Origin of the sequence: Microbacterium sp. BR1 (genome assembly GCF_002812725.1) — a bacterium.
Classification (GTDB): domain Bacteria; phylum Actinomycetota; class Actinomycetes; order Actinomycetales; family Microbacteriaceae; genus Microbacterium.
On the sequence record NZ_NMUN01000002.1, the window covers coordinates 56168 to 171510 of the forward strand.

Consider the following 115343-nt stretch of genomic DNA (forward strand, 5'->3'; position numbering starts at 1 on the left):
CGCGCCCGGCGCAGTCGCTATCGGGAGGCGAGACCTTCCTGGCCTCCCTCGCGCTCGCGCTGGGCCTGGCCGAGGTCGTCACCGGCCGCGCCGGAGGCATCGCGCTCGACACGCTGTTCATCGACGAGGGCTTCGGCTCACTCGACGCCGAGACCCTCGACACGGCCATGCGCACGCTCGACGAGCTGCGCCAGGGTGGGCGAACGGTCGGGGTCATCAGCCACGTCGAGGCGATGAAGGATCAGATCCCCGCGCAGTTGCTCGTCGCGGTGGCGGAGGACGGATCGAGCGAGGTCGCCGCGCACGCCCTCCTGCCGGTCTCGCTGACCGGCCGCGGGCGCTGAGCTCAGGTCGCGGGCGTCCAGGTCGAGACCCGGTCGAGCTCCGCGATCTCGGCGGCGGTCAGGTCCAGCGTGCCCGCCGCGAGCAGGTCCGCGACCTGGTCGACGCGCGAAGCGCTCGCGATCGGTGCGGCGACGGTCGGCTGGACGCGCAGCCAGGCCAGCGCGGTCGCGGCGATCGAGGCGCCGTGCGCCCGGCCGATGGACTCGAGCGTGTCGATGATCGCGAGTCCCTGGGGTGTGGCGTACTTCACGGCGCCCTTCGCGCGCGGTGAGGTGTCCGCGGCATCGGGGACGTCTGCCGAACGGTACTTGCCGGTCAGGAATCCGCTCGCGAGGGAGTAGTAGGGCACGAGGCCCAGACCGAACTCTTCGGCGACGGGGACGATGGTCTCTTCGACCGCGTTGCGGTGCACGAGGTTGTAGTGCGGCTGCACCGCGACCGGCTGAGCGCTACCCGCGGCGGTCGCGTAGCCGATCCACTCGCGGATCCGCTCGGCGCTGTAGTTCGACACGGCGGTGTAGCGCACGAGGCCGTCCGTGACCAGGTCGCCGAACGCCGCGACGGTCTCTTCGAGCGGCACCGTCTCGTCGTCGTAGTGGGCGTAGTACAGGTCGATGGTGTCGACGCCGAGTCGCTTGAGCGAGGCCTCGGCGGCGGCGCGGATGTTCTGCGCGGACAGGCCGCGGAAGTCGGGGTGCTGGCTGACCTTCGTCGCGACGACGACGTTCTTCGGCTGCCGAGCCGCGAGCCATTCGCCGATGATCCGCTCGCTGTCGCCACCCGTATTGCCCGGAACCCAGGCGCTGTAGGAATCAGCGGTGTCGATGAAGTCGCCGCCGCCGGCGTGGAAAGCGTCGAGGATTCGGAACGACTCGTCGCGATTCGCGGTCCACCCGAACACGTTGGCACCCAGGCAGAGGGGGAAGATATCGAGGTCGCTGGGGCCGATGCGGGTCAATGCTGCTCCTTGTTCCGAGATCTGGGTGCGACGAGGGCACCGTGGATCAGCCTAGGCTTGAACCATGAAGAGCGGCACCCTGTGGACAGTCATCGGCGTCATCGTCGCCATCATCATCGCGTGGGTGCTCGTGAACGTCCTGTTCTCGGTGCTCGCCTTCGTCTTCAAACTCTTGGCGGTCGCGGTCGTCGCGCTGATCGTGTTCGTGATCCTGCGGATGCTGTTCGCCCGGTCCTCGGACGACTGAACCGCTGGCTCTAGGCATCCCGCCGCTCGCCTATGTAAACTGGCCGCGTGCTGTCCTGTCTTTGTTGCCGCTGAGTGCCTCGCACTCCCCTCAACGACCCCTGACATCACCCGCGACAGCGTCGCGGCCCGCAGCTTGGACACATCCCGTGCGATACGCGCAGAGCGTCACAGATCTGATCGGCAACACCCCCCTCGTCCGCCTGAACAACGTCACCGATGGCATCGCCGCGACGGTGCTCGCGAAGGTCGAATACTTCAACCCCGGCGGGTCATCCAAAGACCGCATCGCGGCGAACATCCTCGACGCCGCCGAGCGTGACGGCCTGATCGGCCCGGGCGGCACCATCGTCGAACCGACGAGCGGCAATACGGGCGTCGGCCTCGCGCTCGTCGCCCAGCAACGCGGCTACCGCATGATCTTCGTCGTACCCGACAAGTTCGCGGGCCCCAAGGTCGCCGTCCTCGAGGCCTACGGTGCCGAGGTCGTCGTAACCGACACCAGCGTGCCTCCCGATGACCCCCGCTCGTACTACAGCGTCTCCGACCGCCTCGCTCGCGAGATCCCGGGCGCGTTCAAGCCCAACCAGTTCGCGAACCAGAACGGCCCGCGCGCGCACTACGAGACGACGGGTCCCGAGATCTGGAGCGCGACCGAAGGACGCGTCACGCACTTCGTCGCGGGGGTCGGCACGGGAGGCACGATCACCGGAACCGGTCGCTACCTGCGCGAGGTCTCGGGCGGCCGAACCCGGATCGTCGGCGTCGATCCGGTCGGCTCGATCTACTCCAGCTCGGACGTCCACGGTTACAAGGTCGAGGGCGTGGGCGAGGACTTCTGGCCCGAAACCTTCGACCCGTCCGTCGTGCACGAATGGCAGCGCGTGACGGATGCAGAGTCGTTCGGCATGACACGTCGTCTGGCCCGCGAAGAGGGCCTGCTCGTCGGCGGATCGAGCGGGATGGCGGTCGTCGGCGCACTCCGTGCCGCTCGAGAGCTCGGTGCCGAGGACGTCGTCGTCGTGCTGCTCCCCGACCATGGGCGGGGCTACCTCGGCAAGATCTTCGACGACGACTGGATGACCGACAACGGGTTCTCGGTCGATCACGCTGTCGAGCGGCCCGCAACATCCGCACCGAACGCCGATGGAGGCATCCGATGAACGAATCCGAGTTCGGGGGCTTCGAGAGCCTCGCCATCCACGCCGGTCAGGCGTTCGACCCGACGACGGGCGCGGTCATCCCGCCGGTGCACTTCTCGACCACCTATGCGCAGGACGGCATCGGCGGCCTCCGTGGAGGCTACGAGTACGGCCGCAGCGGCAACCCGACCCGCACGGCTCTCGAGACCCAGCTCGCGGCGATCGAGGGTGGTCGCCACGGTCTGTCGTTCGCTTCGGGGCTCGCCGCCGAGGACGCCCTGCTGCGGTCGGTTCTCAAGCCCGGCGACGAGGTGCTGCTCGGCAACGACGTCTACGGCGGCACCTACCGCCTGATCTCGCGGGTCCTCGGGCCGTGGGGAGTCGGCGTGAGGGTCGTCGACATGAGCGACCTCGACCAGGTCGCCGCCGCCCTCGAGGAGCGCCCCGCCCAGATGGTGTGGGTCGAGACTCCGAGCAACCCGCTGCTGCGCATCACCGATATCGCGGGACTCGCCCGCCTCGGGCACGCGGCCGGCGCCGTCGTCGTGGTCGACAACACGTTCGCCTCGCCCGCCCTGCAGCGCCCGCTGTCCCTCGGCGCGGACGTCGTCGTGCACTCGACGACCAAGTACCTCGGCGGGCACTCCGATGTGGTCGGTGGCGCTCTCGTCATGAACGACGACGCCCTCGCCGAGCAGGCCCGCTTCCTGCAGTTCGCGGCGGGCGCGGTGTCCGGTCCGCTCGACGCGTGGCTCACGACCCGCGGCATCAAGACACTCGGCGTGCGGATGCAGCGGCACAGCGAGAACGGTGACGCCGTCGCCCGGTTCCTCGACGCCCACCACGGCGTTGCTCATGTCTACTATCCGGGGCTCGAATCCCACCCCGGTCACGAGCTCGCCGCGCGCCAGATGTCGGCGTTCGGCGGCATCGTCTCGCTCGCCCTGCCGGATGCTGCCAGCGCCCGCCGCTTCGCCGAATCCACGCACCTGTTCCAACTCGCCGAGTCGCTCGGCGGGGTCGAGTCGCTGCTCAACTATCCCGATGCGATGACCCACGCATCCGTCCGCGGAACCGAACTCGCGGTTCCCGAGGAGGTGGTGCGCCTCTCGGTCGGCATCGAGAGCCGCGACGACCTGCTGGCGGACCTCGAGCAGGCCCTCGCCGCGGTATAGACACGGCGGGCGCGAGGCCGCGAAGGCGCGGAATTGAGAATTGCCAGGCAATGAGGATAGGTTGTCTATCAATCTAGCGTCGAGGTGGGTCTCGTGAGGTCGTCCGATGGTTGTTGCTGAAGCTCGCGTGGCGCCTGCTGCGATCGCCGACCAGCTACGAAGACGAATCGTGGCGCAGGTGCTGCCGCCCGGATCGACCGTGACCGAGGCGTACGTCGCTGCTGACTTCGGTGTCGCGCGCCCCACCGCTCGCTCGGCGATCGATCGTCTGGTGGCCGACGGGTTGCTTCGGCGCGAAGCTCATCACGCAGCCCGCGTGCCGGACTTGGGTCGGGATGAGGTGATCGACCTGTACGACGCGCGGGGAGTGATCGAGAGCGCGGCCGTGAGTCGGTTGGCGGCCGTCGGGAGCGTTCCGGAATCGGCGCTGGCGGCGCACCGCGAGTTCGCACGAGAGCCAGACTTCGCCCGCGCCGACATCGCCTTCCATCGCGCGCTGGTCACCGGCGCGCCCGGTGTTCGCCTCGCCCGCATGCATGGGGTCCTCATGGGCGAGGTGGAGTTGTGCATCGGTCGCGTGCAAGCAGCAGAGCTGATGTCGGCAGCGCACGTGGCCGCACAGCATCAAGCCATCATCGACGCTGTTCTCGCGGGCGACAGTGCTGGTGCGGCGCGCGAGATGCGGCAGCACATCACCACTTCGCGCGACGTCCTTCTCGCCCATCTCTCAGCCGAATAGGGGACTTCATGCCCAAGCGCCAACTGCCGGACGTGCGAGCGCTCAGCCAACTGATGCGGTTCGAGCGACCGGATCTCAACGGTCGGCGTCGACGTCTCGCCGCGGCTCTGACGATCGGTGATCTTCGATCGATCGCGCAGCGACGCACGCCGAAAGCGGCGTTCGACTACACCGACGGATCGGCCGAAGACGAGCTCTCGCTGGCTCGTGCAAGGCAGGCGTTCTCGGATGTCGAGTTCCACCCGTCGATCCTTCGTGATGTCTCGACGGTCGACACCCGGACGCAGATCCTGGGCGGGACATCGAGCTTGCCCTTCGGGATCGCTCCGACCGGCTTCACCCGCCTGATGCAGACCGAGGGAGAGATTGCCGGAGCGGCGGCGGCGGGCGCAGCGGGGATCCCGTTCACATTGTCGACGCTGGGGACGTCGACGATCGAGGACGTCAGGGCGGCAAACCCGTCCGGGCGCAACTGGTTCCAGCTCTACGTGATGCGCCAGCGTGAGATTTCGTTCGGTCTCGTCGAGCGCGCCGCGGAAGCCGGTTTCGACACCCTGATGTTCACGGTGGACACGCCCATAGCCGGTGCGCGTTTGCGCGATAAGCGCAACGGATTCTCCATTCCACCGCGGTTGACCCTCGGCACGATCGTGAACGCCCTTCCACGACCGTGGTGGTGGTTCGACTTCTTGACGACTCCGCCGCTGGAGTTTGCCTCTCTTTCCTCGACCGGCGGCACCGTGGGGGACCTGCTGGATGCGGCGATGGACCCTTCGGTCGTCTTCGACGATCTGGCGACGATCCGGAAGCTGTGGCGCGGAAGACTGGTCGTCAAGGGAGTGCAGAACGTCGAAGACGCCAAACGCCTCGCAGACCTGGGCGTGGACGGGATACTGCTCTCCAACCACGGTGGCCGCCAACTGGATCGGGCGCCCGTGCCGTTCCACCTGCTACCGAAAGTGGTTCGCGAGGTGGGGCGAGACACCGAGGTCATGGTCGACACGGGCATCATGAGCGGTGCGGACATCGTCGCATGTCTCGCCCTGGGCGCGAAGTTCACCCTGGTGGGTCGTGCCTACCTCTACGGGTTGATGGCGGGAGGGCGACAGGGTGTCGATCGGGCCATCGAGATTCTGTCTTCCCAGATCGTCAGGACGATGAAGCTGCTCGAGGTCACATCCATCGCGGAACTGGGTCCGAACCACGTCACACAGCTGCAGCGGTTGACGCCGATCGTCCCCTGATGCTCGCCCGCGCACGCGGCCTCCTGCCGAGCTCAGTCGGCGGTGCTCGCGAAGCCCGTAGATTCGCGCTCGATGATGCGGAAGCGGGGCATGAGGGTGCGCGGCGGCACCCGCTGGCCCTTCTCCGCGATGCGCTCGATCAACAGGTCGACGGCGAGCATCGCGATCGTGTCTCGCCCCGAATCGACGCTCGAGAGTGACGGCACGGAAAATCGCGTCTCGTCGATGTTGTCGAAGCCGATGACGGCGACATCTGCCGGAACGTCGACTCCGGCCTCGCCGAGGGCGCGCAGTGCGCCGAGGCCCAGCGTGTCGTTCAGCGCGAACAGGGCATCGAAGGGGATTCCCTCATCGAGCAGTCGCCTCGTCGCTTCCGCGCCGGCCGCGCGATTCCAAGAGGGGGTCGTCCGGATGAGCTCCGGGACGACCTCAAGGCCGGCCGCGGTCAGCGCCTGCCGGTAGCCCGTGACACGCAGACTCGCGGAACTCGTGCTGTCCCGCGTGTCCTCGAATGTCGCCTCTTCCGCGCCGATCACCGCGATGCGGCGCCGACCGGCATGCAGCAAGTGCTCGACGGCGGCTCGAGCTGATGCCGTGTTGTGCATCGTGACGTGGTCGGTCGGGCCGCCGAAGATGCGCTCGCCGAGGAGAACCAGCGGGAAGTCGACATCGAGCGCTGTCGCGTCGTCCTGTCCGAGTCCGACAGGGCTGAGCAGGAGTCCGTCCATGAACTTGCGGCGCCCGCCGGACACCGCGAGCAGCTCGGCATCGCGATCGCCGTTCGTCTGTTCGACCATGACACCGAGGCCGTGTTCCTCGGCGGCGCGGATGATCGAGTCCGCGAGCTCGGCGAAGTAGTTCTCACGCAGGGCGGGCACCGCGAGCCCGATGACGCCGGTTCGGCCCGAACGCAACCCGCGGGCGGAGAGATTGGGACGATAGCCGAGCAGGGCGATCGCCTCGAGAACCCGTTGCTTCGTCGCCGCGCGGACGTGCGGGTAGTCGTTGACCACGTTCGACACCGTCTTGATCGAGACCTGAGCGACCTCGGCCACATCGCGCAACGTGGGGCCCATCGCTGCTCCTGTCGCCGAATCGATCTCCGAAACTCTATCCACCCGCCTGTTGACAGGGGCATTCGGCCTCGCGGTATTCTCTCCACCACGGATATACAACGTTGTAAATAGGAAGAGGACCATGATCCGCGCACGCGTCACGATCGATCCCCACTTCATCGTCGGACCGGTGAACCGCCGTCTGTTCGGTTCGTTCGTCGAGCACCTGGGTCGCTGCGTCTATGACGGGATCTACGAACCCGGTCACGAGACGGCGGACGAGAACGGATTCCGGGGCGACGTCGTGGAGCTCGTGCGTGAGCTGGGAGTTTCGGCGATCCGCTACCCGGGCGGCAACTTCGTCTCGGGCTACCGGTGGGAAGACGGGGTCGGGCCGCGCGATGAACGGCCGCGACGTCTCGAACTGGCGTGGCACTCGACCGAGACGAACCAGATCGGCCTGGACGAGTTCGCGACCTGGCTCGAGCTCGTGGACGCCGAGCTGATGTACGCCGTGAACCTCGGCACCCGCGGTGTGCTCGAGGCGCTCGACGTGCTCGAGTACGCCAACATCCCGGCCGGTACGGCGCTGTCCGACATGCGCGTCGCGAATGGACACGCAGAACCCCACGACGTGCGGATGTGGTGCCTCGGCAACGAGATGGACGGCCCGTGGCAGCTCGGCCACAGCACGGCGTACGAGTACGGTCAGCTCGCGGCGCAGACCGCGAGCGCCATGCGTCAGATCGACCCCGACCTCGAACTGGTCGTGTGCGGCAGTTCGGGTGCTCAGATGCCGACGTTCGGCGAGTGGGAACGGGTCGTGCTCGAGGCGACGTACGACAACGTCGACTACATCTCGTGCCACGCGTACTACGAGCCCCAGGGCGACGATTACGGTAGCTTCCTCGCCTCCGCGGTCAATATGGATCGCTTCATCGAAGAGGTCGCGGCGACGGCCGACCACGTCAAGGCGCTCAAGCGCAGCGACAAGACGATGTACATCTCGTTCGACGAGTGGAACGTCTGGTACATGACCCGCTACAACGAGGTCGACAAGATCACGGACATCGCCGACTGGCCTGTCGCGCCGCGACTGCTCGAGGACTCGTACTCGGTGATGGATGCGGTGGTCTTCGGCAGCCTGCTGATCTCGCTCATCCGCCACGCCGACCGGGTGACGGCCGCGAGCCTCGCGCAGCTCGTGAACGTCATCGCCCCGATCATGACCGAGCCGGGCGGTCCCTCCTGGCGGCAGACGACGTTCTTCCCCTTCTCGATCACGTCGCGCCTGGCACGCGGGGTCGCGCTCGAGTTGACGCTCGAATCACCGACCTACGACACCAAGCAGTACGGTGCCGCGCCGCTCGTCGATGCCGTGGCCACGCACGATCCCGAAACGGGTGACATCGCCGTGTTCGTCGTGAACCGCAGCATGACGGAGGAGGCCGCGTTCGACATCGACACCCGCGTGCTGGGCGATGTCGAGATCGTCTCGGCGATCTCGGTGCACGACGACGACATCCATGCCGCGAACACGCTCGCGGACAGGGAGCGGGTCGCACCGCGCGAGAACACCTCGGTCCGGCTCGGTGACGCGAGCGTCGACATCACCCTGCCGCCGGTTTCGTGGACGGCCATCTCGCTCCGGGCGCGGGTCTGATCGGGCCACGTCCTGATCAGCTGTCGTCCGGATCAGACCACGTACTGATCGGAGACGTCGAGCGCGTCGTCGATGATGTCGAGGCCACGCATGAGATCGGCCTCCGAGATCACCAGCGGCGGCGCGACGTGCATGCGGTTGACGTGCGTGAACGGCCAGAGCCCCGCGCTCTTGCACGCGGCCGCGAGGGCACCCATGGGTGCCGCATCCGTCCCGCCGGCGTCGTACGGAACGAGCGGTTCGCGGGTGTGCGGATTCTTGACGAGCTCGATGGCCCAGAACAGTCCGAGACCCCGGACCTCGCCCACGGATGCGTGCCGCTCGGCCATCGCGCGCAGCCGGGGCTCGACGACGCGTTCGCCGAGGTCGCGCACGCGCTCGAGGATGCCGTCCCGCTCGAAGACCTCGAACGTCGCCACCCCCGCGGCGCAGGCCAGCGGATGCCCCGAATACGTCAGCCCGCCGGGGAACGCGACGGTGTCGAAGTGCTTCGCGATCCGGTCCGAGATCACGACACCGCCGAGCGGGACGTAGCCCGAATTGATCCCCTTGGCGAAGGTGATCAGGTCGGGCACGACATCGAAGGCCTGGAACGCGAACCATTCCCCGACGCGGCCGAAGCCGACCATGACCTCGTCGGCGATCAGCACGATGCCGTACCTGTCGCACAGGGCGCGCACCCCGGGCAGGTAGCCCGGGGGAGGCACGAGCACCCCGTTGGTGCCGACGATCGTCTCGAGGATGATCGCGCCGATCGTCGAGGCCCCCTCGAGCACGATGACCTGCTCGAGGTGCTCGAGCGCGCGCTGCGATTCCTCCTCGGTAGACGTGGCGTGGAAGGCCGACCGGTAGGCGTAGGGGCCGAAGAAGTGCGCCACCGACCCGTCGGCGGGTTCGTTCGCCCAGCGGCGCGGGTCGCCCGTCAGCGTGATCGCGGTCGAGGTGTTGCCGTGGTAGCTGCGGTACATCGACAGCACCTTGCGTTTGCCGGTGACGAGGCGCGCCATCCGCACGGCGTTCTCGTTCGCGTCGGCGCCGCCGTTGGTGAAGAACACCTTGTTCATGCCGTCGGGCGCGACCTCGGCGATCCGTCGCGCGAGCTCACCGCGCACGTCGTTCGACATGGACGGCTGGATGGTCGCCAGGCGCCCCGCCTGCCGCTGGATCGCCGCGACGAGATCGGGATGCTGGTGCCCGAGGTTCAGGTTGACGAGCTGCGAGGAGAAGTCGAGGTAGCTGTTGCCCGCATAGTCCCAGAAGGTCGCCCCGGAACCGCCCGCGACGGGGACCGGATCGATGAGGGCCTGGGCGCTCCACGAGTGGAAGACGTGGGCGCGGTCGTCGCCGCGGACGCGCGCGTCGGCGTCGGGGTCGGGGGTCGGGTAGGGGTCGGGGGTCGGGTCGGGATCGGGGGCGAAAGCGGTGGTGCTCGTGTCGGTCATGGTGATCCGTTCGGTGGGGTTCAGGGTGCGACGAGCACCTTGCGGAGGGTTGCTCGCACGGTCCAGACGGTGCTCATGCCGTCTTCGAGGCGGACGAGCACGCCGGGGCGCAACTCGATCGCGGGCAGCGCGGGCTCGACGAACTCCAGCGTCGCGTCGCCCGCCAGGACGACGAAGACCTCGTCGGTCTCGATATCGCGCGAAATGCCGACGGTGTGTTCCCACACCCCGACCTCACGTTCGGCGGTCGTGTCCAGGGCGACGTAGCGCGTCGACGGTTCTCCCTCGATGACCTTCGCCGCTTCGAGGGGTTCGAGCGCGGAGCTCAGGGCGGAAGCATCCGTCGCCGTTCCCGCGGGGATCCGGGTTTCGGGCGCGTGCGTCACGAGTCGAATCCGAGGCCGAGCGCGTCGAGGGTCTTCAGCAGCAGGTTGCGGCGGCCGCCGTTGTGGTCGGCGCGGTCGAGCGCCCAGCGCGTCATGTTGATGCCGATCGCCGCCGCGGGCTCGGGCGGGAACGGCAGCGGGCGCTTCCGCACCATGTCGAGGCGTGTGCGCTCGGTGTCGGCGCCCTCGAGCAGGTCGAGCATGACCTCTGCGGCGAACCGGGATGCGCCGACCCCGAGCCCCGTGAAGCCGGCCGCGTAAGCGATCCGTCCCGCTCGGGCCGTGCCGTAGAAGGCGCAGAACTGCGTCGACGTGTCGATCGCGCCCGCCCACTTGTGGCTGAATCGGAGGCCGTTCAGTTGCGGGAACGTCGTGAAGAAGTGGCTCGCGAGGGTCTCGTAGCTCGTGGGCCGGTTCTCGTAGGCGGGGCGGACAGCGCGACCGTAGTGGTAGACGGCGTCGTAGCCGCCGAACAGGATGCGGTTGTCGGCGCTCAAGCGGTAGTAGTGGAACTGGTTGGCCAGGTCGCTCAGGCCCTGCCGGTCCTGCCACCCGATGGAGGCCAACTGCTCGGTGCTCAGCGGCTCGGTCATGAGCACGTAGTCGTAGACGGGGACCGTCATCAGGCGGTTGCGCTTGAGGAGCGCGGGGAAGACGTTCGTCGCGAGCACGACCTGAGCCGCGCGAATCGTCCCGGTCGTGGTGATCAGGCGGATCCGCCCGTCGGCGTCGACCGGGTCGATGCGCTTGACGAGCGAGTGCTCGAAGATCTCGATGCCCCTTTCGCTCGCGACGCGGGCCAGCTCGGATGCGAGCTTTCCGGGGTGGACGAGCGCGGTGGACCGCTTCTCCCACACGCCGCCGAGGTATGTGGGGGAGCGCACCGCATCGCGGACCTGGGTCTCGTTCAATCGCGCGACGGTGCCGCCCTCGCCACGCGCCGCGGCGTCCACGACCCAGTCGTCGAGCCAATCGAGCTGGTGCTCTTCGACCGCGACGCTCATCGCGCCCACGCGTTCGAAGTCCGCGTCGGCTCCCCACACCTCCAGATCTCTCTGGACAGCGTCGAGATTGGCCAGGCCCATCCGCTCGAGGTCGTCGAGTTGGTCGGGCCACCGCGCGAGCCCGTTCTCGCGTCCGTGCGTGAGGCTCGCCTCGCAGAACCCGCCGTTGCGACCCGAAGCGGCCCATCCGATCTCCCTCGCCTCGACGAGCGCGATGCGCGCACCGGGATCGCGGCGCTGGGCGAGCAGGGCCGTCCAGAGGCCCGTGTAGCCACCGCCCACGATGACGAGGTCGGCACTGAACTCGCCCGTCAGCGCGGGGTGCGCCACTCGCGGGGGCAGATCGTCGAGCCAGAATGCGCTCTGCCGGGTGCCCGTGAGGGCGTGGCGGATGACGGATGCGGGGGGCTTCTGGCGTTCGAAGACGGTCGATCCCACGGGAATCACCCTTTCCGGAGTGGCTATCGCCCCATCCTGGCGGGTCCGCGGTGCCGCGTCGACCCGCGCTTCTGCCCGGATCCCGCCGGCTACGAAGCGGGCGAGGGGCCCGGGTGGGCAGCCGGGGTGCCGCGCACCCCGGTGATGGCCGCCTCGACGACGGCGGACGCCAGAGCGTCGATCACCGGCTCCGGCTGCCACTGCAGCGGCCCATGGACCGCGATCTCGGCGAAGCCGTGCACGGTCGCCCAGCACGCCCACTCGGCGTGGGGGCGTCGTGCCGGATCGAGGGCGCCCGCGTCACGCATCGCATCCAGTGCGTCGAGGAGCAGCTGAAACGGGGCCACGACCTCATCGTCGAGGGTGACGATCCCGGCGCTCGGCTGCTCGTCCTGCACGGCGAAGGCGAGGCTGAACAATCCGCGCTCGTCACGTGCGAAGTCGATGTATGCCAGCCCGATGCGGCGGAGTCGTTCGATCGCGGCTTCGGCGGGGGAGAGGTCTGCGGGTGCGGCGTCGATGCGGGCACGGATGGCCCGGGCCAGGGCGAGTTGGGCCTCGGCCGCCACCGCGCGCAGGAGATCGCGGCGATCCGCGAAGTGCCGATAGGCGGCATTGGGGGACACCCCGACCGCGCGGGTCACCTCGCGCATCGTGATGGCATCGGGGCCGCCCGCCCGCGCGCGCCGCAGGCCCTCCTCGACGAGTGCGTGTCGGAGGTCACCGTGATGATAGGTGCGCGCTGCGGAAGGCCGTGCTCTTGCCATTGCGTCCGAAATGTCGGGTGTGTACCGTGTGATCACGGGATGTGAACGGTGTACACATCCACGATAGTCCTCCTCGGCGGATCCGCCGAAATCTGACGAAGGAAACCGCATGACCGTGCCCGTCGCCCCTCCGAGCCAGCGCACCGTGCCGAGTCAGCGGACCGTGCGGGCGTTCTATCAGGTGCTCGCGAACACCGCGATCGCGAACGTCACCTCGAGCTACCTGTGGTGGGCGCTGACCTTCTGGGCCTACCTCGAGACGCGGTCGGTGCTCGCGACCGCGATCATCGGCGGGTCGTACATGCTGTTGGTCGCCGTGTTCGGCGTCGTGTTCGGGGTCATCGTCGACCGCACCAAGAAGAAGGCCGTGATGGTGCTGTCGAGCACGATCACGCTCGTCACGTACCTGCTCGCCGGTGCCCTCTACCTGTCGTTCCCCGAGAGTGTGCTGGTCAACTGGGGCGGACCCTGGTTCTGGGTCTTCGCGGGCGTGATCCTCGTCGGCGGAGTGGTCGAGAACCTGCGCAACATCGCCCTCTCGACCACCGTGACCTTGCTCGTTCCCGCCGATCGCCGGGACCGGGCGAACGGGCTCGTCGGTGCCGTGCAGGGCATCGCCTTCATGGTCACGAGCGTGTTCTCGGGCCTGTCCGTCGGGCTGCTCGGCATGGGCTGGACCGTCGTGATCGCGATCGTCGCAACGGCGATCGCGCTCTGCCACCTCTTCTTCGTGCCGATCCCCGAGCGCGGCATCGCCCACGTCGAGGGGGCGCCGAAGGGCTTCGGCTTCCGCGGGGTCATCCCGGCGATCGTGGTCGTGCCGGGCCTGCTCGCTTTGATCCTCTTCTCGACGTTCAACAATCTCGTCGGCGGAGTGTTCATGGCCCTGATGGACCCCTACGGCCTGACGCTGTTCTCGGTCGAGGTGTGGGGCGTCGTCCTCGGGATCACGAGCATCGGCTTCATCCTGGGTGGCGCGCTCGTCGCGAAGTTCGGCCTCGGCAAGAACCCCGTGCGCACGATGTTGCTCGTGAACGTCGGTATCGCCCTGCTCGGCATGACCTTCGCCATCCGCGAGTGGTGGTGGCTGTATGCCATCGGAATCCTCGTCTTCATGTGCCTGATGCCCATCGCCGAGGCCGCCGAGCAGACGATCATCCAGCGGGTCGTGCCCTTCGAAAAGCAGGGGAGGGTGTTCGGCTTCGCCGCGAGCCTCGAGTCCGCCGCGGCGCCGCTGTCATCGTTCCTGATCGGGCCGCTCGCGCAGTTCTGGCTCATCCCGTTCATGAACACTCAAGCCGGGCAGGACTCCCTCGGCTGGCTGCTGGGCCCGGGTCAAGCTCGCGGCATCGCGCTGGCGTTCGTCGCCGCGAGCGCGGTACTGCTGGTCGTCGTGCTGCTCGCATTCGTCTCGAAGCCCTACCGTCGCCTGACGGCGGCATACGCGGATGCGCCGCCCTCGATCACGACACAGGATGACGCTGCACCGGGCACCATGCCCGATATGCACGTCACGCACCTGCCCGCGCCGTAGACTCGGGCCCTATGGCCGCGGGCGCAGTAATCCACACCTTCGCGGTGCAACTGGCCGATGTCGACCGCGGTGTCTACGACGAGGTGACGCTGCGCGTGGCGAGGCATCCGTCCGAAACCGACGCGTACATGATGACGCGCGTGCTGGCGTACCTCCTCGAGTTCGAAGAGGGTATCGCCTTCAGCGAGGGGATCTCGTCGACGGACGAGCCCGCCGTGTTGGTCCGAGACATGACCGGTCGCATCACGGCGTGGATCGAGATCGGTGCGCCGGACGCAGCGCGCCTGCACTACGGCAGCAAGCTCGCGGAACGCACGACCGTGTACACGCACCGCGATCCCGCGAAGGTGCTCTCCGCACTGTCGGGGAAGCCGATTCACCGCGCAGACACGATCGCGCTGCACAGCTTCGACCCCGGCTTCATCGACGCAGCAGTGGCCGTGGTCGCGCGCCGGAACGCGATGACGCTGTCGGTCACCGAGCGCCAGCTCTACCTCGAACTCAACGGCGCCACCATGACGTCGGCGGTCCACGACCACCCGCTGGTGTGAGGGCGCTAGCGGTTCTTCACCCGCGTCACCGCGTCGGTGTTCTCGACGCGTGAGCTCGCCGCCCTCTTGTCGGCCTTGGCGGTGCGCTTCTCCTTGAGGGTCTTGGAGGCTGCGGTCTTGCCACTTTCCTTGCGCGCGGACTTGTCACCCATGGACGTGCTCCTTCGAGAGCCGCGGTGACCCTGTGGGGCTGACGTTACACGTCGGGGGTGTGAATCGAGCCGGGACGGAATCAGGCGGGCAGAAAATACTCGCGGGCGAGTGGCGCGACCTCGAGCCCGTCCGCGTCCGCGCGGGTTATCCAGCGCAGCTCGGCGATCTCGGCCGCGACGACGGGGTTCTGGGCACCGATGTCGGCGGAGAACACATCCGCCACCACCTCGAACCCCGGCTCGTTCGCGGCGGCGGCGGTGAACTCGCCGAGCGGACGCAGGCGATCGGGCTCGATGTTGATCCCGACTTCCTCTGCGAGCTCTCGGCTGAGCGTCTCGGCCGCTGTCTCTCCCGGCTCGGGCTTGCCGCCGGGCTGCATGAACGCGGTCGTGCCCGCTTTGCGAACCACGAGCAAGCGGCCCTCGTCGTCGATGATGACGGCGGCCGAGACGCGGATGCTGCGGTTCGTGGAGTCGGCGTGCACGTTCGCACGCTAACAGGTCGCGACCGGTCGCGACTCGCCGCGATGTCGTGTGCGGGAACGGCGAGTCGCGACCGTTCGCCGTCGAGGTGCGGCACGTACCGCCCGCGCAGACCGACGTAGAATCGCGTGTGCCCGACGAGACCTCCGCCCTGCCCGATCTGCCTCCGAGCGGCATCGACCCCGCGGAGCTGGCCATCGCGCTCAAGGTCCTCGCCGGCATGTCGGACGTCGATCAGACACATCCCGACTACGTGGCTGTTCGCCAGGCGACGGCCGCGATGTTCAAGGCCGTGAAGAAGGTCCGTCGCCGCCAGATCCGCGATGCCATCGCGCAGGCCGACCGGGAAGTCGTCGCCGCGACCGCGACGGGTGCGCCCGATCGGATCGACGACGAGACCCGTGGCATCCCGATCAGCACCGCCACGACCGCGCCGACCGCGGGCACCCTGATCAAGGCGCGCGGCTGCTACATCTGCAAGAAGCCGTACACGCTCGTGGACGCCTTCTACCACCAGCTGTGCCCGGAGTGCGCCGCCATGAGCCACGAGAAGCGCACCGCCCGCACCGACCTGACCGGTCGGCGCGCGCTGCTGACCGGCGGGCGGGCGAAGATCGGCATGTACATCGCGCTGCGGCTCCTCCGCGACGGCGCACACACGACCATCACCACGCGCTTCCCGCGCGACGCCGTGCGGCGCTTCAGCAGCCTGCCCGACTCGGCCGACTGGATCCACCGGCTCAAGATCGTCGGCATCGACCTGCGCGACCCCGCCCAGGTGATCGGCCTCGCCGACGACGTCGCCGCCACCGGGACCCTCGACATCCTGATCAACAACGCCACCCAGACGGTGCGCCGATCGCCGGGTGCATACCAACCGCTGGTCGATGCCGAACTCGCCCCGCTCCCGGATGGTCCGCTGCCCGAGCTGATCACCTTCGGGCACACGAACGACCCGCATCCGCAGGCGCTCGAGCGTTCGGTGACCGCGCATCCGATCCTCGCCGCGGCGGCCTCGCGGGCGGAGGAACTCACCGAACAGGCGATGGCGGCGGGATCGAGTTCGCTCGAACGTCTCGCCGCAGGTACGGCGATCGACGCGGGCGGGCTCCTTCCCGACCTCGATCACATCAATTCGTGGACGCAGCGCGTCGACCAGGTCGATCCGCTCGAGATGCTCGAGGTTCAGCTGGCGAACACCACCGCACCGTTCCTGCTCGTCTCGAGGCTGCGTCCCGCGCTCGCCGCCAGCCCGGCGCCGCGGACGTACATCGTGAACGTCAGCGCGATGGAAGGAGTCTTCGGTCGCGGGTACAAGGGCCCGGGGCACCCGCACACCAACATGGCCAAGGCCGCCGTGAACATGCTGACACGAACGAGTGCGCGCGAGATGTTCGAGACCGACGGCATCCTGATGACGAGCGTCGACACCGGGTGGATCACCGACGAGCGCCCGCACCCCACCAAGGTGCGTCTCGCCGAGGAGGGGTTCCATGCGCCGCTCGATCTGGTCGACGGCGCCGCCCGCGTGTACGACCCGATCGTGCGCGGCGAAGCGGGCGAGGAGTTGTTCGGCGTCTTCCTGAAGGACTACGCGCCCGGCGCCTGGTAGTCCGGGCCCTCCGCGGCGTCGAACGCGGCCTTTAGCGTCGGTCCCACCGAGCTCGCCTTCGATCCCGAGAGTTCACGCTTTCCGCTCCGATCGTTCACGCTTTCGATCCGGCCGCTTCACGCGTCTGGTCACAAGCGTTCACGCTGGTCGTGCAACGTGGAATCTCCGTCCGAACGCGCAACGGAGTGGAGGCGGGAATGAGTCCGGAACCGATGCCGGTCGTGGCCTGGGTCGAATCACCGCTGCAACTCGTGGGCGCCGCGGAGTGGGCGGCGGCGCATCGCCGTCGCGTGCCGATCGCGGGACGCCTCACGGCGCAGATGCCGGAGACGGCCGATGAACTCATCGCGCGTGGCGCACCTTTCGGTCGGTGCGAGCCGTATCTCGGCATTCCCTGGAAGTTGCTTTCGCGCCACAAGCACTGGCTCGTCGGAGACGGCTTCTCCGGACAGTTCCGCCTCGCGGCGAGCATCCTGCGGCCCCAGCGCATCACGTTCCTCGACGACGGGGCCAATGCGCTCGCCTTCGCCGACACTCTGATCGGCCGTCGACCCTTCACCCGCCCCGGGATCACCGAGCGCGGCCTGACCACCCACATCGCCCCTTTCGCGCTCGACCAGATCGCGGGCCGCGGTCGGGTGGGTCACGTCGACTTCTTCACCGCCTTCGAGTTCGGCGAATCCCGGTTGTGCGAGCTCGACGATCGCGGTTACGCCGTTTCTCGCCACGCCTTCGAGTGGACTCGCCGGACCGCTCGGGCGTATGTGACCACCTCCGCGGGGCGCATCCTTCTCGGAAGCGCTCGTCCCGTGGACGGGAGAATGCCGCTCGCGGAATATCTCGACTGGATCCGGCTCGAAGCATCCCGAGCATCCGTCACGTACCTGCCCCACCGGCGCGAGCCGGAGAGCCAGCTCGCCGCCGTCGCCGCCATCCCGGGCGTCTGCGTGGATCGGCAATCGTTGCCCGTCGAGATGGTGCTCGCGGGGGCGATCGAGCGACTCGAGATCGTGACGCTGCCATCCTCGACGACCACGACTCTGCCCCTCGTCCTGCGCCCTGACTCTGCCCTTCGAAGCGTGGCCCCGCGCAGCGTGGACGCATGAGCGGCGGCAGAAGCGAGGTCGTCGCCGTCATCCCCGCACGCGGCGGTTCGAAGGGCGTTCCGCGCAAGAACGTCCGTCGCGTCGGGGGAGTGCCGCTCGTCGCCCGAGCGATCGCCGCGGCGCGAGCGACGGCATCGATCGACCGCGTGATCGTCTCCACCGATGATGCCGAGATCGCCGCGGTAGCCGAGGAGTGGGGCGCACAGGTGATCGCGCGCCCGGCCGACATCGCCGGCGATACGGCATCCAGCGAGAGCGCCCTGCTGCACGTGCTGGACATGCTGGCGGCGGACCGGGTCGACGTCGATGTTCTCGTCTTCCTGCAAGCGACATCGCCGTTCATCGATCCCCGCGACCTCGAGAGCGCAATCGGGCTCGTGCGTGGGGATTCCTTCGATTCCGTGTTCTCGGCGATCGAGACCTACGGATTCCTGTGGTCGGCGGATGCGTCGGGCACGGCGCGAGGAATCAACCACGACCCGGGCATGCGACCCAGGCGCCAGGACCGCGAGGCGCACTACCTCGAAACGGGCGCGTTCTACGTCATGCGTTCGCTCGGCTTCCGCGGAGCTCGTCACCGGTTCTTCGGGCGGGTCGGTGTCGTCGAGGTCGCCGAACGCTCGTCGATCGAGATCGACACGGAAGAGCAGCTGGCGCTCGCGAGCGCGATCGCTCCCCTCATCGAGCAGCGCGGCGGCCGCGGCGGGTTCACGAATATCGAGGCCGTCGTCACGGATTTCGACGGCGTGCACACCGACGACACCGCCACGGTCCACGCCGACGGAGGCGAAACCGTACGTGTGAGCCGCTCGGACGGGATGGGCGTCGCCGAGTTGCGGCGCGCCGGCATCCCGGTGCTGATCCTGTCGACCGAGACGAACCCGGTCGTTTCGGCGCGAGCCCGCAAGCTGCGGGTGGAGGTGCGCCAGGGCGTCGACGACAAGGCCGCGGCGCTGACCGAATGGGCGACGCAGAACGGTCTGCCGCTCGCCAACATCGTGTATGTCGGGAACGACATCAACGACCTCGCCTGCCTGAACCTGGTCGGCTGGCCCGTCGCCGTGCCCGACGCGCACCCCCTCGTACTCGCTGCCGCACGTGTCGTGCTCTCGCGGACGGGCGGCCGCGGCGCCGTCCGCGAAGTCGCCGACGGCGTGCTTCGCTCACTCACCCCCATCGAAAGGCCCATCCCATGACGGTAAGCATCGGATCTCGTGTGATCGGTGGGGGACGACCCGCCTATGTCATCGCCGAGATCGGCCTGAATCACAACGGTGACGTCGACATCGCCAAGCAGCTGATCGACGTGGCGGCCGATGCCGGCGCGGACGCCGTGAAGTTCCAGAAGCGCACACCCGAGATCTCGACCCCCGTGCACATGCGCGACACGCTGCGCGAGACGCCGTGGGGCACGATGACGTACCTCGACTACCGCTATCGCGTGGAGTTCACGCGCGAGCAGTACGTCGAGGTGTCGGATCACGCGTTGCTGCGGGGTCTCGACTGGTTCGCCTCGCCGTGGGACGTCCCGAGCGTCGGCTTTCTCGAGGACCTGAACGTCGTGGCGCACAAGGTCGCCTCTGCGTGCCTCACGGACATCCCGCTCCTGCAGGCTCTCCGCGACACCGGCAAGCCGATCATCCTCTCCACCGGGATGTCGACGATCGCCCAGATCGACGCGGCGCTCGAGGTGCTCGGCACCGACCGGCTCCTCCTGATGCACGCCACGTCGACCTACCCGATGGAGCCCGAAGAGGCCAACCTGCGCGTCATCCCGACGCTCCGTGACCGGTACCCCGGGGTCCCGGTCGGCTACTCGGGTCACGAGCGGGGCCTGCAGATCTCGGTCGCGGCCGTCGCGCTCGGCGCGGTCGCGGTCGAACGCCACATCACCCTCGACCGCACCATGTGGGGATCCGACCATGCGGCGTCGCTCGAGCCCGCGGGGTTGCAGCACCTCATTCGCGACATCCGGATCATCGAGCAGGCGCTCGGCGACGGAGTGAAGCGTGTGTTCCCGGGCGAGCAGGCGCCGATGGCGAAGCTGCGACGTGTCCTGACATGACGGACGCCCTATGACGGGCGCCGCACTGCGCGTCGTCGCGCTGGCCGACACCGACTCGTATGTGAAATGGGCCGCGGCGATGCTCGGATCACTGCCCGCGGGCACGGATGCCGAACTGCTGATCGTCGAGACCGCCCTGGTCGTCAGCCCCGCGCAGCAGACGACCGCGCTGGCTCGGAGCGGACTGGACCCGTCGCGGGTCCGTCGCATCGGTTACGAGGACCTCGCGCGCGTCCTGGGTGACCTCGCGCCGGACGCGGTGCTGGTCGCGGCGCGGGGGCCCGTCGTCCGTGTCCTGACGGCGCTCGTCGCCACGATCGATCCACGCCCCGTCATCGTGTCGGGCCTGCCCGGGATCTCGATTCCCGCCACGACGGCGGCGATGGTGCACCGCACGCAGTGCGACCTTTTCGTGTTGCACTCCACGCGCGAGATCGCCGCGTTCGCGGCGCTCGCGCGTCAGCGGGGTCTCACGCAGAGATTCGCGCTCGCGGGGCTGCCGTTCGCGCGCGCCGCCGCCGACGAACGACCGAGCGCCGAGCGCACGGACCTGGTGTTCGCGTCGCAAGCGATCGTTCCTCGCGAGCGCGTCGACCGGCTGCGCGTTGCGCGACTGCTGATCGAGACGGCACGCGAGAACCCCGACAAGCGCGTAGTCGTGAAGGAGCGGGCCACGGCCGGTGAGCATCAGACGCACGCGCAGCAGCACGGCTACCCCGATCTGCTCCGGCGGATGGGGCCGTTGCCCGCGAACCTCGTCGTCTCGACGGATTCGATGGCGCACGCCCTCGACACGGCCGAGGGGCTCGTGACGATCAGTTCCACGGCTGCTGTCGAGGCCATCGCCCGCGGCATCCCGGTGATCGCGCTCGACACGTTCGGCGTCGAAGACGGTCTGATCAACACCGTCTTCGTCGGGAGTGGTCTGCTCGGGTCCGAGGGTGATGTCGTCCAGAGGGACTTCCGTCTGCCCCCGACCGCGTGGCTCGCGCGCAACTACTTCCACGATCCGGCGGAAGAGGACTGGATAGCCGAGATGGCTCAGCTGGTCGAGCTGCGCCGCGCGGGCGAGCTGCCCCCGAAGCCCGGTCGGACGCGTCGCGGTGGGCGGGTGCGCGACGTGTGGGAGCGGCGGCTGGCACTGGGGCGGAGGGATCGGTCGGTCGCGGGCGCGATCGTCTGGGCCGTCGGCGTACCGGCGCGGATGATCCTGCGACCCGTTCTGCGTCCGTACTACCGGCGTCGCCTCGAGTCCGTCTGAATCACGCCCTGCGCGGCGGCGCCGTCGTGGCGCGCGGCACCAGTCGGGTCGGCAGCACGAGATGCGTGGCGGGTAACGGGTCGCCGTTCAGCAGCAGCACGAGCATATTGGCGGCCTCGGCACCGAGCCGCCGCATCGGCTGGCGCACGGTGCTCAGCGGTGTCGAGAATTGGGATGCCTCGGGAATGTCGTCGAAGCCGACCACCGACAGGTCGCGCGGCACCTCCATCCCGATCCGGCGTGCCACCTCGAGGATCGCGATGGCGGAGAGGTCGTTGGCGGCGAAGATCGCGGTCGGCGGGCGGGGGACCTTCAGCAGCGACATGGCCGCGTCTCGCGCGGTGCGCGGGTGGTACATTCCGACACGGGTCAGATCGGGGTCATGGGCGATACCCGCCTCGTTCAGCGCGAGACGGTAGCCCGACTCGCGCAGGACGGCGGAGCGCAGGTCGGGACGCCCGGCGAGGAAGCCGATACGGGTGTGCCCGAGTTCGATGAGATAGCGCGTCGCCATCCGCGCACCCTCCAGACTGTCTGATTCGACGGTAGGCAGGTCGGCGCGCCCGGTGTGCGGGTCGATCGCCACGATCGGGATCTCGGAGGACGCCCCGACGACGGTCGGCGTGACGATGATCGCGGCGTCGATGAGGGTGCCGCTCAGTCGCGAGAGCGAGCGACGTTCCCAGCCTTCGCTTTTCCCATGCTTGGAGCCGCTGTACGCGAGCAGGTCGAACCGGGAGTCGCGGAGCGCGAGCCCCACACCCTTCAGGATCTCGGCGCTGAAGGGCTCGAAGTCGGCAACGAGCACGCCCACGACACCGGTCGCGCGAGCCCGCATGCTGCTCGCGACGAGGCTCGATTCGTAGCCGAGGTCGCGCACGACCTCGTTGACGCGCTCGACCGTGGCGCTCGCGACGCCGTATCGGCCGTTTACCGCCTTCGACACGGTCGCGACCGAGACACCCGCCGCCTTCGCGACGTCGTGGATCGTCGTTCGCTTGCTCACCGGGCCACCGTAGCGCACCTGGAAACTGTTTTCGAAAACGTTTGACGACGACATTTCGCCTTGCGACACTGAGGCACCGTACTCCAGGCATCGCGCAGCGTGGTCGATGCCTCTCAACGAAGAGAAACAGGTGAATCACATGAAGCGTTCCAAGATCCTCGTGGGATCGGCAGCACTCGCGATCGGTGCCCTCGCACTCAGCGGCTGTAGCGGCGGCGGTTCCGGAGGCGACGACGGCGACGTCACCATGACGCTGTGGCACAACAGCACGACCGGCCCCGGATCGGAATTCTGGGACACGACGGCCGCGGCCTTCGAGGCGGACAATCCGGGTGTCACGATCGAGGTTCAGACCGTTCAGAACGAAGACCTCGACGGCAAGCTCCAGACGGCGCTCAACTCCGGCGACGCCCCCGACATCTTCCTGCAGCGTGGCGGCGGCAAGATGGCGGAGATGGTGAAGGCCGGCCAGCTGAAGGACCTGACGGGAAGCCTCTCGGGCGCCGCGACGGACGAGATCCCCGAGACCGCCTACGACGCCAGCACCATCGACGGCAAGATCTACGCCCTCCCCGTGGCGGTTCTGCCCGGTGGCCTGTTCTACAGCCAGGACCTCTTCGACGAGGCCGGCATCACCGAGAACCCCACGACGATCGAGGAGTTCGACGGCACGATCGAGCAGCTCAAGGCCGCGGGCATCGCGCCCATCGCCCTCGGTGCGAAGGATGCCTGGCCCGCCGCGCACTGGTACTACTGGTTCGCGCTGCGCGAGTGCAGCACCGAAACGCTCGAGACGGCAGCCGCAGACCTCGACTTCACCGACGACTGCTGGATCAAGGCGGGCGAGGACCTGCAGGAACTCGCCGCGCTCGAACCGTTCAACGACGGCTTCCTGACCACCTCCGCCCAGCAGGGCGCTGGTAGCTCGGCCGGTCTGATCGCCAACCACCAGGCGGGCATGGAGCTCATGGGCGCCTGGAACCCCGGCGTGATCGCGGGCCTGACGCCCGACGAGATGCCGCTTCCCGACCTCGCCTGGTTCCCGTTCCCCGAGGTTCCCGGTGGTGCCGGTGAGCCCGCCGCCATCATGGGTGGCGTCGACGGATACTCCTGCTCGGTCGATGCACCGGACGCGTGCGTCGACTTCATGAACTACCTCGCCACGGCGGAGGTGCAGACGAACTACTACAAGGCGTTCAACGCGCCGCCGGTCAACACCGTCGCCCAGGAGGCCGTGACCGAACCGTACCTGCAGCAGATCATCGAGGCGTACAACGCAGCTCCCTTCGCACCGCAGTGGCTCGACACGAGCTACGGCCAGAACGTGGGTAACGCGCTGAACGTCGCCGTGGTCGACATGCTCGCGGGCAACGGTTCGCCCGAGGACATCGTCAAGGCCGTCAACGACGCCGCTGCGCGGGCGTAAGGCTCAGACCATGCCGCATCGCGAGAACATCCTCGAGGTGGAGACCACGACGGCGGATCTCGCGAACGGGGATGGGGGCGGCAACACACCGTCCTCATCCCCGGCGCGCCGGCTCCGCTCACGCGGACTCGGCTGGGCGGGCCGACTCGAGGTCCTGATCCTCGTCGGCCCGGCCATGATCGTGTTCCTGGCCTTCGTCATCTTCCCCGTCCTGATGGCCGCCTACTACGGCTTCTTCAGCTGGGGAGGTTACGGACCGGCGACGGACTTCATCGGGCTTCGCAACTACGTCAACATCCTGACCGACCCCGCCTTCATCGAGGCGCTCGGCCACAACGGCTTCATCGTCATCTTCTCCCTGATCCTTCAGGGACCGGTGGCCATCCTCCTGGCGCTCCTGCTGAACCGGCGGATGCGTGGACAGTCGCTCATCCGGGTGCTGATCTTCGTCCCCTACGTCATCGCCGAGGTCGTCGTCGGCACGGGCTGGAGCCTCATGCTCCAGACCAATGGTGCGGTCAACGGCATGCTGGAGAAGCTCGGGCTCGGCGCGCTCCAGCAGGACTGGCTGTCGAACCCGGACATCGCGATCTGGACGCTGATGGTGATCATCACCTGGAAGTACATCGGGTTCGCGGTCATCCTGTTCCTCGCGGGCCTGCAGGGCATCCCCGAGGAGCTCTACGAGGCTGCCGCGCTCGATGGCGCATCCTTCTGGCAGATGCAGCGCTCCATCACGCTGCCCCTGCTGGCTCCGACCATTCGGATCTGGGCGTTCCTGTCGATCATCGGCGCTCTGCAGCTGTTCGACCTCGTCTACATCATCTGGGGGCAGTACGTGGCCGCCACCGCGGGCACCTCGACGATGGCGACCTACATGGTGGCCACGGGCCGCAACGCCGGCAACTTCGGCTACGGAAACGCCGTGGCGGTCGTGCTGTTCGTGATCTCGCTCATCGTCGCCCTCATCTATCAGCGATTCGTGCTGCGCCGTGACACGGCGGGCGCTCTCACCGAGGGGAAGCGATGATGGCCACGCTTGCACCGACCGTCCGCCGAGCCGACCGGAGCCGCGGAGCGGCCAACCGCGCACGGGGCAACCCGGGCGTGTGGTTCGTCGCGCTCGTCGTGATCGCGCTCATGCTCGGGCCGGTCATCTACATCATCATCGGCGGCTTCCGCACGAACTCCGAGATCACGACGGACCCGGCCGGGTTCCCCTCCGTGTGGAACGTCAACAACTACCTCGACGTCCTCACGGGCGGGGTGTTCTGGCAGCAGGTGCTCAACTCCACGATCGTCGCGGTCGCGACGAGTGTCGGCGCCGTGACGCTGGGCCTGATGGCGAGCTACGTGCTGGCCCGGTACTCGTTCCGGGGCCGCGGGGTGCTGTACGCGCTCTTCGCCGCGGGGCTGATGTTCCCCCTCACGGTGGCCATCACGCCGCTCTACATCATGGTCAGGAGCCTCGGCCTGATGAACTCGCTCGGCGGCATCATCCTGCCGCAGATCGCCTTCGCGCTGCCGGTGACGATCATCATCCTGGTGCCTTTCCTGCGGGCGATCCCCGACGAGATCCAGGAGGCCGCGTTCATCGACGGATGCAGCCGACTCGGCTTCTTCTGGCGCATGGTCGTGCGGCTGTCGATGCCGGGTGTCATCACCACCGGCATCCTGGCCTTCATCGGATCCTGGAACGCCTATCTGCTGCCCCTGTTCATCCTGAACAACGATGCGATGTTCACGCTCCCGCTCGGGGTGCAGAGCTTCTCGTCGCAGTACTCGGTCGACACGGCGAAGGTCATGGCGTTCACGGCGCTGTCGATGCTGCCGGCCCTGCTGTTCTTCAGTATCTTCGAGCGCCGGATCGTCGGCGGCCTGACAGGAGCGGTCAAGGGATGAGCACGATTGATGTGCCCGCGGCATCGACCCGGGTACGGGAGCTTCTCGCGCGCATGACGCTCGAGGAGAAGCTGGCGCAGCTGGTCGGATTCTGGGTCGACAAGGGCGACGAGGCGGTCGCGCCGATGGCCGGCGAGATGTCGGTCGCGGCGCAGTACGAGCAGGCGATCGGGGACGGCATCGGGCATCTCACCCGCGTCTACGGCACCCGCCCGGTCGACCCCGTGGAGCGTGCCGGATGGCTGTGGGAGCAGCAGCGGCGTCTGCGCGAGCAGACGCGGCTCGGTATTCCGGCGATCGTGCACGAGGAGTGCCTGACGGGGCTCGCAGCGTGGAAGGCCGCGACGTACCCGACCCCGCTGGCGTGGGGGGCCTCGTTCGACACCGAGCTCGTGGAGGAGGTCGGTCAGGCGATCGGGGCCTCGATGCGCGAGCTCGGCATCCACCAGGGGCTGGCGCCCGTGCTCGACGTGATCCGCGACGCCCGCTGGGGTCGCACCGACGAGTGCATCGCCGAGGACCCCTACGTCGTGGGCATGCTCGGCACGGCATATGTGCGCGGACTCCAGGCCGCCGGGGTGCACGCGACGCTGAAGCACTTCGTGGGATACTCGGCCTCGCGTTCGGGTCGTAACCACGCACCCGTGCACGCCGGAGCCCGCGAGGTGCGCGATGTGCTCCTGCCGCCCTTCGAGATGGCGGTTCGCGAGGGCGGCGTGCGCTCGGTGATGAACTCCTATGCCGAGATCGACGGCCTTCCCGTCGGCGGGGTCCCCGACTACCTGACCGGCATCCTCCGCGACGAGTGGGGTTTCGACGGCGTCGTGGTGTCGGACTACTTCTCGGTGGCGTTCCTGCACACGATGCACGCGGTCGCCGCGGACCTCGGTGAGGCGGCGGAGAAGGCCCTCGCCGCCGGCATCGACGTCGAACTGCCCACCGGGCACGCATTCCTCGGGCCGCTCGCCGAACGCATCCGGGCCGGACTCACGGACGAGGCACTCGTCGATCGAGCGGTGCTGCGCGTGCTGGCGCAGAAGGAGGAGCTGGGACTGTTCGACGAGACGTTCGACGAACCCCCCACGAGCGTCGACCTCGATTCGCCGCGTCACCGGGCCCTGGCTCGGCGGTTGGCCGAGGAATCCGTCGTGCTTCTCACGAACGACGGCACGCTGCCTCTGAGCTCGGCGGACGGCACGGCGGCGTCGCGCGTGGCGGTCATCGGCCCGAACGCGGACTCGCCGGAAGCCCTCATGGGGTGCTATTCGTTCGCGAACCACGTGCTCGCGCACCACCCCGGAGTCGCGCTCGGCTTCGAGATCCCCAGCGTGCTCGATCGCATCCGGGCCGAGTTCCCGGATGTCTCGATCACCCACAGCCGCGGTTGCGACGTCGAGGGCGACGACCGCTCGGGATTCGCCGCTGCGGTCGAGGCCGCATCGGGCGCGGACGTCGCGATCGTCGTCGTCGGCGACCGTGCGGGCCTGTTCGGGCGCGGCACGGTCGGCGAGGGCAACGACGTCGAGTCCCTCGACCTTCCGGGCGTCCAGCGGGAGCTGGTCGAGGCGATCGTCGCGACGGGCACCCCGGTCGTGTTGACGCTCCTCACGGGTCGTCCCTACGCGCTGGCATGGGCGGTCGAGGGCGCGAACGCGCCCGCCGCTGTCCTCCAGGCCTTCTTCCCGGGCGAAGAAGGCGGGTCCGCCCTCGCCGGCGTGATCTCGGGGAGGGTCTCGCCCTCCGGCCGCCTGCCCGTTTCGCTGCCGCGTTCCGCGGGGGCGCAGCCGTACTCCTACCTGCATCCGCTGCTCGGCGGACCCAACCCCGTCACGAGTGCAGACAACACCCCCGTCCTGCCGTTCGGGCATGGACTGACGTACACGCGGTTCGAGCGTTCGGCGCTGACCGCCCCCGCCGAGGTTCCCGCGGGCGGGGAGTTCTCGACGAGCGTACGGGTCACGAACGTGGGCTCTCGAGCGGGGACGGATGTCGTGCAGCTGTACGCACGCGATCTATACGCGAGCGTCACCCGACCCGTGGCTCAGCTGCTCGCGTTCCAGCGCGTCGAGCTCGAGCCGGGCGAGTCCGCGATCGTCACCTTCACGGTGCCGACCTCGCGCCTGGCGTTCACGGGCCGTGACGGACACCGGATCGTCGAGGCCGGTCGGGTCGAGATCTGGGTAGGGCCCTCGTGCGCGGAGCGGGACACCGAGACGTCCATGGAGGTTTCCGGCCCTGACCATCGTGTGGTCAAAGAGGATCGGCTGATCGCCCGTGTCGATACGGTTTCGGCCGGCGACGCCACGCGCGTCTGAGCATGGACAAGCCCGTGCGAGTCGCCGTCATCGGTACCGGATTCATGGGGCGGATGCACGCCCAGGCGTGGCGTACCGCGCACCGCTTCTTCGACCTGCCGGGCACGCCCGTGCTGTCGGTCCTGGTGGGCACGAACGCCGAGCGAACCGCGGCCGCCGCGGGTCGGTGGGGGTTCGACGAGACCGCGACGGACTGGCGGAGCGTCGTCGGGCGCCCCGACATCGACGTCGTCGACATCTGCACGCCGGGTGACACGCACGCCGAGATCGCCCTGGCCGCTCTGGCGGCGGGCAAGCACGTGATGTGCGAGAAGCCGCTCGCGAACGACGTCGCCGACGCCGACCGAATGGTGGCCGCCGCCGGCCGGGCGGCGACGCAGGGCGTCGTGAGCATGTGCGGCTTCAGCTACCGCCGGACGCCCGCCCTGTCGCTCGCTCGGCGACTGATCGAAGACGGCCGACTCGGAGAGATCCGTCACGTCCGTGCCCAGTACCTGCAGGACTGGCTGAGCGACGCCGAAGCGCCCTTCACCTGGCGCCTCGACAAGGAGCGGGCAGGTTCGGGAACCCTCGGCGACATCGGCGCGCACAGCATCGATACCGCGCAGTGGCTGACGGGCGATCGGATCGACGGCGTTTCCGCGACGCTCCGCACGTTCGCCCTGACCCGACCCGTGCTCGGTGAGCAGGTGGGACTCGGGGGTCGCGCGCACGAGGGCGCCGAGCGCCGGCACGTGAGCGTCGACGATGCCGTGGCCTTCACGGCGGCCTTCTCGGGCGGGGCGCTCGGGGTCTTCGAGGCGACACGCATGGCCACGGGGCACCGCAACTCGAACCGGATCGAGATCAACGGCGACCGCGGCTCGGTGGCCTTCGACTTCCGGTCGATGAACGAGCTCGACTTCTACGACGCGGCCGACCCGGCGGGTGAGCAGGGCTTCCGACGCATCCAGGCGAACGAGGCCGAGCACCCGTATGCCGGCGCGTGGTGGCCGCCCGGACACGGGCTCGGTTACGAGCACCTGTTCACACACCAGGTCGTCGACTTCGTCCGAGCCGTGGCGGGTGACGGCGTCGCCCATCGAGAGCTGGCGAGCCCGACGTTCGCCGACGCGGCCCGTGTGCAGAGGGTGCTCGCGGCGGTCGAGAGCAGCGCGGCGCGCCAGAGCGTCTACACCCCGATAGAAGGAGTCTCCCGATGACCGCACGCAAAGCCCTCGTGGTCCGCGGCGGGTGGGAGGGGCACAGTCCCGTCGAAGCGACGGAGCTGTTCCTGCCGTTCCTCGAGGCGAGCGGGTTCGACGTGCGCGTCGAGGAGTCGAACGAGGTGTACGCCGACGAGGAGGAGATGGCCGCGACCGACCTCGTCGTGCAGTCGGTCACGATGTCCGAGATCTCGCGCGAGGCGTCCCGGGGGCTTCGGGCGGCGGTCGAGCGCGGCACGGGACTGGCGGGCTGGCACGGCGGTATCGCCGACTCGTACCGCAACGACGCCGACTACCTGCAGCTGATCGGGGGGCAGTTCGCGACGCACCCGTCGAAGCACCCCGACCAGTGCGCCGGGGATGAGACCGACAACTTCCTGCCCTACACGGTGGACCTCACCGGCCTCGGCCGATCGCACGCGATCATGGCGGGCCTCGACGACTTCGAACTGCGCACCGAGCAGTACTGGGTGCTGCACGACGACCTGAACGACGTGCTGGCCACGACGACCCATCCCGTGCAGCCCTACCACCCGTGGCACCGACCGATCACCTCGCCCGCCGTGTGGACGCGGCTGTGGGGAGCGGGTCGCGTGTTCGTGGCCACGCCGGGTCACAGCCCGGACGTGCTGCGGGATCCGAACGTCCGAACCATCGTCGAGAGGGGCATGCTGTGGGCCAGCCGCACGGAATCGGCATAATCGGCCTCGGTGTCATCTCGCGGCAGTACCTCGCGACACTCCAGGGTCTCCCCGGCATCCGCATCGTCGCCACGGCGGACCTGGACGCGGAACGCGCCGCCGCCGTCGCCGCCGACATCCCCGGGTGCCGTGCGCTGAGCGTGGACGAGCTCGTCGCCGATCCCGCGGTGCAGACGGTCATCAACCTGACGATCCCCGCGGCGCACGCCGAGGTCGCGCTCGCCGCGCTCGCCCACGGCAAGAACGTGTACGGAGAGAAGCCGCTCGCCGCGACGCTCGCCGAGGCGGGCGGGATGATGGATGCCGCGGGGTCGGCGTGGGTCGGCTCGGCTCCCGACACGGTGCTCGGCACCGGGATCCAAACGGCGCGTGCCGCGATCGATGCGGGCCGCATCGGCCGCCCCACAGCGGCCACGGCGACCTGGGTCTCTGCGGGACACGAGGCGTGGCATCCGCACCCCGACTTCTACTACCGCGAGGGAGGGGGCCCGCTGCTGGACATGGGCCCCTACTACCTGACCTCTCTCGTCCACCTGCTCGGCCCCGTCGCCCGCGTGAGCGGAGCGTCCTCGCGGACGCGCGACACCCGCCGCATCGGATCGGGCCCGCGCGAGGGCGAGATCATCCCCGTCGAGGTCGACACCCACGTGACGGGCGTGCTCGAGCACGTCGGTGGCGCGGTGTCCACGGTCGCCTTCAGCTTCGACGCGGTGGCCACGACCGCCGCCCCGCTCGAGATCCACGGTGAGACCGGCAGCCTCACGGCTCCCGACCCGAACACGTTCGACGGCGAGGTGCGCGTGCGCGGCGCGGGTGAGGAATCGTGGCAACTCCTCGAACCGAGCGCGGGGTACGAGGGCGCCGGGCGGGGGATCGGGGTCATCGACTTCCTCCGCGACGGTGAGCGCGGCGGCCGCGCGAGCGGCGCGATGGCCCTGCACGTGCTCGAGATCATGACCGCGCTGCTGGATTCCGCGCGCACGGGGGCCCGCGTGACACTGCAGACGGTCGTCGAGCGCCCCTCGGTCGTGCCGCTGACCTCGTACGACGAATGGAGCCGGTCGGCCTGAGGCCGCGGGTCAGCCCGCGAGCGCCCGGTGGACGGATGCGACGGCGCTCGAACCTTCGCCGACCGCCGCCGCGACCCGCTTCATCGAACCGCGCCGCACATCACCCGCGGCGAAGACCCGGGGGAGGGACGTCTCGAACGGGAGCGGCTCGCGACCGAGCTGCCGCCACTGCAGTCCGAGCGCCGAGATGTCGACGCCCGTCCGCAGAAAGCCGTCGTCGTCCCGGTCCAGCGACGAGAGCCACGACGTCGCGGGATCCGCGCCGATGAAGCAGAAGAGCCCGCGCGCGCTGACGTCGCCCACGCTGTCGATGCGCACGCCCTCGAGCGCCTCCCCGCCCGCGAGGGCGACGACGTGCGAGCCCGTGTGGACCTCGACCCGCGGGTCCTCGACCAGACGATCGACGAGATAGGACGACATCCGCTTCCCCAGATCGTCGCCACGGACGACCAGGCGCACGGGGCATCCGTTCGCCGCGAGATACAACGATGCCTGCCCGGCCGAGTTCGCACCGCCCACCACGACGACGGGGGATTCGAGCACCTGCCGCAGCTCGAGCTGGGTCGCCGCGTAATAGATGCCCGCGCCCTCGAAGTCCGACCACCGGTCGAGCGGGAGCGTGCGGTAGGCGGCTCCCGAGGTCACGATCGCGCTGCGGGTGCGGATGATCCGGCCATCCGTCAGCGTGACGTCGAGCAGGTCGCCCACGGGTGTCAGGGCGACGGCCTCGCACGGGGCATACACGCGCACCCCGAACTTCAGGGCCTGCAGGGACGCTTGACCGATCAGGTCCTCGCCGCTCACGCCGAACGGAAAGCCGAGGAAGTTCTCGATGCGCGACGTCGTGGCGGCCTGTCCTCCCGGTGCGACCGCATCGAGCAGCACCGTCGACAACCCCTCCGACGCGCCGTAGATGGCGGCGGCGAGCCCCGCCGGTCCGGCACCCACCACGACCAGGTCGACGACCGTGTCGGCCACGGCCTGATAACTCAGCCCGAGGCGGTCCGCGACGAGACCGGGTGTGGCGCGCACGAGTGGCTCGCCCTGGATGAAGGCGACCGGAAGATCCTCCGCGGCGAATTCGTGGGGGGCGAAGTGCTCGCGGTCTTCGGGGGTGAGCTCATACGCCGAATAGACCAGGTCGAGGCGCTCCGCGAAACGGCGGAGCGCCATGAGCTCGGGGGACGACCCCGCGCCGACGAGCTTGAGGGTGAGCGCAGCGGGCCCCCGTCGCAGGTGCTCGCGTCGGGCCCAGAGCGCGTGCAGAACGATGTCGCACAGTTCATCGTCCTCCGCCATCAAGCGCCGCAGCGCTGACCGTGGCACGCGATACACCGTGCCCCCGCGTGTGACGCGTGCGGAGAGGAACGCCCCCTGTCCATTGAGCAGTCCCAGCTCGCCGACGAAGCTGTGCGGCCCCATCGGTGCGATGACCACCTCTTCCATCCAGCCGAGTGCGTCGCGCACCACCTCGACCTCGCCGGTGTCCACCAGGATCAGGTCGTACTCCGCGTCGCCCGAACGGAAGACGTAGTCGCCGACCTCGGTCTTCTGCGGCGTACCGTAGGTGAGCATCCGCTTCCACTGCGCGGTCGTGAGGGTCGGCATCTCGAGTTCGGTACCCATGCCCACAGGCTAATCACGGAACTCACGGCTCGCTCCCAGCTTGGCGGGACCAAAACAGAGGACTCATCCGTTCTCTTACATGACGCGACAGCCAGCCGCGTCTGACCGAGGAGGAACCGTGGCGAACGACTATCGCAAGACTCCCGAGGCGCTTTCGCGTCTCACCCCCGAGCAGTACCGCGTGACGCAGGAGGACGGCACCGAGCCGGCCTTCCGCAACCGCTACTGGAACAACCACGATCAGGGCATCTACGTCGACGTCGTGTCGGGGCAGCCGCTCTTCTCGTCGACCGACAAGTACGACAGCCGCAGCGGCTGGCCGAGCTTCACCCGGCCGATAGATCCCGCGGCCGTGACCGAGAAGGTCGATCGGACGCTGTGGATGAAGCGCACCGAGGTGCGTTCCACCGGAGCCGACAGCCACCTCGGGCACGTCTTCGACGACGGGCCCCGCGAGGCGGGCGGCCTGCGCTATTGCATGAACTCCGCAGCCCTGCGCTTCATCCCCGTCGCGCAGCTCGAGACCGAGGGCTACGGTGAGTTCCGCGCCCTCTTCGACAACGCTGTCGCCGAAAACACAGACACCGCCAACTCAGACACCACGACCACCCAGGAGCAGACATCATGACCGACGACGGAAGCATCACCCGCACTCCCGGAACCGAGACCGCGGTCCTCGCCGGCGGTTGCTTCTGGGGCATGGAGGACCTGATTCGTCGCCAGCCCGGTGTGCTCGACACCCGGGTCGGCTACACGGGCGGTCAGAACGATCACGCGACGTATCGCAACCACCCCGGTCACGCCGAGGCGGTCGAGATCGTCTTCGACCCCGCGAAGACGACGTATCGCGACATCCTCGCGTTCTTCTTCCAGATCCACGACCCGTCGACCCTGAACCGCCAGGGCAACGACATCGGATCGAGCTATCGCTCGGCGATCTTCCCGCTCGGCCCCGAGCAGGAGAAGGTCGCACGTGACACGATCGCCGACGTGGATGCCTCGGGTCTCTGGCCGGGCAAGGCCGTCACCACGATCGAGCCCGCGGGCCCCTTCTGGGAGGCCGAGCCCGAGCACCAGGACTACCTGCTGCGGATTCCGAACGGCTATACGTGCCACTTCCCCCGGCGGGGATGGGTGCTGCCCGAGCGCGAGGCGTCCGCCTCCGTCTGAACGGACTCGTCACCCGGCGTCAGCGGCGTCGAGTTGTTCGTGCGCGCTGCGCGAGAACCAAAGCCATCCCGGCCGCCAGCAGCGCCCCTCCGGCGAGAAGGGGAATGGTCGGGTCTGAGCCCGACTCGGCGAGTCGCGGGGTGAGATCGGCCGCGATCACGAGGGTGTAGGTCGCGACAGCATCCGGCGCGGTGCCGTTCGCCGCGGTGACGGTGAAGGTATACGTTCCGGGTGCTGTCGGACGGCCCGAGATGGTGCCGGTCGTCGCATCCAGGGTGAGCCCCATCGGCAGAGCGCCGCTCGTGACCGTGTAGGTCGCCGTCGGGGTTCCCGAGGTCGTGAGCGTGTACGAGTAGTCGCTGCCCTCGACACCGGCGAGCGGTCCCGCGGAGGTGAAGGTCGGGCTGGTTCGGACGGTTCCGCCGGCCGCGGAGCAGCCGGACGGGCGCGTGATCGTGTTCTGGTCCAGGTTCACCGCGCCGATTCGTGCAAGCAGGCGGCCCGATACCGTCGCGCCGGTCACCAGGGTTATCGACTGGTCGGCCATGACCGTGCCGACGAAGGCCGCGCCCCCGCCGATCGTCGCGGATGTGCCGACCTGCCAGAACACGTTGCACGCGCTTGCGCCGCCGGTCACGGAAATGACTGCACCTGTCGCAACGGTCAAAGTGGAAGCCGCCTGGAACACCCAGACGGACTCCGCCCCTCCATCGAGCGTGAGCACGCCGGACACGGAAAGCGCGTCACCCGAGTAGACGCCGGGGCCGTATGACGGCCCCGTCAGGTCGGCGAGTGCTGAGAGGTTGGGGCTCAGGCTCGCAGCGGTGTTGAATGCGGTAGTCAGGTCTACCTTTGCCTGATCGGCGACACCGGTGGCAATCTCGTAAGCGCCCGAATGCGTCAGTGCGTTATAGCCAGTCACGGCCGTGCCCGGGCTGAGCCCGATGTCGCCGATTATCGGGTTGGCCGGCACCATGGTGACCGTCGAACCGGCGAGCACGGCGAACGTTTCGGCGGTGCCGAGGCCGATGGGGCCATCGATCGTGGTGTCGGCATGCGCGGCGCTCGGGATGATCGCGACGCCGATCACGGCGACGGATGCGAGGAGGACGGCGCCTCTGTGAATGAACGTGTGGACCATGGTCGAGGTCCCTTCCTGATCAGGAGGGAAACGTCGAGGACCCCGGTCAAACACGCCTACCTGTGCCCAGCGTCACACGCTTTCGGGTGCAACGGGGGAATCGGGCACAACCGATGCGCGATCGACACCTGCCGGACATCCGCCGGACGCCAGAACCGCGGGGCGGGAGCTCTCCGCTCCCGCCCCGCGGTTGTGTTCGGTGCGTGCGTCAGGCGTTCGCGTTCGCGCGATACGTCGTGCGCGCCTGCTCCGTCAGTGGCGCAGGCTGAACCGTCGCGCGGATCTTCACCTGCACGTGGTCCTCGACCTGCAGCTTCGTGGACGGAGTGTCTTCGCCCCAGACGACGGTGACCTCGGTGCCGGGCTCGGCGTAAGCCGGGTCGATGACCGCGAGCGAGAGGATCGCGCGCTCGTTGGCCGAATAGCCCGTCCAGGTCGAAACGCCGACCGTCTTGCCGTCCGCCTCGACCCGGTCGAAGTGGAAGGTGTCGTACAGCGACATCGGCAGGTTGAAGTACTTCGCCCCCGGACCCTCGTGGAACATCGATCCGACGGCCTCAGCCACGTCGTCGCCGTTCCAGACGAGCGTCACCTTGCGGCGCGTGTCCGTCTTGCCCTCGGCGACCATGCGCTCCAGTGCCTCGCGGCCGATGAAGTCGTGGTCGAACCCGATGATCCGGCCGTAGTCGAGCTCGAACGGCGTGACGTAGTAGTCCTCGATGTTGTCCGTGTGGTAGCTGCCACCGAGGGGCGACACCGTCTCGTAGGCGTTGGCCGTGAGCCAGCGGCGGTAGTCGGCGAGGCGCTCGTCGGTGTAGATCGCGGGCAGGGGACGGGGGAGCCATCCGGACTCGAGCGCGTTGGTGTGGTACGCCCGGCCGCCGACCTGAACGAGGTCGAACTCCTTGCCGGCCTCGAGAAGCGCGGCGTGCACGATCTCGTTGTCCTCCCACGGACCCCACATCTCGTAGCCGGGCTCACCGGCCATGCCGTGACGAAGGGCGCGGACTTCCTTGCCGCCGATCGTGAAGCGCGTCATGCCGAAGAACTTCAGCTTCGGCGGCTCGGCGCCGGTCGCCTTGCGGATGACCTCGAGAGCGCCGGGACCCTGCACCTGGTAGCGGTAGACGACGGGGTCGCCCTTGCGCACGAGCGAGTTGTCGTCGCGCCAGACCTCGACGTCGTACCCGCCGGTGACGGCGTGGTAGTGCATCCAGTTGATCGACGGCGGGATGCCGACGGCCTGGTACTCGTCCTCTTCGAGGTGGAAGAGGATGTTGTCGCCGATGACGTAGCCGTCGTGGTTGACCGCGACGAACTGCTTGGCCATGTCGACCGGGAAGTTCGCGACGCTGTTGATCGCGAGGTCGCTGATCAGCTTGAGGGCGTCGGGACCCTTGATGTTGAGGTCGGCCATGTGGTGCGACTGATCGAACAGAACGGCCGTGCGACGCCAGGCGAGCTGCTCGTCGCGCCAGTTGCTGAACTCCTGGACGACGCGCGGCACGACGGCCGGCGGGGACTGCGACTCCCACAGCAGCTCGACCGGATTTCCGGCAGCGGCGATGGCTTCCTCGAGATTGTTCGGCACGGGTGATTCCTCCTTGAATGACAGCCGGCTTTCGACCTCCCCAGTGTTGTCACGTGCTTGAACCCGTGTAAAACATATTTATCCAACGTTTCACCACAGGAGATCTTTCATGTCCGCGATCCCCTTCACCCTGCGCCAGCTCGAGTACTTCGAAGCGATAGCCAGCGAGGGCTCGCTCGCCGCCGCCGCCGAGCGGTGCCGCGTCAGCCCACCGGGCCTCGCGCTCGCCCTCGACGAACTCGAACGGCACCTGGGGGTGCAGCTGTTCGTCCGTCGCAAGGGCAAGGGCATGACGCTGACGGCCGTCGGGTCCCGGATGCTCTCGCACGCCCGGCGACTCCTCGCGGGGGCCGAGTCGCTCGCGGGCGAGGCGGGTCAGTCGATCGGCGCTCTGACGGGCCGTTTCGCGATCGGATGCTTCGCCACGTTGACGCCGTTCTTCCTCCCGGGCATCCTCGAGCACTTCCGCGAGGCGCACCCCGGACTCCAGCTCGACATCGTGGAGGCGGATGCCGCGCACCTGGACGAGATGCTCCTGCGGGGACGGATCGATGTCGCGCTGCTCTACAGCGTCGACGTGTCGGGCCACCTCTCGTTCGATCCCGTCCAGAACTTCCGCCCGCACGTGCTCGTGGGCGGTCGTCATCCCCTCGCGGAGCGTCGCAAGGTGCACCTCGCCGAACTCGCGAAGGAGCCGCTCATCGCGCTGGATGTCCATCCCGCTCGCAAGAACACCGAGCACATCTTCGAGACGCTCGGCCTCGAGCCCTCGATCGGTTACGTCACGGGCAACTACGAACTGGTGCGGTGCCTCGTCGGGCGCGGCCTCGGCTACGCCGTCATGTTCCAGCGCGCCGCGACATCGCGCACCTACGACGGGCACGTCGTCCGGCGCCTCGACATCGCGGATCGCGTGCCGCCCACCATCGTCGGGCTCGCCCGGCCGGCGGGCGCGCCCCGCACCGCTCGCTACGGCGCGCTCCTGGACATGCTGATCTCGACCGCCGGCCGAGCGGGCCTGCACGATGCCGCACCCTCGGGCGATCAGGGAACGGCTTCGACCTCGAAGTCGAGCACGATCGCGCCGCCCGTGGCGTAGTTGGGGACATCGCCCTGGACAGCCTGGCCCTCGGGCGAGGTGATCGCCGCGATCATGGCGGCCTTGTCGACGAAGTCGGCCTCGAAGATCGCGAAGTACGGGCTCTCTCCCTCGGCGGCGTCGACCGACAGCGTGAAGCGCTGCGCAAGCGTTCCGGGCAGCTTCTTCGCGAGCGGGAGGTGCGTATTGCGGTAGTACTCCTCGAACGCAGCGGGGTCCTCGGGTGCCGGGTACAGGACGATGAGCTTGTGCACGGATGCCTCCTCGCATGGGTGGGACCTCAGTCTGGCGATCAGGTTCAGTCTGGCGATCAGGGTGCCATCCGCCGGCCGCGCCGTCGCGATCCGCCTACGACTGTGCGCGTGTGGACAAGCCGCGCCGGAATCCATGCGTCTGCACCCTCCCCGAAGAGCGGGCGCCCGGGCTACCCTGGCAACGATCGGAAGGTCCGGAGAGGCGTCGTCATGGTCGACGATGCCTCGTGACATGGGCGATGGCGTCCATGCGCGGGCCGAGTCTTCGAGGGAGCGCACGTGGCCCATATCATCGAGCATCACTCATCCGACCTGGGCGTCGAGTCCGCGACCGCGTCGTCGCTCGGCGAGTGGCGCCTCGTCGCCGGCAACCGCTTCGTGCCGCTGCAGATCGCCGCGGAAGGCCGCTTCGAGGGGTCGATCCGCTGGCGGTACATCGATGAGACGTGCATCACCCAGATCGTGGCGAGCCCCCATCGCGTGCTCCGGACCGACTCGCTCATCTCGCCGAGCGATCCCAAGCACTACAAGCTGAGCCTGCAGTTGGACGGTTCGGGCATCGTCGCGCAGGACGGTCGTGAGACGGTGCTGCGCCCGGGGGACATCGCGCTGTACGACACGAGTCGCCCGTACACGCTCGAGTTCACCAGCGACGTGCGATGCCTCGTGATGGCATTCCCCCAGAGCGTCTTCGACGTGCCCTCGAGCCTGATCCGACGCATCACCGCGATCCGGCTGCCGGGCGACGAGGGGATCGGCGCGCTCATCTCGCCGTTCATGCGGCACCTGGGCGAGAACCTCGACAGCCTTTCGGGGATCGCGGGCGTCCGGATCCTGCGGAGCGTCCTCGATCTGCTGACGGCTCTGGTCTACGCCCAGTTGTCGGAGGAGGAGGACCACTGGGGCGAGTCACGGCGTGCCGAGATGCGCGTCTTCAAGCTCTACATCGATGCCCACCTGAACGACCCCGACCTCAGCGCCGGGACGATCGCGCGCACGCACTTCATCTCGGTCCGCTACCTCCAGTACCTGTTCCGGGAGGAGGGCTTGACGGTCTCGAGCTACATCCGCTCGCGTCGGCTGCAGCACTGCGAGATCGATCTGAGCGATCCGGCCCAGACGTCGCTGTCGGTGTCGGAGATCGCGCAGCGCTGGGGATTCCCGGACGCGAGCCACTTCAGCAAGATCTTCAAGGCGCATTTCGGCCAGGCACCCCGCGAGTTCCGCAGCGCCCGGCTGAGCGCCTGAATCGCCCTCTTCCGTGCGTGCGCCGTTGACGCACTGTGGTGCGCCATCCGACAAGACGGCCGCCGCGGGCGTCGCGCAGACTGAGCGGAGTCCACGGCGAGGAAGCCGGACACGGAGGGATCCACAGTGGTAGTGCGAGACGAACTGTACGAGATCGGCATTGTGCAGCGGAGGAAGATGTTCGGCTCCGCGGGCGCCGAGGACCAGGTGGATCACACCACCGATCTGAACGACAAGCTCCAGGACTTCGTGACCAGGTACTGCTTCGGCGACATCTGGCAGCGCCCCGGCCTGTCGATTCCCGACCGCAGCAAGGTGACGTTCGCCATGCTGGTCGCGACCGGCAAGCCGCACGAGATGAAGGTGCACGCGCGCGGCGCGATCGAGAACGGGGTGACGCCGCTCGAACTGCGCGAGATCGTGGTGCAGGCGGTGTTGTACTGCGGCATTCCGGCGGCGGTGGAGGGGCTGCGCGCGCTCGACGCCGTTTTCGCCGAGATGGGCGTCGAATCGAACCTCGACGGGGAAGCGGCCGCCACCGTGGCGACGGGAAAGACATCCGCGCCCTCTTCGCGCGCGGGATCAGGAAAGAAGGCGAGTCGATGACGGGTAACCAGAAAGAGATCGTCGGGTTCATCGGGCTCGGCACGATGGGGGCGCCGATGGCGGCCAACATCGCGGCGGGCGGCTACGACCTGCGCGTCTACGACGTCGATCCGGATGCCGCGCGAGCGGTCGCCGAGCGCATCGGCGCGACGGCGGTGCAGGATGTGACCGCACTCTCGGAGTGCGCCGTCGTCGTGCTCATGCTCCCCACCAGCGCGATCGTGCGGTCGGTGCTGCTCACTCCCGAGGGTGGCTCGCGCATCCCCTTCCGACCCGGCGCCGTGGTCGTCGACATGAGCTCCTCGGATCCGACCGAGACCGTCGAGACGGGCCGGGCGCTCGCCGCGGCCGGCGTCGCCATGGTCGACGCGCCGGTCTCGGGTGCGCGCGAGCGCGCCGTCGCGGGAACGCTCGCGATCATGCTGGGCGCGGACGACGACGCTGCGGCCGAGCGCGCCGTTCCGGTGATCGAGACCATGAGCCGGGCGATCTACCGTACCGGCAAGCTCGGAACGGGCCACGCCATGAAGGCGCTGAACAACTTCGTCGCGGGTGCGGCGTTCGTCGCGACCTCCGAGGCCCTCGTGGCCGGCGAGCGATTCGGTCTCGACCCGCAGCTGATGGTCGATGTCTTCAACGACTCGACCGGACAGAGCTTCTCGACGACCCACGTGTTCGGTCCGCATGTCGTCGAGCGCCAGTTCGCGAGCGGTTTCGCCCTTCCTCTGATCACGAAGGACGTGCGCATAGCCCGGGAGCTGCAGCACGCGGTCGATCACGATGCCCCCGTCTGCGAGGCGGTGACACGTGCTCTCGAGGATGCGCTCGAGGCGCTCGGTCCCGTCGATCACACGCGGGCGTACACCCACTGGCAAAGCCGATAGGTCGACCCCCGCCGTACCGCGCCCGAGAGGGGGAGCAATGGAACGATTCGTCATCGCGCTCAGCCGGGTGATGGCCGTGATAGCCGCCGCGGCGATCGTCGTGCTCATGACGGCGATCGTCGTCGACGTCACGGGGCGGTTCGTCACCAACAGCAGTGTCCCGGCGATGCTCGAGATCTCGGAAGGGGCGCTCGTCGTCGCCATCTTCTTCGCACTCGCGTGGGCCGGCGTCACGGGCGCCCACGTCTCGGTCACCCTGCTCGCCGATCGGCTCGGGGAGGGGTGGAATCGTGTGTTCGACATCTCCACCTGGGTGTTCTGCTCCCTCGTCGTCGCCTGGCTCACCTTCGCCTCGGCGACACGGGCGGCGAGCGCGACTCGGCTGAACGAAACGCGCATGGGCCTCGTCCAGTGGCCGACGTGGCCGCTGCGGTGGATCATCGTCGTCGGCTTCGCGGCGCTGCTGCTCGTCTGCCTGGTGAACGTCGTCCGCTCCCTCCGCCATCGCGCGGTGCTGGGTCGGCGCAACACGGAAGAGCTGATCATCACCGAGACCGCATCCGAGTCCGCCCCGACCGAGCGAGCCTGAGGAACGTCATGCAGATCTACCAGATCGTCATCCTGACGTTGCTCGTGATGTTCGCGCTGCTCGCGATCAAGGTGCCCGTCGCCGTCAGCCTCGCCGGCGCGGGCGGCCTCGGCCTGATCCTCTTGCAGGGCTTCGGCTACGCGAGCAACACTCTGGGCGCCGCACCGTTCACGACGTCGGCGAGCTTCACCCTCACGATCATCCCCATGTTCATCCTGATGGGGATGCTCGCGGTCCGTGCGAACATCGCCGAGAACGTCTTCGCCGTGGCCAATCACTTCGTTCGGCGTGCACCCGGGGGGCTCGGCGTCGCGACGGTCATGGCCTGCGCCGGATTCGCCGCCGTCTCCGGCTCGAGCATCGGCACCGCCGCAACCATGGCGAAGCTCTCGGTGGATCAGATGCGTGCCAAGGGGTACCCCGCGAGCCTCGCTACCGGGATCGTCGCGATCGCCGGAACGCTCGGTGTGATGATCCCCCCGAGCACGTTCCTGGTGCTCTACGCGGTCCTCGCGGGCGAGTCCGTCTCACAGATGCTCGCCGCGGGCATCATCCCGGGCCTGCTCTCGGCCCTGGGCTACATCACGTACATCATGGTCGTCGGGCAGCGGACGATCCGTCGGGACGCCGGTGGCGACCTCTCCGAGGCGGTCGACGATGCCCGTGCCGAGTTGCGGGAAAAGCGGAAGTCGGCGGGCGCGGGCCGCGCGGCGCGTGCGATGTCGACCGACACGACCGTCCGGACGGCGGAGCCCCGCACCGCCGCTGTGAAGGCGGCCATCGCTCCGCGCCCGTCGCTGCGGGCGCTGCCCTGGCGCGGAGTGGTCTACATCGCCATCCTGTTCACCGTCGTCCTCGGGGGGATGTACTCGGGCATCTTCACCGCGACCGAGTCCGCCGCGATGGGCGCCCTGGCAGCGCTCATCATCCTCGTCGTCGAGAATCGTCGGCAGGGCGTCCGACGCATCCTCCGAGCGTTCCGGATCTCCCTGCTCGACACGGCCGAGACGACCGCCATGGTCTTCTTCATCGTCATCGGATCGGCGATCCTGTCGACCTTCTTCGTGGCCGCCGGGGTCACCCGCGCCATCTCGGACTGGGTCGGCGCGCTGCCCTTCCCCCCGATGCTGGTGATGGCGCTGCTGCTGCTCTGCCTCGTGCCGATGGGAATGTTCCTGGAGTCGATGTCGATCCTCGTCATCACGGTGCCGATCCTGTACCCCGTGGCCATGGAGTTCGGCTTCGACGGGATCTGGCTCGGCATCCTGATCGTCAAGCTCATCGAGATCGGAATGGTGACCCCGCCCGTGGGGATCCTCACCTTCGTGGTCGCGGGGACCACCGGTGTCAAGCCCGAGACCGTCTTCCGCGGGGTTCTTCCGCTCGTGGGGATCGACTTCGTCACCACGACGATCCTCTTCCTCTTCCCCGCGATAACGCTCTTCCTTCCTTCTCTCGTCGCGCGTTGACCGGAGGACGGAGGACCGCGCGGGGATCTGCGCGCGCGGACCATACTCCGTTCGCCGGTGGACAACCGCACGGACCGCGGGCGGGCGAAGGTGGAGGAACACGATCGGCGACGGGGATGTCGCCGGTTCGCCATCACTCTGATGCACGGAGAGGACGAACAACGATGTTCACACAGCGATCCACACGCGGCCGGAGGGTGTTCGCTCTCACCGCCCTCGTCAGCGCCGGGCTCCTCGTCAGCGCCTGTTCCGGCGTCGTCGCCGAGCCCGACGGCGACGCGTCGGGCGACGGCGGTGGTGAGCCGGAGGTCACGCTCACGCTGGTGACCGCGGCCATCGACGGCACTCCCAACGCCGCCGTCCAGGACTGGTTCCTCGACGAGATCGAGGAACGCAGCGACGGCAAGGTCGCCTTCGAGCGGACCGAGGCCTACTCCCTCTGCGCCGCCCCCGAGATCGTCGAGTGCGTGCGCGACGGACGTGCCGACATCGGTGTGACCATCCCCGATTACACGCCTCAATATTTCCCGTCGACGAGCGTCGTCAGCATCCCGTTCATCGGCCAGAATTGGCAGGCCATCATGCAGTCGCTGTACGACCTGCACCAGGAAAACCCCGACGCACAGGCCGTGATGGAGGGCAACGAGCTGCACTACCTGGCGACCTGGCCGGTCGGTCGGCTGCTGCTCGGCACGAAGGAGCCCGTCACCGACACCGCCGGCCTGTCCGGACTCGCGGTGCGCGTATCGGGTCCGCTGGCGCAGCAGCTGTTCCAGGGCGCGGGCGCGAACATCGTCGCCCTCCCCGCCAACGAGACCTACGAGGGTGTCGAGCGCGGGCTCGCCGACGCGGTCGGTGCGGGCATGGACTTCCCCGTGAACTACCGGCTCAACGAGTTGCTGCCCTACTGGACGGACCCCGGCTTCGGGCAGTATTCCGCCTTCGGCATGTGGCTCTCGGCCACCGCGTACGAGGGTCTGTCGGATGAACTCAAGGCGGTCTTCGACGAGGTGGCCGAAGAGCTCAACTCCGGCGCCGGTGCCGAGGCGTACAACGTCAAGGCCGCCGAGCAGTGCCCCGCGATGCTCGACGCACCGACCGTCCAAGACCTCAACGCCTGGGGCGAGGCCGAGACGGAAGCCTGGGAGTCGGCAACGGGCGACTCGATGCTCGACGCATGGGTCGAACTCGCGACGGGCCAGGGTCTCGAGAACGCCCAGGGCGTGCTCGACGACTATCTCGCGGGCCTCGAGACCTACGCCGATGTCGAGGTGGGCGACGCCACGCTCGAGTGCATCGCGGAGTTCGCCGACCGCTGACATCGCATCCGACATCCATCTACCAGAAGGGCATCTCATGACAAACGACACCTCGACACTCCTCGATGCGATATCCGTCGCAGCCGAGGAGGGCCGGGCGGTACCGGACGCCGCGTCGGGCGAGACGATCGGTCACGTCCGCGAGCAGACGGTCGCCGACCTCGACGCTGCCATCGGTCGTGCCACAGCGGCGCAGCCCGAGTGGGCGGCTCTGGGGCACGCCGAGCGTGCGCGACTGCTGCACCTGGCGGCGGACGAGATCGACGCGCACGCCGAAGAACTCGCGCAGATCATCGCGCGCGAGCAGGGCAAGCCGCTGAACGGTCCGGGCGCGCGCTTCGAAGCCGCGGGATGCGCGGTCTGGATCCGCAGCGCCGCCGACACCGTCCTCGAGACCGAGGTCCTCTTCGAGGTCGAGGGGACCAGATCCGAGCTGCACTACGTCCCGCTGGGGGTCGTCGGTGCGATCGGACCGTGGAACTGGCCCGCGCTCATCGCCATCTGGCAGATCGCACCCGCCCTGCGAATGGGCAACACGGTCGTGACCAAGCCGAGCGAGTACACGCCGCTCAGCGTGCTCGCCGTGGTCGAGTTGATGAACCGTCATCTGCCGCGGGACGTGCTGCAGGTGATCACGGGCGGACGTGAGGTCGGGGCGGCGATCGCCTCGCACCCCGGGATCGACAAGGTCATGTTCACCGGCTCCACCAAGACCGGGCGGGAGATCGTCAAGGGGTCGGCGAGCAACCTCGCCCGGCTGACCCTTGAGCTGGGCGGCAACGATCCCGGCATCGTGCTGCCGGGCAGCGACGCGAAGGCGATCGCCGAGGGTCTGTTCTGGGGGGCGTTCATCAACACCGGTCAGACCTGTGCCGCCCTCAAGCGGCTGTACGTTCACGACTCGGTCTATGACGACGTGGTCGACGAGCTGGTCCGGGTCGCGGAATCGATGCAACTCGGTCCCGGCACGAGCGAGGACAGCCAGCTCGGCCCCCTCTCGACGGCCCAGCAGTTCGACATCGTGACGCGTCTGGTCGACGATGCGCGTTCGCGCGGTGCGCGCATCGCCACGGGAGGAGAGGCGGCGCCCGAACTCGGACCGCACTTCTACCGGGCGACCGTCGTGGCCGACATCGAGGACGGCGCACCGCTGGTCGACGAGGAGCAGTTCGGCCCCGTCATCCCGGTGCTCCGCTACACCGACATCGACGATGCGGTAGCCCGGGCCAACTCGTCGGAACAGGGCCTCGGGGCATCCGTCTGGGGCGATCCCGTCGAGGCGCGTCGTGTCGCGGACCTGATCGAGAGCGGGACGGTCTGGATCAACCAGCACGGCACGTTGAACCCGATGGTCGCGTTCGGCGGCGTCAAGGGCTCGGGATACGGACTGGAGTTCGGCGTGAACGGGCTCAAGGCCGTCGCCGCCCCGAAGGTCATCACGATCTGATCGGCATACGGAGGCGGGGAGTGGGGCGTCGCGTGGCGGCGTCCCGCTCCTTCGCGTCCGTGGTAGACGAGCTCGGGGATCGGAGGAGCCCGGCGGCGGTCAGTCTCGCGCGGGAACGTGCAGCATGTCCGCCGCGATGTCGCCGATCGTCGCGGCGCCGAGCAGGGCCATCGTGCGCGCGAGACCGGACTGCAGCATCCGGCCCGCCCGGAGGGCCCCCGCCTCGCCTCCCGCCATCAGCCCGTAGACGTACGCGCGGCCCATGAACACGGCGTCCGCGCCGGCCGCCAGCGCCGCGGCGATGTGCGTTCCCGAGCGCACGCCCCCGTCGAGATAGACGGCCGCGCGATCACCGACGGCTGCGCGCACGCTGCCGAGCGCGTCCCAGGTCGAGATGACGTTCTCGAGCTGACGGCCGCCGTGGTTCGAGACGACCACGGCGTCCGCGCCGAGCCGCACGGCCTCCGCGGCGTCGGCGGCGGAGAGTATCCCCTTCACGACGAGCGGACCCGTCCACATGCCGCGCATCCAGGCGAGGTCGGCGAAGGTCGTCGACGCATCCAAGATCGCGTTCGACTGTTCCGCGAATCCTCCCGGCTTCAGATCCAGCGCCGCGAACCCGAGCGGTTCGCTCCGGAGGGTCCGTGCCAGCCAGCGCGGATGGCGGGCGAGCCCGGCGACGGAGCGGAGCGGGAAGCTCGGCGGAAGAGTCATGCCGTTGCGTGCGTCGCGGAGCCGCTGGCCCGCGACCGGCACGTCGACCGTGAGGACGAGGGCGCGGTACCCCAGTGCGCTGGCGCGGCGGATGAGCGCCTCGGACGCGGCGCGGTCCTTCCAGAGGTAGAGCTGAAACCACCGGTCGGCCTCGGGCGCCGCAGCCGCGACGGCCTCGAGGGATGACGACGCCATGGTCGACAGGACGTAGGGCACGCCCAGGCGCGCGGCTGCCCGCACGGCCGCGAGCTCGCCGTCGGGGTGGGCGAGGCGCGTCATGCCGACCGGGGCGAACCCGAAGGGCGCGCGGGCGGCGGACCCCAGGAAGTGCGTCGAGGTATCGATCCGCGAGACATCCCGCAGAACGCGTGGGACGAGCGAGGCCGTTTCGAACCGCTCGACGTTCCGGCGGACGGCCACCTCGTCCCCCGCCCCGCCGTCGATGAAGTCGAAGATCGGCTTCGGCACGGTGCGCCGCGCCATCGCGCGGAGATCGGCGATGGAGTACGCCGAGGCGAGGGCGCCCGGTGCGTCGGATCGTGCACCGCGCCACTGGATCATCGCCGCGATGTCGCGGACCCCGAGCCTCGAGCGCCTCCCGCCTCGTGTGGAACGGGTCATGCGCCGAACACCTTTCCGGGATTGAGGATGCCGAGCGGATCGAAGACCTGCTTGATCTGCCGCTGCAGCTCCCACTGGTCCTCTCCCAGCTCGTCCGCGAGCCATCGGCGCTTCAGCAGTCCGACGCCGTGCTCGCCCGTGAGGGTTCCGCCGAGCCGGAGTGCCGAGGTGAACAGATCACCGGCGGCCGCCCAGACTTCGTCGGGGACCTCGGGACCGGTGAACACGAAGCTCGGGTGCAGGTTGCCATCTCCCGCGTGGGCGATGGTGGGAATCGTCAGGCCGTATTCGCGCTCGATGCGCCCGATCTCGTCGAACATCGCCGGCAGGGAACTGCGCGGCACGGCGACATCCTCGAGCAGGGTGTCGCCGAGCGCCGTCATCGCCGCGTGCGCGGAACGGCGGATGGTGAGAAGACGCTCTCCCTCAGCCGCGTCGTCCGAGAGCGTCGTCTCGGCGCCGAGCGCACGCAGAATCGAGTCGATCGCCGCGGCCTCGGCGCCGGCCGCCGCGCCATCCGTCTGGATCGTCAGCTGGGCCGCCCCCGCCGTCGGGGCCGGAAGTCCCAGGAGTGCGTGCACGGCACCGAGCGACGCGGCGTCCATGAGTTCCATGATCGCCGGCTGGACGCCCGAGACGACGACGGCGGCGGCGCCCGCGGCGGCCTCGCGGACGGTCGCGAAGGTCGCCAGCACGGTGTGCGGCGAGCCCGGGGGACGACGGCGCAGTTTGAGGGTGGCCGACACGATGACCGCGAGGGCCCCCTCCGATCCGATCAGGAGGGAGGTCAGATCCAGCCCCGTGACGCCCTTCACGCTCCGGCGCCCAAGGCGCATCATCCGTCCGTCCGCGAGCACGACATCCATCCCCAGCACTGCGTCCCGCACGGTGCCGTACTTCGCGCAGAGCAGACCGCCCGCGCCCGTCGCGATGTTGCCGCCCACCGTCGAGATGTCGCGACTGGCCGGGTCAGGCGCCCACCAGAGGTCCTGCTCGGCGAGCACCGCATTCAGGTCCCCGTTGAGGATCCCCGGTTCGACGACCGCCAGCAGATCGTCCGGTCGGACGTCGAGGATGCGGTCCATCCGCGTCGTCGACAGCACGATCTCGCCCGGGCCGGCGATCGCGGCGCCGGCGGCGCCGGTACCGGCGCCGCGCGTGACGACCGGCGTGCGCGTCGCCGTGGCGACCCGGAGCGCCGCCTGGACGTCCGCGACGCTCTCGGCCGCGACGATCGCCACGGGAGGGCCGGGGGAGAGATGGCCCGAGGCATCCGCCCGGGTTTCTTCGAGCGCCCGGACGTCGGAGGTCACACGGGGACCCAATTCGCGGGTGAGGCGCGTGACGACCTCAGGGTCGATCGTGTCGCGACCCGCGTCGCTCGCTGACATGGCGTCAGCCTAGGCGGCCGGTCCGAGGCGCCGCGGCGTCGTGCGCGCCTCGACAACTATCGGGCGGGACTGTCATGTCGGGGGCCTCGTCGGCCCTTCTAGAGTCGACCGCGTCGCGTGATGTTCCTGCGCGCGGACGAGAGGCGGAACATGCACATCGGATCCATCGAGATCGACGGCTCTCCGGCCGTCGTGGTGCGGGCCGACGAGGAAAGCGCGGTCGTCCTGCCGGAGCGCTACACCGACGTCGAGAGTCTTCTGCGCGAGCCCGTCGACCGCCGGCGCGCAGCGGTCGACGAGGCCCTGCGAGGCGGCGAGCGTCTCCCGATCGCGGGGATGACGTGGCTTCCGCCCGTCGGCCGGCCCGGGAAGGTCCTCTGCGTCGCGCTCAACAACAGCGCCAATCCCGACCGCATCCTCTCGGGGCCCGACACGCCCGCGATGTTCGTCAAGCCGTCCTCGTCCCTGATCGGTCACGGCCGTGCGATCCGGTTGCGCCCCGAGTTCGGGCGCGTCCACCCCGAGCCCGAACTCGCCGTGGTGATCGGCCAGGGCGGATCCGACATCCCCGTCGACGCAGCGCTGGATCACGTCTTCGGCTACACGATCATCAACGACCTGACGTCGCCCACGATGCGGGACGCCGACACGTTCCACTACCGGGCCATCCATCCCGATCCCGCGGCCCCGGACGGCATCCGCTACGTCGAGAGCTGGGTCAGCTATCCCGCGCGCTACAAGGGCACCGACACCTTCGGCCCGATCGGGCCGTGGGTGGTGACCTCGGACGCGATCCCCGACCCCCACACCCTGCGCATCACGTGCTCGCACGACGGGCGGCTCGTCACCGACGACAACACCGCCAATCTGCGCTTCAGCGTCGCGGAGGTCGTCTCCTTCGCCTCGAGCTACCTGACCCTCGAGCCCGGAGACATCATCGCGATGGGCACGGCGCTCAAGCGTTCGTCCGCCGGGGGCGCCGTGCAGAACGTCGACCTGACGACGCTCGGCGGCGTCATCGAGGTCGCGATCGAGGGGATCGGGACGCTTTCGAACCCCGTGGAGCGACGGTGAGCGTCCTCGACCTCGAGACCCGCGCCGCGATCGCCGACCTCAACGCGCGCTTCGCCTGGGCGCTGGACTCGGGCGATCCCGACGCGCTTCGCGCGGTGCTCGCGCCCGACGTGCACTACGTCAGCGTCGGACGCGAATTCCACGATGTGGAGCGGGTCGTCGCGTCGTTCCTCGCGCGCGAAGGCACGCGCACGACACGTCACGGCCTCGGGAACCTCCTCCTCGAGGACGGCCCCGACGGCACGGTCCTCGGGCGGAGCAGCTGGCACACGTTCGCCAGCAACGCGGATCCCCCGGTCGGCGTCGAGATCTACATGGTCGCCGACTTCCAGGACACCTATCGGCGGGTGGACGGTGCGGGCTGGCGGATCGCGGAGCGCATCATCCGTCCCGTGTTCCGTCAGCCGGGCCTCGCACCGGGTGCCGCCCCGAACCCCACGTGAAAGCAGGAGAGATGACCACGCACCCCGCAGAACCCGTCCACGACCTCGCCCACCTCGGCCACCACGCGATCCTGACGCCGACGATCGAAGAGACGCTCGCCTACTTCGTCGACCTCCTCGGCATGCAGGTCGTCGCGGTGGAGGGCGACGCGCACTACCTCCGCGCCTTCGGCGACTACGAGGCCTGGTCGCTGAAGATCATCGCGTCCGACCGTGCGGGCCTGGGCTTCGTCTCGTGGCGGATGACCAGCCCGCAGGCCCTCGAGCGGCGCGTCGCCTGGCTCGAGCAGAACGGGCACGGGGGGAGCTGGGTCGAGCCCGATCACGGCATCGGCCCGGCGTACGAGTTCGCCGACCCCGACGGTCACCTCTTCCGCCTCTACTACGACACGACGCGGTACGAGGCGCCCGACGGCGAGCGTCCCGTGATCCCCACGAACTTCCAGAAGTACGCGAGCCGCGGCGCGAACGTGCGCCACGTCGACCACGTCAACCTGCTCGCGCGCGACGTGCGCGCTTGCCGCGAATTCTGGGAGCAGGGCTTCGGACTGCGCACCTACGAGATCATCCGCCTTCCCGACGACACCGAAGCCGGGGCGTGGATGAGCAGCTCCATCCAGGGTCACGAGCTGATCTACACGCAGGAGAAGACGAGCGGGAGCGGACGCCTGCACCACTTCGCCTACCTCGTCGACACGCGCGAAGAGGTGCTGCGCGCCGCCGAGATCTTCGCCGACGCACGGATCTACATCGAGGCGGGTCCCTCGCGCCACACCGCGATCCAGGGCTTCTACCTCTACACCCGCGAACCCGGCGGTAACCGGATCGAGGTCGCCAACGGCGGGTACCTGGTCTTCGCGCCCGATGCCGAGCCGTACGTCTGGTCGGCCGAGGAGTGGGCGAAGAAGCCCGGCTGGGGTGCACCCATCCCTCCCGAGTTCCACGTCTACGGGACGCCCGTCGTCGTCGACTGACCGCCATGGCATCGGATCGCCCCCGCTATCCCCTGCGTCCACCGGGGGAGTTGGCGCCCGACCAGCGTGCGCTTCACGACCGCATCACCACGGGTCCGCGGGCGTCGACGCCCGCGGTGCCTCTCGTCGACGCGTCCGGCGCCCTGCTCGGCCCCTTCGCCGTCATGACGATCGCTCCGGCCGTCGGCGACGCCGTGCAGGCGCTCGGGGCGGCGCTGCGCTACGCGGGGACCCTGACACCCCTCGTCCGGGAAGGGGCGATCCTGCAGGTCGCCGCGCATCACCGCTGCGAATTCGAGTGGATCGCCCACGAGGGAGCGGCGCGAGCCGCAGGTCTCGGAGACGAAGCCCTCGGCGTGATCCGGCGCGGCGGCGCTCCGACGGGATGGTCGCCCGATGTGGACGGCGCGTTCGCAGCCGTTGCGGCCATGCTCGCCACGGGCCGCCTCGACGACGACCAGTACGACCGCGCGATGACACAGCTCGGCGAACGGGCCCTCGCCGAACTCGTCTGGTTGTGCGGGTACTACTCGATGCTGGCGCTGTCGCTCGCGACCTTCGAGCCGCCGCACCCCGTGCCCGACCGCGTATTCGGCGACACGGGTCGCTGACCGAAGGGAAGGGCGGCGTCGGGTGCTAGGCGCGCCTCACCGGGCGCGCCGCGCGAGGATCCTCTGCCAGTCGCCCGGCACGCGTGCCGTCGGTCCGGGGACGCCCTGGCCCCCGGGGCGCGCCTGCGGGGGAGCGAGCGGCGGTCCGTCGACCTCGCTCTCGGTCTCGAAGTCCCAGAACCAGTCCTCGCCCGGCTCGAACGAGCGCATGACGCGGTGTCCGGTCTGCCGCCAGTGCGAAGTCGCATGGCGTCCGAGCGAGTCGTCGCAGCAGCCGATGTGCCCGCACGCCGCGCATCGACGCAGGTGCACCCACCAACTGCCGGACTCGTCGCACTCGACGCAGCCGTCACCGCTCGGCGGAACCTCCGGGTGGATGAAGCTCGACAGATCGCTCATGATCGTCTCCCGTTCTCGCACGAGTCCCGCTGGAGACTACGAATCTAGGCCGTTCGCGCGCTGCGCGCTCGGTCGGGCGTCGACGCGGTCCCCGCGGCCCGGGTCGGATCAGCTGGCGGGGTACGGGCGCTCGCGCAACACGGTCGCCAGATGCACGGCATTGCGGGCGAGCGTCGCCGTCGCGCTCGCCACGGCTTCCGGGGTCTCGTCGAGCTCGCGGTAGTCGACGGCCTGCATCGCCTCGCCGACCCAATAGGTTCCGCCCTGCGCGGGCAGGGTGAATCCGACGTCGGACAGGCCCTGGTAGAGGTCCGCGGTCGCCTTGTGCGCGCCGTCTTCGTTGCCGACGATCCCGGTGACGGCGACCTTGCCGAAGAGGATCGGCCGTCCCGCGTCATCCGTCTCCGAAAGCTCGGCGTCGAGCCGCTCGAGCACGCCCTGCGCCACGCTCGACATGTGGCCCAGCCAGATGGGCGTGCACAGCACGACGATGTCCGAGGCGAGGATGAGCTCGCGGATGCGTGGCCAGCCGTCGCCGTCGCCCATGTCCTTCTCGACGCCCGGCGACACGTTCTCGTCGATGATGCGCACGTGAGAAGTGTGGGCTCCGAGGTCCGCGAGGGCCGTCAGGATCTGATTCGTGAGCAGCTCGGTGCTCGAGGGAGCGGGGGACCTCGTCAACGTGCAGTTGAGCGCGATCGCGCGAATGTCGGCCATGAGCCCACCTTCCGTCAGGGTGTGGTCCGAGGCTACGAGCGTGCGTCGCGGCGGTCACCGGGGTTGACACGGGGCGGCTGCCCTGACAGCGCCGTTGTGGTGCGAAGCGGTCAGTCGATGCGCGAGTGGTCGCCGAGACGGTGCCAGGTCCGGTTGTGGTAGACGAGCGCGTTGCCCGCCTCGCCCGGTGCGGGGTCCCGCGACAGGCTGGACTGCAGCGCGTGCACAGCGAAGATCGTGGAGCCCCCGGCATCCATCCGGTTGACGACGGCGCCCCGGATCCAGGCCCGGACGCCGTGATAGACGGGTTCGCCGGTGACGAGGCGCGACCAGGATCCGGAGTCGGCGAAGCGATCGACTCCGCTCGTGGATCCGAGGCGCGCGAGGGGTAGATCGTCGGCATCGAGCAGATGGACGACGACGGTCTTCGCCGCGGCGAGCGCGCGTGCGCTCGACGACTGCGCCGAGACCGAGAACACGAGCAGCGGCGGATCGGCGCTCACGGACGACACCGAGGTCGCTGTCAGCGCGACGGGCCCTGTGCCGTCATCGGCGGTGATCACGGCGACGCCACCCGGGTGCCCGCGGAACACCGCCTTGAAGTCGTCGGCCGAGAGCGAGGGGAAAGCGGGGACACCATCGGCCGGCGTGATCCGGTCAGCGGTCGGCTCGGATTCGGTCGTCATGCTCACACGCTATCCCCCGAATCGGGCGGTGGCTCCGATGGGCGACCCGCGACGTCATGTCGGTTCGCATTCGGGAATTCGTGACACGAGCGAAACAAAGAGGGTGCATACTGATTTCGCAGCGTAAGCCGTTGCGGGCCCCCCGGGCCAAAAAACCCCGGTGGTGTGAAGGTGTCGTCAGCCCTCGTCCCGGCTCGGTATGCGCGCTCAGGGCGACACGACTCCTTCGATTTCCTGTCAATCGGTACAGATGTGAGAAGTGAAATGTCGCTCAAAGTCACGATCGTCGTCGGCAATCCCAAGCCGGCATCCCGCACGCGCAAGGTCGCGGAGCTCCTCGTCGAGAAGCTCCTCGCCCCCGGCACGTATTCGCTCGAGGTGATCGACCTCGCCGATCACACGGCCGAGATCTTCGCCTGGCCCTCGGAGGAGATGGCGGGACTCAATGCCTCCGTCGCCGAGAGCGACCTGGTGGTCTTCGCATCCCCGACGTACAAGGCCACCTACACAGGTCTGCTCAAGGCGTTCCTCGACCGCTACCCGGCGAACGGCCTCGCGGGCGTCACGGCGATCCCGGTGCACACCGGTGCGGACTTCAGCCACGCCATGGGGCCGACCTACAACCTCGCGCCCCTGCTCGTCGAGTTGGGCGCGATGGTCCCGGGCCGCGGCTTCTACCTCTCGTTGACCCAGATGGATCAACTCGAGGATGTCGTGGGCGCGGCGGCGGCAGAGTACGCGGCGAACCTCGCGCGCCTGGCGCACGTGGCCGGCGCGACGGCGACACCTCTCCCCTGAACCCGGTTGTGTCATCTCGATAGGAGGAACACCATGCACGAGTCAGCATTCGCCCCGGCGCCCATCTCGGCGCCGACGGGCATCGACGCGCGCCTGTTCCGTGACACGCTCGGGCACTACGCATCGGGCATCAAAGTCATCAGCGGGCTGGAGGCGGACGAACCCGTCGGTTTCACCTGCCAGTCGTTCTACAGCGTCTCGATCGACCCGCCCCTCGTCTCGTTCAGCGTCATGCTGACCTCGACGACCTACCCGCGCATCAAGGAGAGTGGACGCTTCGCGGTCAACGTGCTGGCGCACGACCAACACCACGTCTCGAATCAGTTCGCGCGCAAGGGGACGGACAAATGGGCGGGAATCGAATGGACGCCCGCCGCATCCGGCAATCCCGTCATCCACGACACCCTGATGTGGGTGGACTGCGAGCTCTGGGACGAATACGTCGCGGGCGATCACCTGATCGTGATCGGCAAGGTCGTCGAGATGAGCGCCCCCGAGTGGCACACGCGTGAGCCGTTGCTGTATTTCAAGGGGTCGTACCGTCACCTGCGCGAACCGGATCAGATCGCGAGTTGAGCGGGTCGTCCGTCGGGACGGCGTCGCGCTTTCGGGTCGCCGTTCCGACAGACTGAGCGCATGACCACGCCCGCGAAGACCCGGGCACCCTTCGAGCACCGCTGGCCGGCGATCGCGGGCGTGCTCGCCGTTCTGGTGCTGTGGCTGCTCCTGCCGAACTTCTTCCTCGAACCGTTGCGGTGGATCGCCGTCGGAGTCTGCGCCCTCCTGGTCATCCCGCTGATCGTGCTGAATCCTCATCACCTCGTGCGGCAGACGACCTGGTCCCGCTGGTTCTCGGTGATTCTCGGCGTCATCCTGCTGCTCGTGACGCAGGCGCTGCTCGTGCAGCTGGTCTATGAACTGCTGACGGCCCCGGATGCCGAAGGCATCAGCATCCTGCTCGCCGCGTTGCAGCTCTGGGTGACCAACGCGATCGCGTTCGGGCTGCTGTATTGGGAGCTCGATCTCGGCGGCCCGGTCGCGCGCGCACGCGGGACTCGCGATGTCGCGGAAGCAGACTTCATCTTTCCGCAGGACTCGACCCCCGGATTCGGCGCGTGGCAGCCCCGCTACTTCGACTATCTGTACATCTCGCTGACGGCCGGCATGGCGTTCTCTCCGGCGGATGCGCTCCCGATTACGCGGCGCGCGAAGGCGTTCATGGCGATCGAGGCTCTCGCGGGATTCATCATGTCGGTGCTCGTGATCGCCCGCGCCGTCTCTGCGATCACCTGACGCATCGTCGGGGGGCCACCCGGGGCGGATGGCGGCTCACACGAACCTGCCAGGAAGCGGCGCCGAGCCGCGACTTCGCGGGCCAGCCGCGGTGTTCGACACGTCGGACGCGGCTCTCCTGCGCCGGTGCGACCCATCCGATTCTCGAGGGGCATCGGATGACCCCTCGTGCGGCGGAAGTCGCACGTCACGAAAGCGATGTGAAGGAGAAACCATGCGCAAGAACACGACTCGAATCGGAATGATGAGTGCTGCGGGACTGGGAGCTGCGGCGCTGGCTGTCGCCGGCTTCGCGATTCCCGCGAACGCGGCGGAATCCACCACCGAAGACACGTCGACGCAGACGAGCGTCGCGGGAATGTTCGACATCGTCGACGACCTCCTCGCCGGTGTCTCGGCTGGTGACCTGCTGGTTTCGCCCGACACGAATGCGGGCAATGTCGGCGTCGACGGCGGCATCATCGACGCACCCGTGATCGAGGGCCCCGTGGTGAGCGACTCTCTGAACGGCGATGTGCTGTCGGGCAATGACACCCCGATCGGATCCGGCAACGAGGTTCAGGCTCCCGTCGGATCCGGCAACGACATCCAGGCGCCGATCGACGCGCCGATCGGGTCCGGCAATGACACCGACACGGACACCAGCGTGGGTGACGTCGGCGGCATCGATGACATCGACGCGGGCGTGGACGACCTCGTCGACGGCGTCACCGGAGACATCGGAGCCGATGTCGACGGCATGCTCGGCGACATCCTCGGCTGATCCGTCGACACCCGGACGGACCCGCATCGCGTACCGCGGTGCGGGTCTTTCCGCGTCCGGGGGTGGCCCGTGTGACGAGCACGTGGTTCGCAGTTCAGCCTCGGGGGAGCGCCCCCGCGCGTCGACATGCGCGGGATGCGCTCATGTCGTGCCCGGGGAAATCGGATGCGTGAGCGTCCGGCCCAGCCGAGCCAGATCCCGTTCGGCGTGATGCTGGCGCAGGTAGGTCCGGAGGTCGCCGACACGGCGTGCGTGCGCTTCGTCGGAGGCCAACGGACCCGGGCCCAGGGCGCGATCGGCGACCGACAGCACCGACTCCACGGCATCCGCGACGATCGCGCGCACGCGCTCGCTGATCAACCGCACCGGCCCGGGGTCCATCCGGTCCGCCCGACTCGCGGCGTCCGCGAGGGCCAGTCGCGCGGCCCACATCCGCGCATCCGCGGTGCCGTAGTACGTGTCGGCGAGTTGGTCCGCGTCGGGCCGGGCAGCCGCGCGCGCGAGGGCGTCGAGAAGGGGAAGGGCACCGCCCCACCAGCATGCCGCGACGCCGACGCCACCCCACCAGAAGCCCTCCCGGCGCAGGTACCAGCCATCATCGCCGAGCGGCAGGGCGGGTGCGTCGACGAACTCGACCGGGCTACTGCGGATCTGCGCGAGACCGCGTGAGACCCAGGTGTCGCGCTGCGGGTGCACGTGGGGTTCTTGCATCGCGACGCCGAAGAGGCGCCGTTCGGTCGGTCCCGTCCACGCCGTGACGAGGGCGTGCGACACGCAGTCGGCGAGCGAGCACCAGGGCTTGACGCCGTTCAGGAGCCACGAGCCATCCTCGCGCCGACGCGCCTCGAGACGGACGCCCTCGCCCTCCGCGGCGAACACACCCCACGACGAATACGCATCGGCGCCCAACCGGGCGAGATCCGCGGTCGTCACGTGACCCTCGGCCGAGGCATCCGCCAGGATCGCGAGCGCGTCCAGGTGCGGTTCGAGCACGCGTGCCCCGGCGACGTCCGCACGCGCCGCCGTGGCGAGGGTCTCCCAACGCTCGAGCGTGCTCCCTCGACCGGGCGTCGGCACCGAGCCGCCGAGTTCGACCGCCCAGTCGATCGTTGCATCGACGTGGGTGCCGAACGCGACGACCGACCGCAGGCTGGTCTCGGCGCGCGCAGCAGCCCGGCCGGGCTCGTCACCCGCGAGAGAGACCGCGATCGAGGGCTCCGCAGAGACGAGCGATGTCGTCACTTCGCGGGTGTGCGGTTCTCGGCGCTGACCATCCAGGCGAACTGCTCGAGGCTTTCGAGCACGGCATGCAGGATGTCGGCGCTCGTCGGGTCTTCGTCATCCACCGGATCATGCACCTCGCGGACGGTCGAGATCGTCGCCTCGAGGCGCTCCGTGATCAGGTCGATCGTCTCGGTCGTGTCGACCTCACCGTGAGGGAACTCGGGCAGCGTCGTCGTCTCGGCGACCGTGTCGGACCGACCGTCCGGCACGGCATGGAGCGCACGCATCCGCTCGGCGACCGTGTCGCTGAAGCCGCGTGCGGCCTCGATGATGTCGTCGAGCTGGCGGTGGGTGTCGCGGAAGTTCGTGCCCACGACGTTCCAGTGGGCCTGCTTGCCCTGAAGCTGCAGCTCGAGCAGGTCGACGAGCACCTTCTGCAGGTTGTCGCCGAGCTCCTTCGACGCCTGAAAACCGCTCTCGGCGTTCTGCTCGCTCGTCAGGGCGGCGCCGGCGCCGCCCTTCGCGGGTCGGCGGCGTCCTCGCGTGCCGGTCTGCGTGGTCTTCGTGGATGCGTTAGCCATCGGATTTCTCCTCTCGAGCGGCGGAGGCCGCTGCTTCGTGCGCGCGGCCGCGCGCCGCCGCGGCTCCACGGTAGGGCTGCGGTGCTCGGGATCGGCGGGGGTTGCCGGGGCGGCCCGGGGGTGCTACCGGCGGTGATCGGAGAGAATGGTCCGATGGTGGAGACGACGTTCGAGGGCGCTGCCGAGGAGCTGTACGGGCTCGTTCCGAGCGCTTTCGTCGCGGCTCGCACGGCGCTCGCCGCGTCCGCGACCGACCGCGAAACGGCCGCCCAGATCCGGGCTCTCCGCAAACCCCCGGCCGCGGCGTGGATCGTCAACCTGCTCGCGCGCGGGGCTGCGGCGGACGTCGCCCGGCTCGCCACGCTCGCGGCCGAACTGCGCGAGGCGCAGGACGACCGAGATGCCACGCGCCTGACAGCACTCAACAAGGACAGGCGGATGCTCGTGGCCGAGCTCGTCCGCTCGGCGACGGCTCTCGCCGAGCGCGAGGGGGTGACGGTCGGCGCCGGCATCCTCGCCGAGGTCGAACGGACCCTGGGGGCCGCAGCGCGGGACGAGGCGGCCGCTGCGGCGGTTCGCACCGGACGCCTGCTGCGTGCGCTCGAGGCCTCTGGTGTGGATCCGGTCGACCTGACGGACGCGGTCGCGGGGGAGGCGCCCCTCGCACCGGGACCCGCTGCCGCTCCGGCCGGCGAGTCCGGTCGCGACGATCTCGCCGAGCGTCGTGCTCGTCGCGATGCCGAGCGCGCCGCGGCCGCCGCGCGGCGAGAGGTCGCCGAAGCCGAGCGGGAGGCGGCTCGAGCCGAGGCCCGCGTCGCCGCCGCGCGGGAGAGCGACGCGCGCCAGCGGGAACGCGTGGAGGCGCTGGAGCGCGAGCTCGGCCGCGTTCGCGCCGACGCCGACGCCGCCGCGGTCGAACTGCGCGAAGCCGAGCTGGCGCTCCGCGAGAGCGCCGAGCGTCAGCGGACGGCTCACGGTGCCCTCATAGAACCGAGTCCTACCGTGGAGGCATGAGTATGCCCACCGGTGAGCTGCCCTTCACCGCGACCCTCGCCGAGATGCGGGCGATGCGCGACGAGTTCCAGCGCTTCCTGCTCGAGTACCGCTTCGGCTTGCAAGAGGTCGAGACGAAGATCACGATCCTGCGCGACGAGTTCCAGCTGATGCACGACTACAACCCGATCGAGCATGTCTCGAGCCGGGTCAAGACGCCCGACAGCCTCGCCGAGAAGGTCGCACGCCGCGGAATCGACCCCGACTTCCCGACGATTCGGCAGCACATCACCGACATCGCCGGCATCCGCGTCACGTGCAGTTTCGTCGCCGACGCATACCGGCTCTTCGACCTGCTGACCGCCCAGGACGACATCACCGTGCGAGCAGTCAAGGACTACATCGCGGTGCCCAAAGACAACGGCTACAAGAGCCTGCACGTCATCGTCGATGTGCCCGTGTTCCTCTCGAGCGGCCGCGTGGACGTGCCGGTCGAGGTGCAGTTCCGGACGATCGCGATGGATTTCTGGGCGAGTCTCGAGCACAAGATCTACTACAAGTACGACAAGCAGGTGCCCTCGCGGCTGCTCGACTCGTTGCGCGATGCGGCCGAGACGGCGGCCGAGCTCGACGAACGCATGGAACGCCTGCACCGCGAGGTCCACGGCGGCGAGGTCCACGGCGGCGAGGTCCACGGCCCGGCGCGCCCGGGCGCGAGGCCGGTCGAGGTCTAGCGGCCGCCCGCCCCACGACGGCTGCAGTTCGCGCCATCCGCGCCACCGATGAACGCAACGGATGTCCCGAACAGGCGCCATCCGGTGGCCAGACGTGCGCTCGGGCCCACCGCCATGAGACCGTAGCCGTGTGACAGCAGAGAGCCCGGTTCGCGGGAGAGCGGGCGCGCACCGGCACTCGATATCGCACCGCTGGCTGGTCCCGTTCTTCGCCGCCGTGCTGACGCTCGTGGGCGGCGGTGTCGCCGTGTTCGAGGCCCGTATCGTCGGTGACCTGATCGAGCGTCCGGGACTGGAGGAGTTCTACCTGGATCCCGTGCCCGAGGGCTCGGGCGAACCCGGCGAGATCGTTCGGCAGGAAGAGCTTGTCGGCCTGCCGTTCGACACGCGCGCATGGCGGATCCTCTACCGCTCGACGGACCTCAACGGCGAACCGCTGATCGTCTCGGGCATCGTCGTTGCACCGCTCGGTCCAGCACCCGCTGGGGGGCGGACCGTGCTGTCGTGGGGGCACCCGACGACAGGCTCCGCGCGCGACTGCGCCCCGTCGCTCGCGGCCGATCCCTTCCTCGATATCGAAGGGCTCCGGCTGATGCTCGACCGCGGGTACGTCGTCGTCGCGACGGACTACGCGGGCATGGGCTATCCCGGACCGGATTCGTACCTGGTGGGCGAGACCGAGGGCAACAACGTCCTCGATGCCGTGCGGGCCGCACGGTCGATCCCGTCCGCGGGTGCCGGCGATTCGGTCATCCTGTGGGGTCATTCGCAGGGTGGTCAGGCGGTGCTCTTCGCCGCCGAACGGGCCGCCGAGTACGCGCCCGAACTGGACGTGCGGGCGGTGGCCGTCGCGGCACCCGCGGCGGATCTGACGGCTCTGCTCGACGCCGACATCGACGACATCTCGGGCGTCACGATCGGCTCGTACGCCTTCACGGCGTACGCGGGCGTCTACGGCGACAGCGTGCCCGGCGCGAAGCTCGAGAACATCCTGACCTCCGCGGCCGTCGAGGCCGCACCCGCGATGAACGAGCTGTGCCTGCTGACCCACACCCGGGAATTGCACGCGATCGGCCAGCCGCTCGTGGGTGACTTCGTGCTGAGCGACCCGACCACGACCCCGCCCTGGGACGATCTGCTCGTTCAGAACTCCGCGGGCAGCACCGTGTTCGACGCGCCGCTGTACATCGCGCAGGGGCTCGAAGACACTCTGATCCACCCCGAAGACACCCGCGAGTTCGCGAAGCACGAGGCATCCCTCGGCATCGATGTCACGCTCGCGGAGGTTCCCAACGCGACGCACGCCACGATCGCCTACTTCACGCTCCCAGGACTGATGGCATGGCTCGACGGCCACGTGGGTCTGTGAGGATGGACCCATGGCCGCCACACCCCCGAAGAACCAGACGTACCGCCCCGCGTTCATCCCGAGCCTGATCGCGGCTGCGGCTCTGCTCTCGGGGATTCCCCTTCTGCAGGCGGACTGGTATCTGCTGATCCGCTTCATCGTGGCGATCATGGCGCTGATCGTCGCCTGGTACGCGCTCCAGGGTGCGCAGTGGTGGTGGACGATCGTGTTCTTCGCCGTCGCGATCGTCTGGAACCCGGTCTTCCCCGTGCCGACTGACGGTCCATGGTGGATCGTCGCGCACCTGGTGGTCGCGGCGCTGTTCGCCGTGGCCGGTGCGGCGGTGCGCGTGCGGCGCGAGACGCCGCCCACGCGGCGCCGCTGACGGACGGATGACGCGGCACCGACTGCTTCGCCGTGTGACGCATCGACTGGTTCGCCGTGTGACGGGCGGGGCGCGGCGCCGGGATCGCGCCGATAAAGTGGCGGGGTGAGCATCAACCCGCCCTATCGCGCCGACATCGTCGGCTCCTTCCTGCGTCCCGAAGCGCTCAAGCGCGCGCGTGCTGCCCACGCCGCAGGCGAGATCGACGCCGATGCGCTGCGTGCGGTCGAGGACAGCGAGATCGCCGATCTCGTGCGCAAAGAGGCTGACAACGGCCTGCGCGTCGCGACCGACGGCGAGTTCCGCCGCTCGTGGTGGCACTTCGACTTCTTCGGCATGCTCGACGGCGTCGAGGTGGTCGAGCTCGACCACGGCATCCAGTTCCAGGGTGTGCAGACTCGCCCGCGCGGCCTGCACCTGGGCGCCCCGATCGGCTTCTCCGACACGCATCCGTTCCTCGAGCACTACCGGTCGCTCCAGGAGATGACGGCCGGCACCGGACTTCTCCCGAAGGCGACGATCCCGGCGCCCACCGTGCTGGACTTCCGACTCGAGCCCGACCACATCGACCCGCGCGCATACGCGGGCCGCGACGACATCGTCGACGACCTGGTGCAGGCATACCGCGACGCGGTGACAGCGTTCTATGACGCCGGATGCCGCTACCTGCAGTTCGACGACACGGCCTGGGCGTATCTGTGTTCCGAGGAAGAACTCGCCAAGGCGCGAGACCGCGGCATCCGGACCGACGGTCTCGCCGACCGCTACGCCGACCTGCTGAATCGTGTTCTCGAGGCCAAGCCCGACGACATGGTCATCACGACGCACGTCTGTCGCGGGAACTTCCGCTCCACCTGGATCTCGTCGGGCGGCTACGAGCCCGTCGCCGAGCAACTCCTCGGCCGGGTCGCGTACGACGGGTTCTTCCTGGAGTACGACAGTGAGCGCGCCGGAGGGTTCGAGCCTTTGCGATTCCTGCCCGAGGGCGACCAGACGGTCGTTCTCGGCCTGATCACGTCGAAGTCGGGTGAGCTCGAGGATGTCGACGCGATCAAGAAACGGATCGACGAGGCATCCGTCTTCGCGCCGCTCGGGCAGCTGGCGCTGAGCCCGCAGTGCGGCTTCGCCTCGACAGAAGAGGGCAACGTGCTCACCGAGGACGAGCAGTGGGCGAAGATCCGCGAGGTCGTGGCCATCGCGGACGACGTCTGGCGCTGAGCCGGGGGGCGCCGCCGACGCGCTGGAGCGCGCAGACGATAGCGTGAGCGCGTGCAACTCAGAGATCTCGACTTCGTCGTCATCGCGGCGATCGCCGTGATCGCGCCGTTGCTCGTCCGCGGGCTCTCGAGTCGCCTGCGCATCCCCATCGTCGTCTTCGAGCTCGTGCTCGGCATCATCGCGGGGCCGAGCGTGCTCGGATGGATCCAAGAAGGACCCATCTCCGAACGCCTCGCGGATTTCGGTCTGGCGCTGCTGTTCTTCATGGCCGGGAACGAGATCGATTTTCGCGTTCTGCGCGGCCGTGACGGCATGCGCGCCGCCGGTGGCTGGCTCATCGGGCTGATCGCGGGGATCGCGGTGGGTCTGCTGATCGCACCCGGCGAGGCCGCGGTCGTGATCGGTATCGCGTTGTGTTCGACGGCGCTCGGCATGCTCCTGCCGATCCTGCGCGACGCCGGGATGCTGCCGACGCCGTTCGGGCGTGCGGTCATGGGCATCGGTGCGGTGGGCGAGTTCGGGCCTCTCGTCGCGATCTCTCTGTTCCTCGGCGGCCGCAATCTCGGCACGGCCTCGATCGTGCTGTTCTTCTTCGTCGTGGTGGCGGCCACCACCGTGTTCTTCGCGTCGCGGATGCCGCACGGACGTCTGCACCGCATCGTGACGGCGACGCTGCACACCTCGGGTCAGTTCGCGGTGCGGATGATCGTGCTGATCCTCGCGCTGCTCGTGGCGCTCAGCCTGTTGCTCGACCTCGACATGCTCCTCGGCGCTTTCGTCGCCGGGGTGATCTGGCAGCTGATCATGCGCAACGCCCCCGAGGGGGATCGCGCGCAGGTCGAATCGAAGGTCGAAGCGGTGGCGTTCGGTTTGCTCGTGCCGATCTTCTTCATCTACACCGGGGTCACGTTCGACCTCGATGCGCTGCTCGCGAGCGGCTCCACCATCGTTCTCGTGCCCGTCTTCCTGCTGCTGCTGCTGGTCATCCGCGGTCTGCCGTCGATGCTGTCGGCGCCCGCCGGGTCGACGCCACGGGACAGGCTCGCCCTGGCCTTCCTCGGCGCGACGGGCCTGCCCGTCATCGTCGCCGTCACGAGCATCGGCACGGCGGAGGAACTGCTTTCGCCCGGGCTCGCCGCCGCGCTCGTCGGGGCGGGGATGCTCTCGGTCCTGCTGTATCCGGTGATCGGGACGACCCTACGCGGTGCGTCCGCCGTGGATCGCGACGTGGTCGACGAGGATGTGGGCTGAGTCCGAGCGCTGAGTCATCCGCCTAACATGGGCGAGTGGACTTCTCCCTGGACCTGTCGCCCGACCTGATCGCCGTCTTCCTGACCCTGTTCGTCCTCGAGATCGTGCTCGGCGTCGACAACGTCATCTTCATCTCGATCCTCGCGAGCAAGCTCCCCGTCGAGCAGCAGGCCAAGGCCCGCAACCTCGGCCTGACGCTCGCGATGCTCATCCGTGTGATCCTGGTGTTCTTCGCCGGCTGGATCATCACGCTCAAGGACGACATCGTCGTGCTGTTCGGGATGGGCTTCTCGGTGAAGGACTTCATCCTGATCGCGGGAGGGCTGTTCCTGGTCTACAAGGCCGTGACCGAGATCCACCACAAGCTCGAGGGTGCCGAAGAAGAGCACGGCGGTGTGGGTCCGAAGACGATCACGTTCGCCTCGGTGCTGACGCAGATCCTGCTGCTCGACATCGTGTTCTCGCTCGACTCGGTCATCACCGCGGTCGGCATGACCGAGAACCTGCTGGTCATCATCACGGTCGTCGTGCTGTCGTTCGGCATCATGCTGTTCGCCGCGCGATTCATCTTCACGTTCGTGAACAAGCACCCGACGGTGAAGATGCTGGCGCTGTCGTTCCTGTTGTTGATCGGTGTGTTCCTGATCGCCGAGGGCTTCGGCATCAAGATCGACAAGGCGCTGATCTACGCCCCGATGGCGTTCGCGATCCTGGTGGAGGCTCTCAACCTCACGTACTCGTCGCGCAAGGCCAAGCGCGAACGGAAGCGTCTGCAGGCCGTGCAGTTGCGCCCGCGCTACACCGACGTCGACGAGTCCGTCGCGGTCGCCGCCGCCACGGCGAAGGGCACGGAGGCGGGTGCCGTGGGGCTCTCGCGCAAGCCGGTCGCGGGTCATGTGACCCCCGACGACGGTCACGAGGACCGCGCGGGCCTCGGCTGACTCTCGGGCCCGGGCGCCTCAGCCCGGGTCGAGAACGAGACGGTAGCCCATGCCGGACTCGGTGAGCAGGTGCACCGGATGCGCGGGGTCGTCCTCGAGCTTCTTACGCAGCTGTGCGATGTACAGGCGCAGGTATCCGGTGTCGGCGACGTGCTCGCTGCCCCAGATCTCGGTGAGCAGTGTCTGACGCGTGACGAGGCGGCCGGGATTTCGTACGAGGAACTCCAGCACCCGCCACTCGGTGGGGGTGAGTCGCACCGAGTGGCTGTCGGCACCCCGCGTCACGGTGTGGGCGACCAGGTCGACGGTCGCGTCGCCGAACCGCACGATCGGTGAGCCCTCTGGCGCCGCCGTGGCCGTACGGCGCGTGAGGGCGCGGATGCGGGCGAGCAACTCGTCGATCTGGAACGGCTTGGTCACGTAGTCATCGGCCCCCGCATCGAGCGCGTCGACCTTGTCGCCCGAGCCCGTGCGGCCCGACACGACGACGATCGGTGCGGCCGTCCAGCCGCGCAGCGCCTCGATGACGCGGACGCCGTCGAGCCTCGGCATCCCGAGGTCGAGCAGGACGAGATCCGGATGCTCCCGACCGGCGAGGGCGATTGCCGCTGCACCATCGGCCGCGGCGATGACCTCGTACCCGTGGGCCGACAGCGTTATCCGCAGGGCGCGGACGATCTGCGGGTCGTCGTCGGCGATCAGGATCTTCATGCGTCCGGCGCCTCTGAAGCGGCGGGGAGGACCGCGGTATCGGGGAGGGCTGAAGCGGCGGGGAGGACCGCACCGTCGGGGAGGGCTGCGGCGACGGGGACGACGGGGAGCGCCACGACCATCGTGAGTCCGCCGCCCGGTGTGTCCTCGGTTGAGAGGGTGCCGCCCATGCCCTCCGTGAAGCCCTTCGACAGTGCCAGGCCGAGCCCCAGCCCGGTGGTGTTGTCGGTGTCACCGAGCCGCTGGAACGGTGCGAACACGTCGTCCCGGCGTTCGGCCGGAATGCCCGGCCCGTGGTCGATGATGCGCAGTTCCGCGGTCTCGCCCAGGCGGCTCGTGGTGATGCGCACCCGTTCGCCCGCGGGCGAGTGCCGTCGGGCGTTCGCCAGGACGTTCACGAGCACCCGCTGCAGCAGCACCCCGTCCGCGATGAGGGGCGGCAGCTCGGGATCGAGCGCGAGGTCCACCTCGCCCGGCCCGATGCCGAGCTCGTCGAGCGCGGTCAGCACGATGTCGGCGGCGTCGACGGGGCCGAGCGAGACCGCCAGCACGCCTGCCTGCACCCGGCTGACATCGAGCAGATCGGTCACGAGGGTCGTCAGCGTGGTCAGGCTTTCGTCGGCCGTCGCGAGCAGCTCATCTCGGTCCGCTGCCGAGAGCGAGGGGCCCTCGGTCCGCAGCCCGCCGACCGCGGCGACCGCCGATGCGAGGGGACGTCGCAGGTCATGGCTGAGGGCCGACAGCAGGGCGCTGCGCACCTGGTCGGTCTCGGCGAGCGTGTCCGCGGTCCGCGCCGTCTCGGTCAGAGCCGTGCGTTCGAGGGCCGCGCCGAGTTGGGCGGTGATCACGTCGAGCAGGCGTCGTTCCGAGGCATCCAGATCCGGACCGTGCAGTTCGAGCACCGCGTCCGCGTCGGTCGAGCCGGCGAGCGGCACCGGCACGCGCGTGTGGCGACCGTCGCGCAACGGTTCGCCGTCGGTCGCCAGCACCGTGCCATCCGCGGCGATGAGACGGATGCCCGCCAGCCCGAACGCCTCGCGGGTGCGCGACACGAGGGCGGGCACGGCGCTGTCCCCGCGCAGAACGCTCCCCGCGACCGTCGCGAGCATCTCGGATTCGGCGGCCGAGCGCGCGGCCGAGCGGGCACGCCGCGCGGCCTGGTCGACGATCGAACTGACGAGGATCGCGTTCAGCACGTACAGGACGAGCGCCCACAGGTGCAGCGGATCGGCGATCCGCACCGTGTAGAACGGCTCGACGAACAGGAAGTCGAGGGTCAGGCCCGAGAGCACCGCCGCGAAGAGCGCGGGCCAGATGCCTCCGACGAGCGCGACGATGACGACGAGCAACTGGAAGGCCAGCACGTCCGAGGTGATCGATTCGGGACTGCGGAACACCACGAGCAACCAGGTCAGCAGGGGCCCGCACGCGAGCGCGACGACGAAGCCCAGGACGCGCCGCCGCACGCTCAGGGCGCCGCCCGTCAGGCTCGGCAGGGCCAACCGCCCGCCCGCCGCGGCGTGTGTGACGATGTGCACGTCGATATCGCCGGACTCGCGGATGACGGTGGCGCCGATTCCCGGACCCGTCACCGCGGCGGCCAGACGTCCGCGGCGGCTCACGCCGATCACCAGCTGCGTGGCATTGACCGATCGTGCGAATTCCACCAGGGCGTGCGGCACGTCGTCGCCGACGACCTGGTGGTAGCTGCCGCCGAGCGATTCGACGAGCGCGCGCTGCTGTGCGAGGGCGGCGGCGCTGCCCTGTCGGAGCCCGTCCTGGGTCGAGACGTGCACGGCGAGCAGTTCGCCGCCCGCGGTTCGCGCCGCGATCCGGGCCCCGCGGCGCAACAGCGTCTCCCCCTCGGGCCCGCCGGTCAGAGCCACGACGACGCGCTCGCGCGCCTGCCACGTGCCCTCGATGCCGTGTTCGGCGCGGTAGTCCTTCAGCGCCGAGTCGACCTCGTCGGCGAGCCAGAGCAGCGCGAGTTCCCGCAGAGCGGTGAGGTTCCCCAGACGGAAGTAGTTCGAGAGGGCGGCGTCGATCCGTTCCGCCGGGTAGACGTTGCCCGCCGATAGGCGGTCGCGCAACGACTGCGGTGCGAGGTCGACGACCTCGATCTGGTCCGCGCTGCGCACGACCGCGTCCGGGACGGTCTCGCGCTGGGCGATACCCGTGATCTGCTCGACGACGGCGCCGAGGGATTCGATGTGCTGCACGTTCACCGTCGTGATGATGTCGATTCCCGCATCGCGGAGCAGCTCCACGTCTTGCCAGCGCTTCGCCGTACGCGACCCGGGCGCGTTCGTGTGCGCGAGTTCGTCGACGAGCGCGACATCCGGGTGCCGCGCCAGAACCGCGTCGACATCCAGATCGGACAGCTCGACCCCGCGGTGCGAGACCATGCGGCGGGGAACGACGGGCAGGCCCTCGGCCTGCGCGGCGGTCGCGGCGCGACCGTGGGTCTCGACGATGGCAACCACGACGTCGCGGCCCTCGGCGAGCAGGCGCCGCCCCTCTTCGAGCATCTCGTACGTCTTACCCACGCCGGGCGCCGCCCCGAGCAGAACCCGCAGCGACCCGCGCTTCATCGTTCTACCTCTCCGCCGTGACCCCCGTCGCGCTCAGCGCCCGAGGGCATCGAGCGCGAGGTTGAGTTCCAGCACACTCACGCGGGGCTCGCCCAGAAAGCCGAGGTCCCGTGCCTGAATCTTAGACTCCACGAGCGCGCGCACTTCCGCCTCGTCGAGGTCGCGTGCCGCGGCGACGCGATCGACCTGCAGCAGCGCGTAGGCCGGACTGATGTGCGGGTCGAGACCGGACGCGGACGCGGTCAATGCGTCGGCCGGGACATCCGCCGGATCGACGTTCTCGAACGCGGCGACCGCAGCGCGGCGCTCGGCGATCGCCGAGACCAGGTCGACGTTCTCGGGGCCGTAGTTCGATCCGCTCGATGCCCCGCCGTCGTATCCGTCGCCCGCCGCGGATGGCCGCGACTGGAAGTACTCGGGCAGCGGCGCCCCATCCGCATCGAGGAACGACTGACCAATGAGCATCGATCCCGTCGTGGATCCGTCGGCGGCCGCGACCGGCGAGCCGTTCGCCTGCCACGGCAGGGCGACCTGCCCGACGGCGGTGATCAGCGCGGTGTAGCCGATGCCGAGGACGAGGGTGAAGACGAGCATCGCGCGAAGGGCGGCTCCGGCGGTGCGAAAGGTGGTGCGTGCGGTGGACATGGTGTGTCTCCAGGGGACGGGTCAGAAGCCCGGGATGAGGCTCACGACGAGGTCGATGAGCTTGATGCCGATGAAGGGGACGAGCACGCCCCCGAGGCCGTACACCAGCAGGTTGCGGCTCAGGATGGTCGACGCACTCGCCGGCCGATAGCGCACGCCGCGCAGCGCCAGCGGAATGAGGAAGACGATGACGATCGCGTTGAAGACGATCGCGCTCGTGACGGCGGATGCGGGGGAGTGCAGCTGCATGATGTTCAGCGCCGCGAGCCCGGGAAAGACGCCCATGAACATCGCCGGGATGATCGCGAAGTACTTGGCGACGTCGTTCGCCAGCGAGAACGTCGTCAGTGCGCCGCGCGTGATGAGCAGCTGCTTGCCGATCCGGACGATGTCGATGAGCTTGGTCGGGTCGGAGTCCAGGTCGACCATGTTGCCGGCCTCTTTCGCCGCCGAGGTACCCGTGTTCATCGCGACCCCGACATCAGCCTGAGCGAGAGCCGGGGCATCGTTCGTGCCGTCGCCGGTCATCGCGACGAGGTTGCCGCCCTGCTGTTCGCGGCGGATGAGGGCGAGCTTGTCCTCGGGCGTCGCCTCGGCCAGGTAGTCGTCGACCCCGGCCTCGGCCGCGATCGCCTTCGCCGTGAGCGGGTTGTCGCCCGTGATCATGACGGTCCGGATGCCCATGGCCCGGAGCTCGCCGAAGCGCTCGCGCAGCCCCTCCTTGACGATGTCCTTGAGGTGCACGACGCCCAGCACACGGCCCCTCCCCGCCGGGTCGAGGGTCGCGACGACCAGGGGTGTGCCGCCGCCCTGCGCGATCGCATCCGTCTCGGCCGTCAGCTGGGCGCGCAGATCGGCCGCAAGTTCGACGCCGGATGCCTCGAGCCATGCCGTGACCGCCGACCCCGCACCCTTCCGCACCTGCGTGCCGTCGCCCAGGTCGAGCCCGCTCATGCGGGTCTGCGCGGTGAACGGCACGAACACCGCGCCAGCCGGTTGCGTCGCGGTGAACCCCCGCGCGGTTGCGAGTTCGACGATCGAGGTACCCTCGGGCGTCGGATCCGCGAGCGACGAGAGCGCAGCCGCACGGGCCAGTTCGTCATCGCCGACCCCGGACATCCGCACGAAGTCGCTCGCGCGACGGTTGCCGTAGGTGATCGTTCCGGTCTTGTCGAGCAGCAGGGTGGTGACGTCGCCCGCCGCCTCGACGGCGCGGCCCGAGAGGGCCAACACGTTCCGCTGCACCAGCCGGTCCATGCCGGCGATGCCGATGGCCGACAGCAGCGCTCCGATCGTCGTCGGGATGAGGCAGACGAGCAGTGCCACGAGCACCGGAATGCTCACCGGCGAAGCGGCGTAGGACGCGATCGGGTTGAGCGTCAGCACGACGATCAGGAACACGATCGACAGGCTCGCCAGCAGGATCCCGAGGGCGATCTCGTTGGGGGTCTTCTGGCGGCTCGCCCCCTCGACCAGGGCGATCATCCGGTCGACGAACGTCTCGCCGGGCTTGGACGTGATGCGCACGACGATGCGGTCCGAGAGCACACGGGTGCCGCCCGTGACGGCGCTCCGGTCGCCGCCCGATTCGCGCACGACGGGGGCCGACTCGCCCGTGATGGCCGACTCGTCCACGGTCGCGATGCCCCACACGATGTCCCCGTCGCCGGGGATGAGCTCGCCCGCCGTGACGACGACGTGGTCGCCCGGGCGCAGATCCCCGGAAGGCACGGTGGCGAACTCGGCGCGTTCGGCCGAGGCATCCGCTCCCGCGTCGTATCGCGTGATGACGGACGCCATCGTGCTGGTGCGCGTCTTGCGCAGGCTCGCCGCCTGCGCCTTGCCGCGCCCCTCCGCCACCGACTCGGCCACGTTCGCGAACAGGACCGTGATCCAGAGCCAGATCGCGATGCCCCAGGTGAAGCCCGCGGGAACGGGCGCGCCGCCCGAGGACTCGGCCCCGCCCACGAAGGACTCGGCGACGGCGATCAGCGTGGTCAACGCCGCGCCGACCCACACGAGGAACATCACCGGGTTTCGCACGAGGGCGCCCGGGTTGAGCTTGCGGAATGCCCCGGGCAGGGCTGCCAGGAGGGTTCCCCACCCGAACGCGCGGGCGGGTGCGGCCTGGGTGTGAGTGTGGGCGGGGGCGTGGGCTGCGGTGGACATGATCAGACAAGCCCTTCGGCGAGAGGCCCGAGCGCGAGCACGGGGAAGTAGGTGAGTGCGGTGACGATGACCGTGACTCCGACGAGCAGCCCGACGAACTGGGGCCGGTGCGTCGGGAGGGTGCCGGATGTCGCGGGCACCGAGTCCTGAGCGGCGATCGACCCGGCAAGCGCGAGCACCAGCACCATCGGTACGAAGCGTCCGAGCAGCATCGCGACGGCGAGTGCCGTGTTGAGCCACGGGGTGTTGGCGGTGAGCCCCGCGAAGGCCGAGCCGTTGTTGTTCGCGGCCGAGGTGAACGCGTAGAGCACCTCGCTCAGCCCGTGGATGCCGGGGTTCCAGATCGACACCGATTCGACGTCCTGCCGCACCCCCGGGACCGCGAAGCTCGCGGCCGTGCCGAGCAGCACGAGCGACGGTGTGACGAGGATGTACAGGCTCGCGAGCTTGATCTCGCGCGGTCCGATCCGCTTGCCGAGGTATTCGGGCCCGCGGCCGACCAAGAGCCCGCCGATGAACACCGCGAGGACGGCGAGGATGAGCATGCCGTAGAGCCCGGACCCGACTCCGCCGGGCGCGACCTCGCCGAGCATCATGTTGAGCATCGGCATCATGCCGCCGAGCGCGGTGTAGCTGTCGTGCATCGAGTTGACGGCGCCCGTCGATGTCAGGGTCGTGGCCCCGGCGAACAGCGTGGAGCCGAGGATGCCGAAACGGGTCTCTTTGCCCTCCATCGGGGCACCGGCGAGCTGCGGCGCCGTGCCGTGCCCCATGGCTTCGAGCCACGACCCGATCGTGATCGACGCGATCGCGATGGTCGCCATGGCTGCGAGGATCGCGTAGCCCTGGCGGTTGTCGCCGATGATCCGCCCGAACGCGCGCGGCAGACTGACGGGGATCGCGAGCAGCAGCAACAGCTCGACGAGGTTGGTCCACGGAGCGGGGTTCTCGAACGGGTGCGCGGAGTTGGCGTTGAAGAAACCGCCGCCGTTGGTACCGAGGATCTTGATGGCCTCTTGTGACGCGACAGGGCCCCCCGGGAGGCTCTGCGCGGAGCCCGAGAGGGTCGTGACGTCGGTGAAGCCCGAGAAGTTCTGGACGACGCCGCCGGCGATCAGGACGATCGCCGCGACGATCGAGACGGGCAGCAGGATGCGCGTGACGCCGCGGACGAGGTCGACCCAGAAGTTGCCGATCGTGCCCGAACGGCGAGCCGCGAAGGCCCGCACGAGCGCGATCGCCACGGCGATGCCGACGGCCGACGAGACGAAGTTCTGCACCGCGAGCCCCGCGAGCTGGACGGTATACCCCAGCGTCAGCTCGGGCGAGTACGACTGCCAGTTGGTGTTGGTCACGAACGAGATCGCCGTGTTGAACGCGAGCCCCTCGCCGACGGCGGGCAGGCCGAGCGAGCCGGGCAGGATCGCCTGCGTGCGCTGCAGCGCGTACACGAACAGGACGCCGACGAGCGAGAACAGCAGCACGCTGCGCAGGTATGCCTGCCAGGTCTGGGTGGCCCGTGGGTCCACGCCGATCGCGCGGTAGGTCACGCGTTCGACGCGCAGGTCGCGCGGACTCGTATAGACGTGCGCGATGTAGTCGCCGAGGGGACGGTAGAGCAGGGCGAGCAGGATCAGGAGCGCACCGCCCTGCAGCACGCCGAACAGGACCGTCTCGGCGTTCATGAACGGGTTCATCAGAAGCGCTCCGGATCGACGAGGGCGACCACGAGGTACACGAGGGCGGCCACCGCGAGGATCGCCGCGAGGACGGAGAAGAACGTCATCCCCGGTCCCCTCCATCGATCGCTTCGCGCTGGACGGAGCCTCCGGATCGTGGGCCCAGTCGCTCGACTCCCCGGGCGACCAGGGCGACGAGCGCGAACAGCGCGGCGGTCGCGAGGACATAGATCAGATCGAGCACGGGAACTCCTGGTGAGGTTCTGGATGACGGGGCGTGCGGCGCCCGCGACCTCGATCTCACTCCTCGGGGCGTGCGTTGCGCGTGATCCTCACGATTTCCATACGGCCGTGGGCAGAATCCTCACGCGGCCCTCATGGATTGCCCGAACACCGGAAAGGAACCGTGGTGCTCCTGACGCCCTGTGAGGCCGGCCTCGGGGCCATCGGGCCGCATCGTTCCTTCCGGATGTACGCCGCGGTGTCGATGAGCCGAGCACAATAGCGATGTGGTGGATGACGCGGAGACTCTCCTGGATGCCGCGCGTGCTCGTCTTCGGGCCGCAGGCGCACCGCGCGAGCGGCTCGGCGAGGTCGTGCGTCCTCGGGTCCTGGCGGGGCTGCGCTCGCCGAAGATCGTGCCCCGCGGCGACGCGTGGCGCCTGGGTGTGCTCTTGATCGGCGAGCGGGACGTCTACGCGGCCGGGAACGTGGTGCGAGCGGGTGACCCCGGTCGCCGCGGGTTCGCCTCGGATGCCGCGCGCGCTCGGGCAGAGGTCGCCGCGGCAGCGACGCGCGGTGGCTTCGCGGACGGCGAGACGGTCCACCTGGACTGGAGAGTCCTCGACCTGTCGGCGCTCGGACGAGGGGAGCCGACGGGGCCGCTGGCCCTCGTGGCAAGCGCACCCAGCATCCGTTGGAGTCCCGCTGCCGGACTCGTCCCGCTCGCGGGCTACCTCGATGAGCGTCTCGCGCTTCTGCTGGACCCGCCGCCGGGGGCATGACGGCGGTGTCGCGCGGCGGTCCACGCCGTTAGGCTCGCCCTATGGGCCGCTTCATCTACGACACACTCAACAACTCGATCGACATCGAAGACCGGACGCTTGCCCACCTGCGGATCGTGATCATGAACAAGCTCCGCCGTTCGGAGTCGTTCATGTTCACGGTCGATCTCGACAGCGAGGGCATTTCGCGGCGGAGCTTCTGGATGCACCCGTCCGTGCCGATGCAGTTCGCATTCCACGGGAGCCGCGAACCGCGTCTCAACCGCCTCTGGATCGAGTCACTCATGGTTTCTGCGAGCAGCCCGAACGGCCTGTTCGTCGTCCCGGAACCGCAGGAAGAGATGCCGTTCGACTCCTGACGAGCGCCCGCGTGACGCCGGTGGCTCAGTCGCCGACGTCGACCTTGGACTTCGGCCGCGACTTCGGCGCGGCCTTCCGCCGGACCGATCCCACCGTGGCGTTCTCGACGTCGACGTCCTTCGCGACGATGGCGCCGACCTCGATCGTCGTCTCGTTCTCCGACGCGTCGACGTCGAAATGCTCGGCGACGAGCATGATCCCGCCGGACGAGTTGGCGGACTGAGCGAGTTCTTCCATCCATTCGCGGCTCAGCACGGCGGGTTCTGGGTCGTCGAAGACGAAACGCAACGGGATCGACGGGCTCAGCCACACCGTGCTGCGCCCCCGCGGCTGACCTTCCGGGTGTCGCCAGGTGAGCGTGAAGCTCTCACCGCGGCGGAGCTTTGTTGCGATGACGACCTTCAGGTGCGCCAGCGCGCGGTCCTCGATGTCGATGGCAGATGCGTCGCCGCCGTAGTAGATAGTGCCCACACGTTCAGACTAATCGCAGACTGCGGGTGCGCCGACGGGTTTCGTCCCGTACGCGTGTCTCGTCGCTAAGTCAATCGGGTTACGCGGACGCGTGGACTGCCGCACAGTGGGTATCGATGCAGAACAGCGGGTGTCGATGCAGAGCGGTGCGAGCGAAGCCAGGGGCGCGGAGAATCAGGGGTGCGGCATGACCGGCGAGAATCCGACGGGTGCGAATCGATCTCCGACGAGCCTGCCGCGCGAGTTCTTCGACGGGGGCGTCGAGTACGAGATCGTCGAGGGCGAGCTCCTGCCGCGCGGGCCTCACGCTCGTGCGTGGGATCCGGCCATCGACCTTCGCTTCTAGCTCATAGGGCACCCGTTCCCGAAGCGCAAGCCACCACGGGCTGACAGCCGCGGTCGGTAGTCTGTGCCGGTGCAGACTTGGCCTGGCTCGACATATCCACTCGGTGCGACATACGACGGGAACGGCACCAACTTCGCGCTGTTCAGTGAGGCGGCCGAACGCGTTCAACTCTGTCTCTTCGAGGAAGACGGGACCGAGACACAAGTCGACCTGATCGATGTCGACGCCTTCGTCTGGCACGCGTACCTGCCGCAGGTGGGGCCGGGGCAGCGCTACGGATATCGGGTCCACGGGCCCGATGATGTCGCCGAGGGGCACCGCTTCAACCCCAACAAGCTGCTCCTGGACCCCTACGCCAAGGCCGTCGCCGGCCAGGTGAACTGGGGGCAGGCCGTCTTCGGCTACAACTTCGGCGATCCCGATTCGCGCAATGACGAGGATTCGGCGGCCGACATGATGATGGGCGTCGTCATCAACCCCTTCTTCGACTGGGCGGGCGACCGACAGCCCCGGACCCCGTACGCGTCGTCGTTCATCTACGAGGGCCACGTCAAGGGCCTGACGATGCTGCACCCCGGCATCCCCGACGAGATCCGCGGCACCTACAGTGCCATCGGCCACCCGGCCATGATCGATCACCTCGTCAAGCTCGGCGTCACGGCGATCGAGCTCATGCCGGTGCATCAATTCGTCAACGACAGCACGCTCGAAGAGAAGGGCCTGTCGAACTATTGGGGATACAACACCATCGCCTTCCTCGCCCCGCAGAACACGTATGCATCCCAGGGCGATCTGGGACAGCAGGTGCAGGAGTTCAAGGGCATGGTGCGCTCGCTCCACGCCGCGGGCATCGAGGTCATCCTCGACGTCGTCTACAACCACACCGCCGAGGGCAACCACCTGGGTCCGACGCTGTCGATGCGTGGCATCGACAATGCCGCGTACTACCGGCTCGAAGACGACGACAAGCGGTACTACACCGACTACACGGGCACCGGCAACAGCATGAACGTCGGCAATCCGCACACCCTGCAGCTCATCATGGACTCGCTGCGGTACTGGGTGCTCGAGATGCACGTCGACGGCTTCCGGTTCGATCTCGCCTCGACGCTCGCTCGTGAGTTCTACGAGGTGGATCGCCTGTCGACCTTCTTCGAGCTCGTTCAGCAGGACCCCGTGGTCTCGCAGGTCAAGCTCATCGCCGAGCCGTGGGACATCGGACCGGGCGGGTACCAGGTGGGCAACTTCCCGCCCCAGTGGACCGAGTGGAACGGCAAGTACCGCGACACGGTGCGCGACTTCTGGCGGGGCGAGCCGCAGGCGCTCGGCGAGTTCGCCTCGCGTCTCACGGGGTCGGCCGACCTGTACGAGCACTCGGGGCGCCGACCCGTCGCATCCATCAACTTCGTCACGGCGCACGACGGATTCACCCTGCGCGACCTCGTGAGTTACAACGACAAGCACAACGAGGCCAACGGCGAAGACAACAACGACGGGGAGTCGCACAACCGATCGTTCAACTTCGGTATCGAGGGGCCGACGGATGACCCCGAGGTCCTCACCCTGCGTGCTCGCCAGCAGCGCAACTTCATCGCGACCCTGCTGCTCTCGCAGGGCGTACCGATGCTCCTGCACGGCGACGAACTGGGCCGGACGCAACAGGGCAACAACAACGGGTACGCGCAGGACAACGAACTGACGTGGGTCGACTGGAGCGCCGTCGATCACCCGCTGCTCGAATTCACGGCCGCGGTCGCGCGGCTGCGGAAAGACCACCCGACGTTCCGCCGGTCACGCTTCTTCGACGGTCGCCCGGTGAAGATGCACGAGGGCGCGCCGATTCCGGACATCGTGTGGCTGCGTCCCGACGGATCCGCCATGCAGCCCGAGGACTGGGACTCGGGCTTCGGGCGCGCGATCGGGGTGTTCCTCAACGGTGGCGGTATCCGCGAGCGGGACCGGCGGGGCGAGCCCATCGTCGACAAGCACTTCCTGATTCTGTTCAGCGCGGGCGACGAGATCATCGACTTCCACCTGCCGGACACGAAGTACTCGCCGAAGTGGGACATCCTCATCGACACTGCGGGCGAGCTCGCCGACAGCGCACCCGTGGAACCCGGTGGAATCCTGCGTCTCGCGGCGACGTCGCTCGTCGTCTTGCGCGCCCACACTGTTCCCGAACCGGACGTCGACCACTCGGTTGCCGCGTCGCTGGCCGTGCTGGCGCAGAGCCAGGTCGATGAGATGTCGGGTGACCCGATCCGCTCGGAGATGCAGTGACGAGACGACCGCTTTCGACCTATCGGTTGCAGATCCGCCCCTCTTTCGACCTGCATGCGGCGGCATCCATCACGCGATATCTCCGTGATCTCGGTGCGGACTGGGCGTACCTGTCGCCGCTGCTGAAGGCGACCGAGGGCTCCGACCACGGTTACGACGTCGTCGACCCGAGCCTCGTCGACCCCGCACGGGGTGGGGCGGAGGGACTCGACCGGTTCGTCGCATCCGCTCGTGATGCGGGCCTCGGGATCCTCGTCGACACGGTGCCGAACCACATGGGCGTCTCGGTTCCGGCGCAGAACCCGTGGTGGTGGGACCTGCTCACCCACGGGCGCGGCTCCCGGTACGCCGAGGCGTTCGATGTGGACTGGGAATTCGGCGGGGGGCGCGTGCGTGTCCCGGTGCTCGGCGGAGAGCTGGGCGACATCATCGACGCGGGCGAGATCCGCATCGCGCTCGCACAGACGCAGGAGGCTCCGCACGGCACCCTGCAGTACTTCGACAACGTCTTCCCCCTCGCGCCGGACACGGTCGAGGGGAACGAACGCGACGACCTCGAGAACCCCGAGGTCGTGCGGGCGATCGTCGACCGCCAGCACTACGAGTTGATGTTCTGGCGACGCGAGGCCGCCGAGCTGAACTACCGGCGCTTCTTCGCCGTGACGACCCTGGCGGGCGTCCGGGTCGAGATCCCGTGGGTGTTCGACGAGGCACACGCCGAGATCCTGCGCTGGGTCGGCGATGGCCTGGTCGACGGCATCCGGGTCGACCACCCCGATGGCCTGCTCGATCCGGGCGCGTACCTCGACCGTCTCGCCGAGGCGACCGGCGGCGCATACGTTCTGGTGGAGAAGATCCTCGAGCACGGCGAGACGCTGCCCAGCTGGTGGCGGACGGATGGCACGACCGGTTACGACGCGCTCGCCGTGATCGATCGTGTGCTGATCGACCCGGCCGGCGAGGACGCGCTCGACGCGATCGACGCCGCCGTGCGTGCCGACGACGGGCTCGCGCCGCAGGCATCGTGGGACGACCTCATCCACGACACCAAGCGCACCATCGCCGACACGATCCAGGGCGCCGAGGTCGCGCGCCTCGTGCGGCTGCTCGACGAGCCCGTCTCGGGTGCCGCGGACGCGATCGCGGAGTTGCTCGCCTGCTTCCCCGTGTATCGCTCGTACCTTCCCGCCGGACGTGAGGCGCTCGACGCCGCGGCGGGGCTCGCCATGAGTCGCCGCCCTGACCTGGCGGGAGCCTTCGACAGCATCGTGCCGCAGCTGGCGGATGCGTCGCTCGAGGTGGCGCGTCGGTTCCAGCAGACGACCGGGCCCGTCATGGCCAAGGGCGTCGAGGACACCGCGTTCTATCGCGCCTCGCGCCTCGGATCCCTGACCGAGGTCGGTGCCGACCCGTCCGAGTTCGCGCTCGACGTGCCCGGCTTCCACGCCGCACAGGCAACGCGCCAGGCATCCTGGCCCCACGCGATGACGACCCTCTCGACCCATGACACGAAGCGCGGCGAGGACGTGCGCGCACGCCTGTCGGTGCTGAGCGAGCTTCCCGCGCGCTGGCTCGAGTCCCTGTCGGCACTGCGGGCCATCGCCTCGACCGGACACGGCGGGTTCGACAACCTCCTCTGGCAGGCGATCGTCGGAGCGTGGCCCGCATCGCGCGAACGCCTGCACGCCTATGCGGAGAAGGCGGCTCGTGAGGCCGCCGAATCGACCGGGTGGTGGGATCAGGACGAGGCCTTCGAAGCCCGGATGCACGAGCTGGTGGACGCCGCGTTCGACAACGGCGAGGCATCCGCGATCCTGGAATCGCTCGTCGCCGAGGTCGCGCCCTACGGGTGGTCGAACTCGCTCTCGGCGAAGCTGCTGCAGCTGACCGCGCCGGGTGTTCCCGATGTCTACCAGGGGTCGGAACTGTGGGAGATGAGCCTGGTCGACCCCGACAACCGCCGTGCCGTCGACTTCGCCGCGCGCGCCGAGATGCTCGCCAGGATCGATTCGGCATTCGAGGCGGGGGAGTTGCCCGCCGTGGACGCCTCCGGTGCCGCCAAAATGCTCGTGACCTCGCGTGCGCTCCGCACGCGTCGCTATCGCGCCGAGCTCTTCACGCGCTACACACCCCTCACGGTCGTCGGGTCGGCCGCGCAGCACGCGATCGCCTACGATCGCGGTGGCGTGCAGGCCGTCGCGACGCGTCTGCCCGTCGGTCTCGAGGCGCTCGGGGGATGGCAGGACACGGTCCTGCTGCGCCCGGCGGTGCCCGCGGTCGATCTGCTGACCGGTCGTCGGTTCGAGGGTGGCGAGGTGCCGCTCGCCGACTTGCTGGCGACCTATCCGGTTGCGCTGCTCGCCAACGAGTAGGCGCGGGGGTCGATCGAGCGGTTCTTCCCCCGCGCGAGTGGATGAGTGAGGCTCCGGATGAGTGGGGTCGCGGTTCGCGGCGTCTCGAAACACGGGGGAAACGTTCGTCTGGTGTAATTTCTGTCAGTTGACAGAAATGGAGACGGCATGCCCCTCGACGACTCGACTCTCGACAACATGGGCCGCAGCGAGGCTCTCGGCAGCGTCGGGCAGGCGCGGGCGGATGCGCGGGCACGCGAGACGCAGTCGCGCTGGATGCCATATGTCCCGGCAAGCGGAACGCCGACCCCGCCCGTGGGGATCGATCCGGCGACGCTGCTGTGGTCCGAGACCGTGGCGCCCGGTGGCTACACGCACCTGCGCGTGGCCCGGGGCACGCGCATCCGGCTCGAGGACCCCGAGGGGGACGCCTCGGCGAGCGTCGTGATGTTCAATGCCCTGAATCCGGGTGAGCGGCTGAACGTCGCCGATACGCAGAAGATCCCATGGCAGGCGTATCTCGGTGCCCACCACCCCCTGCTGTCGGGCGACGGGCGCGTGCTCGCGACGATCCTCGAAGACACGTCCGGTCATCACGACGCGTTCTGCGGGGCATCCGGCGACGCGTGGAACGTGCACAAGTACGGGGACGCGACGCCCGAGGGTCCGACCCCTTCGGGGCACGCCCTGCTCCGGATGGCGGGGGCGAAGCACGGCCTCGGGCGTCGCGACATCCCACCGGCGGTCTCGTTCTTCCAGGGCGTGCGGGTGCTCGAAGACGGCGCCTTCGATTGGCGCGGTTCCGCCGGTGCCGGGACGCACGTGGACCTGCTCGCCGAGCTGCCGCTCATCGTCCTGATCGCCAACGCGCCGCACCCGCGGGATCCGCGCCCCGATTACGTCGTCGCGCCCCTCCGCGTCCACGCGTGGACCGAGCGCGCCAGTCGCGAGGGGGACGCCCACGTGGACGCGACGCCCGAGCGTCAGCGCGCCTACCGCAACTCGATCGCCTACGCGGCCCTCGCCGGACTCTGAAGGAAGCAGCGCCATGGTTCACACGACCGTCCCCCCGCGTCCCGTCTACGCCGAGGGCAGCCCGCTCGACTGGTCCGAGGCGTTCGTCCCCGGCACGAACGTCGTCGACGACGTCATCGCGCCCCGCGCAGCGTGGTCCGCCGTCGTCCGTGCCGGTCAGGTGTTCACGCTCGTGGATGTCGGGGGCAACCAGTCCGGCGACTGCCTGATCTTCGCGCTCGACGACACCTCCGAGCGCTACAGTGTGCCCGACACCCTCGCCTGGCAGGGCAACGCGTACGTCGACGTGGGCACGGTGCTGCGCTCGAACCTCGGCGAGCCGCTCATGACGGTGGTCGGCAACGAGATCGACCGCCAGGACACGATCGGAGGCGCCTGCAGCAAGGAGTCGAACACCCTGCGCTACGGCCACCACACCGCGTATCAGCACGCGTGCCGCGAGAACTTCCTGTTCGAGGGTGAGAAGTGGGGGCTCGGTGCGCGTGACCTGGTGTCGAACCTGAACTGGTTCATGAACGTCCCGGTCGAAGCGGACGGGGCGCTCGGAATCGTCGACGGGATGTCCGCTCCCGGCAGACGCGTGGCCTGCCGGGCCGAGAAGGACGTCATCGTCGTGATCTCGAACTGCCCGCAGATGAACAACCCCTGCAACGACTTCAACGTGACGCCGCTGCGCGCCATCGTCACTCAGCCCGTCACGCAGCCCGCCACGCAGCCCTGAGGCCTCCGATGTCCTTCGACACCCTGCTCGTCGCGAACCGCGGCGAGATCGCACGCCGCATCATCCGTTCCGCGAGAGAACTCGGGCTGCGCACCGTCGCCGTCTACTCGGACGCGGACCGCGCCGCCCCGCACGTGCGCGAGGCCGACGTCGCCGTGCGCCTGGGCCCCGCGCCTGCCGCCGAGTCGTACCTGCGCGGCGACGCGATCATCGCCGCGGCGATCGAGCACGGCGCGGGTGCCATCCACCCGGGCTACGGCTTTCTGTCCGAGAATTTCGAGGCGGCCCGCGCGGTCGAGGCGGCGGGGCTCGCCTGGATCGGCCCGACGCCCGAGCAGATCCAGACGTTCGGGCTCAAGCACACGGCCCGCGAGTACGCCGAGGCCGCGGGCGTGCCGATGCTCGCGGGCACGGGGTTGCTGTCTTCCGCCGAGGAGGCGGTCTCAGAAGCCGAGCGCGTCGGACTGCCCGTCATGCTCAAGGCGACCGGCGGCGGCGGGGGGATCGGGATGCGCGTCTGTTCGACCGCCGACGAGGTGCGCGAGGGGTACGCGGCGGTCGCCGCCATGGCCGCGCGCAGCTTCGGGGCGGGCGGGGTGTTCCTCGAGCGCCTGGTCACGCACGCGCGTCACGTCGAGGTGCAGGTCTTCGGCGACGGCGAGGGCCGGGTCGCGGTCTTCGGCGACCGCGACTGCTCGCTGCAGCGACGCAACCAGAAGGTGATCGAGGAGGCCCCGGCACCGCACCTCCCCGATTCCGTCCGGCGACAGATGCACGACGCCGCGCGTCGGCTCGCGGCATCCGTGGGCTATCGGTCCGCGGGCACGGTGGAGTTCATCTACGACCCGGTGCGCGAAGAGGCGGCCTTCCTCGAGGTCAACACGCGCCTGCAGGTCGAGCATCCCGTCACCGAGGCCGTGTTCGGCATCGATCTCGTCGCGCTCATGCTGGCGCTCGGGCGCGGCGGCGCGAGCGCGCTCGACGATGCGGTCTTCGAGACCGAGCACGTTCCGAGCGGCCACGCTTTCGAGGCCCGCGTCTACGCCGAAGACCCCGCACGGGGGTTCGCGCCCTCGCCCGGACTCGTGACGAATGCGTCGTTCCCCCGGGGCGACGGCATCCGCGTCGACGCGTGGATCGAGACCGGGCTCGAGGTCACGCCCGACTACGACCCCATGCTCGCCAAGGTCATCGCGTCCGCCGCTGACCGTGACGCCGCGCTCGACCTGTTGGGCGACGCGCTCGCCGAAACCCGCATCGACGGCATCGTCACGGGGATCGGGATGCTCGAGGCGCTGTGTCACGATCCCGTCGTGCGCGCCGTGGCACATGACACGGGCACCCTCGGCGACCCGGATGACCCGCGCCCGCGTATCGATGTCCTGGCCCCGGGGCTGATGACGACGGTGCAGGATCTGCCCGGTCGTATCGGGCTCTGGAACGTGGGCGTGCCGCCCTCGGGGCCCATGGATCCGGTGTCGTTCCGCGAGGCGAACCTCGCCGTGGGGAACGATGCCGATGCCCCGGCGCTCGAGATCACGATGTCGGGCCCGCGCCTGCGCTTCTCGGCCCCGGCCGTCGTGTGCGTGACGGGCGCCGAGGCTCCCGTGACGGTCGATGGCCGCATCGTCGGGTCGTGGGAGCCGTTCGAGGTTCCGGCCGGCGGCGTTGTCGCGGTGGGCGCGACGACCCTCGGCATGCGCGCCTACCTCGCCGTGCGTGGAGGGTTCGATGTGCCGACCTATCTCGGCAGCGCATCGACGTTCACGCTCGGCGGGTTCGGGGGACACGGCGGTCGCGCGCTGATCGCCGGGGATGTTCTGCGACCGGGGGCGCTCGAGGGGACCGCCGCACCCGCGGCGACTCCGATCGAGCGGCGTCCCCGCCTGACACACGAATGGGTGATCGGGGTGCTCGAGGGGCCGCACGCCGCACCCGAGTTCTTCACCCGCGACGACATCGACGAGCTCTACCGCGCGGTCTACGAGGTCGATGTGCAATCCGCCCGCACCGGCGTACGGCTGCGGGGGCCGAAGCCGCAGTGGGCCCGCGAGGACGGGGGAGAGGCGGGCCTGCACCCGTCCAACATCCACGACACCCCCTACGCCGTCGGTGCGCTCGACTTCACGGGCGACACCCCGATCATCCTCGGGCTCGATGGCCCGAGCCTCGGCGGATTCGTCTGCCCCGCCGTCGTCGCCAGCGGCGAGTTCTGGAAGGTCGGGCAGCTGCGCCCCGGCGACACCGTCCGCTTCGCCGCGATCCGAGAAGAAGACGCGCTCGTGTTCGCGGCGCCGCTCACCGCGACGGCCGGTTCTGGCGGCGGAGACGGAGACGACGGCATCCTCGCCCGACGCGAAGCGATCACCGCGGGCGACGAGATGCTCGCCCCCACCGTGACTTACCGGCGTGACGGCGACGCCAACATCCTGGTCGAGTACGGCGACAACGTGCTCGATCTCGGCCTGCGCATGCGGGTGCACGCTCTCGAAGAGGCCGTGCTCGCGCGCGGAATCGATGGCGTGCGGGATGTCACCCCCGGCATCCGTTCGCTGCAGATCCAGACCGATCCCCGCATCCTGCGCGCCTCGGAGCTGCTCGCCGAGCTGCAGCGGATCGAAGAGGCGCTCCCCGCGTCGCGCGAACTCACGGTGCCCTCGCGCATCGTGCACCTGCCGCTGTCATGGGACGACCCGGCCACGAAACTCGCGATCGACCGGTACATGTCGAGCGTTCGCGATGACGCCCCGTGGACGCCGTCGAACATCGAGTTCATCCGCCGCGTGAACGGGCTCGACAGCACCGACGAGGTGAAGCGCATCGTTTTCGAGGCCGATTACCTCGTGCTCGGGCTCGGCGACGTGTACCTGGGCGCGCCGGTCGCGACCCCCGTCGACCCCCGGCACCGCCTGGTGACGACGAAATACAACCCCGCCCGCACGTGGACGGCCGAGAACTCGGTCGGAATCGGCGGGGCGTACATGTGCATCTACGGCATGGAGGGTCCCGGCGGGTACCAGTTCGTCGGCCGCACGGTGCAGATCTGGAATCGCTTTCGTCGAGGCGCGCTGTTCGATGAGAACCCCTGGGCGCTGCGGCCCTTCGACCGCATCAAGTGGTACCCGGTGTCGGCCGAGGAACTGCTCGACCTGCGCGCAGACGTGGACGCCGGGCGCGGTGACTTCCGCACCGAAGAGGGCCGCTTCGCGCTCGCCGAGTACGAGGAGTTCCTGGCGGCGGAGGCCGAATCGATCCGGGCGTTCCGAACGACCCAGCAGGCCGCGTTCTCGGCCGAGAAGGATGCGTGGCGCGCTTCGGGCGAGTTCGAGCGCACCTACGACGCACCTCCCGCCCCGGCCGCCGACATCGTCGTGCCCGAGGGGTGCGAGGCCGTGACGGCTCCGTTCGCGGCGAGCGTGTGGCGCGTCGACGTGGAGCAGGGGTCGCAGGTCGAGGTCGACGACCGGCTCGTCGTCCTCGAGGCGATGAAGATGGAATCGCCCGTCCTGTCCCCGGCGGCGGGTCGTGTCGCCGCCGTCTATGTCTCACCCGGCGAGCGTGTCGCCGCCGGTCAGGTTCTCGCAGCAGTGGAGGTTTCGTCATGAGTGTCGTGAGCGCGGTCGAAAAGGTCCAGCAGGCGTACGAGCGGATGGCTTCTGCCGACCGCCCCGAGGTGTGGATCGCCCTGCGCGACGAGTCCGATGTGCTCGCCGAGGCGCGCGCGCTCGACGCGCGGGTCGCCGCGGGCGAGCGCCTCCCGCTCGCGGGCGTGCTCGTCGCGGTCAAGGACAACATCGACGTCGCCGGACTCTCGACAACCGCCGGATGCCCCGCGTTCGCGTACGCGCCCGAGGCGGACGCGCCATCCGTGGCCCGGCTGCGGGCCGCGGGTGCGATCGTGCTCGGCAAGACCAACCTCGATCAGTTCGCGACGGGCCTCGTCGGCACGCGCAGCCCTTACGGCGCCGTCCGCAACGCGTGGCAGCCCGACCGCATCTCGGGTGGCTCCAGCTCGGGATCCGCGGTCGCCGTCGCGTTGAGTTTCGTCGACATCGCCCTGGGCACCGACACCGCCGGGTCCGGCCGGGTCCCCGCGGCCCTGAACGGCATCTACGGGATCAAGCCGAGCGTCGGACTCGTCCCGACGACCGGCGTCGTGCCGGCGTGCTGGTCGATCGACGTGGTCACGGTGTTCGCCCGCGACCTCGGTCTGGGTCGTCTCGCGGCCGAGACGATGGAGGGTGCGGACGGGATCGATCCGCTCGTGCGGGTCGCGGAGCCCGGGCCGGGACTGGGGGCCGCGCCGCGCGTCGCGATCCCGACCGTCGAGCACCTCGAGGGGCTCGCGCCGGGCTGGGCCGAGGCGTTCCAGGGCGTCGTCGAGCGACTCGCGGCGTCGGGGGTCGACGTCGTCGAGGTCGACATCGCCCCGCTGCTCGATGCGGCGGCATTGCTGTACGGCGGGGCCTTCGTCGCCGAGCGGACCGCCGCGGTGGGCGACTTCATCCGCCAGAACGCGGAACTCATCGGTGGCGAAATCGACCCGACGGTCGCGACGATCGTCGGAGGCGGCGAGCGGTTCACCGCCATCGACGCCTTCCGGGACCGCGAACGCCTGCGCCGCCTGGGCCTTGCGGGAGCCCGGCTGCTCGAGGGGACCGACGCGCTCCTGACCCCCACGACGACCTGGCATCCGACGCTCGCCGAGGTCGCCGCCGACCCGATCGGCGCCAACGCGCGCATGGGTCGCTACACGAATTTCGCCAACCTCCTCGACTACGCCTCGCTCGCGGTCCCCGCGGGAACGGTCGGCGGGTTCCCGTTCGGCGTCATGCTGACGGCGCCCGCCTTCAGCGACCGCCGCCTGGCCGAGCTGGCGCGACGGATCGGGGATGCCCAGATCGACATCCTGGTCGTGGGCGCTCATCTCACGGGTCAGCCGCTGGGCCACCAGCTGATCGCCGCGGGCGGACGATTCTCGCGCCGGGTGCGCACGTCGCAGTCCTATCGCCTGCACGCGCTGCCGACCGTGCCCCCCAAGCCGGGGCTTCGCCGGGTCGAGCGTGAGGGGTACGCGATCGAGGGTGAGGTCTGGACACTTCCGGCGCACGGCTTCGGTGCGTTCGTCGCGTCCCTGCCCCAGCCCATGACGATCGGCCGGGTCGCGCTCGAGGACGGCACCGCGGTGGCGGGATTCCTCGCTGAGCCGGTCGTGTTCGAGGACGCGCCGGACATCAGCGGGTACGGCGGATGGCTTGCCTATCTCGCGCGGGATCAGAGCGCAGAATAGAGGGATGACGAGGTCGATGCCAGGCCGTCCGCGCCTCCAGCCCGGCGAGCCCGGCGTCGAGTCCCGTCAACAGCTCGTCGACGCGGCCGCATCGCTGTTCGCCGAGCGGGGGTACGCGGCGACCAGCACGCGACGGATCGCGGAGCGCGCCGGCATGCGGCAGGCGAGCATGTACTACTACTTCGCAGGCAAGGAAGAGATCCTGCTCGAGCTGCTGCAGGCATCCATCCGTCCCACCCTCGACCGGGCGGCGGAGTATCTCTCGGAGCCGGACGCGCGGCGGGCCCTCGCCTCCTTGGTGCGGGCGGACGTCGAGACCCTGCTCGCGGAGCCGCACAATATCGGAACGATGTACCTCTCGCCCGAGATCGCGGGGGACGCCTTCGCGCCGTTCCGTGCTGCTCGGGACGAGCTCATCGGCATCTATGGCGAGCTCGCGACGCGGATCAGCCCGGGCGCCGACGCCCAGTTCCTCGGTACCTGCTGCATCCAGCTGGTCGACGTGGTCGTGCGATTCCGCCAGGAGGGCGCGGTGCCCGCGGACCTGCCCGACCGGATCGCGGCGGCCTGCCTGCGCCTTGTGGAAGACAGCGGCCGTCCGTCGGTAGTGACGGAAGCGAGGGGCGTCAAGGGTGTGTTCGACGCGGACCGTGATGACAGGCTGGACCCATGAGCATCGAGGTGTGGGCACCGAAAGCGCGTCAGGTCCGACTGCGGCGGGGTGATGCGAGCGAGATCGACCTCGAACGCGGCGCGGACGGCTGGTGGTCGAGCGATGTGAGGCTTGACGACGGCGAGGAGTACGGCTTCGTCCTCGACGGCGGGGCGCTCCGGCCCGACCCGCGCTCGAAGCGCCAGCCTCGGGGCGTGCACGAGCCATCCGCACACATCGATCTGACCGACTTCGCGTGGACCGACGCGGACTGGACAGGACGTCAGCTGGCCGGCGGGATCATCTACGAGTTGCATATCGGTACGTTCACGCCCGAGGGCACCCTCGACGCCGCGATCGAGCGATTCCCCCACCTGGTCGGCCTCGGCGTGACGCACATCGAGCTGCTCCCCGTGAACGGTTTCAACGGCGTGCACAACTGGGGCTACGACGGGGTGCTCTGGTACACCGTGCACGAGGCGTACGGCGGCCCGCGTGCCTATCAGCGGTTCGTCGACGCTGCACACGCGGCGGGGCTCGCGGTGATCCAGGACGTCGTCTACAACCACCTCGGTCCGAGTGGCAACTACCTGCCCGAGTTCGGCCCGTACCTGCGCTCGGGCGAGCGCAACACCTGGGGCGACTCCATCAACCTCGACGAGCCGGCCGTACGCTCCTACATCGTCGACAACGCGCTGATGTGGCTGCGCGACCACCACGTCGACGGGCTGCGCCTCGATGCCGTGCACGCGCTGCTCGACAACAGCGACACGCACATCCTGCGAGAGCTGGCCGAGGCATCCGATGCCCTGTCGGCCCACCTCGGCCGGCCGCTGACGCTGATCGCCGAGTCCGACCTGAACGACCCCAAGCTGATCCTGCCCCGAGAGGCGGGAGGCTACGGTCTCACGGCGCAGTGGAGCGACGACTGGCACCATGCCGTGCACGTCGCCGTGACCGGTGAGACCGTCGGCTACTACGAGGACTTCGGTGCGCTGGACGCGCTGCCGAAGGTCTGGACCGAGGGGTTCTTCCACAACGGCACGTACTCGTCGTTCCGCGAGCGGGAGCACGGCTTCCCGATTCCGACCGAGGTGCCGACGTGGCGTCTCGTGACGTTCGCTCAAGACCACGACCAGATCGGAAACCGCGCCGCCGGCGACCGGCTCTCGCAGTCACTGTCGTATGGGCGTCTCGCCGTCACCGCGGTGCTCACCCTGACCGCGCCCGGAACGCCGATGCTCTTCATGGGTGAGGAGTGGGGCGCCTCGACCCCGTGGCAGTTCTTCACCTCGCACCCCGAGCCCGAGCTCGGCGAGGCTACCGCGAAGGGGCGGCTCGAGGAGTTCACCCGCATGGGCTGGGACGAGTCCGTCGTGCCCAACCCGCAGGACCCCGCGACGTTCGAGCGTTCGAAGCTCGACTGGGCTGAGACATCCGAGGGTGATCACGCGCGCCTGCTGCAGCTCTATCGCGACCTCGGGGCGTTGCGCCGCGCGTGGCCCGAGCTCACGGACCCGTCGTTCGCGGCGCTGCGCGCGGCCTCTGCCGAGAGTGCCGCGGGCGGGGGAGCGTCGGGCGGGGTCGGCGCCCGCGCCTTCGCGCTGGGCCGCGGCGACCTCTCGGTGCTCGTCAACCTCACGGACGAGGCCGTGTCGTGGGATGTCGCTCCCGGCCGCGTGATCGTGCTGACGACGGACGCCGCGGCCCTACTCGTGGATGGGGAGGCCGTCGTGCCGCCCGAGGCCGCGGTCGTCGTGGGCCCGCTGCGCTGAGGCACGGGTGCCTCGAGTCGCGTCGACCGTGTTCCCGAGAATCTCGCGGGGTGGCCCTGGCTGCGGGGTCGCGCAGACTGAGTTGTCAACGCCTCGCCTCGCCGTGGTCGTCCCCATAGGCTGAGGAGATGACCATTCCCGGACGGCCGAACGAGGCGAGGAGCCTCGACCTCGTGCGCCAGATCGTCGTGATCTCGGCCCTCGTATTCATGCTCATCGCGGCGATGGTGGGTGTCGGTGTGTTCGGAGGCACGCCGATCGCCGAAGCTCAGGGAGGTGCGCTCGCCGCGGACGCGACCCTGCTCGCGCCGGCCACGCCCGCGTTCTCGATCTGGTCGGTCATCTACGTCGGCCTCGCGGCCTACACGGTCTGGCAGGCTCTGCCGACACAGCGCGCCGCGGCACGCCAGCGTGCGACGGGGTGGTGGATCGCATTGAGCATGGTGTTGAACGGACTGTGGATCGTCACGGTGCAGATGTTCACGCTGTGGGGAACCACTCTGGCGATCTTCGTGCTGCTCGCCGCGCTCTGCATCACGTTCCAGCGCGCGGTGGCGACACGGATGCCCCGCGGCGGGGTCGTCGACTCGCTGCTGATCGACGGGGTGACGGGTCTGCACCTGGGGTGGGTCGCCGTCGCATCCGTCGCGAACGTCGCCGCCTGGTTGACCGCCATCGGACCGACCGAGTGGGCGGATCACGCGCAGGCGTGGGGCATCGCCGTGATCGTCGTCGTCGCGCTCATCGGGCTCGCGATCGCCTGGGCGAGCGGATGGCGCGTCGCGCCCGGACTCGCGCTCGGGTGGGGGCTTGTCTGGATCGCGGTCGGGCGGCTCGCCGACCAGCCGCGGAGCGAGGCGATCGGCATTGCGGCGATCGTGGCGGCTGTCGTCGTCTTGGGCACTCCGCTCGCGATCGCGGGACTGCGGAGCCTGCGCCCGGCGGGCGACTGACTCTCAGACCAGGCGCGCCGCGAAAGCGCGGACGATGCGCGTGGGCTCGGTGATCGATGCACCGAGCACGCGAGCGGCGATCTCGTCGAACGCGCGGGCGTCGAAGTACCCGTCGTTGCGGTAGACGGCCATCCGTTCGGTGAACGCGCGACCCGTCGGCTCCGGATGGAACTGGGTCGCGTAGAGCGTGTCGCCGACGCGATACGCCTGCACCGGGCAGACGTCGTTCGTGGCGAGCAGCTCGGCACCCGGGGGAGGCGTCGCGGCGCCTTCTTTGTGAGCCGTGAGGGCAGAGAAGCGCGGGGGAAGCGACCCGAAGAGCGGGTCCTGCGCCGCGGTGTCGGTGAGGGTTATCGTCGCGGGTCCGGTGTCTTCGGGGTGGGCGCGGGTGACCTCGCCACCGAGCATGCGGGTCACGATGCCGATGCCGTAGCAGGTGAACAGGGCCGACGTGCGACCGGATGCTGCGGCATCCGCGATGCTCTCCAGATCCGCCTCGAGGCGGATCTGGACGTCGGTCTTGGTGCTCGTCGGGTCCGCGACGTTGAACGGGCTGCCCCCGACCACGAACCCGGCGTATTTCTCGAGTGCATCGGCGGGCAACGGCTCGCGCACCAGATCGTGGGCGTGGAGGCGCTCCTCGTCGAGGTGCGCGGCCTCGCGGAACGAACGGTATTCGCCCTCGGCGGCACCCGCCTGAGGTCGCGCGCACAGGTAGAGCAGCGTCATGTTGCCCGAGTGTAATCGGCGCGCGCGGTCATCCCCGCGACGAGCGGGTCGTGCGGCCCCGGACGATGCCGACGAGCGCCTCGATCTCGGGACTCGTGCGCTCGGCGAGCCACGCGAGGGCGACGGCGGATGCCGGGGCGCCCACGAGGGGTCGGTGTGCGACGTCGCGGCGGCGGTGCATCCGCACGAGCGACAGCGGAAGGATCACGATCCCGACCCCCGCGGCCACCGTCTCGAGCGCTTCGGCCGTCGTCTGCGGACGCGGTCCGCGTGCCGCCACGACTCCCGGGACCTCCAGGGGGCCGAGGACGTCGTCCGTCGGAACGAACAGGATCTCGCCCGCGAGGTCGTCGAACGTCAACTCCTCCGCGGCCGCGAGCGACGAGTCGGAGCCGAACGCCACGACCGTCGTCTCTTCGTAGAGCGGGATCACGTGCAGCCCGCCGCGATCAACGGGAAGCCGGACGAGCGCAGCGTCGACCTCCCCGGCACGCAGCGCGCGTTCTTGGTCGGCCGCCTCGGTGGGGATGAGCTCCAGGGGCACATCGGGCAGACGGTCCCGCCAACGGTCGACCCAGATCCCCGGCGATGCTCCCGGGAACACGCCGAGTCGAAGCGGGCCGACCAGGACGGGGCCCGCCGGTGGTTCAGGCGGCGGGGAAGACTTCGGGCGTGTGGCCCTGGCCGACGCAGGGGGGCGGGCTGACGGCTGACGCCGGGGACGCCCCGGTCGTCTGGGGGCCCCACCACCCTTCGCCATCCGGCCAGCGTAGTCCGGGAGCCACGCCGCCGAGCGCAATCCGCGCTTGTGAGTGCTTACGCCGCCAAGCGCAATCCGCGCTTGTGAGTGCTTACGCCGCCAAGCGCAATCCGCGCTTGTGAGTGCTTACGCCGCCAAGCGCAATCCGCGCTTGTCGGTAGCCACGATCTGGCCGTCGCCGACGATTTCGTCGTCGCGAATCTTGGCGCCGACCGCCACCCGTGCCCGCTCGCCGACGGTCGCGCGAACGCCGATGCGTGCGCCGGAACCGACTGCGGCGCCCGTACCCACGTGCGCGTGCTCTTCGATCACGGCGTCGGGGCCGATCACGGCATCCGACTCGATCCATGCTCCGCGCAGCACGCGCGCTCCGGCCGCGACCTGCGCGCCCGGTTCGACATAGGCGCCAGCCTCGATCAGCGCGCTCGCGTGCACCTTCGCGCCGTGCGCGATCAGTCCACGCCCATTGACGTGTTTGCGGTAGCGGAGGGTCTCTCCACTGTCGCGTTCGATGTCCACGTAGTTCTTGCCCACGATTCCCTCCTGCGGCGGTAAATGAAGCCGAAGTCACCGGTTGTAACTCATTCGTAGGCATGGGTATTCCGGATGGGTCATTCCAGAACTATTTCGCGCGGGGCCGCCGGATTCGTTTGACAGGATGGGGGGAGGGATCGCCCCGCACCGACCGGAATCATCCGAGAGAACACGTGACCCCCGTCCCTGATGGATCACCCGAGCCCGGCCCCGCCACCGGGCCGGTCGGCGCACCGTCGAGAGACGGGGTCGCCGACCCGGTGTTCGGTGAGCAGAGCATGGCGCACACCGTGCCGGAAGACATCCTCGGGTTGCTGACGGGAGCGTTCACGGCATCGCTCGGACTCCACCTCCTGCAGGCGAGCGGAGCCGTCACCGGTGGGACCGCGGGAGTGGCCCTGTTGCTCGACTACGCGACCGCCTTGCCGTTCTGGGCCCTCTTCGCGATCGTCAACCTGCCCTTCGCGGTGCTCGCGCTCTGGAAGAAGGGGGCCGACTTCACGGTGCGGACGGTCGTCTCGATCGGCCTCGTCTCGGCGTTCTCGGTGCTTCACAACGCTGCGTTCCCGATCCGGCAGATCGATCCCGTCTACGGCACCTTCGCGGGCAATCTGCTCATCGGGATCGCACTCCTGATTCTCTTCCGTCACCGCGCGAGTCTCGGCGGCATCACGATCATCGCCCTGATCGTCCAGGAGCGCTGGGGTTTCCGGGCCGGGTGGGTGCAGATGGTCTTCGACGTGACGATCATCGTCGCGGCCCTCTGGGTCGTGCCGTGGCAACTCGTGCTGTTGTCGGCCGCCGGGGCCGTGTTGCTGAGCCTGGTGCTGGCGCTCAACCACCGGCCGGGGCGCTACGTCGGGCACTGATGGTGCTCAATCGGCGTGTCCGCCCGGTCGCTGAGGGAGCGGATCGGCCGTCACGTCTGGCAGTTCGGGCACCAGAACACGTTCCGCTCCGACGTCGCCGTCGCCCCGAGTGAGCCCTCGCGGATCGTCGTGCCGCAGCGGCGGCAAGGGCGCCGAGCGCGCCCGTACACCCAGGTCGTGCGCCCCGCGCGGGCGTCGCCCGTGAAGGTTCGGGGCGTGCGGTCGCGGTTGGCGCGGAGCATCCGCGCGCCCACGTCGATGACCGCGGCCGCGTCGACCTCGGTTGCCGGGCGAGCGGGCAGGATGCCTCGAACGAACAGGATCTCGTTCGCGTACTCGTTGCCGAACCCGGCCACCGTGCGCTGATCGAGCAGGGCGACGTGGACGGGTCGGGGATCAGCGGCGAGAAGCCGCGCGGCTTCGACCGGGTCCCAATCGTCGGCGAGCGGGTCGGGCCCGAGGTGGCCGATGACGCGGTCCTCGTCGTGGGTGGGCAGCACCTCGACCATCGCGAGCTCGAAGCCCACCGCATCCCAGGCGTCGTTCCCCACGATCGCGCGCGCTTGGAACGCGGGCCTGCGCCATTTCTCACCCCGCCGATAGAGGTGCCACTCGCCCTCCATCTTGAGGTGGGAGTGCAACGTGAAATCACCGATGCGATGCAAGAGGTGCTTGCCGCGGGGCACCACCTCGTGCACGGTCTCGCCCCGCAGGTCGGCGGTCGCGCTGCCGGGCACCCGGATGTCGAACCGTGTCACGATCGAACCGGCGAGGGCCTCGGAGAGGCGCCGCGCGGCGCGGAAGACCGTATCGCCCTCAGGCACGAGCGCCCGCCCGGACGGCGTCGCCCGCCGTCGTGCGGCGCAGGGTGAGGCCGCGCGGGGACTCCACGAAACCCGCGGCGCGCAGCGCGCGTGCGGTGGCCGAGCCATAGACGAACACGCCGTTGACCTGCTCGACGGTCAGCGTGTCGAGGCGTCGGGCGCGAGCCGTCGTCGCGAGGTCGAGCGCCGCCGCGGCGAGGACCTCCTCATCTTCGGTGAAGACGAGCGCGCTCTTGCCGCCGCGCTCGAGGTACGCGGCGAGCTCGCCGTCGACGACGACGACGATGCCGCCGGCCTTGCGCCCGGGCCGATGGGTGACCCCCTCGATGACCGGCCAGGGGAGGGCGGCGCCGTACGGATTCGCGGGGTCGGTGGCCGCGAGCGTGACGGCACGTAGCGGCGCCGGGTCGGGCAGGGCCGCGAACTCGCGGAGCCGGTCGATCGTCGCGGATGCGGCGAATTGAGCGGCTCCCAGACCTTCGATCAGATAGCCCCGGCGGCAGTGTCCGGCCTGTTCGAAGCCCGCCAGCACTCGATAGGCCTGCGCGAATCCGCCCGCGATCCCCTCTGACTGCACCGAACCGCGGGTGACGACGCCGTAGCGGTCGAGCAGCAGAGCGGCGGATGCGGTCGCCCGGGCCGAAGCATCCGCCTCGGGCCGTGGCAGGAGCGACCAGCGTCCCCCGATGCCTGTCGGCCGCGGGGGAGCGGCCGGACGGGGCAGGGCGGCGCCCCGGAACAGGCGAGCGCGGGGTGGGCGCCGTGTCGTGCGATGCGCTTGAGATCCGCCGCTCGTGAGGGCGCGGAGGGGTGCGAAGGTGTCGTTCGTGACATGACCCGACCAGGTGAGGCGCCACAGGGCATCCGTCACCGACTGCTCGTTCTCGGCCTCCGCGGCATCGCGCAGCTGGGATGCGAAATACGCGCCGCCCACGGCCAGGGCATCGAGCACGCGCCGATCGAGGGATCCGTCGGCGGGCTCGTCCTCGGGCAGCGCGAGCGTGTACGGCGCGGCGTCCGCGGGGTGGAGCGCGACCCATCCGTCGCGGCCCGGCAGCGAGCCGTGGCCGGACCAGATGACCTCGCCGGCGGCGGTGAGCTCGTCGAGAAGTCCCGGAGTGTAGTCCGACACGCGCGACGGCAGCACGAGAGACTCCCACGCACTCGCCGGGAGCGGTACGCCCGCGAGCTGGTCGATCGCGGCGACCACCCCGTCGATTCCCGACAGGGGCCGCGCGACGTGCTGCCACACGGGAAGGAACCGCGCGAAGGCCTCGGGGGGCACGGGCTCGACACTGCCGCGGATGGCGGCGAGGGAACGCATGCGCAGACGGCGCAGGACCTCGCTATCGCACCACTCGGTCTCGTCTCGCCGGTCGGCGCTCGCCGGCAGGAAGAATCCGCTCGTCACCCGACCCTGCGATTCCAGGCGGAGCAGCGTGTGCCTCGCCACCGCGGGGCCGATCCCCAGCCGACCGGCGACCGCATCCACCGTGAAGGGCGCGTGCGTGCGGGCGTGGCGGGCGACGAGGTCGCCGAGCGGGTCCTCGGTCGGCTCGAGGAAGGCGAGTGGGATGCCGACGGGAAGCGCCGCGCCGAGCGCGTCGCGGAGGCGCCCCGCGTCCTCGATAGCCGCGACCCGGTGCGTGCCGCCGATCGTGACGGCTATCGCGCGGCGCGAGTCCACGAGGGTCGCGAGCAGAGCGGATGCCTCGGCCTCCGTTGCGGCGGGCAGTGCCGGTGCCAGGCCGTCCGCGGTGGAGTCCGCGGTCGAGCCCGTTGCCGATTCCGCGGACGGGTCCACGGGGCCAGCCGGATCCGCCCGTACCGCGCGCACGGCGGACACGTCCGCATCGCCCGGGACCAGGCGGGCGGCGACCTCGGCGGCATCCAGCGGCCCGAGCATCCGCAGCAGATCGGCGACACCCTCGATGCCGTGGACGCGGCGCGAGGGATCGAGACGTTGTGCCTCGTTCTCGAACTGCGCGATGACGTCGGGGTCGAGCAGCTCCCGCATCTCGATGCGGCCGAGGAGCTCGGACAGCAACGCCGGGTCGACCGACAGGGCCGCCGCGCGGCGCTCGGCCAGCGGCGAGTCGCCCTCGTACATGAAGGCCCCGACGTATCCGAACAGCAGATCGCGCGCGAACGGCGAGGGCTGGGTCGTGGTCGTTTCGACCAGGCGGATGCGGCGCTCGGCGATTCCGCGCGCCAGGCCCAGAAGCGCGGGCAGGTCGTAGACGTCCTGCAGCACCTCGCGGAGCGTCTCGAGGATGATCGGGAACGTCGGATGCCTCCGCGCGACCTCGAGCAGCTGTGCCGATCGCTGGCGCTGCTGCCAGAGCGGGCTGCGCTTGTTCGGGTTGACGCGCGGCATCAGCAGCGCGCGTGCCGCGCACTCGCGGAATCTCGAGGCGAAGAGCGCGGATCCGCCCACCTCGTCGGTGACGATCTGTTCGAGTTCGTCCGCTTCGAAGACGAAGAGTTCGGCGCCGGGCGGCTCGGCCGCAGCATCCGGGACTCGCGCGATGATGCCATCGTCGCTCGCAACCGCGGATCCCTCGACGCCGAGGCGCTCGCGGATCCGCGCGTTGACGGCGAGCGCCCACGGTGCGTGCACACTCATGCCGTACGGGGAATGCAAGATGATGCGCCAGTCGCCGACCTCGTCGCGCCCGCGCTCGACCGTGAAGGTCGTGTCGGTCGGTAGCGTGCCGGTCGCCTCACGCTGCTCGGCCAGATATGCCAACAGGTTGTCGATCGCCCGCTCGTCGAGGCCGTCGTCGCGCAGCCGGCCGCGAGCAGCTTCGGGCGCCGCCTCGGACAGTTCCTTCGAGAACCTGCCGAGCGCCTCGCCGAGCTCGGCGGGACGCCCGAGGCCGTCGCCGTGCCAGAACGGCAGCTTGCCGGGTTGTCCGAAAGCGGGCACGACGTTCACGCGATCGTGGGTGATCTCCACGATCCGCCAACTCGTCGTCCCCAGGGTGAACACGTCGTTGACGCGTGACTCGTAGACCATCTCTTCGTCGAGTTCGCCGACGCGGCCGCCGCGCGACTCGCCCGCGACGAAGACGCCGAAGAGGCCCCGGTCGGGGATCGTGCCGCCGCTCGTCACCGCCAGTCGTTGGGCGCCCGGGCGGCCCGTCAGCGTTCCGGCATCGCGATCCCAGACGACGCGGGGTCGGAGTTCTGCGAATTCGTCCGAGGGGTAGCGCCCGGCGAGCAGGTCGAGCGTGGCCTCGTACGCCGAGCGCGGCAGCGTTCGGAAGGGGGCGCTCTTGCGCACCGACTCGTACCAGTCCTCGACGTCGATCGCCCCGAGCGCGCACGCCGCGACGGTCTGCTGCGCCAGGATGTCGAGCGGATTCTGCGGTACGGAGATCGACTCGATGCGTCCGGCGAGCATGCGCTCGGTCACGATCGCGGTGTGCAGCACGTCGGCGCGATGCTTGGGGAAGAGGAATGCGCGGCTGACCTCGCCGACCTGGTGTCCCGCGCGGCCGATCCGCTGCAGCCCGCTCGCGGCCGACGGCGGCGACTCGACCTGGATCACCAGGTCGACCGCGCCCATGTCGATGCCGAGCTCGAGGCTGCTGGTCGCGACGACACAGCGCAGGCGCCCCGCCTTGAGTTCTTCTTCGACCTGCGCGCGCTGTTCTTTCGACACAGACCCGTGGTGGGCGCGGGCGAGCACGGGGTCGGCCCCCGCGGTCGAGCCGGCCTGCGCCATCATGGCCGCGGGGACCGCGGGGTCGGGCATCTCGAGACCGAGACGCTCGGAGTAGATCTCGTTCAAACGGCCGGTGAGGCGCTCGGCCAGCCTTCGCGAGTTCGAGAACACGATCGTCGAGCGGTTCTCGAGGATGCGGTCGACGATGGCCTCTTCGACGTGCGGCCACACCGACCCGGTCATCTCGGTCGCCTCGGGCCGCAGTCGGCTGTCGGCGGCGTACCACTCGGCACCGTCTCCACCAGCGGCACCGTCTCCGCCGGCGTCGTCCCCACCGTCATCGCCCGGTGCTGATGAACCGGGCGCACCAGATCCGGGTGGCGGGGGCGGATTGAGCATGTCGTCGATCGGGACCGTCACGCGCAGATCGAACGTCTTCGACGCGGGTGGGGCGACGATGTCCACCGGTGCCGCCCCACCGAGGAAGCGGGCGACCTCGTCGATCGGACGCACGGTCGCCGATAGTCCGATGCGCTGCGCGGGACGCTCGAGCATGGCATCGAGCCGCTCGAGACTGACGGCGAGATGCGCGCCGCGCTTGGTTGCGGCGACGGCATGAACCTCGTCGACGATCACCGTGTGCACGCCCCGCAACGTCTCGCCCGCCTGGCTCGTGAGCATCAGGTAGAGCGACTCGGGGGTCGTGATCAGGATGTCGGGCGGGTCCTGGACCAGCCGACGCCGCTCGTTCGAGGGGGTATCGCCCGAGCGCACCCCCACCGTGACCTCGGGCAGCGCGATCCCCAGGCGACGCGCGGACTGCCCGATGCCGACGAGGGGCGAGCGCAGATTGCGCTCGACGTCGACCCCGAGGGCCTTGAGAGGAGAGATGTAGAGGATGCCGGTGGTCGGGCGTGGAGCAGCCGCTCGTCGACGGCGCCCGGACGGGGCCTCGGCCTCGAGGGGCTTCTCACGAAAGACCCGGTCGATCGCCCAGAGGAACGCCGACAGCGTCTTGCCCGAGCCGGTCGGGGCGACGACGAGGGCATGCCGCCCGGCCGAAATGGCCCCCCATGCACCGACCTGTGCCGGTGTGGGTTCGAGAAAGGCGCCGCGAAACCAGTCCTGCGTGGCAGGACCGAACTTCGCCCAGACGTCGGCCATCCATCCATCTTCGTCCCCCGCGCCGACATCGGCGCCGGTCTTTCGCCGCGAGACATTCTGCGGTGCGCCATACGCACCGAGCCGGCAACGCTTGAGAGAGTGGACGCGAACGTCGCCGGACCCGTCCGGTCGCCTTCGCCGTGAGACCAGGAGTGTCATGATCGCGTCTCGTCGACTCCGCCGCGGATCGACTCGATCCGCCCGCCGCCCAGCGGTCGCTGCAGCCGTCCTCGTCGCTCTGCTCCTGACCGGCGCGGTCGCGAGCCCCGCCCTCGCCGTTCCGGACGCGGATGGCGTGGGGGTGACGGACCCCGCCGGACCCGCGACCGAGGCCACGATCGTCGAGATGCTGCACCAGGGCGGGCTGTACGGCGGGGACGTGACGATCGATCCCGCCACCACCCCGTACCCCACGAGCGGAATCACGAACTTCCGGCCGGTCGAGACGGCGCAGATCGTGCTCGACGACCCCGGCGTGCCCGGGCGTCAGGACCTGCTCACGTACTGCATCGACCTCACGACAGAGACCGAGATCGGTGTGCACTACGAACTGGGCGACTGGACCGAGGCGAACGTGCCGAACCTGTCGTACGTCACGCACATCCTCGAGAACTACTATCCGGCTGTGCCCGGTGCGCCCTCGACGGGCACCGACGTCGAGAAGGTGCAAGCCGTGCAGGGTGCGATCTGGTACTTCACCGACAGCTTCGTCGTTCCGACGTCGTACCCGGCCGAGCACAACGCGATCAAGGCGATCGTCGACGCGACACTGGCCGCCGTGAACGGCCCGCCACCCGCACCCGCGCCGGCGCCCGTGCCCCCGACGCTGACGCTCACTCCGGACGCCGCGGATGCCCCGACCACCGGCCAGCTCGTCGGTCCGTTCGCCGTCGGGGGTAGCGTCGCGTCCTCCACCCTCAGTACGTCGGGCGTCGAGGTCTTCGCCGACGCAGCCGGCACGATTCCCGTCCTGCCCGGCGACAGCGTCGCCCAGGGCGCCGAGCTCTGGGCGCGTCACGTCTCGCCGACCGCCACCGAGGGCTTCGCCCTCTCCGCCGTCGAGTCGGTCGTCGGGGGGAACGTGTTCCTCTACGACGGCGGCAACCCGGGGCGTACGAGCGCGCAGAAGTTGATCCTCGCCGTCCGGGCGAACGTTCCGGTGCGCGCTGCCGCCGCGATCACGCCCTTCGCGGCCGGGACACTGCAGGTGGACGTCGTCGTCGCCGGGGCCGCGGCGGGACGCCAGTCGGCGGTCACCGTCGAAGCCCGGTGCGATACGGGCGGGACCCTCACGACGGCGGCGGGGACCGTGCCCGCGGGCAGCGCGGCCGCGACCTACGACGCGATCACGATGACACCCCTCGCGGCGGGCACCGTGTGCACCGTGACGACCACGGCGAGCGGCGCGAACGCGACCGCCGCGCTCGCGCGTTCCACGACGGTTCCGACCTCGGTCACGATCGCCGATCTCGCGACGGGCACGATCGTCGTCACCCAGGACTTCGCCCTTCCTGAGCCGACGCCCACCCCCACACCCACGTCGACCCCGACCGGCACCCCCACCCCGTCGTCGCTGCCCGATACCGGCGGCGCGGCCCTGCCGTGGGCGGTGCCGATCTCGCTCCTCGCGGGCGGACTGGCGCTCGTGCTTTTCGCGCGTCGTGCCCGAACGTCGCGGCGCACGGGCTGACCGCGCGGCACACGGGGTGCAACCGCGCACGGGCTGAACGAGCGCGTGCGGAGCAGGCGCGTGCGGAGCAGGCGCGCCGAGGTCAGTCGGAGGCGTCCTTCAGCCGCGCCTCGAGAAAGCCGCGGACATCATCGAGTTCGGCCTGCGAGACGCTGTGCGTCAGGCCCGGATAGACCGACCCGCTCAGGGTGCTGTGCCCGGGCAGCCACGCGGTCGTCTGGGCGATGAGGGGTTCGGGGATGACGTCGTCGTGCGTTCCCCTCCCCCAGAAGACGGGCGGTCGAGTGGCCGCGAGGACCTCGTCGCCCGGCAGGGTTCCCGTACTCGCGTACCCGCTGAGATTGACCGCGAACGCGAACCGCTCGGGCTGCAGCCGCAGCGCCTGGAGGGCGATCGCCGCGCCCTGCGAGAAACCGAGGAGCCCGATCGAGGTCGCCCCGCCCGCATGATCGTCGAGCCAGGCGCAGAGCCGCTCGGCGGCGCGCGTCACGGTGGCGGAGTCGCGGCCGTTGAGTCCATCGAGGGCGTACCACGAGTAGCCCGGGGCCGGCCAGGGCGGCGACAGGGGTGCGCGTGGCGCCGCGAAGACGAAAGCGGGCGGAAGGTGGGGAACCAGGCCGAACAGGTCGCGCTCGTCCGACCCATAACCGTGCAGCAGCACCAGCAAGGGGCGCCCGGTCGGGGCATCCGACCACAGCGCGGCGTCTGGATCGAGGTGCGGCGGATCGAGGGCAGGTGGCTCGGGCGACATGCCCCTATCCTGGCAAACCCCGCGGACACGACGAAGGAACGGTGTCCCGCACGGGGCTGACGATGCTCTGCGGCCGCCACTTCCGCCACATCCGTCCCAGGGATCCTTCCTGATGTACGGGCTGGCGCGAGCGCCTGAGGTATACAAGAGACATGCCGGTGCGCACCCCAGACCCCGATCCCTCCGAAGACGACGGCCCCGATGGGCGCGATCGGTTGAGCGGCATGGGCGCATCTTTCGGGCGTTCGAGCGATCCGCGCGACGACGGCTCCTTCGGTTCGCCGACCGCGGGCAGCGCGGCGAACCCCGGATGGCTGAGCGAGGTCGAGCTCGCCGAGGCGCGGCGGCGGCTGCCGATGCTCTACGTCGAGGCGGTACCGGTGCGGACGGATGGCGTCGGCTCGGTCATCGAGGTCGGCATCCTGCTGCGGGCCACCCCCGTGGGCGAGATCACCCGCTCGCTCGTCAGCGGTCGCGTGCGGCACGGCGAGACGGTGCGCGACGCGCTCTTCCGTCATCTCGAGAACGACCTCGGCCCCATGGCCTTCCCCCTGCTCCCCCCTCAGGCGACGCCCTTCACCGTCGCCGAGTACCTGCCGATCCCCGGCATCACCGCCTTCCACGACGATCGTCAGCACGCCGTCTCGCTCGCCTTCGTCGTGCCCGTGACGGGAACGTGCGAGCCGCGACAGGACGCGCTCGAGGTCACGTGGATGTCGCCGGAAGAGGCCGCGTCGGACGCGCTGGCCGCCGAGATGGAGGGCGGCCGCGGCACGCTCGTCCGTCTCGCGCTCGCGAGCGTCGGCGCCCTGCGCTGAGCGGGAGCGAATAGCGGATGCCTCAGAGCCCCCTCCTCGTCGAGTTCGCCGTCGCTCTGCCCGTCGCGCTCGCGTTCGCGTACGCCGTCGCGTGGGTCGTGCGCAGGCTCTTCGGGCGTCGACTGCGGCTGAGCTTGACCACGATGGCGCTGATCTCGCTGCTCGGCATCAGCGTCGGGCTCTTCATCGCGGGGCTGTTCTTCTATGGTCAGTACCTCTGGATGCCGACGACGCTGCTGCTGGCGTTCGGGTCGAGCATCGGGCTCGCGTTCGTCGCGGCGGCTGTCGCGGCGCTCGTCCGACCGGACTACGGCGACGTGGATGTCGCGGCGGTCCTCGCCGCGGGCGAATCGGATCAGGTCGAGTTCAAAGAGACCGCCCGGTGGAATGTCCGCGAGAACAAGAAAGACCCGCGGATGGAGCTTGCGATCGCCAAGACGGTCGCCGCGTTCCTGAACAGCACCGGCGGCGTGCTGGTGATCGGCGCGAGCGACGACGGCGTCGTGCGCGGGCTGGAGCGTGACCTGGCGACGCTGCGGACACCCGATCACGACCGGTTCGAACTGTGGCTGCGCGACCTGTTGTCGGCGTTCGTGGGTCGCAACGCGGCCGCGCTGCCGCACGTCCAGTTCGCGACGCTTCCGGATGCGGGAACGGTGTGCGCCCTCAACTGCCCGCCGTCGCCGAAGCCGGTGTTCTTGACGTCGCCGCGCGATGGCGGGCCCGTCACGGACCTGTGGGTGCGGGTCGGCAACTCCACGCGTGCACTGGGCGTGCACGAAGCGGTGGACTACGTTTCGCGGCACTGGCGGCCGACTCTCGCGTCGCTCGTGACGGGTCGGCCCGGAGGACGCTGACCCTGCAGCGTTTCCACGATGAGGCCGCGGGCGGGCATTCGGCTGGGCGCCGTTTCCGTCCGGAGCTGTGGATGCGTTCTCGTTGCGGATAGCTCGTAGCGGTATTGTTCGTCCTGATCGGGCGGCACCCGCTACGCAACACCCGATCACCGTCATCCGCCCGCGGTTGGCTCGTGCAACTCATCCTCGTTCCGCGCATACCCGGCGCGGTGCGAGGCGGAAACCGCGCCGCCCTCGTCGGGGGGCCGGACGCGTGCGTGCGTGGCGGAAGATCGGGCGATGGTGCTTCCTGGCCGGGGTCCGGAAGCGGAGAGACGGGATCGTGCACATGACCACGCAGAACGCGGGAAACGAGCAGGCGGGCGACGGCGCATCGGCCTTCGACGAGCTGATCGGTGGAGCCGGGGCGCAGGGCGACGTCCTCTCGTTCACGACGGCCTTTCGTGGGTATGAGAAGCACGAGGTCGATGCCGCGATCTCGACCCTCACGGCGCGTCTGCATGAGCGTGGCGAGCGCGTCTCGGCGCTCGAGGCGCGGATCCGGCGCGGCGAGAAAGCAGCCACGACCCGCAGTCGCGAGCTGACGCAGGCCCGTCAGTCGATCGAGCAGCTCGAGGCCGATCTGCGTGAAGCGCAGGCGAAGTCCGCCGAGATCGAGCAGCAGGTGCAGGCGCTGAGTGACGAGCTGGTCGGCGCGACGTCCGAGGCATCCGAGGGCCGTCAGCAGTTCGAAGAGATCCTGCGCGTCGCCGAGGGGCAGGCGAGTGTGCTGATCAAGAACGCGACCGTGCAGACCGAGCGACTGCTCGAATCGGCGCGCGAAGAGATCCGGACGCGGCGACGCGAGGCGGAAGCGGATGCCGAGGCGATCCGATCGCAGGCCGAGAGCGATGCCCAGCAGGCCCGTCTCCGCATCGAGACCGAACTGACGGCGCACGAGGCGATGCTCGAGCGGGAACGCGCGCACGCCGCCGAGAAGGTGGCACAGGCCGAGCAGGAGGCCGCCGCGATCCGCACCGAGGCCGAGAAGGGCGCCGCCGCGTTGCGGGCCCTCGTCTCGCGCGAGACCGCCCAGGACCGTGCCGATGCCGAGGCAGCGGTCCGTGAGATGCGGGCGCGCGTGCTCGAGTTCGAGGAGTCGCTGACGCGGCGTCAGGATGACGCGCAGCAGGAGTTCCTCGTGCTGCACAACCAGGCGGTCGCCCACGCGGAGCGCATCACGCAGGACGCGAACGAGCAGGTCGCGGCATCCCTCGAGCACGCGCAGCGGATCTCGGCGAAGGCCGAGGACTACGAGCGGCTCGCGAGGGCCCAGGCGGCGCAGGTCGAGGCCGACGCGAACGTGCGTGCCAACGAACAGCTCGATCGGGCGCGCGACAAAGCGCAGCGCATCATCGACATGGTCACGACGCACTCGGTCGGCGTGCTTCGCGACGCCGAGGACCGCACGCGTCAGCTGCGGTGGCAGCAGCACGAGATGTCGAGCTTCATGGCCGGCGTCAAGGAGCTCATCCGCGGCGAGGTGCCGCTGGACGACGATCATGATGCCGAGGACGAGGATGCCTCGGCGGGCGGTGTCGCCGAGACCGATACCCAGCCCGAGCCCGAGCCCGAGTCCGAGCCCGCGCCCGCGCCTGAGCCTGAGCCTGAGCCTGAGCCCGAGGTCTCGTCCCAGAAGTCCTGACGGGCCGACCAGCGCCCCCGGGTAGGTCTAGACGGCGCTCGTGACCCGCGCGATGTCGGCGACGAACGCGTCGATGTCGGAAGGCTCCGTGTCGAACGAGCACACCCAGCGGACCTCGGATCGCGCAGCATCCCAATCGTAGAACCGCACCCGCTCCCGCAGCTGGTCGGCAGCGCCCGCGGGCAGCGTCGCGAAGACGCCGTTCGCCTGCGTCGGCTGACTGAACGCCACGCCCCGGATCGAGCCATCCTGGATGCCCGCCTCGATGCCCGCGCGCAGCCGCGCCGCCATCGCGTTGGCGTGCGCGGCGTTGCGCAGCCACAGGTCGTCCTCGTACAGCGCGATGAGCTGCGCCGAGACGAACCGCATCTTCGACGCGAGCTGCATGTTGAGCTTGCGCAGGAACTTCAGGCCCTCGGATGCCTCGGGATCCAGCACGACGATCGCCTCGGCGAGCATCGCTCCGTTCTTCGTGCCACCGAGGCTCAGGACGTCGACTCCCGCATCCCGGGTGAATGCGCGGAGCGGCAGCCCGAGGGACGCCGCGGCGTTCGACAGGCGCGCGCCGTCCATGTGCAGCCGCATCCCGAGTCCGTGCGCGTGGTCGGCGAGCGCGCGGACCTCGCCCGGCGTGTAGACGGTGCCGAGCTCGGTCGACTGCGTGATCGAGACGACGAGGGGTTGTGCGCGGTGCTCGTCACCCCACCCCCAGGCCTCGCGGTCGACGAGTTGGGGGGTGAGCTTGCCGTCCTCGGTCGGCACGGTGAGCAGCTTGATGCCGGCGACCCGCTCGGGGGCGCCGCCCTCGTCGACGTTGATGTGCGCGCTCGCGGCAGCGACGACCGCACCCCACCGCGGCAGCATCGACTGCAGCCCGACGACGTTCGCGCCCGTTCCGTTGAAGACGGGGAACGCCTCGGCGCCCTCGCCGAATCGGTCGGCGATGACGTCGTTCAGGCGTGCGGTGTAGGCATCCTCTCCGTAGGCGACCTCGTGGCCCTCGTTCGCTGTTGCGATCGCGGCGAGAACGTCGGGGTGGATGCCGGAGTAGTTGTCAGAGGCGAAGCCGCGCACGGCGGCGTCGTGGAGTCGAGTCACGCTCTCAGCCTAGATCGGGAGATGCGGAGCTCAGGCGTCGCTCAGGCATGGGCGTCAGGCATCCCCGCGGATGCCGGTCGTCGACGCGATGACCGGCGCCATCTTGCGGTCGAGGGCCTCGTAGAACATCGACAGGGGGAACTCGTCGTCCATGACGGCATCCGTGAAGCCCTTCGGCGGACCGATCAGGATGTCGCGCGGCAGCCCCGCGGCCCAGATTGAGCCCGGGTGGGGTTCCAGCACGCTCCGGATCAGGTCGTACGCGGCCAGCCAGTGCGCGGTCTTCGGGCGGTCGATCGAGCGCCAGTACAGCTCGTCGATCGCGTCGCCGAGGGCGACGACAGCGGCGGGCACTTCGTCCCAGTCGAGGGCGAGCTGTGTGTCGGTCCAGTGCAAGACCCCGCGCTGGTGCAGCCACGCGAACAGCAACTGGCCACCGAGCCCGTCGTAGTTGCGCACCCGCGAACCGGTGATCGCGAACCGGAAGATGCGGTCGAAGATCACCGCGTACTGCACGAGCTGGGCGTGCTCGAGCGTTTCCGCGTCGGTCGTTGCCTGCTCCTGGGGTCCCGTCTCGCTGAGGCGCCTCTCGATCGCGACGCACTCGCGGAACGCCGTCAGGTCGCACCGCAGTTCTTCGAGCGAGTACAGGAAGTACGGCATCCGCTGCTTGATCATGAACGGGTCGAAGGGCAGGTCCCCGCGCATGTGGGTGCGGTCGTGGATGATGTCCCACATCACGAAGGTGCGTTCGGCGAGGGCCTGGTCATCCAGCAGGCGAGCGACCTGCTCGGGCAGCGCGAGGCGGGTGATGTCGGCCGCCGCGCGAACGACCCGGCGGTAGCGGGCCGCCTCGCGATCCTGGAAGATCGCGCCCCACGTGAAGGTCGGGACTTCGCGCACCGCGACCGTTTCGGGAAAGAGTACGGCCGAGTTGGTGTCGTAGCCGGGGGTGAAATCGATCAGGCGCAGCGAGACGAACAGGCGATTCGCGTAGTCGCTCGCCTCGAGCTGTGCGATGAACTCGGGCCAGATCGTCTCGACGATGAGAGCCTCCACAAACCGGTTGCTCGACCCGTTCTGCGTGTACATGGGAAAGATCACGAGGTGCCGCAGCCCATCGACGCGGTGCTGCTGCGGCTGGAACGCGACGAGCGAATCGAGGAAGTCGGGGACGCCGAAGCCATCCGCCGCCCAGCGTTCGAAATCGGTGACGGATGCCTCGAGGTACGCCGAGTCGTGGGGAAAGAGGGGTGCGAGCTCGCGGATGGTGCGCACGATCGTCGCGACCATCCGAGCGGCCCGGGCGCGGTGCGCGGGGTCGGGGATCGAGCCATCGTGTGCCTGGATCGCCTGGAGTTCGGTCGCGGCGTCGCGGAGCGATATCCACGCGTCGCTCGTCTCGACGCCGCCCAGGGAGCCATCGAGCAGTGTCGCGTCCATCGTCATGACCTTCTCCGTTCCGTGCCCTCGCATCTCTCGGACGAGGCACACGAGGATTCTAGGAAGACATACCGCAGATGCGCTGAATGCCAGGAAATATTCCTGTTGCTATGCTCGCGGCATGGAAGAAGAGGACGTGGTGACCCATCCACCGACCCTGGATGACCCGGTCGATCTGATGATCGTGCGCGAGATCTCGCGCGACGCCCGCGCCACGCTCGCCCAAATCTCGGAGGCGGTCGGCCTGTCGGTCTCGGCCGTGCAGGCGCGCATGCGTCGGCTCGAAACACGCGGCGTGATCGCCGGCTACCGCGCCGTGGTCGATGTCGAGGCCGTCGGAAAGCCGCTCGCAGCGTTCATCGAGATCACCCCGCTCGACCTCGCGCAGCCCGACGATGCGCCCGAGCGGCTCGAGCACATCACCGAGATCGAATCGTGCCACTCGATCGCGGGCAACGCGGCCTACATGCTCTTCGTCCCGGTCGCGTCGCCGCGCGCGCTCGAGACGCTCATCCGCCGCATCCGCGGAGTGGCCTCGGTGAGCACCCGCACGACCGTCGTGCTGCAGACGTTCTACGAGAACCGCCCGATCCTGCCCGCGTGAGCGCTGCATGGGGTCCAGCGCGAGATACATCCGCAGACGGATGCCTCGGCTCCCACGCTCCCGTAGCGTGACAGGCGTGTTCCGCCCGCTCAAGCCCTACCAGATCGCCATCGACGTAACCGCGGCGGTGTTGGTGGTGCTGGCGGCACTCGCTCTCGACGTCGTGCTCGCCATGATGCGGATCGAGGGCTCGGTGGGAGAACGCTTGCCGCTCGCCTGCATCGTTCTCGTTCTCGTCGCCGCGCTCTCGCTGCGGCGGGCATCGCCGGGACTGGCGCTCGCGGCGGTGTGGGTCGCGGCGCTGATCCAGATGGCATTCGGGATGCCGCCGCTCGTCGTGGACATCGCGATCTTCGGTGTCCTCTACGCGACCGCAGCCTATGGATCGCGCGTGGTGATGTGGTTGGGGTTCGCCTCGGGAATCGTCGGGGCGACCCTGATCTCGATCTATCTCATCGTTCCGCCCCTGCTGCGCGGCGGCTGGAGCATCACGGACGTCCTCGGCCAGTCGTTCGTCGCCGGCCTGGCGCTGTGGGTCGCCGCGACCTTCGCGCTGCTGCTGTCGTGGACGGTCGGAGCCCTCGTACGGACGGCCCTCCGGGCGCGCGCGAACCGTGAAGCGCAGATACGGGCGCAAGAGGACGCGATCGCCGAGCATCAGCGCACGACGATCGCCCGCGATATGCACGATGTCGTCGCCCACTCGCTCGCGGTCGTCATCGCGCAGGCGGATGGCGCCCGCTATGCGTCGGCGACGGACCCGTCGGCCGCGGCATCCGCGCTCGGCACGATCTCGACGACGGCGCGCGCGGCGCTCGCCGATGTGCGCCTGCTGCTGACGCAGCTGCGGCACAGCCAGGCCGACGGACCGCAGCCGACGCTCGCCGATCTGGAGGGGCTCTACGCACAGGTGCGCGCGGCGGGCGTTGCCCTGCGCGTCGACGTCGAGCCCGTGCCGCGGACGGATCCCCCCGCCGCGGTTCAGCTCGCGCTCTACCGGATTCTGCAGGAGGCGCTCACGAATGCCCTCCGACACGGCGCGGGTGGCGATGTCTCCGTGGCCCTCGCCTGGCACCCCGAGCGCGTCGACCTGACCGTCCGCAACGGCATTCGCCTGTCGCAAATGGCGGGTGATGCGCACGCCAACCCGCCACATGTGACAGGCGACGATGCCTCCGGCCCGACGGCGGCGCAGGGGCAGGGCCAGGGCCACGGGCTGATCGGCATGCGCGAGCGGGCGCAGCTCGCGGGCGGAACGCTCGCGGCCGGGCGGGCGGGTCACGAGTTCGTCGTGAACGCTTCGATCCCGTTCAGTATCGCTCCGTCGGGCGGGCCGTTCGCCCGCGCAGCGGGGGAGCCGGCGTGATCCGTGTCGCACTGGTCGACGATCAGGCGCTCTTCCGGGCGGGCATCCGCATGCTCGTGGACTCCCAGCCGGACCTCGAGGTCGTCGCCGAGGCATCCGATGGGCGCGCGGCGATCCGTGTCATCGGCGAAACCCATCCCGACGTCGTGCTCATGGACATCCGGATGCCCGTGCTCGACGGCCTCGGTGCGACGGCCGAGATCCTCGCCGATCCCCGATATTCCGGCCCCGACCAGTCCGGACCGCCGCGCATCGTGATGCTCACCACGTTCGACCTCGACGAGGCGGCCGCGCGTGCCATCCGGGGCGGGGCGAGCGGCTTCCTGCTGAAGGACGCGGACCCCGAGTTCCTGCTCGCGGCGATCCGCACGGTGCACGCGGGGTCGGCCGTGATCGCCGCCTCCGCCACCCGCGAACTGTTCGCGCACTTCGCCGAGTCCCCGCGTCCCGTTCCGGCGTCCTACAGCGGGCTCACCGACCGTGAACGCGAGATCTTCGCGCTCGCCGCGCGCGGGCTCAGCAACGGCGAGATCGCGGGCCGCGAGTTCCTGTCCGAGGCGACCGTGAAGACCCACATCAGCCGTATCCTCGCCAAGCTCGGATTGCGCGACCGCGTGCAGCTGGTCGTCTTCGCGTTCGAGCACGGGCTCGCCTGAGCCGACCGGCCGGGCCGCCTCCGCGCGCCGGATTCGTCGCAGCGACCACACGAACGTCATCCCTCAGACGGATGCCGCGGCTACCTGCGACGGACGCGCTCCGTACCGCGCGATCCATAGCGTCGAAGACATGCAGATCTCCTCAACAGACCTCGGGCTCGCCGCCCGCGTGCACAACCTGTCCAAGTCCTACGGATCCGGCGAGGGAACGGTGCGGGCGCTCGACGATGTCACCGTCGGCATCCGTCGCGGTGAGTTCACGGCGATCATGGGGCCGTCCGGTTCCGGCAAGTCCACGCTCATGCACGTCATGGCCGGGCTCGATGCCCCGACCTCGGGTCGCGCGTGGATCGGCGACGTCGAGATCACGGGAGCCTCCGACCTCGACCTGACGATCCTGCGGCGGCGCCGGGTGGGCTTCGTGTTCCAGGCCTTCAACCTGGTGCCCACGCTCGACGCTATCGGTAACATCATGCTGCCGTTCGATCTCGACGGTCGGCGCCCGAGCGCCCTCGAGCGCGCCCGGATCGATGACCTCGTCGAGACCCTCGGGCTGAGCGCCCGCCTGCGACACCGGCCGCATCAGCTGAGCGGCGGCCAGCAGCAGCGCGTCGCGATCGCCCGCGCGTTGGCCACGGCGCCCGACCTCGTGTTCGCCGACGAGCCGACCGGAAACCTCGACTCGCGCTCGGGGCGCGAGGTGCTCGCGCTGCTGGCGGCGGCCGCGCGCGAGCACGGGCAGAGCATCGCGATGGTCACGCACGATCCGATCGCCGCGAGCCACGCCGATCGCGTGCTGTTCCTGGGTGACGGACGCATCGTCGCGGACCGATCCCGACAGACGGCCGAGCAGATCTCGGCGCACATGCTCGCGACCGAGCGCGCCGATGAACGGGCCGCGGAGAACGCCGCGGGGCGAGCGCACGAGCACGAGCAGGGGGTGTCGGCATGACGCGTCTCGCATGGCTCCGCGAACGCGGGATGGGGGCGAGCATCCTCGTCGCCGCGCTGTCGAGCGCATTCGGGGTCGTCCTCATCGCGGCGACCGGATACATCGGAGCGATCCTGCTCGCGGACAGGTTCATCGGCGAATCCGAAACGCTGGCGATCGTCGTCGGCATCCTCACCGTCCTCCTGGTCGGTGTCGCCGTGTTCGTCGCCGCGATCGTGACGGCGAACACGTTCGCGACGATCGTCGCGGGCCGGGTACGCAACATCGCGCTCATGCGGCTGATCGGCGCCTCTGCGCGATCGCAGCGCGCCGAAGTCGCCCGTCAGGGTCTCGTCGTCGGGGTCATCGGAGCGTTCATCGGCCTGCTCGTCGGCACCGCCGTCGCCGCGGCCGGAATCTCGATCGGGGATGCGTTGCTGGATGCCCCGAGGGCTCCGTTCGCGCTGGTGCAGCCGACGCTGCTGCTGCCCGCCGCGATCGTCGCGGTGACGACCTGGGCCGCCGCCTGGACGGGTTCACGGCGCGTCCTGTCGGTCACCCCCCTCGAAGCGCTCGGTGGCTCGGTGGAGCGGGCCCACTCGGAGCTCGTGCGGCGACCCGGCCGCAATGTCGCCGCGATCACCCTCTTCGTCGTCGGCGGTGCGCTCCTCGCCCTCGGGATCGTGGCCGGGCTCGTGACGCCGCTCGGTGTCGTGATCGCATTCCTCGGCGGTCTGCTGTCGTTCACAGGCCTCGCCCTCGGGGCCCATCTCGTGATGCCGCCGGTCCTGCGACTCGTCGGGCGCGCCTTCGGTTCGTCTGCGACCGCCCGGCTCGCCGCCGAGAACGGGATGAGGCATCCGGAGCGCTCGTCGCGCATGGCGATCGGCGTGGTCATGGGCGTCACCCTGGTGACGATGTTCGCCGTCGCGATCGCCTCGACCAAAGCCGTGCTCACCGCCACCGCGGGCGGCGAGCTGCCCGAGTTCATGGCCTCGCTGCTGGATACGTTCTCGGTCGTCATGATGGCGCTCGTCGGGGTGTCCGCCGTCATCGCCGCCGTCGGACTCGTGAACCTGCTCACGATCGGCGTCGTGCAGCGCCGCCGTGAGCTCGGACTGCTGCGTTCGCTCGGCCTGTCGAACGGTCAGGTGCGCCGCATGATCCTGTTCGAGGCGGCGCACGTCACGATCGCGGCACTCGCGCTCGGCCTCGTGCTCGGTGTCGTCTATGGGTGGGCCGGCGCGCAGTCGCTGCTCGGGTCGGTCCCCGTCATCCCGGGCGGGGCGGCCGCAACACTGGTTCTGCCCGCGCTGCCGATCGCGCCCATCGCCGTCGTCATCGGCGCCACGGCCGTGCTGACCCTGGTCGCCGCGGTCGTGCCGACGCGGCTCGCAACGAGGGTTGCGCCGGTCGAAGCCCTCGCCGAGTAGGGCTCAGGCGGTGTGGCCGGGCTCGGCCGCGGACGTGGCCTCGACGTCGTGGGCCCACGACGGCGCGAGCGAGCGGATGCGCTGGGCCCGCCACTGCCACGCGGCCCACAGGCCGGGCCAGAGCAGGGGAGCGGTCGGGCCGCCGATCGTCAGGCGCTCGCGCCAGAGGGTGCGGGAGGGGTCGCCCGGGGCGGGCGCAACGGCGAGCTGGTGGTCCCAGACGTCCAGCGACGCGAGCGGTCCGGTGAGCGGAATGCCGCTGTCCCGGAAGATCCGTACCTCGCCCCGCGAGTCGCGCGTGATCCGGTCGCTCGCGTGGATGAGCTGTCGCCCCATCGGCACGATCCCGGCGAACGACATGTCGACGACGGCATCCGTTCCCGGCTCCCACCGCGTCGGCAATCCGCCCGTCTCGGCGGACTCGAGGCGGACGAGCGAGCCGTACAGCTCGGCCACCGCGCGGGGCGAGTGCAGGGCACGCCACGCCGCATCCGCGTCGCAGTCGATCACGAGCTTGAGCAGGATGCGCATGTCCCCAGTGTCGCACCGGTGCCGCCCGTCCGGCGTGTGCGCAGCGGAGCCCGTTGCTGAGCTCGTCGAAGCGACTTGCGTGGCGTGCGCGGGGCCGGCTCAGCGCTCCCTCATCGCGGCGAGGCGCTCGGCGGGCGTGATCTCGCGCTTCTCCCACCGGAACAGGTGACGCTCGTCGAATCGCGGCGCACACTTCACACACGACGCGGCCCGCGTCGGCTTCCGATGCCGGTACGCGACGTGGCCGGCGGGGCAGAACCCCACCCAGGGTGCGAGCTCGGTCGCCGTCTCACCCGCGTGCGTCGTGCCGCCGACGTAGCCCAGCTCGCGGGCCACCTGTTTCCACCGCTGCCCGTGCCCGGCGGCCGGCCCAGCGACCGCGTGAGCGACCTCGTGCAACAGCGTCTGGTGATTCGTGTCGTCGTCGTACCGCGCCGACAGGTAGCGCGAAACGCTGATCCGCTTGCGCGTGTAATCGCAGAGCCCCGCGCGGCGTTTGGCGTTGTCGAACCCGAACGACCACGAAGCATCCAGGTGGAGCGCGATGAGGGCTTCGGCCCAGGTGCGCACGCGTTGCAGATCGGACATGTCGAAAACCTAAACCGTCCCTACGACATCGGATGCCGCGCGGTCAGACGCGCCCGTTGCACCGCACCGTTGCGCGGTGACTCAGCTCGCGACCGACGCCCGGGCGCGACGACGGTCCGCGGCATCGACGGCGAGCAGCGTCGCCTCGAGCTGCTCATCCGGGGCGCCCGATTCCTGGCGCAGAAACAGGGCACGTTTGAAGTCCCGACGCGCGGCCTCGTAGTCACCGGCGTCGTAGTGCACCTTGCCGCGGTGCTGGTACGAGAACGCGGCGATCGCGGACCAGCCCTGACCCTCGGCCTCGCCGGCGCAGGTCGTCAGTTCGTGTTCGGCCGCGGCGTACGCGCCGCGCCACTGCTGCACGGTCGCGTGCAGGATGCGGGCGCGAAGCAGGTCCTTGCGCGTGCCGGCCATGCGGGCGACGCGCACCGACTCGTCCGAGACGACACTGGCGTCTTCGAGGCGGTCGAGCACCTTCAGCAGCCAGACGCGCTCGAGCAGGGCGGGCAGGCTGCGCTGATCACCGAGCTCCAACAGGCGTTCCCGGCACTCGTTCGCGTCGACGATTTCACGCAGGGTGTCGGGGTCGTACCCGTGGATATAGCTCATCGTGACCTCCTCACCGCGTGTTTCGCCCCTCCAGTGTGCAACGGTTCGGCGTACAACCGGCCGTGCCGCGCCGAGCGTGCCGAGGCTTGCCGCACGTTGTTCGCTCAGCGATCGAACAACGACGAGGACGGCGCCGGAGAATCGGTGGCGTCGGCATCCGTCGTCGCCGAAACCCCCGCGACGAATGCGTCGAGCTCGGCGCCCTCGGCGACCTTGGCCGGGTGCGGGCCCGCTGCCATCAGGCGGGGCAACCACGCCGTCGGGAGTCTGGCGGCGGATGCGGCGATCACCAGGTTGCCGAAGCGTCGACCTTTCAAGACCTGCACCTCGGCGAGCACGATGACGTTGGGCAGCACCTCGCGCACCGTCGCGACCTGGCGGCGCGCATAGCGCAGGCCGGGTCCGTCGGCGACGTTGACCAGCAGCACGCCGTCCGGAGCGAGGACGGCCGCGGCCGCGCGGTAGAACTCGACCGAGGTCAGATGCGCGGGGGTCTGCGCCCCGGCGAACACGTCCGATACGAGCAGATCGACCGTGCCGACGAGACCCACGGGGAGCCGCCCGAGCACGGCGCGTGCGTCGCCGATCCGCACCCGGATCGATGCGCCACTCGGCAGCGGCAGTTCGGCGCGCACGAGATCGACGAGGGCGGGCTCGATGTCGACGACCTGCTGACGCGATCCCGGTCGCGTCCACGCGATGTATCGCGGGAGGGTCAGCGCTCCGGCGCCGAGGTGCACGGCGGTGAGGGGTTGCCCCGGCAGCTTGAGTCGGTCTATGACGGCGCCCATGCGGGCGATGTACTCGAAGTGCAGGTGCGTGGGATCGTCGAGATCGACATGGGATTGCGGGGTGCCCGCGACATCCAGTTCCCATCCCGTCGTGTACGGCGAGGGCACGACGCGGGCGATCGAGCCGTCCGAGAGCCGGGTCGAGGGGGCGGATGCCTCGGCATCGCCATCTCGCTTTCTGCTCACCCGCCCACGCTAGCCGAGCGGGGCGCGCGAGACCCGCGCGAGCCACCAGCGAGAATGGTGCCGTGCACCCCGTGACAGCCGCATCAGTGGACCTGAACGCCGACCTCGGCGAGACGGTCGACGGAGCGCCCACGGCCGACGACGAGGCGATGTTCGCGGTCATCTCGAGCGCGAACATCGCGACCGGCGGGCACGCCGGGGACGCTTCGTCCATGCGCCTGGCGGTCGAGCGCGCCGCGCGGTACGGCGTCGCGGTCGGCGCGCATCCGTCCTACCCGGATCGCGGCGGGTTCGGCCGCGCCGCGATGGACCTCGCACCCGCGGAGCTGACGGTCGTCGTCTCGGGCCAGCTCGCCGCGCTGCGCGCAGCAGGGGCCGATATCCGCTACGTCAAGCCGCACGGGGCGCTGTACCACGCGGTCGGGATGGATGCCGATCTCGCACGGGCGCTCGTTCGGGCGGTCGTGGACCTCTCGGACGCCCTCGGCCGCGCCGTGCCGGTCCTGGCGTTGGGCGCTGCGGCGGCCGAGGCATCCGCCGCTGCGGGGCTGCCCTTCGTGCGCGAGGCCTTCCTCGATCGCGGATACACGCCTGGCGGCGAGCTCGTGCCGCGGGGGATGACGGGGGCGCTGCTGCACGATCCGTCGGTCGTCGCCGAGCGGGCCGTGCGGCTCGCGCGCGACGGCGTCGTCGAGGCGATCGACGGGACGCTCGTCGTGGCGGACGCGGCCTCGCTGTGCCTGCACGGCGACACGCCCGAGGCGGTCGCGATGGCCCGGGCCGTCCGTGCCGCCCTCGATGTCGCCGGGGTCGAGGTCCGCGCCCCATGGTGAGTGCAGCCCGTGGTGAGCGCAGCCCCATGGTGAGTGCGTCGCGGACCCTGCGCATCCTGCCCATGGGGGAGCGGGCGCTGCTGGCCGAGGTCGCCGGCCTCGCCGACGTCCTGGCCCTGCACGCCGCGCTCTCCGCCTCCGCCTCCCCGGGGATCGTCGACCTCGTGCCCGCCGCCCGCACGGTGCTCGTGACGTTCGACCCCGCCCGAACCTCCGCGGCGGCGGTGCGGGACGTGATCGAGCGCGCGTGGTCGCAGGCGACGGATGCCGCGGCACCCCCGTCGCCCGCCGACCCG

General features: G+C 69.6%; 109 protein-coding genes and 1 pseudogene (2 of these 110 running past the window's edge). 70 read left to right on the forward strand and 40 right to left on the reverse strand.

The annotated features are described in order from the left end of the window. Positions 1–344: the 3' portion of an AAA family ATPase gene (locus CGU35_RS00950; RefSeq protein ID WP_232711115.1), read on the forward strand. 2710 nt of this gene lie to the left of the window's left edge; only the last 344 of its 3054 coding nucleotides appear in the window; the start codon falls outside the window, past its left edge; the stop codon is at positions 342–344. Between the two features lie 2 nt (positions 345–346). Here the strand turns inward: CGU35_RS00950 and CGU35_RS00955 are convergent, their stop codons facing one another. Continuing rightward, complete coding sequence (locus CGU35_RS00955) at positions 347–1303, reverse strand: aldo/keto reductase (protein WP_100809800.1); 957 nt, start codon at positions 1301–1303, stop codon at positions 347–349. 64 nt (positions 1304–1367) lie between these two features. On the opposite strand from CGU35_RS00955, the gene CGU35_RS00960 reads away from it, so the two are divergent. The 5 genes from CGU35_RS00960 to CGU35_RS00980 all read left to right on the forward strand — a co-directional run bounded on the left by CGU35_RS00960 (position 1368) and on the right by CGU35_RS00980 (position 5849). Continuing rightward, positions 1368–1550, forward strand: coding sequence for a hypothetical protein (locus CGU35_RS00960; RefSeq protein WP_100809801.1), 183 nt, complete (start codon positions 1368–1370; stop codon positions 1548–1550). 148 nt (positions 1551–1698) lie between these two features. Continuing rightward, positions 1699–2712: a pyridoxal-phosphate dependent enzyme gene (locus CGU35_RS00965; protein ID WP_100809802.1), complete on the forward strand. Its 1014-nt coding sequence runs from the start codon at positions 1699–1701 to the stop codon at positions 2710–2712. After that, a complete protein-coding gene (locus CGU35_RS00970; RefSeq protein ID WP_100809803.1) occupies positions 2709–3866 on the forward strand; it encodes a cystathionine gamma-synthase in 1158 nt (385 codons plus the stop codon). The genes CGU35_RS00965 and CGU35_RS00970 overlap by 4 nt, the downstream gene beginning before the upstream one ends. 106 nt (positions 3867–3972) lie before the next feature. Continuing rightward, positions 3973–4605 carry a GntR family transcriptional regulator gene (locus CGU35_RS00975; RefSeq protein ID WP_100809804.1) on the forward strand — a complete coding sequence of 211 codons (633 nt, stop codon included), beginning with the start codon at positions 3973–3975 and terminating at the stop codon, positions 4603–4605. Between the two features lie 8 nt (positions 4606–4613). Then, entirely contained in the window at positions 4614–5849 is a 1236-nt protein-coding gene (locus CGU35_RS00980; RefSeq protein ID WP_100809805.1) for an alpha-hydroxy acid oxidase, read from the forward strand. A 32-nt stretch (positions 5850–5881) separates the two neighbouring features. Here the strand turns inward: CGU35_RS00980 and CGU35_RS00985 are convergent, their stop codons facing one another. Next, the gene (locus CGU35_RS00985) at positions 5882–6925 is read right to left on the reverse strand and encodes a LacI family DNA-binding transcriptional regulator (RefSeq protein WP_100809806.1); all 1044 of its coding nucleotides are present in this window, start codon (positions 6923–6925) and stop codon (positions 5882–5884) included. 121 nt (positions 6926–7046) lie between these two features. Between CGU35_RS00985 and arfA the strand changes: the two genes are divergently transcribed. Continuing rightward, positions 7047–8567 (forward strand): arabinosylfuranosidase ArfA, encoded by a 1521-nt coding sequence (gene arfA / locus CGU35_RS00990; RefSeq protein WP_100809807.1) that lies wholly within the window; start codon positions 7047–7049, stop codon positions 8565–8567. Positions 8568–8599: 32 nt separating this feature from the next. Here arfA and CGU35_RS00995 read toward each other — a convergent pair whose 3' ends face one another. From CGU35_RS00995 to CGU35_RS01010, 4 genes are all read right to left on the reverse strand, one after another. Then, the gene (locus CGU35_RS00995; protein WP_100809808.1) at positions 8600–10009 is read right to left on the reverse strand and encodes an aspartate aminotransferase family protein; all 1410 of its coding nucleotides are present in this window, start codon (positions 10007–10009) and stop codon (positions 8600–8602) included. 20 nt (positions 10010–10029) lie between these two features. After that, positions 10030–10395, reverse strand: coding sequence for a cupin domain-containing protein (locus CGU35_RS01000; protein WP_232711094.1), 366 nt, complete (start codon positions 10393–10395; stop codon positions 10030–10032). Beyond that, complete coding sequence (locus CGU35_RS01005) at positions 10392–11837, reverse strand: NAD(P)/FAD-dependent oxidoreductase (RefSeq protein WP_100810059.1); 1446 nt, start codon at positions 11835–11837, stop codon at positions 10392–10394. Before CGU35_RS01005 ends, CGU35_RS01000 begins: the two co-directional genes overlap by 4 nt. A gap of 89 nt (positions 11838–11926) precedes the next feature. Further along, entirely contained in the window at positions 11927–12604 is a 678-nt protein-coding gene (locus CGU35_RS01010) for a TetR/AcrR family transcriptional regulator (RefSeq protein ID WP_100810060.1), read from the reverse strand. A gap of 109 nt (positions 12605–12713) precedes the next feature. On the opposite strand from CGU35_RS01010, the gene CGU35_RS01015 reads away from it, so the two are divergent. Together CGU35_RS01015 and CGU35_RS01020 are read left to right on the forward strand one after the other, a co-directional pair. Beyond that, on the forward strand, positions 12714–14138 hold the full coding sequence (locus CGU35_RS01015; protein ID WP_100809809.1) for an MFS transporter: 1425 nt from the start codon (positions 12714–12716) through the stop codon (positions 14136–14138). Between the two features lie 11 nt (positions 14139–14149). Then, positions 14150–14689 (forward strand): YaeQ family protein, encoded by a 540-nt coding sequence (locus CGU35_RS01020; protein ID WP_100809810.1) that lies wholly within the window; start codon positions 14150–14152, stop codon positions 14687–14689. A gap of 5 nt (positions 14690–14694) precedes the next feature. Here the strand turns inward: CGU35_RS01020 and CGU35_RS18075 are convergent, their stop codons facing one another. Together CGU35_RS18075 and CGU35_RS01025 are read right to left on the reverse strand one after the other, a co-directional pair. After that, positions 14695–14841, reverse strand: coding sequence for a hypothetical protein (locus CGU35_RS18075; RefSeq protein ID WP_157813860.1), 147 nt, complete (start codon positions 14839–14841; stop codon positions 14695–14697). An 80-nt stretch (positions 14842–14921) separates the two neighbouring features. Next, entirely contained in the window at positions 14922–15326 is a 405-nt protein-coding gene (locus tag CGU35_RS01025; protein WP_100809811.1) for an NUDIX hydrolase, read from the reverse strand. Between the two features lie 128 nt (positions 15327–15454). On the opposite strand from CGU35_RS01025, the gene CGU35_RS01030 reads away from it, so the two are divergent. From CGU35_RS01030 to CGU35_RS01050, 5 genes are all read left to right on the forward strand, one after another. Then, entirely contained in the window at positions 15455–16936 is a 1482-nt protein-coding gene (locus tag CGU35_RS01030) for an SDR family oxidoreductase (protein ID WP_181003486.1), read from the forward strand. Positions 16937–17133: 197 nt separating this feature from the next. Then, the gene (locus CGU35_RS01035; RefSeq protein WP_100809812.1) at positions 17134–18042 is read left to right on the forward strand and encodes a hypothetical protein; all 909 of its coding nucleotides are present in this window, start codon (positions 17134–17136) and stop codon (positions 18040–18042) included. Continuing rightward, positions 18039–19238: an acylneuraminate cytidylyltransferase gene (locus CGU35_RS01040; RefSeq protein WP_100809813.1), complete on the forward strand. Its 1200-nt coding sequence runs from the start codon at positions 18039–18041 to the stop codon at positions 19236–19238. Before CGU35_RS01035 ends, CGU35_RS01040 begins: the two co-directional genes overlap by 4 nt. Next, a complete protein-coding gene (locus CGU35_RS01045) occupies positions 19235–20107 on the forward strand; it encodes an N-acetylneuraminate synthase family protein (RefSeq protein WP_100809814.1) in 873 nt (290 codons plus the stop codon). The genes CGU35_RS01040 and CGU35_RS01045 overlap by 4 nt, the downstream gene beginning before the upstream one ends. A gap of 10 nt (positions 20108–20117) precedes the next feature. Next, on the forward strand, positions 20118–21368 hold the full coding sequence (locus CGU35_RS01050) for a DUF6716 putative glycosyltransferase (protein ID WP_100809815.1): 1251 nt from the start codon (positions 20118–20120) through the stop codon (positions 21366–21368). A 1-nt stretch (position 21369) separates the two neighbouring features. Here the strand turns inward: CGU35_RS01050 and CGU35_RS01055 are convergent, their stop codons facing one another. Beyond that, a complete protein-coding gene (locus tag CGU35_RS01055) occupies positions 21370–22374 on the reverse strand; it encodes a LacI family DNA-binding transcriptional regulator (protein ID WP_100810062.1) in 1005 nt (334 codons plus the stop codon). 139 nt (positions 22375–22513) lie between these two features. Here CGU35_RS01055 and CGU35_RS01060 point away from each other — a divergent pair, with 139 nt between their 5' ends. From CGU35_RS01060 to CGU35_RS01090, 7 genes are read left to right on the forward strand one after another with little or no spacing between them, the layout of a single operon-like run. Continuing rightward, the gene (locus tag CGU35_RS01060) at positions 22514–23800 is read left to right on the forward strand and encodes an ABC transporter substrate-binding protein (RefSeq protein ID WP_100809816.1); all 1287 of its coding nucleotides are present in this window, start codon (positions 22514–22516) and stop codon (positions 23798–23800) included. Positions 23801–23810: 10 nt separating this feature from the next. Further along, a complete protein-coding gene (locus tag CGU35_RS01065; protein ID WP_100809817.1) occupies positions 23811–24830 on the forward strand; it encodes a carbohydrate ABC transporter permease in 1020 nt (339 codons plus the stop codon). Then, entirely contained in the window at positions 24827–25702 is an 876-nt protein-coding gene (locus tag CGU35_RS01070; protein ID WP_100809818.1) for a carbohydrate ABC transporter permease, read from the forward strand. Before CGU35_RS01065 ends, CGU35_RS01070 begins: the two co-directional genes overlap by 4 nt. Then, entirely contained in the window at positions 25699–28017 is a 2319-nt protein-coding gene (locus tag CGU35_RS01075) for a glycoside hydrolase family 3 N-terminal domain-containing protein (RefSeq protein WP_100809819.1), read from the forward strand. The genes CGU35_RS01070 and CGU35_RS01075 overlap by 4 nt, the downstream gene beginning before the upstream one ends. After that, the gene (locus CGU35_RS01080) at positions 28014–29219 is read left to right on the forward strand and encodes a Gfo/Idh/MocA family protein (RefSeq protein ID WP_100809820.1); all 1206 of its coding nucleotides are present in this window, start codon (positions 28014–28016) and stop codon (positions 29217–29219) included. The genes CGU35_RS01075 and CGU35_RS01080 overlap by 4 nt, the downstream gene beginning before the upstream one ends. Further along, positions 29216–29923, forward strand: a complete 708-nt coding sequence (locus CGU35_RS01085; RefSeq protein ID WP_100809821.1) for a ThuA domain-containing protein — start codon at positions 29216–29218, stop codon at positions 29921–29923. Before CGU35_RS01080 ends, CGU35_RS01085 begins: the two co-directional genes overlap by 4 nt. After that, complete coding sequence (locus CGU35_RS01090) at positions 29896–30993, forward strand: Gfo/Idh/MocA family protein (RefSeq protein WP_100809822.1); 1098 nt, start codon at positions 29896–29898, stop codon at positions 30991–30993. The genes CGU35_RS01085 and CGU35_RS01090 overlap by 28 nt, the downstream gene beginning before the upstream one ends. A gap of 9 nt (positions 30994–31002) precedes the next feature. Here the strand turns inward: CGU35_RS01090 and CGU35_RS01095 are convergent, their stop codons facing one another. Next, positions 31003–32619: an FAD-dependent oxidoreductase gene (locus CGU35_RS01095; protein ID WP_100809823.1), complete on the reverse strand. Its 1617-nt coding sequence runs from the start codon at positions 32617–32619 to the stop codon at positions 31003–31005. 118 nt (positions 32620–32737) lie between these two features. On the opposite strand from CGU35_RS01095, the gene msrB reads away from it, so the two are divergent. Then, the gene (gene msrB / locus CGU35_RS01100; protein WP_100809824.1) at positions 32738–33247 is read left to right on the forward strand and encodes a peptide-methionine (R)-S-oxide reductase MsrB; all 510 of its coding nucleotides are present in this window, start codon (positions 32738–32740) and stop codon (positions 33245–33247) included. Next, positions 33244–33789, forward strand: a complete 546-nt coding sequence (gene msrA / locus CGU35_RS01105) for a peptide-methionine (S)-S-oxide reductase MsrA (RefSeq protein ID WP_100809825.1) — start codon at positions 33244–33246, stop codon at positions 33787–33789. The genes msrB and msrA overlap by 4 nt, the downstream gene beginning before the upstream one ends. A gap of 19 nt (positions 33790–33808) precedes the next feature. Here the strand turns inward: msrA and CGU35_RS01110 are convergent, their stop codons facing one another. Together CGU35_RS01110 and CGU35_RS01115 are read right to left on the reverse strand one after the other, a co-directional pair. Further along, positions 33809–34930: an ice-binding family protein gene (locus tag CGU35_RS01110; RefSeq protein WP_100809826.1), complete on the reverse strand. Its 1122-nt coding sequence runs from the start codon at positions 34928–34930 to the stop codon at positions 33809–33811. Positions 34931–35138: 208 nt separating this feature from the next. Further along, positions 35139–36521 carry an aminomethyltransferase family protein gene (locus tag CGU35_RS01115; protein WP_100809827.1) on the reverse strand — a complete coding sequence of 461 codons (1383 nt, stop codon included), beginning with the start codon at positions 36519–36521 and terminating at the stop codon, positions 35139–35141. A gap of 109 nt (positions 36522–36630) precedes the next feature. Between CGU35_RS01115 and CGU35_RS01120 the strand changes: the two genes are divergently transcribed. Next, the gene (locus CGU35_RS01120) at positions 36631–37620 is read left to right on the forward strand and encodes a LysR family transcriptional regulator (RefSeq protein ID WP_100809828.1); all 990 of its coding nucleotides are present in this window, start codon (positions 36631–36633) and stop codon (positions 37618–37620) included. Here the strand turns inward: CGU35_RS01120 and CGU35_RS01125 are convergent. Then, positions 37566–37874, reverse strand: a complete 309-nt coding sequence (locus tag CGU35_RS01125; protein ID WP_100809829.1) for an EthD family reductase — start codon at positions 37872–37874, stop codon at positions 37566–37568. The genes CGU35_RS01120 and CGU35_RS01125 overlap by 55 nt on opposite strands. A gap of 279 nt (positions 37875–38153) precedes the next feature. Here CGU35_RS01125 and CGU35_RS01130 point away from each other — a divergent pair, with 279 nt between their 5' ends. From CGU35_RS01130 to CGU35_RS01160, 7 genes are all read left to right on the forward strand, one after another. Beyond that, positions 38154–39122: a helix-turn-helix domain-containing protein gene (locus tag CGU35_RS01130; RefSeq protein WP_100809830.1), complete on the forward strand. Its 969-nt coding sequence runs from the start codon at positions 38154–38156 to the stop codon at positions 39120–39122. A 132-nt stretch (positions 39123–39254) separates the two neighbouring features. After that, positions 39255–39728 (forward strand): carboxymuconolactone decarboxylase family protein, encoded by a 474-nt coding sequence (locus tag CGU35_RS01135; protein ID WP_232711095.1) that lies wholly within the window; start codon positions 39255–39257, stop codon positions 39726–39728. Continuing rightward, positions 39725–40612: an NAD(P)-dependent oxidoreductase gene (locus CGU35_RS01140; RefSeq protein ID WP_100809831.1), complete on the forward strand. Its 888-nt coding sequence runs from the start codon at positions 39725–39727 to the stop codon at positions 40610–40612. Before CGU35_RS01135 ends, CGU35_RS01140 begins: the two co-directional genes overlap by 4 nt. 37 nt (positions 40613–40649) lie before the next feature. Beyond that, positions 40650–41201: a TRAP transporter small permease gene (locus tag CGU35_RS01145; RefSeq protein ID WP_157813861.1), complete on the forward strand. Its 552-nt coding sequence runs from the start codon at positions 40650–40652 to the stop codon at positions 41199–41201. 8 nt (positions 41202–41209) lie between these two features. Continuing rightward, positions 41210–42670 (forward strand): TRAP transporter large permease, encoded by a 1461-nt coding sequence (locus tag CGU35_RS01150; protein WP_100809833.1) that lies wholly within the window; start codon positions 41210–41212, stop codon positions 42668–42670. 164 nt (positions 42671–42834) lie between these two features. Further along, positions 42835–43989, forward strand: coding sequence for a TRAP transporter substrate-binding protein DctP (gene dctP, locus CGU35_RS01155; protein WP_157813862.1), 1155 nt, complete (start codon positions 42835–42837; stop codon positions 43987–43989). 37 nt (positions 43990–44026) lie between these two features. After that, entirely contained in the window at positions 44027–45436 is a 1410-nt protein-coding gene (locus CGU35_RS01160; protein WP_100809835.1) for an aldehyde dehydrogenase family protein, read from the forward strand. Positions 45437–45535: 99 nt separating this feature from the next. On the opposite strand, the gene CGU35_RS01165 is transcribed toward CGU35_RS01160, so the two are convergent. After that, a complete protein-coding gene (locus CGU35_RS01165; RefSeq protein ID WP_157813863.1) occupies positions 45536–46771 on the reverse strand; it encodes an alpha-hydroxy acid oxidase in 1236 nt (411 codons plus the stop codon). Continuing rightward, positions 46768–48162: an FAD-binding oxidoreductase gene (locus tag CGU35_RS01170; RefSeq protein ID WP_100809837.1), complete on the reverse strand. Its 1395-nt coding sequence runs from the start codon at positions 48160–48162 to the stop codon at positions 46768–46770. The genes CGU35_RS01165 and CGU35_RS01170 overlap by 4 nt, the downstream gene beginning before the upstream one ends. Positions 48163–48312: 150 nt before the next feature. Here CGU35_RS01170 and CGU35_RS01175 point away from each other — a divergent pair, with 150 nt between their 5' ends. The 4 genes from CGU35_RS01175 to CGU35_RS01190 are packed head-to-tail and all read left to right on the forward strand — an operon-like array spanning position 48313 to position 51264. Further along, positions 48313–49236 (forward strand): fumarylacetoacetate hydrolase family protein, encoded by a 924-nt coding sequence (locus CGU35_RS01175; protein WP_100810064.1) that lies wholly within the window; start codon positions 48313–48315, stop codon positions 49234–49236. After that, a complete protein-coding gene (locus CGU35_RS01180) occupies positions 49233–49679 on the forward strand; it encodes a nuclear transport factor 2 family protein (RefSeq protein ID WP_100809838.1) in 447 nt (148 codons plus the stop codon). The genes CGU35_RS01175 and CGU35_RS01180 overlap by 4 nt, the downstream gene beginning before the upstream one ends. 11 nt (positions 49680–49690) lie before the next feature. Further along, on the forward strand, positions 49691–50653 hold the full coding sequence (locus CGU35_RS01185; RefSeq protein ID WP_100809839.1) for a VOC family protein: 963 nt from the start codon (positions 49691–49693) through the stop codon (positions 50651–50653). A gap of 5 nt (positions 50654–50658) precedes the next feature. Then, the gene (locus CGU35_RS01190; protein ID WP_100809840.1) at positions 50659–51264 is read left to right on the forward strand and encodes a carboxymuconolactone decarboxylase family protein; all 606 of its coding nucleotides are present in this window, start codon (positions 50659–50661) and stop codon (positions 51262–51264) included. Positions 51265–51300: 36 nt separating this feature from the next. Here the strand turns inward: CGU35_RS01190 and CGU35_RS01195 are convergent, their stop codons facing one another. From CGU35_RS01195 to CGU35_RS01205, 3 genes are all read right to left on the reverse strand, one after another. After that, on the reverse strand, positions 51301–51663 hold the full coding sequence (locus CGU35_RS01195) for a UBP-type zinc finger domain-containing protein (RefSeq protein ID WP_100809841.1): 363 nt from the start codon (positions 51661–51663) through the stop codon (positions 51301–51303). Positions 51664–51771: 108 nt separating this feature from the next. Beyond that, positions 51772–52380 carry a flavodoxin family protein gene (locus CGU35_RS01200; RefSeq protein ID WP_100809842.1) on the reverse strand — a complete coding sequence of 203 codons (609 nt, stop codon included), beginning with the start codon at positions 52378–52380 and terminating at the stop codon, positions 51772–51774. Between the two features lie 110 nt (positions 52381–52490). Beyond that, entirely contained in the window at positions 52491–53066 is a 576-nt protein-coding gene (locus CGU35_RS01205; protein ID WP_100809843.1) for a flavin reductase family protein, read from the reverse strand. Between the two features lie 264 nt (positions 53067–53330). Here CGU35_RS01205 and CGU35_RS01210 point away from each other — a divergent pair, with 264 nt between their 5' ends. The 4 genes from CGU35_RS01210 (at position 53331) to CGU35_RS01225 (ending at position 55920) form a co-directional block, all read left to right on the forward strand. Continuing rightward, positions 53331–53864, forward strand: coding sequence for an NADPH-dependent FMN reductase (locus CGU35_RS01210; RefSeq protein WP_100809844.1), 534 nt, complete (start codon positions 53331–53333; stop codon positions 53862–53864). A gap of 33 nt (positions 53865–53897) precedes the next feature. Beyond that, complete coding sequence (locus CGU35_RS01215) at positions 53898–54440, forward strand: flavin reductase family protein (protein WP_198519488.1); 543 nt, start codon at positions 53898–53900, stop codon at positions 54438–54440. Positions 54441–54500: 60 nt separating this feature from the next. Continuing rightward, complete coding sequence (locus CGU35_RS01220; protein WP_100809845.1) at positions 54501–55157, forward strand: DUF1345 domain-containing protein; 657 nt, start codon at positions 54501–54503, stop codon at positions 55155–55157. Positions 55158–55371: 214 nt separating this feature from the next. Then, positions 55372–55920 (forward strand): hypothetical protein, encoded by a 549-nt coding sequence (locus tag CGU35_RS01225; protein WP_100809846.1) that lies wholly within the window; start codon positions 55372–55374, stop codon positions 55918–55920. Between the two features lie 141 nt (positions 55921–56061). On the opposite strand, the gene CGU35_RS01230 is transcribed toward CGU35_RS01225, so the two are convergent. Both CGU35_RS01230 and CGU35_RS01235 read right to left on the reverse strand, forming a co-directional pair. Continuing rightward, positions 56062–57162, reverse strand: coding sequence for an acyl-CoA dehydrogenase (locus tag CGU35_RS01230; protein ID WP_232711096.1), 1101 nt, complete (start codon positions 57160–57162; stop codon positions 56062–56064). Then, positions 57159–57725 (reverse strand): Dps family protein, encoded by a 567-nt coding sequence (locus CGU35_RS01235; RefSeq protein WP_100809847.1) that lies wholly within the window; start codon positions 57723–57725, stop codon positions 57159–57161. The genes CGU35_RS01230 and CGU35_RS01235 overlap by 4 nt, the downstream gene beginning before the upstream one ends. 153 nt (positions 57726–57878) lie before the next feature. Here CGU35_RS01235 and CGU35_RS01240 point away from each other — a divergent pair, with 153 nt between their 5' ends. The 7 genes from CGU35_RS01240 (at position 57879) to CGU35_RS01270 (ending at position 64595) form a co-directional block, all read left to right on the forward strand. After that, positions 57879–58739, forward strand: a complete 861-nt coding sequence (locus CGU35_RS01240) for a transposase (RefSeq protein ID WP_100809848.1) — start codon at positions 57879–57881, stop codon at positions 58737–58739. Beyond that, the gene (locus tag CGU35_RS01245; RefSeq protein WP_100809849.1) at positions 58736–59452 is read left to right on the forward strand and encodes a GTP pyrophosphokinase; all 717 of its coding nucleotides are present in this window, start codon (positions 58736–58738) and stop codon (positions 59450–59452) included. The genes CGU35_RS01240 and CGU35_RS01245 overlap by 4 nt, the downstream gene beginning before the upstream one ends. A gap of 130 nt (positions 59453–59582) precedes the next feature. Further along, a complete protein-coding gene (locus CGU35_RS01250; RefSeq protein WP_232711097.1) occupies positions 59583–60821 on the forward strand; it encodes an alpha/beta fold hydrolase in 1239 nt (412 codons plus the stop codon). 10 nt (positions 60822–60831) lie between these two features. Next, positions 60832–61185, forward strand: a complete 354-nt coding sequence (locus CGU35_RS01255) for a DUF6804 family protein (protein ID WP_100809850.1) — start codon at positions 60832–60834, stop codon at positions 61183–61185. Positions 61186–61290: 105 nt separating this feature from the next. Further along, positions 61291–62403: a 5-methyltetrahydropteroyltriglutamate--homocysteine S-methyltransferase gene (locus tag CGU35_RS01260; RefSeq protein WP_181003488.1), complete on the forward strand. Its 1113-nt coding sequence runs from the start codon at positions 61291–61293 to the stop codon at positions 62401–62403. A gap of 51 nt (positions 62404–62454) precedes the next feature. Continuing rightward, the gene (locus CGU35_RS01265) at positions 62455–63654 is read left to right on the forward strand and encodes a cation:proton antiporter (RefSeq protein ID WP_100809851.1); all 1200 of its coding nucleotides are present in this window, start codon (positions 62455–62457) and stop codon (positions 63652–63654) included. Positions 63655–63689: 35 nt separating this feature from the next. Beyond that, the gene (locus CGU35_RS01270; RefSeq protein ID WP_100809852.1) at positions 63690–64595 is read left to right on the forward strand and encodes a TerC family protein; all 906 of its coding nucleotides are present in this window, start codon (positions 63690–63692) and stop codon (positions 64593–64595) included. 18 nt (positions 64596–64613) lie between these two features. Here CGU35_RS01270 and CGU35_RS01275 read toward each other — a convergent pair whose 3' ends face one another. From CGU35_RS01275 to CGU35_RS01305, 7 genes are read right to left on the reverse strand one after another with little or no spacing between them, the layout of a single operon-like run. After that, on the reverse strand, positions 64614–65306 hold the full coding sequence (locus tag CGU35_RS01275) for a response regulator (protein WP_100809853.1): 693 nt from the start codon (positions 65304–65306) through the stop codon (positions 64614–64616). Then, entirely contained in the window at positions 65303–67897 is a 2595-nt protein-coding gene (locus CGU35_RS01280; protein ID WP_100809854.1) for an ATP-binding protein, read from the reverse strand. Before CGU35_RS01280 ends, CGU35_RS01275 begins: the two co-directional genes overlap by 4 nt. 33 nt (positions 67898–67930) lie before the next feature. After that, positions 67931–68542: a potassium-transporting ATPase subunit KdpC gene (kdpC, locus tag CGU35_RS01285; protein ID WP_100809855.1), complete on the reverse strand. Its 612-nt coding sequence runs from the start codon at positions 68540–68542 to the stop codon at positions 67931–67933. Between the two features lie 21 nt (positions 68543–68563). Continuing rightward, positions 68564–70711, reverse strand: a complete 2148-nt coding sequence (kdpB, locus tag CGU35_RS01290; RefSeq protein WP_100809856.1) for a potassium-transporting ATPase subunit KdpB — start codon at positions 70709–70711, stop codon at positions 68564–68566. A gap of 2 nt (positions 70712–70713) precedes the next feature. After that, positions 70714–72396: a potassium-transporting ATPase subunit KdpA gene (kdpA, locus tag CGU35_RS01295; RefSeq protein WP_100810069.1), complete on the reverse strand. Its 1683-nt coding sequence runs from the start codon at positions 72394–72396 to the stop codon at positions 70714–70716. 11 nt (positions 72397–72407) lie between these two features. Next, on the reverse strand, positions 72408–72497 hold the full coding sequence (locus CGU35_RS01300; protein WP_100809857.1) for a potassium-transporting ATPase subunit F: 90 nt from the start codon (positions 72495–72497) through the stop codon (positions 72408–72410). Continuing rightward, positions 72494–72634 carry a hypothetical protein gene (locus tag CGU35_RS01305; RefSeq protein ID WP_232711098.1) on the reverse strand — a complete coding sequence of 47 codons (141 nt, stop codon included), beginning with the start codon at positions 72632–72634 and terminating at the stop codon, positions 72494–72496. Before CGU35_RS01305 ends, CGU35_RS01300 begins: the two co-directional genes overlap by 4 nt. Before the next feature lie 265 nt (positions 72635–72899). Here CGU35_RS01305 and CGU35_RS01310 point away from each other — a divergent pair, with 265 nt between their 5' ends. Both CGU35_RS01310 and CGU35_RS01315 read left to right on the forward strand, forming a co-directional pair. After that, on the forward strand, positions 72900–73394 hold the full coding sequence (locus CGU35_RS01310; RefSeq protein ID WP_232711099.1) for a glutaminase: 495 nt from the start codon (positions 72900–72902) through the stop codon (positions 73392–73394). A gap of 41 nt (positions 73395–73435) precedes the next feature. Beyond that, positions 73436–73753 (forward strand): DUF7882 family protein, encoded by a 318-nt coding sequence (locus tag CGU35_RS01315; protein WP_100809859.1) that lies wholly within the window; start codon positions 73436–73438, stop codon positions 73751–73753. A gap of 172 nt (positions 73754–73925) precedes the next feature. Here the strand turns inward: CGU35_RS01315 and CGU35_RS01320 are convergent. Beyond that, a pseudogene (locus CGU35_RS01320) lies at positions 73926–74225 on the reverse strand (DUF7882 family protein); the annotation flags it as partial. Positions 74226–74412: 187 nt separating this feature from the next. Here CGU35_RS01320 and CGU35_RS01325 point away from each other — a divergent pair. The 10 genes from CGU35_RS01325 (at position 74413) to CGU35_RS01370 (ending at position 89628) form a co-directional block, all read left to right on the forward strand. Then, complete coding sequence (locus tag CGU35_RS01325) at positions 74413–74571, forward strand: hypothetical protein (protein ID WP_157813864.1); 159 nt, start codon at positions 74413–74415, stop codon at positions 74569–74571. A 69-nt stretch (positions 74572–74640) separates the two neighbouring features. After that, complete coding sequence (glgX, locus tag CGU35_RS01330; RefSeq protein WP_100810071.1) at positions 74641–76851, forward strand: glycogen debranching protein GlgX; 2211 nt, start codon at positions 74641–74643, stop codon at positions 76849–76851. Then, on the forward strand, positions 76848–79223 hold the full coding sequence (treY, locus tag CGU35_RS01335; RefSeq protein WP_100809861.1) for a malto-oligosyltrehalose synthase: 2376 nt from the start codon (positions 76848–76850) through the stop codon (positions 79221–79223). The genes glgX and treY overlap by 4 nt, the downstream gene beginning before the upstream one ends. Before the next feature lie 147 nt (positions 79224–79370). After that, positions 79371–80237: an urea amidolyase associated protein UAAP1 gene (locus CGU35_RS01340; RefSeq protein ID WP_100809862.1), complete on the forward strand. Its 867-nt coding sequence runs from the start codon at positions 79371–79373 to the stop codon at positions 80235–80237. Positions 80238–80250: 13 nt separating this feature from the next. Next, complete coding sequence (locus CGU35_RS01345; protein WP_100809863.1) at positions 80251–80958, forward strand: urea amidolyase associated protein UAAP2; 708 nt, start codon at positions 80251–80253, stop codon at positions 80956–80958. Between the two features lie 8 nt (positions 80959–80966). After that, a complete protein-coding gene (uca, locus tag CGU35_RS01350) occupies positions 80967–84563 on the forward strand; it encodes an urea carboxylase (protein WP_100809864.1) in 3597 nt (1198 codons plus the stop codon). After that, complete coding sequence (gene atzF / locus CGU35_RS01355) at positions 84560–86248, forward strand: allophanate hydrolase (RefSeq protein ID WP_181003489.1); 1689 nt, start codon at positions 84560–84562, stop codon at positions 86246–86248. The genes uca and atzF overlap by 4 nt, the downstream gene beginning before the upstream one ends. A gap of 4 nt (positions 86249–86252) precedes the next feature. Next, the gene (locus CGU35_RS01360) at positions 86253–86921 is read left to right on the forward strand and encodes a TetR/AcrR family transcriptional regulator (RefSeq protein ID WP_100809865.1); all 669 of its coding nucleotides are present in this window, start codon (positions 86253–86255) and stop codon (positions 86919–86921) included. Next, positions 86918–88675: a malto-oligosyltrehalose trehalohydrolase gene (treZ, locus tag CGU35_RS01365; RefSeq protein ID WP_100809866.1), complete on the forward strand. Its 1758-nt coding sequence runs from the start codon at positions 86918–86920 to the stop codon at positions 88673–88675. The genes CGU35_RS01360 and treZ overlap by 4 nt, the downstream gene beginning before the upstream one ends. A 128-nt stretch (positions 88676–88803) precedes the next feature. Beyond that, positions 88804–89628, forward strand: coding sequence for a tryptophan-rich sensory protein (locus CGU35_RS01370; protein ID WP_100809867.1), 825 nt, complete (start codon positions 88804–88806; stop codon positions 89626–89628). A gap of 3 nt (positions 89629–89631) precedes the next feature. Here the strand turns inward: CGU35_RS01370 and CGU35_RS01375 are convergent, their stop codons facing one another. From CGU35_RS01375 to CGU35_RS01385, 3 genes are all read right to left on the reverse strand, one after another. Then, positions 89632–90357 carry a glutamine amidotransferase-related protein gene (locus CGU35_RS01375; protein WP_100809868.1) on the reverse strand — a complete coding sequence of 242 codons (726 nt, stop codon included), beginning with the start codon at positions 90355–90357 and terminating at the stop codon, positions 89632–89634. Positions 90358–90385: 28 nt separating this feature from the next. Then, the gene (locus tag CGU35_RS01380; RefSeq protein ID WP_258034471.1) at positions 90386–90985 is read right to left on the reverse strand and encodes a LysR family substrate-binding domain-containing protein; all 600 of its coding nucleotides are present in this window, start codon (positions 90983–90985) and stop codon (positions 90386–90388) included. A gap of 258 nt (positions 90986–91243) precedes the next feature. Further along, complete coding sequence (locus tag CGU35_RS01385) at positions 91244–91651, reverse strand: transferase (RefSeq protein ID WP_100809870.1); 408 nt, start codon at positions 91649–91651, stop codon at positions 91244–91246. A gap of 278 nt (positions 91652–91929) precedes the next feature. Between CGU35_RS01385 and CGU35_RS01390 the strand changes: the two genes are divergently transcribed. Next, complete coding sequence (locus tag CGU35_RS01390) at positions 91930–92520, forward strand: YitT family protein (RefSeq protein WP_100810073.1); 591 nt, start codon at positions 91930–91932, stop codon at positions 92518–92520. A 50-nt stretch (positions 92521–92570) separates the two neighbouring features. Here CGU35_RS01390 and CGU35_RS01395 read toward each other — a convergent pair whose 3' ends face one another. Beyond that, complete coding sequence (locus CGU35_RS01395) at positions 92571–93344, reverse strand: DNA-formamidopyrimidine glycosylase family protein (RefSeq protein WP_100809871.1); 774 nt, start codon at positions 93342–93344, stop codon at positions 92571–92573. Further along, positions 93337–98178, reverse strand: coding sequence for an Lhr family ATP-dependent helicase (locus tag CGU35_RS01400; protein WP_100809872.1), 4842 nt, complete (start codon positions 98176–98178; stop codon positions 93337–93339). Before CGU35_RS01400 ends, CGU35_RS01395 begins: the two co-directional genes overlap by 8 nt. Positions 98179–98335: 157 nt before the next feature. Here CGU35_RS01400 and CGU35_RS18080 point away from each other — a divergent pair, with 157 nt between their 5' ends. After that, entirely contained in the window at positions 98336–99868 is a 1533-nt protein-coding gene (locus CGU35_RS18080; RefSeq protein ID WP_157813865.1) for a thioester domain-containing protein, read from the forward strand. A gap of 82 nt (positions 99869–99950) precedes the next feature. Here the strand turns inward: CGU35_RS18080 and CGU35_RS01410 are convergent, their stop codons facing one another. Then, entirely contained in the window at positions 99951–100619 is a 669-nt protein-coding gene (locus CGU35_RS01410) for an alpha/beta hydrolase (RefSeq protein ID WP_100809873.1), read from the reverse strand. Between the two features lie 152 nt (positions 100620–100771). On the opposite strand from CGU35_RS01410, the gene CGU35_RS01415 reads away from it, so the two are divergent. The 3 genes from CGU35_RS01415 (at position 100772) to CGU35_RS01425 (ending at position 103978) form a co-directional block, all read left to right on the forward strand. Further along, positions 100772–101437, forward strand: a complete 666-nt coding sequence (locus CGU35_RS01415) for an NUDIX hydrolase family protein (RefSeq protein WP_100809874.1) — start codon at positions 100772–100774, stop codon at positions 101435–101437. Between the two features lie 17 nt (positions 101438–101454). Beyond that, complete coding sequence (locus CGU35_RS01420; protein WP_100809875.1) at positions 101455–102294, forward strand: AlbA family DNA-binding domain-containing protein; 840 nt, start codon at positions 101455–101457, stop codon at positions 102292–102294. 328 nt (positions 102295–102622) lie between these two features. Then, entirely contained in the window at positions 102623–103978 is a 1356-nt protein-coding gene (locus CGU35_RS01425; protein ID WP_146048094.1) for a cell division initiation protein, read from the forward strand. Positions 103979–104005: 27 nt separating this feature from the next. Here CGU35_RS01425 and CGU35_RS01430 read toward each other — a convergent pair whose 3' ends face one another. Both CGU35_RS01430 and CGU35_RS01435 read right to left on the reverse strand, forming a co-directional pair. Continuing rightward, a complete protein-coding gene (locus tag CGU35_RS01430) occupies positions 104006–105076 on the reverse strand; it encodes a threonine aldolase family protein (protein ID WP_100809877.1) in 1071 nt (356 codons plus the stop codon). 54 nt (positions 105077–105130) lie between these two features. Then, positions 105131–106525 carry a DUF6421 family protein gene (locus CGU35_RS01435; RefSeq protein ID WP_100809878.1) on the reverse strand — a complete coding sequence of 465 codons (1395 nt, stop codon included), beginning with the start codon at positions 106523–106525 and terminating at the stop codon, positions 105131–105133. A 151-nt stretch (positions 106526–106676) separates the two neighbouring features. On the opposite strand from CGU35_RS01435, the gene CGU35_RS01440 reads away from it, so the two are divergent. From CGU35_RS01440 to CGU35_RS01460, 5 genes are all read left to right on the forward strand, one after another. Beyond that, positions 106677–107123 carry an Lrp/AsnC family transcriptional regulator gene (locus CGU35_RS01440; RefSeq protein WP_100810074.1) on the forward strand — a complete coding sequence of 149 codons (447 nt, stop codon included), beginning with the start codon at positions 106677–106679 and terminating at the stop codon, positions 107121–107123. Between the two features lie 76 nt (positions 107124–107199). Beyond that, positions 107200–108489 carry a sensor histidine kinase gene (locus tag CGU35_RS01445; protein ID WP_100809879.1) on the forward strand — a complete coding sequence of 430 codons (1290 nt, stop codon included), beginning with the start codon at positions 107200–107202 and terminating at the stop codon, positions 108487–108489. After that, positions 108486–109145 carry a response regulator gene (locus CGU35_RS01450; protein ID WP_100809880.1) on the forward strand — a complete coding sequence of 220 codons (660 nt, stop codon included), beginning with the start codon at positions 108486–108488 and terminating at the stop codon, positions 109143–109145. The genes CGU35_RS01445 and CGU35_RS01450 overlap by 4 nt, the downstream gene beginning before the upstream one ends. A 130-nt stretch (positions 109146–109275) precedes the next feature. Continuing rightward, on the forward strand, positions 109276–110097 hold the full coding sequence (locus tag CGU35_RS01455) for an ABC transporter ATP-binding protein (protein WP_100809881.1): 822 nt from the start codon (positions 109276–109278) through the stop codon (positions 110095–110097). After that, positions 110094–111509, forward strand: a complete 1416-nt coding sequence (locus CGU35_RS01460) for an FtsX-like permease family protein (protein ID WP_232711101.1) — start codon at positions 110094–110096, stop codon at positions 111507–111509. The genes CGU35_RS01455 and CGU35_RS01460 overlap by 4 nt, the downstream gene beginning before the upstream one ends. 3 nt (positions 111510–111512) lie before the next feature. Here CGU35_RS01460 and CGU35_RS01465 read toward each other — a convergent pair whose 3' ends face one another. From CGU35_RS01465 to CGU35_RS01480, 4 genes are all read right to left on the reverse strand, one after another. Then, complete coding sequence (locus CGU35_RS01465) at positions 111513–112040, reverse strand: hypothetical protein (RefSeq protein WP_100809882.1); 528 nt, start codon at positions 112038–112040, stop codon at positions 111513–111515. Between the two features lie 99 nt (positions 112041–112139). Continuing rightward, the gene (locus tag CGU35_RS01470) at positions 112140–112628 is read right to left on the reverse strand and encodes a SprT-like domain-containing protein (RefSeq protein ID WP_100809883.1); all 489 of its coding nucleotides are present in this window, start codon (positions 112626–112628) and stop codon (positions 112140–112142) included. An 81-nt stretch (positions 112629–112709) separates the two neighbouring features. Beyond that, positions 112710–113237: a hypothetical protein gene (locus CGU35_RS01475; protein WP_100809884.1), complete on the reverse strand. Its 528-nt coding sequence runs from the start codon at positions 113235–113237 to the stop codon at positions 112710–112712. Positions 113238–113341: 104 nt separating this feature from the next. Continuing rightward, entirely contained in the window at positions 113342–114214 is an 873-nt protein-coding gene (locus tag CGU35_RS01480; protein ID WP_100809885.1) for a spermidine synthase, read from the reverse strand. 62 nt (positions 114215–114276) lie between these two features. Here CGU35_RS01480 and pxpA point away from each other — a divergent pair, with 62 nt between their 5' ends. Together pxpA and CGU35_RS01490 are read left to right on the forward strand one after the other, a co-directional pair. After that, positions 114277–115047, forward strand: a complete 771-nt coding sequence (gene pxpA / locus CGU35_RS01485; RefSeq protein WP_232711102.1) for a 5-oxoprolinase subunit PxpA — start codon at positions 114277–114279, stop codon at positions 115045–115047. Beyond that, positions 115041–115343: the beginning of a 5-oxoprolinase/urea amidolyase family protein gene (locus tag CGU35_RS01490; protein ID WP_232711103.1), read on the forward strand. 1308 nt of this gene lie beyond the right edge of the window; the window shows 303 of its 1611 coding nt (coding positions 1–303); it begins with the start codon at positions 115041–115043; its stop codon lies beyond the right edge, outside the window. The genes pxpA and CGU35_RS01490 overlap by 7 nt, the downstream gene beginning before the upstream one ends.

Coding starts and splice junctions, on each gene's coding strand:
- CGU35_RS00960 (WP_100809801.1), top strand. CDS start 1,368: ATGAAGAGCGGCACCCTGTGGACAGTCATCGGCGTCATCGTCGCCATC.
- CGU35_RS00970 (WP_100809803.1), top strand. CDS start 2,709: ATGAACGAATCCGAGTTCGGGGGCTTCGAGAGCCTCGCCATCCACGCC.
- CGU35_RS00975 (WP_100809804.1), top strand. CDS start 3,973: ATGGTTGTTGCTGAAGCTCGCGTGGCGCCTGCTGCGATCGCCGACCAG.
- CGU35_RS00980 (WP_100809805.1), top strand. CDS start 4,614: ATGCCCAAGCGCCAACTGCCGGACGTGCGAGCGCTCAGCCAACTGATG.
- CGU35_RS00985 (WP_100809806.1), bottom strand. CDS start 6,925: ATGGGCCCCACGTTGCGCGATGTGGCCGAGGTCGCTCAGGTCTCGATC.
- arfA (WP_100809807.1), top strand. CDS start 7,047: ATGATCCGCGCACGCGTCACGATCGATCCCCACTTCATCGTCGGACCG.
- CGU35_RS00995 (WP_100809808.1), bottom strand. CDS start 10,009: ATGACCGACACGAGCACCACCGCTTTCGCCCCCGATCCCGACCCGACC.
- CGU35_RS01010 (WP_100810060.1), bottom strand. CDS start 12,604: ATGGCAAGAGCACGGCCTTCCGCAGCGCGCACCTATCATCACGGTGAC.
- CGU35_RS01015 (WP_100809809.1), top strand. CDS start 12,714: ATGACCGTGCCCGTCGCCCCTCCGAGCCAGCGCACCGTGCCGAGTCAG.
- CGU35_RS01020 (WP_100809810.1), top strand. CDS start 14,150: ATGGCCGCGGGCGCAGTAATCCACACCTTCGCGGTGCAACTGGCCGAT.
- CGU35_RS18075 (WP_157813860.1), bottom strand. CDS start 14,841: ATGGGTGACAAGTCCGCGCGCAAGGAAAGTGGCAAGACCGCAGCCTCC.
- CGU35_RS01035 (WP_100809812.1), top strand. CDS start 17,134: ATGAGTCCGGAACCGATGCCGGTCGTGGCCTGGGTCGAATCACCGCTG.
- CGU35_RS01040 (WP_100809813.1), top strand. CDS start 18,039: ATGAGCGGCGGCAGAAGCGAGGTCGTCGCCGTCATCCCCGCACGCGGC.
- CGU35_RS01045 (WP_100809814.1), top strand. CDS start 19,235: ATGACGGTAAGCATCGGATCTCGTGTGATCGGTGGGGGACGACCCGCC.
- CGU35_RS01050 (WP_100809815.1), top strand. CDS start 20,118: ATGACGGGCGCCGCACTGCGCGTCGTCGCGCTGGCCGACACCGACTCG.
- CGU35_RS01060 (WP_100809816.1), top strand. CDS start 22,514: ATGAAGCGTTCCAAGATCCTCGTGGGATCGGCAGCACTCGCGATCGGT.
- CGU35_RS01065 (WP_100809817.1), top strand. CDS start 23,811: ATGCCGCATCGCGAGAACATCCTCGAGGTGGAGACCACGACGGCGGAT.
- CGU35_RS01070 (WP_100809818.1), top strand. CDS start 24,827: ATGATGGCCACGCTTGCACCGACCGTCCGCCGAGCCGACCGGAGCCGC.
- CGU35_RS01075 (WP_100809819.1), top strand. CDS start 25,699: ATGAGCACGATTGATGTGCCCGCGGCATCGACCCGGGTACGGGAGCTT.
- CGU35_RS01085 (WP_100809821.1), top strand. CDS start 29,216: ATGACCGCACGCAAAGCCCTCGTGGTCCGCGGCGGGTGGGAGGGGCAC.
- CGU35_RS01095 (WP_100809823.1), bottom strand. CDS start 32,619: ATGGGTACCGAACTCGAGATGCCGACCCTCACGACCGCGCAGTGGAAG.
- msrA (WP_100809825.1), top strand. CDS start 33,244: ATGACCGACGACGGAAGCATCACCCGCACTCCCGGAACCGAGACCGCG.
- CGU35_RS01110 (WP_100809826.1), bottom strand. CDS start 34,930: ATGGTCCACACGTTCATTCACAGAGGCGCCGTCCTCCTCGCATCCGTC.
- CGU35_RS01120 (WP_100809828.1), top strand. CDS start 36,631: ATGTCCGCGATCCCCTTCACCCTGCGCCAGCTCGAGTACTTCGAAGCG.
- CGU35_RS01140 (WP_100809831.1), top strand. CDS start 39,725: ATGACGGGTAACCAGAAAGAGATCGTCGGGTTCATCGGGCTCGGCACG.
- CGU35_RS01145 (WP_157813861.1), top strand. CDS start 40,650: ATGGAACGATTCGTCATCGCGCTCAGCCGGGTGATGGCCGTGATAGCC.
- CGU35_RS01150 (WP_100809833.1), top strand. CDS start 41,210: ATGCAGATCTACCAGATCGTCATCCTGACGTTGCTCGTGATGTTCGCG.
- dctP (WP_157813862.1), top strand. CDS start 42,835: ATGTTCACACAGCGATCCACACGCGGCCGGAGGGTGTTCGCTCTCACC.
- CGU35_RS01160 (WP_100809835.1), top strand. CDS start 44,027: ATGACAAACGACACCTCGACACTCCTCGATGCGATATCCGTCGCAGCC.
- CGU35_RS01165 (WP_157813863.1), bottom strand. CDS start 46,771: ATGACCCGTTCCACACGAGGCGGGAGGCGCTCGAGGCTCGGGGTCCGC.
- CGU35_RS01170 (WP_100809837.1), bottom strand. CDS start 48,162: ATGTCAGCGAGCGACGCGGGTCGCGACACGATCGACCCTGAGGTCGTC.
- CGU35_RS01175 (WP_100810064.1), top strand. CDS start 48,313: ATGCACATCGGATCCATCGAGATCGACGGCTCTCCGGCCGTCGTGGTG.
- CGU35_RS01185 (WP_100809839.1), top strand. CDS start 49,691: ATGACCACGCACCCCGCAGAACCCGTCCACGACCTCGCCCACCTCGGC.
- CGU35_RS01190 (WP_100809840.1), top strand. CDS start 50,659: ATGGCATCGGATCGCCCCCGCTATCCCCTGCGTCCACCGGGGGAGTTG.
- CGU35_RS01195 (WP_100809841.1), bottom strand. CDS start 51,663: ATGAGCGATCTGTCGAGCTTCATCCACCCGGAGGTTCCGCCGAGCGGT.
- CGU35_RS01200 (WP_100809842.1), bottom strand. CDS start 52,380: ATGGCCGACATTCGCGCGATCGCGCTCAACTGCACGTTGACGAGGTCC.
- CGU35_RS01205 (WP_100809843.1), bottom strand. CDS start 53,066: ATGACGACCGAATCCGAGCCGACCGCTGACCGGATCACGCCGGCCGAT.
- CGU35_RS01210 (WP_100809844.1), top strand. CDS start 53,331: ATGTCGCTCAAAGTCACGATCGTCGTCGGCAATCCCAAGCCGGCATCC.
- CGU35_RS01215 (WP_198519488.1), top strand. CDS start 53,898: ATGCACGAGTCAGCATTCGCCCCGGCGCCCATCTCGGCGCCGACGGGC.
- CGU35_RS01220 (WP_100809845.1), top strand. CDS start 54,501: ATGACCACGCCCGCGAAGACCCGGGCACCCTTCGAGCACCGCTGGCCG.
- CGU35_RS01225 (WP_100809846.1), top strand. CDS start 55,372: ATGCGCAAGAACACGACTCGAATCGGAATGATGAGTGCTGCGGGACTG.
- CGU35_RS01235 (WP_100809847.1), bottom strand. CDS start 57,725: ATGGCTAACGCATCCACGAAGACCACGCAGACCGGCACGCGAGGACGC.
- CGU35_RS01240 (WP_100809848.1), top strand. CDS start 57,879: ATGGTGGAGACGACGTTCGAGGGCGCTGCCGAGGAGCTGTACGGGCTC.
- CGU35_RS01245 (WP_100809849.1), top strand. CDS start 58,736: ATGAGTATGCCCACCGGTGAGCTGCCCTTCACCGCGACCCTCGCCGAG.
- CGU35_RS01255 (WP_100809850.1), top strand. CDS start 60,832: ATGGCCGCCACACCCCCGAAGAACCAGACGTACCGCCCCGCGTTCATC.
- CGU35_RS01275 (WP_100809853.1), bottom strand. CDS start 65,306: ATGAAGATCCTGATCGCCGACGACGACCCGCAGATCGTCCGCGCCCTG.
- CGU35_RS01280 (WP_100809854.1), bottom strand. CDS start 67,897: ATGAAGCGCGGGTCGCTGCGGGTTCTGCTCGGGGCGGCGCCCGGCGTG.
- kdpC (WP_100809855.1), bottom strand. CDS start 68,542: ATGTCCACCGCACGCACCACCTTTCGCACCGCCGGAGCCGCCCTTCGC.
- kdpB (WP_100809856.1), bottom strand. CDS start 70,711: ATGTCCACCGCAGCCCACGCCCCCGCCCACACTCACACCCAGGCCGCA.
- kdpA (WP_100810069.1), bottom strand. CDS start 72,396: ATGAACGCCGAGACGGTCCTGTTCGGCGTGCTGCAGGGCGGTGCGCTC.
- CGU35_RS01300 (WP_100809857.1), bottom strand. CDS start 72,497: ATGACGTTCTTCTCCGTCCTCGCGGCGATCCTCGCGGTGGCCGCCCTC.
- CGU35_RS01315 (WP_100809859.1), top strand. CDS start 73,436: ATGGGCCGCTTCATCTACGACACACTCAACAACTCGATCGACATCGAA.
- CGU35_RS01325 (WP_157813864.1), top strand. CDS start 74,413: ATGACCGGCGAGAATCCGACGGGTGCGAATCGATCTCCGACGAGCCTG.
- CGU35_RS01340 (WP_100809862.1), top strand. CDS start 79,371: ATGCCCCTCGACGACTCGACTCTCGACAACATGGGCCGCAGCGAGGCT.
- CGU35_RS01345 (WP_100809863.1), top strand. CDS start 80,251: ATGGTTCACACGACCGTCCCCCCGCGTCCCGTCTACGCCGAGGGCAGC.
- uca (WP_100809864.1), top strand. CDS start 80,967: ATGTCCTTCGACACCCTGCTCGTCGCGAACCGCGGCGAGATCGCACGC.
- atzF (WP_181003489.1), top strand. CDS start 84,560: ATGAGTGTCGTGAGCGCGGTCGAAAAGGTCCAGCAGGCGTACGAGCGG.
- CGU35_RS01360 (WP_100809865.1), top strand. CDS start 86,253: ATGACGAGGTCGATGCCAGGCCGTCCGCGCCTCCAGCCCGGCGAGCCC.
- treZ (WP_100809866.1), top strand. CDS start 86,918: ATGAGCATCGAGGTGTGGGCACCGAAAGCGCGTCAGGTCCGACTGCGG.
- CGU35_RS01370 (WP_100809867.1), top strand. CDS start 88,804: ATGACCATTCCCGGACGGCCGAACGAGGCGAGGAGCCTCGACCTCGTG.
- CGU35_RS01375 (WP_100809868.1), bottom strand. CDS start 90,357: ATGACGCTGCTCTACCTGTGCGCGCGACCTCAGGCGGGTGCCGCCGAG.
- CGU35_RS01390 (WP_100810073.1), top strand. CDS start 91,930: ATGGCGCACACCGTGCCGGAAGACATCCTCGGGTTGCTGACGGGAGCG.
- CGU35_RS01400 (WP_100809872.1), bottom strand. CDS start 98,178: ATGGCCGACGTCTGGGCGAAGTTCGGTCCTGCCACGCAGGACTGGTTT.
- CGU35_RS18080 (WP_157813865.1), top strand. CDS start 98,336: ATGATCGCGTCTCGTCGACTCCGCCGCGGATCGACTCGATCCGCCCGC.
- CGU35_RS01410 (WP_100809873.1), bottom strand. CDS start 100,619: ATGTCGCCCGAGCCACCTGCCCTCGATCCGCCGCACCTCGATCCAGAC.
- CGU35_RS01415 (WP_100809874.1), top strand. CDS start 100,772: ATGCCGGTGCGCACCCCAGACCCCGATCCCTCCGAAGACGACGGCCCC.
- CGU35_RS01420 (WP_100809875.1), top strand. CDS start 101,455: ATGCCTCAGAGCCCCCTCCTCGTCGAGTTCGCCGTCGCTCTGCCCGTC.
- CGU35_RS01425 (WP_146048094.1), top strand. CDS start 102,623: ATGACCACGCAGAACGCGGGAAACGAGCAGGCGGGCGACGGCGCATCG.
- CGU35_RS01435 (WP_100809878.1), bottom strand. CDS start 106,525: ATGACGATGGACGCGACACTGCTCGATGGCTCCCTGGGCGGCGTCGAG.
- CGU35_RS01455 (WP_100809881.1), top strand. CDS start 109,276: ATGCAGATCTCCTCAACAGACCTCGGGCTCGCCGCCCGCGTGCACAAC.
- CGU35_RS01460 (WP_232711101.1), top strand. CDS start 110,094: ATGACGCGTCTCGCATGGCTCCGCGAACGCGGGATGGGGGCGAGCATC.
- CGU35_RS01465 (WP_100809882.1), bottom strand. CDS start 112,040: ATGCGCATCCTGCTCAAGCTCGTGATCGACTGCGACGCGGATGCGGCG.
- CGU35_RS01470 (WP_100809883.1), bottom strand. CDS start 112,628: ATGTCCGATCTGCAACGCGTGCGCACCTGGGCCGAAGCCCTCATCGCG.
- CGU35_RS01475 (WP_100809884.1), bottom strand. CDS start 113,237: ATGAGCTATATCCACGGGTACGACCCCGACACCCTGCGTGAAATCGTC.